107 protein-coding genes (1 of these 107 running past the window's edge) are annotated in these 108,702 nt (G+C 69.1%); 28 read left to right on the forward strand and 79 right to left on the reverse strand.

Annotated elements, in window-relative coordinates; genetic code table 11:
- The 3 genes from ACFWQC_RS05495 to ACFWQC_RS05505 all read right to left on the reverse strand — a co-directional run.
- Positions 1-488: the beginning of an MFS transporter gene (locus ACFWQC_RS05495; RefSeq protein ID WP_378674195.1), read on the reverse strand. 1,174 nt of this gene lie to the left of the window's left edge; the window shows 488 of its 1,662 coding nt (coding positions 1-488); the start codon lies at positions 486-488; its stop codon lies beyond the left edge, outside the window.
- Positions 489-672: 184 nt separating this feature from the next.
- Positions 673-1,869 (reverse strand): class I SAM-dependent RNA methyltransferase, encoded by a 1,197-nt coding sequence (locus ACFWQC_RS05500; protein ID WP_378674198.1) that lies wholly within the window; start codon positions 1,867-1,869, stop codon positions 673-675.
- Positions 1,866-3,881: an APC family permease gene (locus ACFWQC_RS05505; RefSeq protein ID WP_378674201.1), complete on the reverse strand. Its 2,016-nt coding sequence runs from the start codon at positions 3,879-3,881 to the stop codon at positions 1,866-1,868. The genes ACFWQC_RS05500 and ACFWQC_RS05505 overlap by 4 nt, the downstream gene beginning before the upstream one ends.
- Positions 3,882-4,002: 121 nt before the next feature.
- Here ACFWQC_RS05505 and ACFWQC_RS05510 point away from each other — a divergent pair, with 121 nt between their 5' ends.
- From ACFWQC_RS05510 to ACFWQC_RS05530, 5 genes are all read left to right on the forward strand, one after another.
- The gene (locus tag ACFWQC_RS05510) at positions 4,003-4,665 is read left to right on the forward strand and encodes a potassium channel family protein (protein ID WP_378674204.1); all 663 of its coding nucleotides are present in this window, start codon (positions 4,003-4,005) and stop codon (positions 4,663-4,665) included.
- Complete coding sequence (locus ACFWQC_RS05515) at positions 4,665-5,336, forward strand: TrkA family potassium uptake protein (RefSeq protein WP_350720306.1); 672 nt, start codon at positions 4,665-4,667, stop codon at positions 5,334-5,336. The genes ACFWQC_RS05510 and ACFWQC_RS05515 overlap by 1 nt, the downstream gene beginning before the upstream one ends.
- A 103-nt stretch (positions 5,337-5,439) precedes the next feature.
- Complete coding sequence (locus ACFWQC_RS05520) at positions 5,440-7,209, forward strand: ABC transporter ATP-binding protein (RefSeq protein ID WP_378674207.1); 1,770 nt, start codon at positions 5,440-5,442, stop codon at positions 7,207-7,209.
- Positions 7,206-8,957: an ABC transporter ATP-binding protein gene (locus ACFWQC_RS05525; RefSeq protein WP_378674210.1), complete on the forward strand. Its 1,752-nt coding sequence runs from the start codon at positions 7,206-7,208 to the stop codon at positions 8,955-8,957. The genes ACFWQC_RS05520 and ACFWQC_RS05525 overlap by 4 nt, the downstream gene beginning before the upstream one ends.
- A 99-nt stretch (positions 8,958-9,056) precedes the next feature.
- Entirely contained in the window at positions 9,057-9,350 is a 294-nt protein-coding gene (locus ACFWQC_RS05530; RefSeq protein WP_355019552.1) for an HU family DNA-binding protein, read from the forward strand.
- A 67-nt stretch (positions 9,351-9,417) separates the two neighbouring features.
- Here the strand turns inward: ACFWQC_RS05530 and ACFWQC_RS05535 are convergent, their stop codons facing one another.
- The 10 genes from ACFWQC_RS05535 to ACFWQC_RS05580 all read right to left on the reverse strand — a co-directional run bounded on the left by ACFWQC_RS05535 (position 9,418) and on the right by ACFWQC_RS05580 (position 17,051).
- Positions 9,418-10,809, reverse strand: coding sequence for an ABC transporter ATP-binding protein (locus tag ACFWQC_RS05535; RefSeq protein ID WP_378674213.1), 1,392 nt, complete (start codon positions 10,807-10,809; stop codon positions 9,418-9,420).
- On the reverse strand, positions 10,806-11,633 hold the full coding sequence (locus tag ACFWQC_RS05540) for an ABC transporter permease (protein ID WP_378674216.1): 828 nt from the start codon (positions 11,631-11,633) through the stop codon (positions 10,806-10,808). The genes ACFWQC_RS05535 and ACFWQC_RS05540 overlap by 4 nt, the downstream gene beginning before the upstream one ends.
- On the reverse strand, positions 11,630-12,589 hold the full coding sequence (locus ACFWQC_RS05545; protein WP_378674219.1) for an ABC transporter permease: 960 nt from the start codon (positions 12,587-12,589) through the stop codon (positions 11,630-11,632). The genes ACFWQC_RS05540 and ACFWQC_RS05545 overlap by 4 nt, the downstream gene beginning before the upstream one ends.
- Entirely contained in the window at positions 12,586-14,127 is a 1,542-nt protein-coding gene (locus ACFWQC_RS05550) for an ABC transporter substrate-binding protein (RefSeq protein WP_378674222.1), read from the reverse strand. Before ACFWQC_RS05550 ends, ACFWQC_RS05545 begins: the two co-directional genes overlap by 4 nt.
- Before the next feature lie 140 nt (positions 14,128-14,267).
- Complete coding sequence (gene ykgO, locus ACFWQC_RS05555) at positions 14,268-14,390, reverse strand: type B 50S ribosomal protein L36 (protein WP_141780388.1); 123 nt, start codon at positions 14,388-14,390, stop codon at positions 14,268-14,270.
- Positions 14,391-14,396: 6 nt separating this feature from the next.
- Complete coding sequence (rpsR, locus tag ACFWQC_RS05560; RefSeq protein WP_378674227.1) at positions 14,397-14,633, reverse strand: 30S ribosomal protein S18; 237 nt, start codon at positions 14,631-14,633, stop codon at positions 14,397-14,399.
- Between the two features lie 29 nt (positions 14,634-14,662).
- Positions 14,663-14,839, reverse strand: coding sequence for a 50S ribosomal protein L32 (gene rpmF, locus ACFWQC_RS05565; RefSeq protein ID WP_378674230.1), 177 nt, complete (start codon positions 14,837-14,839; stop codon positions 14,663-14,665).
- 30 nt (positions 14,840-14,869) lie between these two features.
- The gene (locus tag ACFWQC_RS05570) at positions 14,870-15,988 is read right to left on the reverse strand and encodes a CobW family GTP-binding protein (protein WP_378674233.1); all 1,119 of its coding nucleotides are present in this window, start codon (positions 15,986-15,988) and stop codon (positions 14,870-14,872) included.
- A gap of 165 nt (positions 15,989-16,153) precedes the next feature.
- Entirely contained in the window at positions 16,154-16,414 is a 261-nt protein-coding gene (locus ACFWQC_RS05575; RefSeq protein WP_378674236.1) for a type B 50S ribosomal protein L31, read from the reverse strand.
- 79 nt (positions 16,415-16,493) lie between these two features.
- Positions 16,494-17,051, reverse strand: coding sequence for an XRE family transcriptional regulator (locus tag ACFWQC_RS05580; RefSeq protein WP_355224860.1), 558 nt, complete (start codon positions 17,049-17,051; stop codon positions 16,494-16,496).
- A 72-nt stretch (positions 17,052-17,123) separates the two neighbouring features.
- Between ACFWQC_RS05580 and ACFWQC_RS05585 the strand changes: the two genes are divergently transcribed.
- A complete protein-coding gene (locus ACFWQC_RS05585; protein WP_378674239.1) occupies positions 17,124-18,686 on the forward strand; it encodes an FAD-dependent oxidoreductase in 1,563 nt (520 codons plus the stop codon).
- A 10-nt stretch (positions 18,687-18,696) separates the two neighbouring features.
- On the opposite strand, the gene ACFWQC_RS05590 is transcribed toward ACFWQC_RS05585, so the two are convergent.
- The 5 genes from ACFWQC_RS05590 to rpmB form a co-directional block, all read right to left on the reverse strand.
- A complete protein-coding gene (locus ACFWQC_RS05590) occupies positions 18,697-19,218 on the reverse strand; it encodes a hypothetical protein (RefSeq protein ID WP_378674242.1) in 522 nt (173 codons plus the stop codon).
- A 6-nt stretch (positions 19,219-19,224) separates the two neighbouring features.
- Positions 19,225-19,935 carry a TIGR03943 family putative permease subunit gene (locus ACFWQC_RS05595; RefSeq protein WP_378674245.1) on the reverse strand — a complete coding sequence of 237 codons (711 nt, stop codon included), beginning with the start codon at positions 19,933-19,935 and terminating at the stop codon, positions 19,225-19,227.
- A 79-nt stretch (positions 19,936-20,014) separates the two neighbouring features.
- The gene (locus tag ACFWQC_RS05600; protein ID WP_378674248.1) at positions 20,015-21,001 is read right to left on the reverse strand and encodes a permease; all 987 of its coding nucleotides are present in this window, start codon (positions 20,999-21,001) and stop codon (positions 20,015-20,017) included.
- Positions 21,002-21,075: 74 nt separating this feature from the next.
- The gene (gene rpsN / locus ACFWQC_RS05605; protein WP_378674251.1) at positions 21,076-21,381 is read right to left on the reverse strand and encodes a 30S ribosomal protein S14; all 306 of its coding nucleotides are present in this window, start codon (positions 21,379-21,381) and stop codon (positions 21,076-21,078) included.
- Complete coding sequence (gene rpmB, locus ACFWQC_RS05610; RefSeq protein WP_378674254.1) at positions 21,381-21,617, reverse strand: 50S ribosomal protein L28; 237 nt, start codon at positions 21,615-21,617, stop codon at positions 21,381-21,383. Before rpmB ends, rpsN begins: the two co-directional genes overlap by 1 nt.
- Before the next feature lie 116 nt (positions 21,618-21,733).
- Here rpmB and ACFWQC_RS05615 point away from each other — a divergent pair, with 116 nt between their 5' ends.
- Positions 21,734-22,147, forward strand: coding sequence for a Fur family transcriptional regulator (locus ACFWQC_RS05615; protein WP_378674257.1), 414 nt, complete (start codon positions 21,734-21,736; stop codon positions 22,145-22,147).
- A 1-nt stretch (position 22,148) separates the two neighbouring features.
- On the opposite strand, the gene ACFWQC_RS05620 is transcribed toward ACFWQC_RS05615, so the two are convergent.
- The 6 genes from ACFWQC_RS05620 to dut form a co-directional block, all read right to left on the reverse strand.
- Positions 22,149-23,585, reverse strand: coding sequence for a PepSY-associated TM helix domain-containing protein (locus tag ACFWQC_RS05620; protein ID WP_378674260.1), 1,437 nt, complete (start codon positions 23,583-23,585; stop codon positions 22,149-22,151).
- 77 nt (positions 23,586-23,662) lie between these two features.
- A complete protein-coding gene (locus tag ACFWQC_RS05625; RefSeq protein WP_378674262.1) occupies positions 23,663-24,190 on the reverse strand; it encodes a cell division protein FtsQ in 528 nt (175 codons plus the stop codon).
- A 17-nt stretch (positions 24,191-24,207) separates the two neighbouring features.
- Positions 24,208-24,957: a DUF3159 domain-containing protein gene (locus ACFWQC_RS05630; RefSeq protein ID WP_378674265.1), complete on the reverse strand. Its 750-nt coding sequence runs from the start codon at positions 24,955-24,957 to the stop codon at positions 24,208-24,210.
- 11 nt (positions 24,958-24,968) lie between these two features.
- Entirely contained in the window at positions 24,969-25,340 is a 372-nt protein-coding gene (locus ACFWQC_RS05635) for an OB-fold nucleic acid binding domain-containing protein (RefSeq protein ID WP_355224876.1), read from the reverse strand.
- A 7-nt stretch (positions 25,341-25,347) separates the two neighbouring features.
- Positions 25,348-26,010, reverse strand: coding sequence for a DUF3710 domain-containing protein (locus tag ACFWQC_RS05640; protein WP_378674268.1), 663 nt, complete (start codon positions 26,008-26,010; stop codon positions 25,348-25,350).
- Positions 26,011-26,063: 53 nt separating this feature from the next.
- On the reverse strand, positions 26,064-26,516 hold the full coding sequence (gene dut / locus ACFWQC_RS05645; protein WP_378674271.1) for a dUTP diphosphatase: 453 nt from the start codon (positions 26,514-26,516) through the stop codon (positions 26,064-26,066).
- A 73-nt stretch (positions 26,517-26,589) separates the two neighbouring features.
- Here dut and ACFWQC_RS05650 point away from each other — a divergent pair, with 73 nt between their 5' ends.
- Together ACFWQC_RS05650 and ACFWQC_RS05655 are read left to right on the forward strand one after the other, a co-directional pair.
- On the forward strand, positions 26,590-27,048 hold the full coding sequence (locus ACFWQC_RS05650; RefSeq protein ID WP_378674274.1) for a DUF3093 domain-containing protein: 459 nt from the start codon (positions 26,590-26,592) through the stop codon (positions 27,046-27,048).
- A 35-nt stretch (positions 27,049-27,083) separates the two neighbouring features.
- The gene (locus ACFWQC_RS05655; protein ID WP_378674277.1) at positions 27,084-27,398 is read left to right on the forward strand and encodes a DUF4235 domain-containing protein; all 315 of its coding nucleotides are present in this window, start codon (positions 27,084-27,086) and stop codon (positions 27,396-27,398) included.
- 160 nt (positions 27,399-27,558) lie between these two features.
- On the opposite strand, the gene ACFWQC_RS05660 is transcribed toward ACFWQC_RS05655, so the two are convergent.
- The 13 genes from ACFWQC_RS05660 to ACFWQC_RS05720 form a co-directional block, all read right to left on the reverse strand.
- Positions 27,559-27,849 (reverse strand): DUF4193 domain-containing protein, encoded by a 291-nt coding sequence (locus ACFWQC_RS05660; RefSeq protein ID WP_040755057.1) that lies wholly within the window; start codon positions 27,847-27,849, stop codon positions 27,559-27,561.
- Between the two features lie 265 nt (positions 27,850-28,114).
- The gene (locus ACFWQC_RS05665; RefSeq protein WP_378674281.1) at positions 28,115-28,972 is read right to left on the reverse strand and encodes an inositol monophosphatase family protein; all 858 of its coding nucleotides are present in this window, start codon (positions 28,970-28,972) and stop codon (positions 28,115-28,117) included.
- Positions 28,973-28,997: 25 nt separating this feature from the next.
- Positions 28,998-30,104 (reverse strand): ferrochelatase, encoded by a 1,107-nt coding sequence (locus ACFWQC_RS05670; RefSeq protein ID WP_378674284.1) that lies wholly within the window; start codon positions 30,102-30,104, stop codon positions 28,998-29,000.
- A gap of 55 nt (positions 30,105-30,159) precedes the next feature.
- Complete coding sequence (locus ACFWQC_RS05675) at positions 30,160-30,606, reverse strand: PH domain-containing protein (protein WP_378674287.1); 447 nt, start codon at positions 30,604-30,606, stop codon at positions 30,160-30,162.
- Positions 30,607-30,663: 57 nt separating this feature from the next.
- Positions 30,664-33,456: a DEAD/DEAH box helicase gene (locus tag ACFWQC_RS05680; RefSeq protein ID WP_378674290.1), complete on the reverse strand. Its 2,793-nt coding sequence runs from the start codon at positions 33,454-33,456 to the stop codon at positions 30,664-30,666.
- Between the two features lie 30 nt (positions 33,457-33,486).
- Entirely contained in the window at positions 33,487-34,371 is an 885-nt protein-coding gene (locus tag ACFWQC_RS05685; protein ID WP_378674293.1) for a diacylglycerol/lipid kinase family protein, read from the reverse strand.
- Between the two features lie 72 nt (positions 34,372-34,443).
- Positions 34,444-35,295, reverse strand: coding sequence for a twin-arginine translocase subunit TatC (gene tatC, locus ACFWQC_RS05690; RefSeq protein ID WP_378674296.1), 852 nt, complete (start codon positions 35,293-35,295; stop codon positions 34,444-34,446).
- 12 nt (positions 35,296-35,307) lie between these two features.
- Complete coding sequence (gene tatA, locus ACFWQC_RS05695; RefSeq protein WP_141804833.1) at positions 35,308-35,601, reverse strand: twin-arginine translocase TatA/TatE family subunit; 294 nt, start codon at positions 35,599-35,601, stop codon at positions 35,308-35,310.
- 38 nt (positions 35,602-35,639) lie between these two features.
- The gene (locus ACFWQC_RS05700; protein WP_378674301.1) at positions 35,640-36,725 is read right to left on the reverse strand and encodes a helix-turn-helix transcriptional regulator; all 1,086 of its coding nucleotides are present in this window, start codon (positions 36,723-36,725) and stop codon (positions 35,640-35,642) included.
- The gene (locus tag ACFWQC_RS05705; protein ID WP_378674304.1) at positions 36,722-37,705 is read right to left on the reverse strand and encodes a helix-turn-helix transcriptional regulator; all 984 of its coding nucleotides are present in this window, start codon (positions 37,703-37,705) and stop codon (positions 36,722-36,724) included. Before ACFWQC_RS05705 ends, ACFWQC_RS05700 begins: the two co-directional genes overlap by 4 nt.
- A gap of 24 nt (positions 37,706-37,729) precedes the next feature.
- Positions 37,730-38,710 carry an FKBP-type peptidyl-prolyl cis-trans isomerase gene (locus ACFWQC_RS05710; RefSeq protein WP_378674307.1) on the reverse strand — a complete coding sequence of 327 codons (981 nt, stop codon included), beginning with the start codon at positions 38,708-38,710 and terminating at the stop codon, positions 37,730-37,732.
- 100 nt (positions 38,711-38,810) lie between these two features.
- Positions 38,811-40,172 carry a Pup--protein ligase gene (pafA, locus tag ACFWQC_RS05715; protein WP_355021337.1) on the reverse strand — a complete coding sequence of 454 codons (1,362 nt, stop codon included), beginning with the start codon at positions 40,170-40,172 and terminating at the stop codon, positions 38,811-38,813.
- A gap of 81 nt (positions 40,173-40,253) precedes the next feature.
- Complete coding sequence (locus ACFWQC_RS05720) at positions 40,254-40,655, reverse strand: MerR family transcriptional regulator (RefSeq protein WP_378674310.1); 402 nt, start codon at positions 40,653-40,655, stop codon at positions 40,254-40,256.
- Between the two features lie 147 nt (positions 40,656-40,802).
- Between ACFWQC_RS05720 and ACFWQC_RS05725 the strand changes: the two genes are divergently transcribed.
- Together ACFWQC_RS05725 and ACFWQC_RS05730 are read left to right on the forward strand one after the other, a co-directional pair.
- Positions 40,803-42,269 (forward strand): SulP family inorganic anion transporter, encoded by a 1,467-nt coding sequence (locus tag ACFWQC_RS05725; protein WP_378674485.1) that lies wholly within the window; start codon positions 40,803-40,805, stop codon positions 42,267-42,269.
- Between the two features lie 111 nt (positions 42,270-42,380).
- Positions 42,381-42,821: a VOC family protein gene (locus ACFWQC_RS05730; RefSeq protein WP_378674313.1), complete on the forward strand. Its 441-nt coding sequence runs from the start codon at positions 42,381-42,383 to the stop codon at positions 42,819-42,821.
- Positions 42,822-42,887: 66 nt separating this feature from the next.
- Here ACFWQC_RS05730 and prcA read toward each other — a convergent pair whose 3' ends face one another.
- From prcA to dop, 4 genes are all read right to left on the reverse strand, one after another.
- Positions 42,888-43,754 (reverse strand): proteasome subunit alpha, encoded by an 867-nt coding sequence (prcA, locus tag ACFWQC_RS05735; RefSeq protein WP_378674316.1) that lies wholly within the window; start codon positions 43,752-43,754, stop codon positions 42,888-42,890.
- Between the two features lie 4 nt (positions 43,755-43,758).
- Positions 43,759-44,589, reverse strand: a complete 831-nt coding sequence (gene prcB / locus ACFWQC_RS05740) for a proteasome subunit beta (protein ID WP_378674319.1) — start codon at positions 44,587-44,589, stop codon at positions 43,759-43,761.
- Between the two features lie 3 nt (positions 44,590-44,592).
- The gene (locus ACFWQC_RS05745) at positions 44,593-44,790 is read right to left on the reverse strand and encodes a ubiquitin-like protein Pup (protein WP_008356645.1); all 198 of its coding nucleotides are present in this window, start codon (positions 44,788-44,790) and stop codon (positions 44,593-44,595) included.
- A gap of 116 nt (positions 44,791-44,906) precedes the next feature.
- Positions 44,907-46,418: a depupylase/deamidase Dop gene (gene dop, locus ACFWQC_RS05750; RefSeq protein ID WP_378674322.1), complete on the reverse strand. Its 1,512-nt coding sequence runs from the start codon at positions 46,416-46,418 to the stop codon at positions 44,907-44,909.
- Positions 46,419-46,585: 167 nt separating this feature from the next.
- Between dop and ACFWQC_RS05755 the strand changes: the two genes are divergently transcribed.
- Positions 46,586-47,212: a GNAT family N-acetyltransferase gene (locus ACFWQC_RS05755; RefSeq protein WP_378674325.1), complete on the forward strand. Its 627-nt coding sequence runs from the start codon at positions 46,586-46,588 to the stop codon at positions 47,210-47,212.
- A 6-nt stretch (positions 47,213-47,218) separates the two neighbouring features.
- Entirely contained in the window at positions 47,219-47,842 is a 624-nt protein-coding gene (locus tag ACFWQC_RS05760) for a methyltransferase domain-containing protein (RefSeq protein WP_378674327.1), read from the forward strand.
- Between the two features lie 50 nt (positions 47,843-47,892).
- Here ACFWQC_RS05760 and ACFWQC_RS05765 read toward each other — a convergent pair whose 3' ends face one another.
- Positions 47,893-48,234 (reverse strand): hypothetical protein, encoded by a 342-nt coding sequence (locus ACFWQC_RS05765; RefSeq protein ID WP_160023009.1) that lies wholly within the window; start codon positions 48,232-48,234, stop codon positions 47,893-47,895.
- A 254-nt stretch (positions 48,235-48,488) separates the two neighbouring features.
- Between ACFWQC_RS05765 and ACFWQC_RS05770 the strand changes: the two genes are divergently transcribed.
- Both ACFWQC_RS05770 and ACFWQC_RS05775 read left to right on the forward strand, forming a co-directional pair.
- On the forward strand, positions 48,489-49,658 hold the full coding sequence (locus tag ACFWQC_RS05770; protein ID WP_378674331.1) for a DUF2157 domain-containing protein: 1,170 nt from the start codon (positions 48,489-48,491) through the stop codon (positions 49,656-49,658).
- Entirely contained in the window at positions 49,655-50,116 is a 462-nt protein-coding gene (locus tag ACFWQC_RS05775; protein WP_378674334.1) for a GDYXXLXY domain-containing protein, read from the forward strand. The genes ACFWQC_RS05770 and ACFWQC_RS05775 overlap by 4 nt, the downstream gene beginning before the upstream one ends.
- A 6-nt stretch (positions 50,117-50,122) precedes the next feature.
- Here ACFWQC_RS05775 and ACFWQC_RS05780 read toward each other — a convergent pair whose 3' ends face one another.
- Genes ACFWQC_RS05780 through ACFWQC_RS05790 form a run of 3 tightly spaced genes read right to left on the reverse strand, consistent with a single transcriptional unit; the run spans position 50,123 to position 54,003 of the window.
- Positions 50,123-51,307 carry a thiolase family protein gene (locus ACFWQC_RS05780; RefSeq protein ID WP_378674336.1) on the reverse strand — a complete coding sequence of 395 codons (1,185 nt, stop codon included), beginning with the start codon at positions 51,305-51,307 and terminating at the stop codon, positions 50,123-50,125.
- A gap of 22 nt (positions 51,308-51,329) precedes the next feature.
- Positions 51,330-52,964: a class I adenylate-forming enzyme family protein gene (locus tag ACFWQC_RS05785; protein WP_378674339.1), complete on the reverse strand. Its 1,635-nt coding sequence runs from the start codon at positions 52,962-52,964 to the stop codon at positions 51,330-51,332.
- A gap of 7 nt (positions 52,965-52,971) precedes the next feature.
- On the reverse strand, positions 52,972-54,003 hold the full coding sequence (locus ACFWQC_RS05790) for an NADP-dependent oxidoreductase (RefSeq protein ID WP_378674341.1): 1,032 nt from the start codon (positions 54,001-54,003) through the stop codon (positions 52,972-52,974).
- A gap of 62 nt (positions 54,004-54,065) precedes the next feature.
- Here ACFWQC_RS05790 and ACFWQC_RS05795 point away from each other — a divergent pair, with 62 nt between their 5' ends.
- A complete protein-coding gene (locus ACFWQC_RS05795) occupies positions 54,066-55,022 on the forward strand; it encodes a zinc-binding dehydrogenase (protein WP_378674344.1) in 957 nt (318 codons plus the stop codon).
- 31 nt (positions 55,023-55,053) lie between these two features.
- Here ACFWQC_RS05795 and ACFWQC_RS05800 read toward each other — a convergent pair whose 3' ends face one another.
- From ACFWQC_RS05800 to ACFWQC_RS05810, 3 genes are all read right to left on the reverse strand, one after another.
- Positions 55,054-56,196: an ABC transporter ATP-binding protein gene (locus tag ACFWQC_RS05800; RefSeq protein ID WP_378674346.1), complete on the reverse strand. Its 1,143-nt coding sequence runs from the start codon at positions 56,194-56,196 to the stop codon at positions 55,054-55,056.
- 77 nt (positions 56,197-56,273) lie between these two features.
- Complete coding sequence (locus ACFWQC_RS05805; protein ID WP_378674349.1) at positions 56,274-57,974, reverse strand: ABC transporter permease; 1,701 nt, start codon at positions 57,972-57,974, stop codon at positions 56,274-56,276.
- Positions 57,975-58,014: 40 nt separating this feature from the next.
- Positions 58,015-59,067 (reverse strand): ABC transporter substrate-binding protein, encoded by a 1,053-nt coding sequence (locus ACFWQC_RS05810; RefSeq protein ID WP_378674352.1) that lies wholly within the window; start codon positions 59,065-59,067, stop codon positions 58,015-58,017.
- A gap of 146 nt (positions 59,068-59,213) precedes the next feature.
- Between ACFWQC_RS05810 and ACFWQC_RS05815 the strand changes: the two genes are divergently transcribed.
- Positions 59,214-59,963 carry an SDR family NAD(P)-dependent oxidoreductase gene (locus tag ACFWQC_RS05815; RefSeq protein WP_378674355.1) on the forward strand — a complete coding sequence of 250 codons (750 nt, stop codon included), beginning with the start codon at positions 59,214-59,216 and terminating at the stop codon, positions 59,961-59,963.
- Positions 59,964-59,977: 14 nt separating this feature from the next.
- Here the strand turns inward: ACFWQC_RS05815 and ACFWQC_RS05820 are convergent, their stop codons facing one another.
- Together ACFWQC_RS05820 and ACFWQC_RS05825 are read right to left on the reverse strand one after the other, a co-directional pair.
- Complete coding sequence (locus tag ACFWQC_RS05820; RefSeq protein ID WP_378674358.1) at positions 59,978-61,909, reverse strand: FAD-dependent oxidoreductase; 1,932 nt, start codon at positions 61,907-61,909, stop codon at positions 59,978-59,980.
- Positions 61,910-61,944: 35 nt separating this feature from the next.
- Positions 61,945-62,739, reverse strand: coding sequence for an SDR family NAD(P)-dependent oxidoreductase (locus ACFWQC_RS05825; protein WP_378674361.1), 795 nt, complete (start codon positions 62,737-62,739; stop codon positions 61,945-61,947).
- A gap of 96 nt (positions 62,740-62,835) precedes the next feature.
- Here ACFWQC_RS05825 and ACFWQC_RS05830 point away from each other — a divergent pair, with 96 nt between their 5' ends.
- Positions 62,836-63,204 (forward strand): nuclear transport factor 2 family protein, encoded by a 369-nt coding sequence (locus tag ACFWQC_RS05830; protein WP_378674364.1) that lies wholly within the window; start codon positions 62,836-62,838, stop codon positions 63,202-63,204.
- Between the two features lie 39 nt (positions 63,205-63,243).
- On the forward strand, positions 63,244-63,621 hold the full coding sequence (locus tag ACFWQC_RS05835) for a hypothetical protein (protein WP_378674367.1): 378 nt from the start codon (positions 63,244-63,246) through the stop codon (positions 63,619-63,621).
- On the opposite strand, the gene ACFWQC_RS05840 is transcribed toward ACFWQC_RS05835, so the two are convergent.
- From ACFWQC_RS05840 to ACFWQC_RS05900, 13 genes are all read right to left on the reverse strand, one after another.
- A complete protein-coding gene (locus tag ACFWQC_RS05840) occupies positions 63,611-64,636 on the reverse strand; it encodes an MBL fold metallo-hydrolase (RefSeq protein WP_378674369.1) in 1,026 nt (341 codons plus the stop codon). The two genes, ACFWQC_RS05835 and ACFWQC_RS05840, sit on opposite strands and share 11 nt — an antisense overlap.
- Positions 64,636-64,953 carry an EthD family reductase gene (locus tag ACFWQC_RS05845; protein ID WP_141804858.1) on the reverse strand — a complete coding sequence of 106 codons (318 nt, stop codon included), beginning with the start codon at positions 64,951-64,953 and terminating at the stop codon, positions 64,636-64,638. The genes ACFWQC_RS05840 and ACFWQC_RS05845 overlap by 1 nt, the downstream gene beginning before the upstream one ends.
- A 69-nt stretch (positions 64,954-65,022) precedes the next feature.
- Positions 65,023-65,643: a TetR/AcrR family transcriptional regulator gene (locus ACFWQC_RS05850; protein ID WP_378674373.1), complete on the reverse strand. Its 621-nt coding sequence runs from the start codon at positions 65,641-65,643 to the stop codon at positions 65,023-65,025.
- Positions 65,644-65,697: 54 nt separating this feature from the next.
- Positions 65,698-67,197 carry a class I adenylate-forming enzyme family protein gene (locus ACFWQC_RS05855; protein ID WP_378674376.1) on the reverse strand — a complete coding sequence of 500 codons (1,500 nt, stop codon included), beginning with the start codon at positions 67,195-67,197 and terminating at the stop codon, positions 65,698-65,700.
- A 55-nt stretch (positions 67,198-67,252) separates the two neighbouring features.
- Positions 67,253-68,308 (reverse strand): NAD(P)-dependent alcohol dehydrogenase, encoded by a 1,056-nt coding sequence (locus ACFWQC_RS05860; RefSeq protein WP_378674379.1) that lies wholly within the window; start codon positions 68,306-68,308, stop codon positions 67,253-67,255.
- Positions 68,305-69,063, reverse strand: coding sequence for an SDR family NAD(P)-dependent oxidoreductase (locus ACFWQC_RS05865; RefSeq protein WP_378674382.1), 759 nt, complete (start codon positions 69,061-69,063; stop codon positions 68,305-68,307). The genes ACFWQC_RS05860 and ACFWQC_RS05865 overlap by 4 nt, the downstream gene beginning before the upstream one ends.
- A 41-nt stretch (positions 69,064-69,104) precedes the next feature.
- Positions 69,105-69,860, reverse strand: a complete 756-nt coding sequence (locus ACFWQC_RS05870) for an SDR family NAD(P)-dependent oxidoreductase (RefSeq protein WP_378674385.1) — start codon at positions 69,858-69,860, stop codon at positions 69,105-69,107.
- Complete coding sequence (locus tag ACFWQC_RS05875; protein ID WP_378674388.1) at positions 69,857-71,068, reverse strand: acyl-CoA dehydrogenase family protein; 1,212 nt, start codon at positions 71,066-71,068, stop codon at positions 69,857-69,859. The genes ACFWQC_RS05870 and ACFWQC_RS05875 overlap by 4 nt, the downstream gene beginning before the upstream one ends.
- Positions 71,069-71,088: 20 nt before the next feature.
- Entirely contained in the window at positions 71,089-72,072 is a 984-nt protein-coding gene (locus ACFWQC_RS05880; protein ID WP_378674390.1) for a phosphotransferase family protein, read from the reverse strand.
- Entirely contained in the window at positions 72,069-73,262 is a 1,194-nt protein-coding gene (locus ACFWQC_RS05885) for an acyl-CoA dehydrogenase family protein (protein WP_378674488.1), read from the reverse strand. Before ACFWQC_RS05885 ends, ACFWQC_RS05880 begins: the two co-directional genes overlap by 4 nt.
- A gap of 2 nt (positions 73,263-73,264) precedes the next feature.
- Positions 73,265-74,413, reverse strand: a complete 1,149-nt coding sequence (locus ACFWQC_RS05890) for a thiolase family protein (protein WP_378674393.1) — start codon at positions 74,411-74,413, stop codon at positions 73,265-73,267.
- Entirely contained in the window at positions 74,413-74,793 is a 381-nt protein-coding gene (locus ACFWQC_RS05895; RefSeq protein ID WP_378674396.1) for a Zn-ribbon domain-containing OB-fold protein, read from the reverse strand. Before ACFWQC_RS05895 ends, ACFWQC_RS05890 begins: the two co-directional genes overlap by 1 nt.
- A 46-nt stretch (positions 74,794-74,839) precedes the next feature.
- Positions 74,840-75,631 (reverse strand): enoyl-CoA hydratase/isomerase family protein, encoded by a 792-nt coding sequence (locus ACFWQC_RS05900; RefSeq protein WP_350658766.1) that lies wholly within the window; start codon positions 75,629-75,631, stop codon positions 74,840-74,842.
- A 162-nt stretch (positions 75,632-75,793) separates the two neighbouring features.
- Here ACFWQC_RS05900 and ACFWQC_RS05905 point away from each other — a divergent pair, with 162 nt between their 5' ends.
- Entirely contained in the window at positions 75,794-77,125 is a 1,332-nt protein-coding gene (locus ACFWQC_RS05905; protein ID WP_378674399.1) for an FAD-binding protein, read from the forward strand.
- 51 nt (positions 77,126-77,176) lie between these two features.
- On the opposite strand, the gene ACFWQC_RS05910 is transcribed toward ACFWQC_RS05905, so the two are convergent.
- Positions 77,177-78,274: an acyl-CoA dehydrogenase family protein gene (locus ACFWQC_RS05910; protein WP_378674402.1), complete on the reverse strand. Its 1,098-nt coding sequence runs from the start codon at positions 78,272-78,274 to the stop codon at positions 77,177-77,179.
- A gap of 99 nt (positions 78,275-78,373) precedes the next feature.
- Between ACFWQC_RS05910 and ACFWQC_RS05915 the strand changes: the two genes are divergently transcribed.
- Positions 78,374-79,411, forward strand: a complete 1,038-nt coding sequence (locus ACFWQC_RS05915; RefSeq protein ID WP_378674405.1) for a phosphotransferase family protein — start codon at positions 78,374-78,376, stop codon at positions 79,409-79,411.
- 17 nt (positions 79,412-79,428) lie between these two features.
- The gene (locus tag ACFWQC_RS05920) at positions 79,429-80,634 is read left to right on the forward strand and encodes an acyl-CoA dehydrogenase family protein (RefSeq protein WP_378674407.1); all 1,206 of its coding nucleotides are present in this window, start codon (positions 79,429-79,431) and stop codon (positions 80,632-80,634) included.
- 63 nt (positions 80,635-80,697) lie between these two features.
- Here ACFWQC_RS05920 and ACFWQC_RS05925 read toward each other — a convergent pair whose 3' ends face one another.
- Positions 80,698-81,453 carry an SDR family NAD(P)-dependent oxidoreductase gene (locus tag ACFWQC_RS05925; RefSeq protein WP_378674409.1) on the reverse strand — a complete coding sequence of 252 codons (756 nt, stop codon included), beginning with the start codon at positions 81,451-81,453 and terminating at the stop codon, positions 80,698-80,700.
- Between the two features lie 91 nt (positions 81,454-81,544).
- Between ACFWQC_RS05925 and ACFWQC_RS05930 the strand changes: the two genes are divergently transcribed.
- Positions 81,545-82,009 (forward strand): MaoC family dehydratase, encoded by a 465-nt coding sequence (locus tag ACFWQC_RS05930; protein ID WP_378674412.1) that lies wholly within the window; start codon positions 81,545-81,547, stop codon positions 82,007-82,009.
- Positions 82,010-82,846: 837 nt separating this feature from the next.
- Here ACFWQC_RS05930 and ACFWQC_RS05935 read toward each other — a convergent pair.
- The 6 genes from ACFWQC_RS05935 to ACFWQC_RS05960 all read right to left on the reverse strand — a co-directional run bounded on the left by ACFWQC_RS05935 (position 82,847) and on the right by ACFWQC_RS05960 (position 90,931).
- Positions 82,847-83,434, reverse strand: coding sequence for a PIN domain-containing protein (locus ACFWQC_RS05935; RefSeq protein WP_378674415.1), 588 nt, complete (start codon positions 83,432-83,434; stop codon positions 82,847-82,849).
- Complete coding sequence (locus ACFWQC_RS05940) at positions 83,434-83,994, reverse strand: helix-turn-helix domain-containing protein (protein WP_378674418.1); 561 nt, start codon at positions 83,992-83,994, stop codon at positions 83,434-83,436. The genes ACFWQC_RS05935 and ACFWQC_RS05940 overlap by 1 nt, the downstream gene beginning before the upstream one ends.
- Before the next feature lie 100 nt (positions 83,995-84,094).
- Positions 84,095-85,285 carry a Wadjet anti-phage system protein JetD domain-containing protein gene (locus ACFWQC_RS05945; RefSeq protein WP_378674421.1) on the reverse strand — a complete coding sequence of 397 codons (1,191 nt, stop codon included), beginning with the start codon at positions 85,283-85,285 and terminating at the stop codon, positions 84,095-84,097.
- Positions 85,282-88,668: an ATP-binding protein gene (locus tag ACFWQC_RS05950; protein ID WP_378674424.1), complete on the reverse strand. Its 3,387-nt coding sequence runs from the start codon at positions 88,666-88,668 to the stop codon at positions 85,282-85,284. Before ACFWQC_RS05950 ends, ACFWQC_RS05945 begins: the two co-directional genes overlap by 4 nt.
- A complete protein-coding gene (locus ACFWQC_RS05955) occupies positions 88,665-89,444 on the reverse strand; it encodes a DUF4194 domain-containing protein (RefSeq protein WP_378674427.1) in 780 nt (259 codons plus the stop codon). Before ACFWQC_RS05955 ends, ACFWQC_RS05950 begins: the two co-directional genes overlap by 4 nt.
- Positions 89,441-90,931, reverse strand: a complete 1,491-nt coding sequence (locus ACFWQC_RS05960; protein ID WP_378674430.1) for a DUF3375 family protein — start codon at positions 90,929-90,931, stop codon at positions 89,441-89,443. The genes ACFWQC_RS05955 and ACFWQC_RS05960 overlap by 4 nt, the downstream gene beginning before the upstream one ends.
- A 405-nt stretch (positions 90,932-91,336) precedes the next feature.
- On the opposite strand from ACFWQC_RS05960, the gene ACFWQC_RS05965 reads away from it, so the two are divergent.
- Positions 91,337-93,115, forward strand: a complete 1,779-nt coding sequence (locus ACFWQC_RS05965; protein WP_378674433.1) for a hypothetical protein — start codon at positions 91,337-91,339, stop codon at positions 93,113-93,115.
- Positions 93,116-93,516: 401 nt separating this feature from the next.
- Here the strand turns inward: ACFWQC_RS05965 and arc are convergent, their stop codons facing one another.
- From arc to ACFWQC_RS05980, 3 genes are all read right to left on the reverse strand, one after another.
- Positions 93,517-95,280 carry a proteasome ATPase gene (arc, locus tag ACFWQC_RS05970; protein WP_378674436.1) on the reverse strand — a complete coding sequence of 588 codons (1,764 nt, stop codon included), beginning with the start codon at positions 95,278-95,280 and terminating at the stop codon, positions 93,517-93,519.
- 150 nt (positions 95,281-95,430) lie between these two features.
- A complete protein-coding gene (locus tag ACFWQC_RS05975; RefSeq protein ID WP_378674439.1) occupies positions 95,431-96,432 on the reverse strand; it encodes a tRNA (adenine-N1)-methyltransferase in 1,002 nt (333 codons plus the stop codon).
- A gap of 55 nt (positions 96,433-96,487) precedes the next feature.
- Positions 96,488-97,660 (reverse strand): site-2 protease family protein, encoded by a 1,173-nt coding sequence (locus ACFWQC_RS05980; protein WP_378674444.1) that lies wholly within the window; start codon positions 97,658-97,660, stop codon positions 96,488-96,490.
- A 133-nt stretch (positions 97,661-97,793) separates the two neighbouring features.
- Here ACFWQC_RS05980 and ACFWQC_RS05985 point away from each other — a divergent pair, with 133 nt between their 5' ends.
- Positions 97,794-98,675, forward strand: coding sequence for a RecB family exonuclease (locus ACFWQC_RS05985; RefSeq protein WP_378674447.1), 882 nt, complete (start codon positions 97,794-97,796; stop codon positions 98,673-98,675).
- A 91-nt stretch (positions 98,676-98,766) separates the two neighbouring features.
- The gene (locus ACFWQC_RS05990) at positions 98,767-101,043 is read left to right on the forward strand and encodes an acyltransferase family protein (protein WP_378674450.1); all 2,277 of its coding nucleotides are present in this window, start codon (positions 98,767-98,769) and stop codon (positions 101,041-101,043) included.
- Positions 101,044-101,046: 3 nt separating this feature from the next.
- Here the strand turns inward: ACFWQC_RS05990 and ligD are convergent, their stop codons facing one another.
- Complete coding sequence (gene ligD / locus ACFWQC_RS05995; RefSeq protein WP_378674453.1) at positions 101,047-102,003, reverse strand: non-homologous end-joining DNA ligase; 957 nt, start codon at positions 102,001-102,003, stop codon at positions 101,047-101,049.
- A gap of 103 nt (positions 102,004-102,106) precedes the next feature.
- Here ligD and ACFWQC_RS06000 point away from each other — a divergent pair, with 103 nt between their 5' ends.
- On the forward strand, positions 102,107-102,622 hold the full coding sequence (locus ACFWQC_RS06000) for a SigE family RNA polymerase sigma factor (RefSeq protein WP_378674456.1): 516 nt from the start codon (positions 102,107-102,109) through the stop codon (positions 102,620-102,622).
- Positions 102,619-103,419, forward strand: coding sequence for a hypothetical protein (locus ACFWQC_RS06005; RefSeq protein WP_378674459.1), 801 nt, complete (start codon positions 102,619-102,621; stop codon positions 103,417-103,419). Before ACFWQC_RS06000 ends, ACFWQC_RS06005 begins: the two co-directional genes overlap by 4 nt.
- 4 nt (positions 103,420-103,423) lie before the next feature.
- Here the strand turns inward: ACFWQC_RS06005 and ACFWQC_RS06010 are convergent, their stop codons facing one another.
- The 4 genes from ACFWQC_RS06010 to ACFWQC_RS06025 all read right to left on the reverse strand — a co-directional run bounded on the left by ACFWQC_RS06010 (position 103,424) and on the right by ACFWQC_RS06025 (position 108,448).
- Positions 103,424-104,743: an RsmB/NOP family class I SAM-dependent RNA methyltransferase gene (locus tag ACFWQC_RS06010; RefSeq protein ID WP_378674462.1), complete on the reverse strand. Its 1,320-nt coding sequence runs from the start codon at positions 104,741-104,743 to the stop codon at positions 103,424-103,426.
- A 124-nt stretch (positions 104,744-104,867) separates the two neighbouring features.
- Positions 104,868-105,788 carry a methionyl-tRNA formyltransferase gene (gene fmt, locus ACFWQC_RS06015; RefSeq protein ID WP_378674465.1) on the reverse strand — a complete coding sequence of 307 codons (921 nt, stop codon included), beginning with the start codon at positions 105,786-105,788 and terminating at the stop codon, positions 104,868-104,870.
- A complete protein-coding gene (gene def / locus ACFWQC_RS06020) occupies positions 105,788-106,333 on the reverse strand; it encodes a peptide deformylase (RefSeq protein WP_378674468.1) in 546 nt (181 codons plus the stop codon). Before def ends, fmt begins: the two co-directional genes overlap by 1 nt.
- 45 nt (positions 106,334-106,378) lie before the next feature.
- Positions 106,379-108,448 (reverse strand): primosomal protein N', encoded by a 2,070-nt coding sequence (locus ACFWQC_RS06025; protein ID WP_378674471.1) that lies wholly within the window; start codon positions 108,446-108,448, stop codon positions 106,379-106,381.
- Between the last annotated feature and the right edge of the window lie 254 nt (positions 108,449-108,702).

The following is a 108,702-nucleotide window of genomic DNA, read 5'->3' on the forward strand; positions in this document are numbered from 1 at the left end:
ATGGGCCCCACGGCGATCCCGGCACCGGCGACTCCGCCGATCACGGCGTACGCCGCCTTCCGCGAGGCGCCCTCGAAGTTGCCTGCGATCAGTGCCACCATCGCCGGGAGCACCAGGGCCGCACCGAGCCCTTCCAGCACCGACCACCCCAGCGTCAGGATGGCCACCGACGGCGCCAACGCCGTCATCGCCGAACCGCACGCGTAGATGACCAGACCGATGACGAACGTCTTGCGCCGACCGATGATGTCGCCGATCTTGCCGCCGGTCAGCATGAACATCGCCATCACCAGGCAGTAGAGGGTGATCACCGCCTGGATCGTGGTCACGGTCGTGTCGAAGTCCGCCACCAGCGCGCTGATCGAGACGTTCATCGCTGACTGGTCCAGCACCATGACGAACTGGGCGATGGCCAAGGCCACCAGCGGCAACCAGTTCGTCTTCGGTACTGAGTCCGTCTGTGTCTCCTGGGAATCACCCGCGGTCACGGTTGCTCACCTCCTCGATGCGTTCGGTCAGCTCGATCCTCGGCGGGTGCGAAGTGAAAGACTGGTCATGGGCACCACCTGGCAGAGCAAAACGGTCTCTCTATACCGTCGCAGGCCCAGGTCGCCGCCGCGTCACCCGCTGCGGGCGAGATGCCTACATCGCGCGCTGCGCCTCAGGTCAGAGTCAGGCTTCAGCGAGCAGCGCGACGCATTCGACGTGATGCGTCATCGGGAACAGGTCGAAGGCGCGCAGCGAGCGAAGCCGGTAGCCGTGCTCGGCGAAGATCGCGACGTCGCGAGCAAGTGCGGCGGGGTCGCAGGCGACGTACGCGACCTTCCGAGGCGAACGCGCGACGACGGCCTCGACGACCTTCCGTCGGGCACCCTCACGGGGCGGATCGAGGACGACGAGGTCGAAGGTGCCTTCCTCGAGGCGGCCCAGCACGGTGGCGACATCGCCGGCGCTGACCTCGGCGGTCGGGACGTTGCCGACCGAGAGCGCGGAGGCGGTCTGGTCGCCCTCGACGGCGACGACACGTCCGGTGGGACCGACCCGGTCGGCGAGGAAGGCCGAGAAGAGGCCGACACCGGCGTAGAGGTCCAGGACGGTGTCGCCCGGGGCCGGTGAGAGGGCGGAGAGCACCGCGGAGACCAGGGCCGCGGGCGCACCGGGGTGGACCTGCCAGAAGCCGTCTGCGGAGACCTCGAAGGAGTGCTCTGCTCCCTCGACCGCGACCTGCTCCACGACCGTCCCGGCACCCGGCTCGCGGGCGTCGGTGGTGGCGATCAGGCAGTCGTCGACGGGGATGACGTCGTGGGAGCGGTACTTCCGCATGCCTCGGCCGCCACCCGGGGCGGTCGTGTAGCGCTGACGGGTCCGCCAGCGCAGCCCGTCCTCATCCCCAGGGACTGCCTCGACGGCCAGTTCGGACACCAGCGGGTCCGAGGCCGACAGGCCACCCAGGCGGACCAGCTGCTCGCGCAGCACGGTCGCCTTCAGCTCGCGCTGGGCGGGCACGGAGACGTGCTGGAAGTCGCAGCCCCCGCAGAGGCCCGGACCGGCGTACGGGCATGGCGGAACGACCCGATCCGGTGCGGCCGAGACCACCGAGACCGCGTCCCCTCGCCAGAACCTGTCGCCGGCGGTTCCCTCGGTGATCTCGACGACCACCTGCTCACCGGGCAGGGCGTGGCGTACGAAGACGACGCGGGAGCCCTCCCTGGACGTGCCGGTCTCGATCTGCACGCGGGCGACGAAGTGTCCGCCGTGTGCGACCGGGCCGACCTCGACCTCGAAGCGCCGCCCGACGTACGACTCGCCCTTCGAGGCCTTGGGACGCGGCCGCCGCCCACGGGGCGCGGGACGCTGCGGGCGGCTCATCGGCGTCCGCTTCCGCGGCGCAGGCCGGGTGCGAGCCAGTAGTCCTCGCGCAGCTCCTCGGCGCGCTCCTTGCCGGAGGCGAGCTGGTAGGGCACCGAGATGACCATGACGCCCGGGGTGAACAGCAGCCGGCCCTTGAGCCGCAGCGCCGTCTGGTTGTGGAGGAACTGCTCCCACCAGCGGCCGACGACGTACTCGGGGATGTAGACGGCCACGACGCCACGCGGGTTGGCGTCCCGGATCGCCGAGGCGTACTCCACGACCGGGCGGATCAGCTCGCGATAGGGCGAGTGGAGCACCTTCAGCGGCATCGGCAGGTTGCGTTCGTCCCACTGCCTCAGCAGCTCGGCGGTGTCGGAGTCAGAGGTCGAGACGGTCACGGCCTCGAGGGCGTTGGGCCGGGTCGCCTGGGCGAAGGCCAGCGCTCGCAGCGTCGGCTTGTGGAGCTTGGAGACCAGCACGATCGCGTGGACCCGGGTCGGCATGACCTTGTCCTGCTCGTCCGCGGCCAGCTCGCGAGCGACGTTGTCGTAGTGGCGCCTGATCCCCAGCATGACGACGTAGAAGAAGCCCATCGCCAGGATCGTGATCCAGGCGCCGGCGAGGAACTTGGTGATCAGCACGATCACCAGCACGACCGAGGTCATCCCGAGACCGAAGGTGTTGATCGCCCGCGAACGCTGCATCCGGCGGCGCTCGCTCGGATCCCGCTCGGTGGCGAGGTGGCGGGTCCAGTGGCGGATCATGCCCAGCTGGCTCAGGTTGAAGGAGACGAAGACGCCGACGATGTAGAGCTGGATCAGCTTGGTGGTCTGGGCCTCGAAGATGACGATCAGCGCGATCGCCAGCACCGCCAGGAAGACGATGCCGTTGCTGTAGGCGAGCCGGTCGCCACGCGCCCCGAGGGACCTGGGCGCGTAGCCGTCCTTGGCGAGGATCGAGCCGAGCACCGGGAAGCCGTTGAACGCGGTGTTGGCTGCGAGTACCAGGATGATGCCGGTGACGGTGATGACGAAGTAGAAGCCCGGCGGGAAGTCGTTGAACACCCCGGCAGCGATCTGGGAGATCACCGGGTGCTGCTCGTAGCCGTCCGGGACCGCGTCGCCGGCGGCAGTGCGAAGGTTGTCGAGCGCGTGCGGATCGACGTAGCGGATGCTCATCTGGTTGGCCAGCACGATGATGCTCATCATCATCGTGATCGCGATCAGGCCGAGCAGCAGCAGCGTGGTGGCGGCGTTCTTGCTCTTCGGCCGCTGGAAGGCGGGTACCCCGTTCGAGATCGCCTCCACACCGGTCAGCGCCGCACAGCCGGACGAGAACGCGCGGGCGAGCAGGAAGACCAGCGCCACCTGGTTGAGCGTGCCCTCCCAGCCCTCCTCGGGCCTGATCTGAAGGGAGGCGCTCTCCGCCTCGGGCAGGTTGCCGTTCACCAGCAGCAACAGGCCGTAGAGGCCCATCCCGAGGATGGCGAACATGAACAGGTAGGTAGGGATCGCGAAGAACGTCCCGGACTCGCGTACGCCGCGCAGGTTCATCGCGGTGAGCAGCACGATCGCGATCGAGGCGACCAGGACCTCGTGACCGATCAGGCTGGGGATCGCGCTGGCGGCATACTGCGCGGCGTTGGAGATCGACACCGCCACCGTCAGCACGTAGTCGACCAGCAGGGCGCTGGCCACGGTCACGCCCGCCTTACGCCCCAGGTTGACCGTCGCGACCTCGTAGTCGCCGCCGCCGCTCGGGTAGGCGTGCACCGTCTGCCGGTAGGAGGTGACCACGGTCAGCATCACCAGGGCGACGACCAGGCCGATCTTCCAGGACCAGGCGTACGCCGAGGCTCCCGCCACCGCCAGCATGATGAAGATCTCGTCGGGCGCGTAGGCCACCGAGGAGAGGGCGTCGCTGGCGAAAACGGGTAGCGCGATGCGCTTCGGCAGCAGCGTCTCACCCAGCTGAGAGCTACGGAGCTTGCGACCGATCAGGATCCGCTTGGAGACATCACCAACACCCACAACGGCAGACGCTACGGCACATCTCGGCTTCGGCGCGCTTCCGGATCGCCGCGCCCATCCGAACACGCCAACTTCGAGGGCGTAGGCGACGCGCGGCCCGCACGAGTGTAATCATGACACGGTGCACGTAGTGATCATGGGCTGTGGCCGCGTCGGCTCGACCCTGGCCAGGAGCCTCGAGGACCGTAACCACACGGTCTCGGTCATCGACCAGAGCTCCGAGGCGTTCCGGCGCCTCGGGCCGGGCTTCAACGGCGACAAGGTCGCCGGCATGGGCTTCGACCGCGAGGTCCTGCTCAAGGCCGGCATCAAGCGGGCCGAGGCGTTCGCGGCGGTCTCCAGCGGTGACAACTCCAACATCATCTCCGCCCGGGTGGCGCGCGAGGAGTTCGGCATCCAGCAGGTCGTGGCCCGCATCTACGACCCCGGCCGCGCCGAGGTCTACCAGCGCCTCGGGATCAGCACCGTGGCGACCGTGAAGTGGACCGCCGACCAGGTGCTCCGCCGGCTCCTCCCGGCCGGCGCCGAACCCGACTTCCGCGACATGTCGGGCAACATCCGCATCGACCAGGTCATCATGCCCGAGTCCTGGGTCGGCCAGCGGACCATCAAGTTCCAACGCCAGTCCGGCAGCCGCATCGCCTGGATCGACCGGCTCGGCGAGGGTGTCCTCCCGGTCCTCGAGAGCGTGATCCAGGAGGGCGACGTGCTCCACATCGTCATGCGCGAGGAGAACACCGCGCAGGCGTACAAGACGATCAAGAACGGCCCCGAGGAAGACTGATGCGAGTAGCGATTGCGGGAGCCGGAGCCGTGGGAAGGTCCATCGCCAGTGAGCTGATCACCAACGGCCACGAGGTGCTCCTCATCGACAAGAACCCGGGCTCGATCAAGCCCGAGCGGGTCGCCGACGCGGAGTGGCTGCTCGCCGACGCGTGCGAGCTCTCCTCGCTCGAGGAGGCCAGGCTCGACAACTGCGACGTGGTCATCGCCGCGACCGGTGACGACAAGGCCAACCTGGTCTGCTCGCTGCTGGCCAAGACCGAGTTCGGCGTGCCGCGCACCGTCGGCCGGGTCAACCACCCCAACAACGAGTGGCTCTTCACCGAGGCCTGGGGCGTCGACGTCAACGTCTCCACCCCGCGGATCATGTCCGCGCTGGTCGAGGAGGCCGTCACCGTCGGCGACCTGGTGCGGCTGTTCACCTTCCGGCAGGGCCAGGCCAACCTGGTCGAGATCACGCTGCCCGCCGACTCCCCCTACGTCGGCAAGCCGACCGGTCTGGTGCCGTTCCCGGAGAACTGCGCGCTGGTCACGCTGCTGCGTGACGGCCAGGTCTACGTGCCCACCCCCGAGCAGCCTCTAGAGCAGGGCGACGAGCTCCTCTTCGTCGTGCCCACCGAGAAGGAGGACGAGCTCGAGCGTCTTCTCGCCCCCACCGGTCACGGCGGCTGACCAGGGTGTGTCCGGCAATTCGGCGCTCGGCCGGCGCATCCGGATTGCCAGACAGACCCTAGGTCTCGTACGCAGCAACCCCTCGATCTCGGCAGGACAACAGTTGGCGCGCTCCCCCCTCCTCCAGACGCTTCGTCCTGTCCGGGGAAGGCTGGTCGCCAGCCTGCTGCTGATGGTCGTCTCGACCGTCGCCGGCCTGGTGCCGCTGGTCGGGATCGTCGAGCTCGCCCGGATCCTGCTGCCCGCGGCGTCCGGCGCCGCCGTCGATACCGCCCGTGCCTGGGTCGTGGTCTGGATGAGCGTGGCGGCGCTGCTGGTGCGCCTGGCGACGGTGCTGGGCTCCTCCTGGCTCTCCCACGTCGCCGACCTCGACCTCTCCATCCACCTGCGCCGGCTGCTGGTCGCCCGGCTCGGCAGGGTGCCGCTGGCGTGGTTCACCGAGCGCAACTCCGGCACCGTGAAGAAGGCGGTGCAGGACGACGTCGCCGCGCTGCACCACCTGGTCGCGCACTCGGTCATGGAGCTGACCGCGGCGATCACGCTGCCGGCCGTCGTGGCCTGCTACCTCTTCATCGTCTCTCCGCCGCTCGCTCTGGTCACCCTGGTTCCGCTCGTGCTCGGGCTGGTCGGGTTCCGGATCTCGATGCGGGGTGCCGCAGCGCTCTACCGTGACTACGACGCCGGGCTGGCCGAGCTCGCCGCGGCCACGGTCGAGAACACCGGCGGGATCGCGGAGATCAAGACCTTCGGCGCGACCGGGCAGGCTCACCGGCGCCTGGCCGAGGTCGCCACCCGGTTCGGCGGCTTCAACCGGGCCTGGATGCGACACTCCGCCCTGGGGATGCTGCTGATGGAGCTCGCGCTGACGCCGGCGCTGACCCTGGTGCTCGTCCTCGGCGCCGGTGTCTGGATGCTTCGCGCAGACTGGATCACCGGGCCCGACCTGGTTCCCTTCCTCGTCCTCGGCCTGGCGATGACCGCGCCGGTCACCGTCGCCGGCTACGCCGCCCGCGAGCTGCGCGAGGCGACCGAGGCGGCCCGGCGCATCCAGCGCCTGCTGGCCGAGCCCGAGCTTCCGGAGCCGGCCGACCCGGGCCCGGCCCCAGACCTCTCCCGGGTCGAGCTGCACGGTGTCTCCTTCGCCTACTCCCCCGGCGCGCCACCGGTGCTCCACGACATCGACCTGGTCCTCGAACCGGGCACGGTGACCGCGCTCGTGGGCCACTCCGGCTCGGGCAAGTCGACGCTGGCCAAGCTGCTGCCCCGCTTCGCCGACCCCACCGCCGGCCGGATCACGATCGCCGGGGTGGACCTGCGCGAGATGACGAGCGCACAGCTCTACGAGCAGGTCTCCTTCGTCTTCCAGGACACCGGGCTGCTGCGTACCTCGATCCGGGACAACATCCGGCTCGCTCATCCCGGGGCACCGGACGAGGACGTACGCCGCGCGGCCGAGGCCGCGCAGATCGCGGGCCGCATCGACGAGCTCTCGCGAGGCTACGACTCGGTGGTCGGTGAGGACGGCCAGCTATCCGGCGGCGAGCGGCAGCGGGTCGCGATCGCCCGCGCCCTGCTGTCCGACACCCCGATCCTCGTCCTCGACGAGGCCACCGCGGCGGCCGATCCCGAGTCGGAGGCGCTCGTCCAGCGGGCGCTGTCCCGCCTCGTCGCCGGACGTACGCTGCTGGTGATCGCGCATCGCCTCTCGACCGTCACCGCGGCCGACCAGATCGTCGTCCTCGACGAGGGTCGGGTCGCCGAGCTCGGCACCCACGAGGAGCTCCTCGCCCTGGGCGGGCGCTACGCGCGGCTCTGGGCCGCCGACCAGCGCGCCCACCCGGTGGGCGGCTGGGCCGAGGAGGAGTCGGCATGATCACCATCGTCCGCCTGCTCGCCGATCTCCTCGATCACGCTCATCGCCGCCAGCTCGCCCGCGTCGTGGCGATGTTCGTCACCACCGGCGTACTCCAGGGGATGGCCTTCGCCTGTGTCGTGCCGGTCCTGGACGCCGCTCTGCGCCAGGACTGGGACGCCGCGACCACCTGGCTGGGCGTGCTCGCCGGCCTCTTCGTGGCCCATCACGTGGCCCTGACGGTCGGCAACATGGACGGCTACGACCTGGCCTGCGACCTGCTCGACATCACCCTGGCCCGGCTCGGCGACCACACCGTGCGGCTGCCGCTGGGCTGGTACGACCAGGACCGCACCGGGCAGCTCTCCCGGATGGCCTCCAAGGGCGCCACCGACATCGCCTCGGTGCCGGGCCACCTGCTCCGGCCGCTGATCGCCGCGGTGGTCAGCCCCGTCACCGTCGTCGTCGCGATGGCGTTCCTGGAGTGGCGCCTGGCGCTCGCGCTCCTCGTCGGAGTCCTCGCCGTGCTCGCCACCACCCGGCTCCTCGCGACGATCGTCGGCCGCGGCGAAGGAGCCTACGACGCCGCGATGGCGGAGGGCTCGGCGCGCGTGGTCGAGTTCGCGCTCAACCAGCCGGCGCTGCGTGTCTTCGGCCGCACCGTCCACGGCAACGAGCTGGTCGAGAACGCGCTGCGGGAGCAGAAGCGAGCCTCGCGACGGCTGCTGGTGACCGGGTTCGGTGGCCTGGGGATCCAGCTGCTCTCCATCCAGGCGCTGCTCACCCTGGTGATCGCGCTGGCCGTCCACCTCAGTCTCGGCGGCACTCTCGCCCCAGCCACGGCGATCGGGCTCCTCGTCCTCACGGTGCGGTTCGTGGAGTCGCTCATCGACTACGGCGAGCTCTCCAGCGCGCTGCGGATCGCCGAGGGCTCGTTGCGACGTGTCCTCGACGTGCTCGCCCTCGAGCCGCTCCCCGAGCCGGCCACGCCGGGCGAGCCGGCCGACAGCGGCATCGAGCTGCGCGACGTGGCCTTCTCCTACGACGGCACCGCCCGGGTCCTCGACGAGGTCTCCCTCGCCGCGCCACCGCGCTCGCTGACCGCCGTGGTCGGGCCCTCGGGCTCAGGCAAGAGCACCCTGCTGCGCCTGGTCGCCCGGTTCCACGACGTCACGTCGGGCTCGGTGATGCTCGGTGGGGTCGACGTACGCGATCTCGGCACCGAGGCGCTGATGCGGCGCGTCTCGATCGTCTTCCAGGACGTCTACCTCTTCGAGGGCACCCTTCGCGACAACGTGATGATGTCGCGGCCCGACGCCACCGAGGACGAGCTGCTGGAGGCCGCCCGGCTGGCCCGCGTCGACGACATCGTCGACCGTCTCCCCCACGGCTGGCAGACCCGGATCGGCGAGGCCGGCTCCACGCTCTCGGGCGGTGAGAAGCAGCGGGTCTCGATCGCCCGGGCGCTGCTGAAGGACGCCCCCGTCGTCCTCCTCGACGAGGCGACCGCCGCCCTCGACGCCGAGAACGAGGCCGCGGTCCAGGAGGCGCTCACCGCGCTCTCCGCCGACCGTACGGTCATCGTCATCGCCCATCGCCTCCAGACGGTCGTCGCCGCCGACCAGATCGTCGTTCTCGACGGCGGCCGGATCGTGGAGCGCGGGTCCCATGAGGAGCTCCTCGCCCACCGCGGCCGCTACCTCGACTTCTGGCGCGAACGTACGCAAGCAGAGGGCTGGCGGCTCCTCGAGGGCCCGCAGAGCCCGTAACCACGCGGAACACGCCGCGCGTGAACGTTGAAGATCCCCAGGTCTGGCCTACGCTGGCGACGAGCCGCATCTCGTCAACCTTTGCGGCTCGGATCAACGATTAAAGGAGATCGCATGAACCGCACCGACCTGGTGAGCGAAATCGCCAAGCAGGCCGAGATCACCCAGACGCAGGCTTCCGCCGCCCTGGGTGCCGCCATCGAGGCGATCAGCGCGGCCGTTGCCAACGGCGACAAGGTCACGCTGCCCGGCTTCGGTACGTTCGAGTCGCGCGAGCGCTCGGCTCGCACCGGCCGCAACCCGCAGACCGGCGCCGAGATCAACATCCCGGCCTCGAAGGGCCCGGCGTTCAAGGCCGGCTCCGCTTTCAAGGAGCGGGTCGCCAAGGGCTGAGTCCCTGGACACCTAAGAAGGGCCGGGTCGTCATGACCCGGCCCTTCCTTGATTTTCCTGACTGTTCTCAGAGTGCGATCTCCCGGTCGGCGACCGCAGCCGACAGGTCGGTGTCGTGGGTGACCAGGAGCAGCGCGGCCCCGCTCTCGGCGATCTCGCTCATCAGCGCGTCCACGGTCTGCTCCTGGGTGACCAGGTCGAGCCGCGAGGTGGCCTCGTCGGCGAAGACGAGCGCAGGACGCGGCAGCATCGCCCGCACGACCGCGATCCGCTGCAGCTCACCACCAGAGACCTGCCCCGGCCGGCGGCGCAGGATCTCGTAGGGCAGGCCGAGCCGCTCCAGCGACGCCCGCACCTCCGCCTCCCCCACACCATGGCGCCGCATCACGTCGCCGAGCGCCTTCTCCAGGCTCACCTGCTGCGGGAACGACAGCGCCGGGTCCTGGTACAGCTTCTGCAGCCGTCCCCGGCCCACCCCTTCTCCGTACGTCACCGACCCCGCGTCGAGCCGGGTCAGCCCGAGCAGCGCATTGCCGAGCGTCGTCTTGCCCGCGCCGCTGGGCCCGGTGATCGCGACCCGCTCGCCGGCCCTGATCTCGAGGTCGAGACCCTCGAAGACCGGCCCGTGGGCGTACGCCTTCGCGAGACCCGAGGCGCCGACCAGGAGCTCGCTCCCGCCAGGCGCCTGTGAACGCATCCAGGGGTGGTCCCAGCGTGAGGGCTCGGCGGCCAGCAGTCGTCGGGTGTAGTCGCCGGTGGGCGTGGTCAGCACCTCCTCGGCCGGCCCGGACTCGACCACGGCCGCCTCGCGCATCACCATCACCTCTCCGCCGAGCCGGCGGGCCAGGCGTAGGTCGTGGGTGATGGTGAGCAGCAGGCCACCCTCGTCGAGGTGGCTGAGCAGCAGATCGGCGAGCTGGTCGACCGACGCCCGGTCGAGGCCCTTGGACGGCTCGTCGAGGATCAGCAGCCTGGCACCGCCGATGGTCGCCGCGGCGTACGCGACCCGCTGGGCCATACCGCCCGAGAGGGTGTGCGGGTAGGCACCGCCCGCGTCAGCCAGCCCGACCTGGCCCAGCCGGTGATCGGCGGCCCGGGCCGCCGAGACGCTGCGTGGCGACCAGCCCGGTGCGCCCTCGGCGACCTGGGCGCGGACCCGCATCGTCGGGTCGAGCGCGAGCGCGGGCTCCTGCGGGAGCAGGGCGACCTCGCGACCCCACAGCTTCCGCCGGCCGTCCCGGTCGGCGAGATCGAAGGACTCATCCCCGATCGTCAGCGACCCGATGGCTGCCAGCTCGGGCGGCAGCGTACCCATGAGCGCGTGGGCGAGGACAGACTTGCCCGAACCGCTCTCGCCGACGATCGAGAGCGCACGCCCGGCCTCGATCCGCACCTCGGGTACGTCGGCGAGGACGAGGGATCCGGTGCGTACGACCACTCCGGTGGCTTTCAGGTTCATCGCCCCTCCTCCGGGGATCGCAGCCCGAGCAGGCAGACGGTGAGCAGGAACAGGACCCCGACCGGGGCCAGCGGCATCCACGGCGCCGCGTCGTAGAACGGAAACGACTCGGTGATCATCAGGCCCAGCTCCGCGCGTGGCGGCTGGAGGCCGACCTTGACGAAGCCGAGCGTCGACATCGCCAGGATCGAGGTGACCATGCCGAGCGAGGCCAGCGTCACGAGCAGCGGGCGCAGTGCCGGCCACAGATGGCGGCGGACGACGTGGGTCCAGCCGAGCTGCAGCAGCCCTGCCGCCTCCACGGCGGGCGAGCCGAGCACCAGGGCGCTGCGTGCCCGCACCACCCGGAAGAACTCCACCCACTGCACGAGCGCGAGCCCGACGTAGAGCGCCACCATGCTCCCTGGCGCGGCCAGCGCCGAGACCAGCAGCACCACGAGCAGCGCCGGCACCGCCACGAAGGCCTCAGAGACCGAGCGCAGCAGCGCGTCGACCCAGCCACCGAACCAGGCCGAGGCGACCCCGGCGACGCAGCCGAGGACCAGCGCGGTCGCCACGCACACCAGCGCGAGCAGCAGCGAGACCCGGGTGGCGTGCGCTACCCGGGAGGCGACGCTACGCCCGTAGTCGTCGGTCCCGAGCGGGTCCGACAGCGACGGCGGCTGCAGGTAGCGCGCCAGGTCCTGGCTAGCCGGGTCGGGCAGCACCAGCGGCCCGACCAGCGCGAACGCGGCGATCAGGACCAGCCCACCGACAGCGGCGACCCGGGCCCACGAACGCTGGGGCCTGGCCCCGATCGTCTGTTCCAGCATCAGCATGCTCATGCCTTCACCGCCCGTCCCCGCGGCCGCGGGTCGAGCCAGGCGACGGCCAGGTCGACGAGTGTGTTGACCAGCACGATCAGCAGCGCCAGCACCAGCGCGGACGCCTGCAGCACCGGGATGTCACGCCAGAAGACGGCGTGGACCAACGAGTGGCCCAGCCCGTCCCAGGCGAAGAGGCTCTCCACGACGACGACTCCTTCGATCAGCACGACGAACTGCACCCCGAGGTACGGCACCAGCACGACCGCGGCGTTCCGCACCACGTGTCTGACCAGCACCCACCTCTCGGCCAGCCCCTTGGTCTGGGCGAACTCCACGTACGCCGAGCCGCGGACCTCCACGACGGCGTCCCTGGTCACCCGCGCGATGAGCCCGGAGAGCCCGAGCCCCAGGGTCAGCGCGGGCAGCACGATGCTCCCGCCGCCGTGCCCGACCGCCGGGAAGAGCCCCAGCTGCGCCGAGAGCACGATCATCAGCAGCAGCCCGAGCAGGAACGGTGGCACGGCCCGTACGCCGGCGACCCACAGCGAAGCGAACCGGTCGGCGATCCCGCCCGGCCGGCGCGCGGCGACGACCCCGATCCCGGCACCCAGGACGACCGCGAAGATGATGGCGAGCGCGGCCAGCTGGAGGGTGCCGACCAGATAGAAGCCGACCTCCTCGAGCACCGGCTGGGAGGTGACCAGCGACCGGCCCAGGTCCAGCTGGAGGAGGTCGACCACCCACGCGCCGAGCTGCTGCCACAGCGGCTGGTCGAGCCCCAGCTCGTCGCGCACCTGGGCTGCCGCGGCCGCGTCGACCATGTCGTAGCCGTAGCGCCCCGCCGCGATCCGGTAGGCGATGTCCCCCGGCAATCGCTGGGTGATCACGAAGCAGAGTGCCGATACGCCGACCGCCACCGTGAGAGCCTGCGCCGCCCGCCGGACGAGGACGGCCCCGACGACCCGCGTCCTCACGACGCCAGCTCGACGTCGGTGATCCGCCAGGTGGTCTCGAGGGAGTCCAGGACGAACCCGTCGACCCGGTCGTTGACCGCGGCGTTCATCCGGTACCACGCGACCGGGACCAGCGGCAGCTGCTCCTGAGCCGCCCGCACGATCGTCTCGCGGTGCGCGGCGCCCTCGGCACCCTCGGCTCCCGTCGTCAGCGCAGCCACGGCCTCCGCGACGGCGGGGTCGCTCCAGCCCATGGCGCCCCAGTCGGACCCACCCTCGCCGAAGGTGTCGGCGACGGTCGGCAGCGGGTCGGTGACCAACGCGAAGAACTGGGCGACGAGCGCCATCTGAAGAGTGCCGTCGGCGTGCTTGGCCGGGATCTCGCTGGAATTGGAGACCTCGACGTCCACCTGCACGCCGACCTTGGCGAGCTCGGCCTGGATGGCGGTGGCCAGCGCCGGCAGCTCGGGCCGGTCGGGGTAGGTCAGCAGCTCGAGCCGCAGCGGATCGCCGTTCTTCTTGAGAGTGCCGTCGGCACCGGCCTTCCAGCCCGCATCGGCCAGCAGCGCCTTGGCACCCTCGGTGTCGTAGGTCAGCGGCTCGAGGTCGGCGTCCCAGTCCTTCAGAGTCGGCGGCATCAGCTGGGTCGCGGCGAGCTCCTTCTCTCTCAGCACCGCCTCGGCGATCGCGTCCCGGTCCAGCGCCAGGCTGATCGCCTGCCGGACGCGTACGTCCTTCAGCGCCGGGTCGCCGGCGTTCATCTTCATGTGAATGGTGCGGGGCTGCAGGGTCGAGGCCATGTCCACGCCGTCGGTCTTCTCGACCCGCTCGCGACCGGCCGGCTCGAGCCCGAAGACCACGTCGGCCTGGTCGCTGGTGGCCATCACCGCGCGGCTCTCGGCGCGGCCGACGGCCTGGAAGGAGACCTTCTCGACGTCGGGCTCCTCGCCACGCCAGTCAGCGACACGCACGGTCTCGATGCGGGAGGGCATCTGGATCGTCTCGATCCGGTAGGGCCCGGTGCCGATGACGTCCTCGACCTTCCCCTCCTCGTCGTAGGCCGACGGGGCCAGGATCGCGGTGCTGTAGTGGCTGAGCACCGCCGGCAGGGAGACGTACGAGTCGGCGAGCTCGATCACCACCGAGCCGCCCTCCGCGCGGATCGCCTCGACCCCGACATCGGCCAGCGGGCTGGCAGCCTCCGCTTCGACCTTCTCGAGAACGGCGACGACGTTCTCGGCGGTCATCGGCTCGCCGTCGTGGAACTCGGCGTCCTCGGCCAGCTCGAAGGTCCAGGTCCTGTTGTCGTCCTCGGCCGCCCACGACGTGGCCAGGCCGGGGGCGAGAGCGCCGTCGACATCGGCGGTCACCAGGGTCTCGGTGACCTGGAGCCGGGTGAAGAAGTAGCCGTCCGCGGACGACTCGAGGCTGTGCAGCTCGAACGGTCCGGCGATGCGCAGCGTGTCGGTCGGGCTCGCGGCTCGTGAGCCGCACGCGGTCGCCGCGAGGACGACGGCCGCGAGGACCGCGACGCCTCGCAGGTGGGGGCGGATGTGCATGTTGCTGCCTTCCAGTCAGGGGACCCCGAACCCTAATGAGAATGATTACCATTGGCAACTTGGTTGGTGGTGGCTCAGCCGACAGACGTCGGCCCCGCAGCTCGCAGAGCTGCGGGGCCTTCATTCGGGGCGGACCGGACTCAGCCCTGGCGTGCCTTGAGGCGCGGGTTGCGCTTGTTGATGACGAAGACCCGGCCGCGGCGGCGTACGACCTGGGAGCCGGGCTGGTTCTTCAGCGACCGGATGGAGTTGACGACCTTCATCGGGATCTATCCCTTCGTGCTCGTATAGGGCAGCAGCGCGACCTCGCGGGCGTTCTTGATCGCCTTGGTCACGGCGCGCTGCTGCTGCGGGGTGAGTCCGGTGACGCGGCGCGAGCGGATCTTGCCGCGGTCGGAGATGAACGTACGCAGCAGCTGCACGTCCTTGTAGTCGACGTAGGTCACGTCTGGCGCCAGCTGCGGCTTGCGCCGCTTGCGGACGGGAGACAGCGGTCGTTTGGGCATCGGGATCGGCTTCCTCTCAGCAGAGGCTCTCAGCGGAGCCTGGCGGGGTCGACGTAGCCGCGCTGGACCGCGCGGACCAGGCGACGAGGCACGTCATAGCTCTGGCCATCGACGGTCACCGGCACGAGCGCGACCGGAGTCGCCTTCCAGCTCGACCGGCGGTGGCGGGTGTTGCTGCGCGACATCTTGCGCTTGGGTACGGCCATGGCGGCCTCCTTCGGGGTGGTGGATGCGATTCAGGCTGCGCGGCCGATGGGGCCGAGCCAGTCCTCGAGCCCGTCCCAGGACTCCTCCCAGATCTGGCCGCGCTGGGCGATCTCCTGGTCGGTGAGCAGGGCGCGCTCGAAGGCCTGCGGGATCTCCTCGGCCTCGTCGTCGATGCCGATCACGACGATCCGGGTGAGCCGCTCGGTGCGACCCCACTTCTGCGTCGACCCCACGCTCGCCTGACCACCAGCCCCGTCCCAGACGCAGATGTCGTCGGGGCGCGTCGGCACCCAGAAGCAGCCGCGCGAGCGGCGCGGGCCACCGCCGAGACGCTCCAGCTCCTCCTGGAATCGGACCGGGTGGATCGGGCGCTCCGAACGCAGGTCGAGCCGCCAGGCGCCACCCTCGGGCAACGGCGGCAGCGCATTGCGGCGCACCTCCGCGACCCACGCCTCGACCGCGTGGTGACGGTGCACGCCGGCGACCAGGCCGGCGGCGTCCAGGAGCGAGGAGTCGGTCACCACCGGCGTACCCGGCCGGGCGAGCGTCGCGACCAGCGAGTCCTCCTCGGGATCGGGAGCCTCGGTGATGCTGACGACGTCGGCGTACTCGACGATCGCACTGGCGACCTCGGCGACACCGCGACGGTCGTCCTCGGATGTGGCCAACCCGCGCTCGTCGAGGAGATCGGGACCGAGCAGGTCCTCGGCGACGGTCGCACCCTCGAGCGCCGCGACGACGGCAGCGATCGAGATGTGCGGAGCCATCCGCGGAGCCCACGCGAGCACCCGACAGACCTGGATCGCCTCGGCAGCGACCGGTAGGCAGGCCACGATGCTCCCCCAACGGCCCTGGGCCGCCAGGCGCTCGAGCGTCGGCACGATGTCCTCGCGGATCGCGCAGGCCACGCAGGCGTGGGCGAGGTTGATCTCCTCGTGCTCGATCACGCCGGTCAGGTCACTGACGACGCGGGTGAGGAGCTGGCGCTCGGGGTCGATGATGTGGCGCACCATGACCGCGTCCGGAAGGCCGAGATGGAGCGAGATGGTCGCCGAGAGCATCGCGCCCTCCTCGACCCCGCTCACCAGGATCACCGGCGTCTTGGGGCGCGAGAGGTTGCGGGGCGTCCGCGGACGAGGCGCGCTCATCGCGCCACCTCCGTAGCGCAAGCGCCAGGATACGAACGCGGCGCGCTGAGAATCTCGACGGTCACTCGCTGACGCTCGCTCATCGCGCCACCTCCGTAGCGCGAGCACCAGGATACGAACGCGGCGCGCTGAGAATCTCGACGGTCACTCGCTGACGCTCGCTCATCAGCCGCGCCCGTACCTGCGCTTGAACCGCTCGACCCGTCCCTCGGTGTCGACGACGCGGCCGCGTCCGGTCCAGAAGGGGTGGCTGGCGCTGGAGACGTCGACGTCGACGACCGGGTAGGTCTCGCCGTTCTCCCAGGTGACCCGCTCGTGGTCCTCGGCCAGACGCTCGAGGATCGTCGACTGCATCAGGAAGAGCTTGTCCGCCGAGCGGTCGCGGAAGACGACCGGCCCGGAGACGGGGTGGATGCCTTGTTTCATGGGGACCTCCCGCTGTAGTTAATGATAACGGTTCTCATTCTACACACAGGATCACGCCCCGCTCATATCGAGGCGAGACTCACCCCTCGGCGGTGTGGGTGTGCATGCGTACGCCGTCGCTGTTGAAGATGCTCAGCACCTGCGCCGGGCGCGACCCGGTCGCGAAGATCGCGTGCGGCACCCGGGTGTCGAACTCGGCGGCCTCGCCGCGGGTCAGCACCAGGTCGCGGTCGCCCAGCAGCAGCCGCAGCTTGCCGGAGATGACGTAGAGCCACTCGTAGCCGTCGTGCACCCGCGGCTCCGGCACTTCGGTCACCGGCTCGTAGGTGATCTTGAAGGTGTTGACCGGCGACCCCTCCGGAGTCAGTGGTGCGATCTCCATGCCGTCACGGCGGATCACCGGCCGGCGCACCCGCGGGTCCGGGACCGATGGCGTCACCAGGCTGTCGAGACCCACGCCGAGGTGGCGGGTCAGCGGGATCAGCAGCTCCAGGCTCGCCTGCCGCTTGCCCGACTCGAGCCGCGACAGCGTGCTCGGCGACATCTCCGCCATCGCGGCCAGCTGATCCAGGGTCCATCCCTTGCTGTGCCGGATCGCCCGGATCCGCGGCCCGACCTGCTTGAGCTCGTCGATCATGTGCTCCATCTCCCATTTGCCATTTCTGCAAGAACCCTTGCCGTTCCTTCATTGTGCCACTGAACTGGTGGCATGACCGAACACACCAAACACACCGAACACTTCGACGCAATCGTCATCGGCGGCGGTGCCGCCGGCCTCTCCGCGGCTCTCATGCTCGGCCGCTCCCGCCGCCGGACCCTCGTGATCGACTCCGGCCTCCCCCGCAACCGCTTCGCGGCGCACATGCACGGCGTCCTCGGCCACGAGGGCATCGACCCCGCAGAGCTGCTGCGCAAGGGACGAGAGGAGCTGGCTGCATACGACGTCGGGATCCGCCCTGGGCGGGTCGCCCGCCTCGACGAGACCGACGAGGGCGTGAGCGTCCTCCTCGAGGACGGCGAGCGGCTCACCGGCCGGGTCGCGATCGTCGCCACCGGCGTCACCGACGAGCTTCCCGACATCCCCGGGCTCGCCGAGCGCTGGGGCGCCACCGTCCTGCACTGCCCCTACTGCCACGGCTGGGAGGTGCGCGACCGGCGGATCGGCGTCCTGACCACCTCACCGCTCGGGATGCACCAGGCGCAGCTGATCCGGCAGTGGAGCGACGACGTCGTCGTCTTCACCGCGGGTCTCGGTCCGCTCGAGGAGGCCGACGAGCAGCGGCTGCTGTCGCGCGGGATCACCCTCGTGACCTCTCCTGTCACCGAGGTCCTCGGCGAGGGCGACCAGGTCACCGCGGTTCGCACCGAGGACGGGCTGACCACCGAGGTCGGCGCCATCTTCACCGCCGGCACCCTGCGCCCGCACGACGACTTCCTGACCCACCTCGGCCTCGCGCGCGAAAACTCGGCGGTCGGCAGCTTCCTCGCCGTCGACGCGACCGGCAAGACCAGCAGCGACCGGATCTGGGCGGTCGGCAACGTCTCCAACCCGATGGCCAACGTCCCGATCAGCATGAGCGCCGGCACCATGGCCGGCAGCGTCGTGAACATGGCCCTGGTCACCGACGACTTCGACCGGGCCTCGGCCGGGCCCGCCGCGGTGGACTTCTGGCAGGAGAGGTACGCCGGCAGCGACCGGATCTGGTCCGGCAAGGTCAACACCGTGCTCGGCGACATCTCCGCCGGCCTGGAGCCCGGGACGGCCCTCGATCTGGGCTCCGGGGAGGGCGCCGACGTGATCTGGCTGGCGCAGCGGGGCTGGCGAGCGACCGGCATCGACATCTCCGAGAACGCCGCCATGCGCGGACGCGAGGCGGCGCGGGCCGCGGGGCTGAGCGAGGACCAGGCGAGGTTCGTCGTCTCCGACCTCTCCTCGCCGGCCGACCTCGACGGGAGCTACGACCTGGTCACCGCCAGCTTCTTCCACTCCCCCGTCGAGCTGCCGCGCACCGACATCCTGCGCCGCGCGGCCGATCTGGTGAGCCTGGGCGGACACCTTCTGGTCACCTCCCACGCGGCCGCACCGCCCTGGGCAGACGCCGCCGCGCACGAGCACCGCTTCCTCGACGCCAAGGAGGAGCTGGCCGAGCTCGGCCTGCCCGAAGAGCGCTGGGAGACGGTCGTCCTCGAACACCGGCACCGTCCCGTGACCACCCCGTCCGGCGAGGAATCCACCCTCGAGGACTCCGTGGTCCTGCTCCGTCGCCGGTGATCGCCAGGCGTCAGGCGGCGCCGCAGGTCTCGGTGAGGAACTCACCGAGGCGCTCGTAGGCGAGGTTCTGGGCCTCGCTGCGCTCCAGCGGGTCTTCACCGCGGCCGGTGCGCAGGGCGTCCTCGATCATCATCCGCACGCCCTCGACAGCGGCCGCCGGCGTACCTTCGGGGACACCCATCGACTGCAGACTTGTCGCCGCCAGACCGAGCGCGGTCTCGTTCTCGTCGTTCGGGGTGGACATCTGGGTCGCGTGGGCGTTCGCCATGGTCTGTACGGCGCCGCAGAACTCCTCGAGGGACGCGACCGGCCCGGCGGCGACCGGAGCGGCCGACGAGGTCGCACCTGAGGGGGCAGAGGCTGCCGGTGCGTCTCCACCGCCGAGGTCGCGGGTGAGCACCACGACGCCGATCGCGACCGCGATGATCACGCCGACGACGATCGTCCGTGGCGGGAAGCGGTCGCGCCAGGTCGGCTCACGCTGCGCCTCCGCCCGGCGAGCGGGGTTGCCGGAGCGCCTCGGGTCACCCATCGATGCTCACTGGTAGGTGTTGGCGGGCGCCTCGCGCGGCTCGACGGAGGCGGCCTCGATGGCCGTCTCCGACTTGCCGCCCGGCGCGGTGCCCTCGACCCAGCGACCGGTGACCGCGACCCACGAGTCGCGCTCCGGGGCGTCGTCGTAGTCCTCGACCCGCACCCGCGAGGCGCTCGCGTCGGCGGCGCAGCAGGCGATGGCGATGCGGGTGACGTACCAGTTGCCGTTCTCGTCGGTGCTGACGAAGCCGGTGAGGCGTACGTCGCGGTCCTTGATCGTCGCGCCGTCCTCGACACCGGCACGCCACATGAACTCGGCGACCTCGACGTCGACCGGCCCGTCGGAGGCGGGCAGCGGCAGGATCTCGGCATCGGGGGCCGCCGCGACCGGGTCGTCGGCACGTCGCTCGGCGAGGTAGGCGCCCAGGGACGGCGGGCTGGCCACGAAGACGATCACCCCGGGAATGATCGCCAGCCAGGTCATCGCCGGGACCTTGTGGTCATGGGCATCGTGGTCATGGTCGTCGCCGTCGTGCTCGCCCGACGCGGGACGAAGCAGCATCCACACGGTCAGCCCGAGCAGCACCACACCGGTGGCGACCAGCGGCCACTTCATCCAGCCCGTGACGTACCTCAGATAGCCGTCGCCGAGCGAGAGCCGCAGCAGGACCGCCCCGAGAAAGCCGACGACCAAAGCCTGGGTTGTACGTGTCACGCGGCCACCTCCGTTGCGCAGGCGCGATCATACGGACGCGGCCGCGTGTTGATTGAATGGATCGCCCGCTGGCGCTCGCTCACAGGAGCCACCATCCGATGCCGACGGCGGAGGCGACCGCCGTGATGATCACCAAGGGTACGAAGCGAAGCGCGAAGCCCATGCCGAACTGGCCGGCCTCCATCGAGGCGAGCTTGATGTCCATCGCCGGGCCGACGACGAGGAAGACCAGCTTCGCGGTGTCGGAGAAGGCGGTGAACGAGGCAGCGACGAAGGCGTCGGACTCCGAGCAGAGCGCCACGATGAACGCGAACAGCGCCAGCGTGAGGATCCCGAGCACCGCCTGACCGGCGACGGTGTTGACCACCGAGCGAGGTACGAACGTGTTGACCGCCGCGGCCAGCATTGCGCCGAGCACCAGGAAGCCGGAGGCGTGCAGGAAGTCGTGGCTGACGTTGCCGAGGAACGACCGCTCGTGAGCGTGCTCGTCGCGGCCCAGGTTGGTCAGCCGCTCGAGCAGCAGCTTGCCGCGGGCGAGCATGATCCAGCCGACCGCGACGGCAGTGATCATCGAGGCCAGGAACCTGGCCAGCACCATCACCGGCTGGCCGGGGAAGGCGACCGCGGTCGAGACGAGCACCGCCGGGTTGACCGCGGGCGCGGCCAGCATGAACGTCAACGCGACCGCGGGTGCCACCCCGCGGCGGATCAACGAGTTCGTCACCGGCACCGCGGCACACTCGCAGCCCGGCAGCCCGATCCCGGCCAGGCCGGCGACCGGGACACCGAGCGCCGGGCTCTTCGGCACGATCTTGCTCAGCGCCTTCTCCGAGAGGAAGGTCGAGATGACGGCGCTGAGCAGTACCCCACCGAGCAGGAACGGGGCCGACTGCACCACGATGGCGACGAAGATGGTGCCCCAGGTGTTGAACAGGTCGTGGTCCAACAGCGGCAGCAGCCAGCGCTGGGAGAGCAGGATGACGAGCAGGACGATCGCCACGACCTCTGTCTGCCCCAGCCGGAACCCAGACTTCTCGGCCGCCCGCACCGGGGTCTTCGTACTCATGGAGCGTGTGTCTAGCACAGCCCGACGACGGCCGGGTCGCGCCTCGCCGACTCGAAACGATTCTCGTTAGGAACTCACCAGCTGGACTTCGTGACCCCGGGCAGATGGCCCTTGTGCGCGAGCTCGCGGAACCGGATCCGGGAGACGCCCGCCTTGCGCAGATAGCCCCGCGGCCGGCCGTCGACCTGGTCGCGATTGCGCAGGCGTACGGGCGAGGAGTCGCGCGGCAGGCGGGACAGGGCGCGGACGGCCTCGGCCTGCTCGGCCGAGCCCGGCTCGGCGGTGCGGATGCGCTCCTTGATCTCGGCCCGGCGTGCTGCGTACCGCTCCACGATCTCGCGGCGCTTGGCCTCGGCCGCGATCTTGGACTTCTTGGCCATCAGATCTTCTCCCCTCGGGCGCGCATCTCGGCGACGACGGCGTCGATGCCGCGTACGTCGATCTGCTTGATCGCGTTGGTGCTGAGCCGCAGCGTGACCTTCCGGCCCAGGCTGGGGACGTAGTAGGTCTTCTTCTGCAGGTTCACCTCCCAGCGTCGCCGGGTCGCCTTCTTGGACCAGGGGCGGTTGTTTCCGAAGCCGGGGCGGGCTCCGGTGACCTGACACGTGCGTGACATGGCAGCCTTTCGTCTTATTGGGAATCGTTCCCATTATGGCATAGGTGTCTCACGCCGTGTCATCGACCGCCCTGCTCGACACGGGATCCATACCGATACCGACTAACATGGCGCCCATGGCACCAACCCAGCAGGTCAAGCGGCGCGCAACCAACCAGGGCGCCGCGGTGAAGGAGGCTCTCGCCGCCGAGGACACCTTCCGCAGCGCTCAGGACGTCTACGCCACGCTGCGAGCCAACGGCGAGAAGATCGGCCTCTCCACGGTCTACCGCCACCTGCAGATCTTCGTCGACGACGGACTCGCCGACGTGATCCACAAGCCCGACGGTGAGTCCACCTACCGGCTGTGCGGCGACGCCTCCACGACCCATCACCACCACCTGGTGTGCCGCAGCTGCGGCAAGGCCGTGGAGATCGATGGCCCGGCCGTGGAGACGTGGGCCGACAAGGTGGCGGCGCAGAACGGCTTCACCGACGTCAACCACACCGTGGAGATCTTCGGTCTCTGCGCCGCCTGCGCCGCCTCCTGACTCAGCTGCGCCGGCGCACCGCGCCCAGTGCGGCGTCGACCAGCAGGAACGCCACCAGGCTGATCCCCAGCATCGGGACGAACCAGCCGACCACGCCGGTGACCGCGACGAGGGCCACGAGTGCCGGCCAGGGCAGACGGCGCCACGCCCCGCGCGGCACCGGCCGGCCGAACCGCAGGCCGCCGGCTCCGCGGGGCCGCCGCAACCACCACATCCGGTAACCGAGCACGGTCATCACGATCAGCCCGATCGCCAGCGCCGCCAGCGCCAGCTGGTTGACGATGCCGAACAGGATGCCCATGTGGGCGCCGATGACCCAGTCGGTCAGCTTGGCCATGACCGGCCAGTCGGCGAAGTCGACCCGGTCGACCATCTTGCCGGTGGCTGGGTCGACACTGATCGCGTCGTAGCTGGTCGGCCAGTCGCGCTTGTTCTCCGCCGCCGTCCACGCGCTGGCGCCATCGGCCGGCGGAACCAGGTAGAGCGGATCGCCCAGCCCGGCCTCGCGCGCGGTGGCGAGGACCCCGTCGACACCGGCTCCGTCGGAGAAAGCCGCATCCGGGTCACCCGCGCGAGCCGCCGGTCCGGTGGAGCCGTGGTGCGCGTGCTCGTCCGCGGCGCCGCCGGTGTGCAGCGAGGTCGCGGGTGTGGGCTCGGTCCACGACAACGCCGTACGCACCTCGCCGATGTTCGCCCCGGCAAAGCGTGACCAGGTCAGCCCCGAGACCGACAGCGCCAGTACGCCCAGCAGGACCCACACCCCGATGACGGCATGCCAGGACATCACCCGGGAGCGTCCGGTGGCCGCCGGATCGGGCGTGACGAGCCGGCGCACCCGCCGGTCTCGGCGTCCCTTGCCGATCCACAGCATCAGCCCGCCGAGGGCCACCACCCACAGCCAGCTCGCGGCCAGCTCGCTGTAGTGACGCCCGAAAGCGCCCAGGTGGAGGTTGCGGTGCAGCTCGTCGACCCAGGCGCGGAAACCGAGCCACTGGCCGTAGCTGCGTACCTGGCCCTCCACGCCGGCGGTGTAGGGGTTGACGAAGACCGACATCGCGTAGTCGTCGGGCACGGTCTCGTCGGTGAAGACGACCCGGGTGCTTCGGTCTGCGGCGGGCGGCACGTCGATGCGGAGGATGTCGCCGTCGGGGTGGCTCGCCCGGGCCGCGTCGACCTGTTCGGCCAGCGGCACCGTCTCGCCGGCCGGGGTGACATGGGTCAGCTCGTGGTAGGCGATCTGCTCGACCTGCGGGGCGATCGTGTAGAGCAGCCCGGTCACCGAGGCGACCAGGATGAACGGGGCGACCAGCACCCCGGCGTAGAAGTGCAGCCGCAGCACGAGCGGGCGGATCGTCGGCCACCAGCCGGGCCTGGCGCCGGGTGCCTCCGTCGGTGGCTCTGCCGGTGGTGCGGTCTGGAACTGGGTCGGAACGGACATTAGAGGTTTCTCTCTCGCGAATTTCGGGTACGCAAGACAGCCACCGGGACTCGCCCGGTGGTGCTCGCAGAGGGATCTCAGAGGCCGGCAGGCCTCGGCGGTCCCCTTCGCGGAGAGACATGGGCCCACAGGGCCGGTCGCGGGACGAACTGTGTTGACTCGGCGAGCAGGCGGCCGGCGACCGCGACCCGCGGCGTCGGCAGGCTGCGTACGGCCACGGCGAGGGCCCTGCGATGCAGCACCCAGACGACGACGGAGAGGAAGGCGGCGCAGGCGTGGGCCAGGAGCATCGCGGCACCGTCGGCGGAGCCGAGCGAGGTGCCGACCGCGTGATGGTGCTCGGCACCGGGGGCTGCGGAGAAAGCCGCGAAGACCTCGTGGAGCCCGAGCTGGGACAGGCCGGCCAGGACGGCACCGGTGAGGAGTCCGACCCGGCGCTGCAGCACCACGACACCGGCGCCGAAGACGGCCAGAGCCGCAGCGGCCAGCCAGCCGGCGCTCGGCAGAGCGCCGCCCGCGGCCAGGTGGGCCAGGGCCGCACCGGTCATGATCTCGAGGGTGGCGAGCAGGGAGAGCCACACGCTTCCGTGTGTCGGCCTCACCACCCGGAGCTCCATCCGGCTCAGGCGTCCTGGGGACGGGCCTGGACCGGCGTGTGATTGCGGGCGAGAAGCCAGATCATGGTGCCGTAACAGGCGATCCGCAGCACCCAGCCGAGGCCGGTGCGGAGGATGCCGAGGGCGAGGATCGCCCAGTCGCGGTCGATCGACCCGCTCCAGGCCAGGAACCAGATCGGGCCCTGGATGGCCGCGCCGATCGCGCCGGGGGCCAGGAACAGCCAGGTCAGCCGCGAGCACAGCTTCACGATCTGCTTGTCCTGGTGCCACTCGAGCGGATCGCCGCTGGCGACGCCGATGAAGAAGCCGAAGATCGGCCAGCCGATCAGGCACAGGCCGCCGACCACGACGGTGTAGCCGAGGCTGATCAGGATGCCGGGCAGGAAGTAGGCCAGCGCCTGCTCCTCGGCCGAGCCGCCCATGGACTGGGCCAGCCGCACCACCGCGAAGCCGATGAGGATGCCGAAGATGGCGTTGCCGACGTATTGCAGGCTCGAGCGCTGCACGAGCCGGACCAGCAGGAAGACCGCCGCGGTCGCGGCCGAGGCGATCAGCGCGACCTTGAGGTCTTTGAACACCAGCCAGGCGATGGTGAAGACCAGTCCGGGCACACCGGCCTCGAGCATCCCGCGCACACCGCCCAGCCCGGCGGACATCTGGCGGCGTACGACCGCCTCGACGGTGTCGACCGTCGGATGGTTGTGGTCGTGCTCGTCGCCCTGGCCGTCGGCAGGTGTCTCAGAGGTGGGGCTCACGTGTGGTTGGCTCACTCGTTGGGGTCCGGTATCAGCTCGTAGCGGGGGTTGAACATGATGCGTTGGCCATCGGTACGGCCGATGCGGCCCTGCACCTGCAGGGACCGGCCCGGGCTGATCCCGGCGATGCGCCGGCGTCCCAACCAGATGAGCGTCAGGGTGCCGGAGCCGTCGAACAGCTCGGCCTCCAGGGCGGGGACACCACCGCGGGGCCGCAGTGTGATCGTACGCAACGTCCCCCGCAGCCGCACCGGCTCACGGTCGGGCGCGTCGGCGATCGAGGCGACATCCTTGGCGACGTAGGCCGCACGGATCTCGCTCGCGTCGATCGAGGCGGTGTTCGCCCACTCGCTGAGCTTCGCCCGCAGCCGGCCCTTGGACACTACCTGCTCACTTCTCCACGCGACGCGCGTTGGGCGGCAGCTTCACCTCGAGCGCCTCACCCTTGGGCTTGGCCCCCTCACCGCGGCGCACGACGACCCGCTCGAGGAGCTTCTCCCACTCCTTGCCGGCGGTCGGCTCCATCGCGGGGCGGCCCATCATGGTGGCGCGCAGCATCCAGCGCGGGCCGTTGACGCCGATGATGCGGGTCTGCTGGACGGCCGGCTGGCCGTCGGGCAGCTTGACCTTCATCTGGGTGATCAGCTCGGTGCCCCAGGGACCCTCCAGGTCGGCGGTGGCACCGCCACGCTGCTGGACGTCCTCGCGCAGCATCGGCAGCGACTCGGTCCACAGGTCGCCGTTGCGGGGCGCGGCGAAGGCGCGCAGCTCCATGGCGCCGTCCTCGGCGGTCAGCATCACGGCCGCGATCTGCCCGGACTTCTCGTCCACCTGCAGGCGGAGCTCCTTGCCCGGCGCGGGGGCGAGCATCATCGAGCCGAGGTCGACCCAGTCGCCGGTGATCAGACCGTCGGGGACGGAGTCGATGTCGAACGGTCCGACCTCGGGAGCCGCCGGCACCGGCCGCTCGGGGGCCATCGGCCCGTGCTCGACCGGTGCAGATGGCTCTCCTCGGTGGGAGGGCGTGGACTTGCGACGGAACTTCACGACCATCTGCTTTCAGGTTGCGGTGATTCTCAAGAGGAGACTTATCTAACACTGATCCCTCAGCGGTGGGAGAAGCCCCCTGTAGAACCGTATCCCCCATCTCCACGAACGGAGTCGGGCAATTCGGAGACCTCGACGAACCGGGCCTGCTCGACGCGCTGGATCACCAGCTGAGCGATCCGGTCGCCGCGGCGCAGCTCGATCGCCTCGACAGGGTCCAGGTTGATCAGTGCCACCTTCACCTCGCCGCGGTAGCCGGCGTCGACGGTGCCGGGGGCGTTGACGATGGACAGCCCGTGCTTGGCGGCCAACCCGGAGCGCGGGTGCACCAGGCCGACGTACCCCTCCGGCAGCGCCATCGCGATCCCGGTCGGCACCAGTGCGCGCTCGCCCGGCTTCAGGCTCACGTCCACAGTCGTCCGCAGGTCGGCTCCGGCATCGCCCGGGTGGGCGTAGGCGGGCGGCGGCAGCTCCGCGTCGAGACGGACCAGGGCTACTTCGAGATCAGACACAACCCGCACCTTAGATGCTCTATGGCTCACCCGATTCGTGACTCCCTTGACCGACGTGAAAAACTCACGATTCGTGAGCACCCCGGCGTACGACGAGCGACTGACCGTGCCGCTGCGGTGGTGGGTCCAGGGCGTCATGTTCCTGGCGACCCTGTGGATCGCGGTCATCCTGTGGGTTCCGGCCGCGCTCGCCTGGGGCATCACCGCGGCGATCGTCGGCCTGTTCGCGCTGGCCATGATCGTCTACGGCAACGCCCGGATCACGATCGCCGACGGCGTCCTGCGTGCCGGGCCCGCCCGGATCGAGGCGCGCTTCCTCGGTGAGGCGGTCGCTCTCGACGAGACCGAGGCACATCACCTGGCGGGGCGCGACGCCGACGCCAGGGCGTACCTGCTCCTTCGTCCCTATCTCAAGCGCGCGGTGCGGGTCACCATCGACGACCCCGCCGACCCGGCACCCTACTGGCTGCTCTTCACCCGCCACCCGGTGGCGCTCGCGAAGACCGTCAACGCGCTCCGAGCGAGTCTCTGAGCGGCAACCTCTCCGCCATGGCCTAGGCTCGAGGTATGTCCAAGTCCACCAAGGCTGACAAAGCCGACAAGGCTGACAAGGTCTGGGCGATCATGGCCCTCGTCAGCGGAATCGGGGCCGCGAAGGCCACGAACAAGGTCCTCTCCACCGGCTGGAAGGCGTCCACCGGACGCAAGCCGCCGGCGAACCCCGCCGACCCCGACGTACGCCTCGTGGAGGCCGTGCTCTGGTCGGCCGCGACCGGCGCCACCGTCGCGCTCGCGCGGATGTTCGCCCAGCGGCGTGCGGCCAACTACTACGTCAAGTCGGTCGGTCGGTTGCCGAAGCAGCTGGAGAAGGACGAGTCCTGAGTCAGCAGATTCTGAGATAGCAAGAAGGCCGCACGGGCTCCGTGCGGCCTTTGCTTATCGGCCCGGCTTGCGTCGGGCTTTCGCCGAGTCGGCGCGTTTGCACAGAGCGCTTGCTAGCGCAAACTATACAAACGCGCCGACTCGGCGCTTTCAACTGCGCTTACGCGCAGTCGAAGCAGATCATCTTCTTCTCGTCAGCCAGCTGGCTGCGGTGGTGGACCAGGAAGCAGCTCATACAGGTGAACTCGTCCTCCTGCTTCGGCTTGACCTCGACCGCGAGCTCCTCGTGGCTGAGGTCGGCTCCCGGGAGCTCGAACGACTCGGCCGCCTCGGCCTCGTCCTCGTCAACCTTGCCCGAGTTCTTGTCGTGACGACGAGCCTTGAGCTCTTCGATGCTCTCCTCGGACTGGTCCTCTTCATTTTTACGCGGTGCGTCGTAGTCCGTCGCCATATGCGCCACTCCCCTTCTCACTCATCTTCAGTCCCCCCGCGCGCCCCCGAGGGCAGCGGCACGGCCCGTGATTGTGCACCATCAATGCGGATTTCGCACACTCAACCGGATCCGCGTCGCCGAAACGTTCTGTCATCTGGCGGTATTCCCTATCACGGGGATAGATGAGCATCGAGTTTCGGGTGGGTGAACGCGGCTGTACCGACGGGGCTCCGGGACCTTCCCGGCCCCCGGCCGGTCATAGATCTACATCAACCAGCGGCTTTCAGTCGGGTACGACACCCGGGAGCGAGTCAACCGGCAGAAAACCGGCCTGAACAGCCGCTTTCCGTAGTTCATCGTAGCCGTGGGCTGGTGCCACGATCACCAACCTGCGGCCGCCGATGCCGGTCGTCGCCTCCCAACGACCACCGGCGGCTTCCGCGACCAGGCCGGCCGCGGCATGGTCCCACAGGTGCAGCCCCTCCTCGAGGTAGCCGTCGAGGGTTCCCTCGGCCACCCCGCAGATGTCCAGAGCGGCCGAGCCGATGCGACGAACGTCACGTACGACCGGCAGGAACCGGACCAGCGCTTCGGCCTGAACCCGGCGGAGCTCGGCGTCGTAGGAGAACCCGGTGGCGATCAGCCGCTGCCCGAGCTCGGCAGGCTGACGTACGCGGATGGGCTCGCCGTCCTTGACCGCGGCGACCGATCCGTCGGGCTGCCGGAAGGCGGCGTAGAGGGTGCCGCGCGGCACGTCCACGACCGCGCCGGCCACGACCTCGCCCGCGTACTCCGCCGCGATCGAGACCGCGTAGCTCGGCAGACCGTAGAGGAAGTTGACGGTGCCGTCGATCGGGTCGACGATCCAGCGGACGCCGCTGGTGCCCTTCGTGCTCTGCCCTTCGCTGGCGCCCTCCTCACCGAAGAAGCCGTCCTCGGGACGCTCCTGGGAGATCAGTCGCCGGATCAGCGCCTCGGTGTCCCGGTCGGCCTCAGTGACCACATCGGTCGCGGTGGACTTCGTGGCAGCCACCTCGACCACGCCGGCGGCCCGATCGCGAACGAGATCGGCGGCCGCGCGGGCGGTCGCCACGGCGAGCGCGAGCAGGTCTCCGGGCTTCGGGGCGGATTGATCTGTCATGGGGCCGACCCTATGCCGCGGCCGATCATCGGGAGTACTGGGGCGAGTCCTCTCCCGTCAGGGTCGGCAGCTGCGAGCGCTGGTTGAAGCAGCAGCCCGCGGGACACCGGTCGGGCCCGGGGCCCAGGTCGCCCACGGTAGGCCGCGCAGAGGCCTCCCCACGCTCCGCAGCGGCACGCTCGAGGAGCAGCTCGCGTACGGCAGCCACGAAGCGCGGGTCCTCCCCCGCGGTCGGGCTGCGGCGGGCGTGGATCCCGAGCTTCTCGGCGGTGGCCATGGCCTCGGTGTCGAGGTCGTAGACGACCTCCATGTGGTCGGAGACGAAGCCGACCGGACACATCACCACAGCTCGTACGTCTCTGCCGGCCAGGTCCTCGAGGTGGTCGTTCACGTCCGGCTCGAGCCACGGGATGTGCGGGGCGCCGGAGCGGCTGCAGTAGACGAGGTCCCACTCGTGGCTGACCCCGCGCCTCTGCGCGACCTGCTCGGCGATCACCTTGGCGACGTCGAGGTGCTGGGCGACGTACGCGCCGCCGTCGGGGCCGGCGTTGTCGTTCATCGAGGTCGGGATCGAGTGGGTCACGAAGAGGATCCGCGCGCCATCACGCTCGTCCTCGGGCAGGTCCTCGATCGAGGCGAGCACGCCGTCGACGACCGGCGCCACGAAGCCCGGGTGGTTGTAGTAGCGGCGCAGCTTGTCGAGCACCGGCGCGCTCTCGACGTCGCCGGTCTTGTCGCATGCCTCGAAGAGATTCTCGCGGTACTGCCGGCACGAGGAGTAGGAGGAGTAGGCGCTGGTCGCGAAGACCGCCGCCCGCTTGATCCCGTCGGCCCGCATCTGCGCGACCGTGTCGCTCAGGTAGGGGTCCCAGTTGCGGTTGCCCCAGTAGACCGGCAGGTCGATCCCGTTCTCCGCCAGGTCGCTGCGCAGCGCCGCCAGGAAGGCCCGGTTCTGGTCGTTGATCGGCGACTTCCCGCCCCGGTCGAAGTAGTGCTGCCCGACCTCGACCAGCCGCTCGCGCGGGATCCCCCGCCCCCGGGTCACGTTCTCCAGGAACGGCACCACGTCCTCGGCCTTCTCCGGCCCCCCGAAAGAGACGAACAACAGGGCATCGTAGGGAGAGACATCCACCCGCCCATGCTATTTCACAGAGCGCGCCGCACGCCAACCGCCCGGCCCACCGTCGTCATCGGCTGGCGTACCAGAGCCGCGTGGCCAGTTCCTCGTTGTGTCGGCTGACAAGGTGCTGCATACGCGGATAGGACCTCGATGTCGTCAGGTGGAGCGTGACGGAGCCGCTCGCGTCGCGGCAGCGCACCCATTGCCAGCTCAACATCGGCTCGATGCCGACGAGGTCGGACCAGGGAACCACCCGCGAACCGCGCTTGCCCGACAACACCAGCCCGTCTTCGCCGACCTCGAGACGGCGCCGAAATCCCAGGTGCCATAGCCCGAAGAGAGCGGTTCCCATGACGAGACCGATCGCGAAGATCGGCCCAGGAGCCGTGGGAAGCACCTCGATGATGGTGAGGAACGGCGCGGCCCAGATCACCAGAACCGAAAGGACGAAGCCGCCGATGTAGACGATCCAGGACCGACCTACAAAGGCCACGACCTTCTCCTGCTCATGCACGGGAGGACCCTAGCGACCACCGCCGACTCATGTCCTCGAAACGGGACAGCCCGTCGCCTACTCGACGACCGAGGAGTAGGCCACGACGCCGCGCTTGAGGAGGTCCATGGTCTGGCGGGCCGTACGTCGCAGGGGGGCGTCGCCGGCGGCGTCGGCGACCTGGCCGCAGAGGTCGATGAGCTGCTTGACCCAGCGGACGAAGTCGCCGGCGGCGAGCTCGACCTCGCTGAGGACGTCGTCGAGCTCGTCGCCCTCGGCCCAGCGGTAGGCGGCCCAGGCGAAGCCGAGGTCGGGCTGGCGGAGGAAGTCGAGCTTGTGGTCGCGCTCGAGGGCGTCGAGCTGGCCCCACAGCCGCACGGTCTCGGCGATGACGTCCTTGACCCGGCCGCCGGGGAGGCGGGGCGGGGTGGCGTCGTCGGAGCGACGGGCCTCGTAGACCAGCACCGAGAGCGCGGCGGCGAGCTCGGAGGGGGTCAGGTCGTCCCAGAGGCCCTCGCGGAGCGCCTCGGCGGCGACCAGGTCCATCTCGGAGTAGAGCCGCATCAGGTGGGTGCCGCGCTCGGTGACCGTCTCGCCCTCGAGGTAGTCGAGCGCGACCAGGACTTCGCAGACCCGGTCGAAGGTGCGCGCGACGGTGTTCGTACGCGCCTCCACCCGGCGGCGCAGCGTGTCGGTGTCGCGTGACAGCTTGAACCAGCGCTCGGCCCAGCGGGCGTGGTCCTCGCGGTCGGGGCAGTCGTGGCAGGGATGCATCTTCAGCTCGCGCCGCAGCTCGGAGATCTGGGTCTCCGCCGAGCTCTTGCGCTCCTTGCGGGCGGTCGGCGACCCCTCGTAGGGCACCGGACGGAGGTCGCGGGTCTTCTCCCGAAGCCGGGAGGCCATGTCGCGCCGCATCTGTGGGTTGCGGCCGTTGAACGACTTCGGCACCCGCAGCCGGGTCTGGGCGACGATCGGCACGTTGAAGTCCATCATCGCCAGGCGCCGCGCCTGCCGGTCCTGGGTGATCACGTAGGGACGCGGCCCTTCGGGGTCGAAGCCCGGGTCGAGGACGACGGCATAGCCGGCGAACTTGCCCGTCGGCACGTCGATCACGTCACCGATCTTCAGCTTCGAGAGCGACTCGATGATCTCGTCGCGTCGGTCCGAACGCCGCTCGCGGGAGGAGGACTTCTCGACGTCGGAGATCTTGCGGCGGATCGCGGCGTACGCCATGAAGTCGCCGCGGTCGCACGTCGCGGCCTCCTGGTAGCCCTCGAGCGCGTCCTCCGCCTTGCGCACCTGGCGGGCCAGCCCGACGACCGCCTTGTCGGCCTGGAACTGCGCGAACGACTGTTCCAGCAGCTCGCGCGAGCGCGCCCGTCCGAACTGGTGCACCAGGTTGACCGCCATGTTGTAGGACGGCCTGAAGCTCGACCGCAGCGGATAGGTGCGCGTCGAGGCCAGGCCGGCGAGCTCGCGCGGGTTGAGCCCCTGCTGCCAGAGCACGACGCCGTGGCCCTCGACGTCGAGGCCGCGACGGCCGGCGCGGCCGACGAGCTGGGTGTACTCCCCCGGCGAGAGGTTGACGTGGGCCTCGCCGTTCCACTTCGAGAGCTTCTCGATGACCACCGTGCGGGCGGGCATGTTGATGCCCAGCGCCAGCGTCTCGGTGGCGAAGACGGCCTTCACCAGGCCGCGTAGGAACAGCTCCTCGACGACCTGCTTGAACGCCGGCAGCAGCCCGGCGTGGTGGGCGGCGACGCCACGGGAGAGGCCGTCGATCCAGTCGTGGTAGCCGAGGACGTGCCGGTCCTCGTCGGGCAGGTCGGCGCAGGCCTCCTCGACGTAGGCGAAGATCTCGTCGCGCTCCTCGGGCGTGGTCAGCCGCAGGTTGGCCTGGATGCACTGGCCGACCGCGGCGTCGCAGCCGACGCGGGAGAAGACGAAGTTGATCGCGGGGAGCAGGTTGTCGCGCTGCAGGGCCGTGATGACCTCCACGCGCGAGGGGATCCAGACCCGTCGCCCGTTGCCCACGCGCCGGTTGCCCCCAGAAGAGTCACGGCCCTTGCGCTTGTCCTTGGGCGTACGCCGGTCCGTCATCCGTCCGGCGGCCCAGTCGTCGCGCGCCAGCCTCATCAGCTCGCCGTTGACCGGAGCGCCCTCCTTGACGAACCCGGCTGCCGCGTCGACGTCGGAGGAGGCGAACAGGTCCATGATCCGCCGGCCGGCCATCACGTGCTGGTAGAGCGGCACCGGCCGCTTCTCCTCGATGATCGTGGTGGTCTCACCCCGCACCGTGGTGAGCCACTCGCCGAACTCCTCGGCGTTGGAGACGGTGGCGCTCAGCGAGACGACCGAGACCGACTCGGGCAGGTGGATGATGACCTCCTCCCAGACCGCACCACGGGAGCGGTCGGCGAGGTAGTGGACCTCGTCCATGACCACGAACCCGAGGCCCATCAGGGTCTGCGAGCCCGCGTAGAGCATGTTGCGCAGCACCTCGGTGGTCATCACGACGACCGGCGCCTCGCCGTTGACGACGTTGTCGCCGGTCAGCAGGCCGACCTGGTCGGGGCCGTAGCGCTTGACCAGGTCGTTGTACTTCTGGTTGGAGAGCGCCTTGATCGGGGTCGTGTAGAACGCCTTACGGCCGGTCGCGAGCGCCAGGTGGATGGCGAACTCGCCGACGATCGTCTTGCCCGACCCGGTCGGCGCGGCGACCAGAACGCCCTTGCCTTGCTCGATCTCCTTGCACGCCTCGATCTGGAAGTCGTCGAGCCCGAAGTCGTAGAGCGAGGCGAAGTCCCGGAAGACGGGGAAGTCCTTGTCACGCTGATACGCGGCGTACTTCTCCGCTGGCGAGGCGTCCATGGCCCCGAGCCTATCGACCGACACCGACAATCAAGCGCGCGGTGGCACGAGTACGCCGAGAGCGGACGGCACGCACTCGACATCGAGCGGCAGCGGCCCGAGGCGCTCCCCGTCGCTGTAGGCGATCACACCGGGGGCGGAGGCCTTGATCCGGCGGGCGTGGATGCGCTCGAAGGCCGGATGGGTGAGGTGCTTGGCCTGGCGTACGCCCGGGAAGACGCGCAGGAACTCCAGCCGCGAGACCGGCTTGATGAGGATGACGTCCAGCAGGCCGTCGGCGGGGTCGCAGTCCGCCGCGATCCGCAGGCCTCCGCCGTACGACTCGGTGTTGGCGATCGCCAGCAGCATCGCCTCCTGCTCGCGCACGACGCCATCGATCTCGAGCCGGTAGGGCACCGGCTTCCAGCTACGGATCACCGACAGCGCGGCGAGGGTGTAGCGGAGGTCGCCGTGGGGCCAGCGCATCGCATTCGCGCGCTCGTTGACCGCCGCGTCGAACCCGGCGGCGAGAACGGTCGCGAACCAGGAGTCCCCACTACGCCCCAGATCGATGCGACGGGGGTGGTTGCGTACGACGACGTCCGCGGCGGCGAGGGGGTCACCGGCCGGGATCCCGAGCGCACGCGCGAAGTCGTTGCCGGTCCCGAGCGGGACGACGCCGAGGCTGACCTCGGTCTCGGCCAGTGCCTGGACCGCGACGTGGACCATGCCGTCGCCACCGAGGGTCACGACCGTGTCGACCCCGTCGGCGGCCGCCTTCCGGGCCAGCTCGAGAGCATGCTCGGCGTCGTCACCGATCAGGTGCTCGACCACGGCCCCCGAGGCCGCCAGCCTCGCGGTCACCGCATCGAAGATCTGGTCGGCGTGGCCACGGCCGGCGGTGGGGTTGGCGAGCAGGGCGATCTGACGCGTCACCCGGTGAAGACTAGTGGACCGTGGCCGTCGTCGAGGTGGCGCGCAGCCGTCGCCCCGACGACGGCCACGGTCCTAGATCACCGACGGGACGTCAGGATCCCCGATCATGTCCTTGCGCTTGCTGGCCTTCCGCCTGTCGTGCGCCCGGGCGATGACCTCGGAGATCCCGAAGAGGACGACCATCGGGCCGGCCATGATCGTCATCGTGAACGGGTCACCCGACGGGGTCGCGACGGCGGCGAAGACGAAGGAACCGACGATGATCCAAGCGCGGTACTTGCCCAGGGCGGCGCCGGGCAGGACCCCGATCCGGTTGAGCAGGATCACGAAGACCGGGATCTCGAAGGCGATGCCGAAGACCAGCAGCGTACGGCTCAGGAAGCTGAGGTATTCGCTGAACTCGACGATGTTCGTCAGGCCGTCAGGGACGAAGGCGAACAGGATCTCCAGGCCCTTGGGCAAGGTGACGTACCCGAGCAGCACACCGAGGAGGAAGAGCGGGCCGGCGACGGCCACGAAGATCCTCGACATCTTCTTCTCGTGGGCGTGCAGGCCGGGCATCAGGAACGCCCAGATCTGGTAGAGCCAGATCGGCGCGGTGCCGATGAACGCGGCCAGGCCGCACAGCTTCAGGTAGAGCATGAAGCCGCCTGCGGCGCCGTTGACGGAGCTCAGCGAGGCGGCACCGCCCTCCTGGTCCATCATCTTGACGGCCTGGAGGTACGGATCCATGACCAGGTCGAAGAGCTGCTCGAAGAAGAACAGTGCGACGACGAATCCGACGACCAGGGCCAGGGATGCCTTGATCACCCGCGCGCGGAGCTCACGCAGGTGGTCGGAGAGCGCCATCCGGCCGTCGTCGCCGATGGCGTGCTTGGGGGTGCCGCTGAGGATCGCGACAACACCGGCGATGGTACGAGCCATGAAGAGGTGGGCTCAGTTGCCGGAGAGGCGCTCGCGCTCGGCCTTGATCTCGGCCTCACGACGCTCGAGCTCGGCGATCCGCTCCTGCTCGGAGGCGGTCAGTTCAGCCGGCTTCTCGGCCTTGTCGCCCTTCTCCTTCTCGTCCTCGTCGCGAAGACCCTTGGTCTCCGTCTTGAAGATGCGCAGCGCCTGACCGGTGCCGCGGGCGAGCTCAGGAAGCTTGGCGGCGCCGAAGACGAGGATGACGATCGCCAAGATGATGAGCCACTCGGCTCCCTGCGGCATACCGATCAATGGAGTGAACATGAACTACCTCATCTACGTCTAGGGGGAACGCCAGAAGTCTACGCGCCCGTACGGTACAGGCCGAGTGCCTGCCGCGCAGACGCGGCAAACGATTCAGTGAACTCTGTGCTCATTTGCGCCCTTCGGTCGTCGGGTTGCGCTTCTCGGGCGTCGGCTCGCGCCCCTCGGGCGTCCTCGGCCACGAGCTCGGCGTGGGGCGCGAGCCGGAGCAGGAAGCGGGTGAGCCAGCGCTGGTCGTAGACCCGCAGTCCCACCTCGAGCCCGCCGCCGGGCAGCTCGACCGGGTCGATCACCGAGTAGTACTCACCGACCCAGCGAGCCTCGGGAGCCAGCCGCACCCGGACGACCGTGCCGTAGTCCGTACGCTCCAGCAGCCCGGCCGCGCCCACAGGGTCGGTGGCCACGGAGCCGATCGTCTCGGGCTTCGCTTCGACAGGTGTGTCGAGCACCTCAGCGCCCCTGATCCGGTCGAGGCGGAAGCTGCGCGGCGCCTCGGCGGTGTGACACCAGGCGTCGAGATACTCGATGTCGCGGATCGAGACCAGCGCGCGCGGATCGATGACCCGCGAGGACTCCTCGTCGCGCGCGGGGACCCAGTAGTCGATGCGTACCTGGCGACCCTGGTCGATCGCGGTCGCGATCGCGGCATGGATCTGGACGAGCGAGGTGTCGAGCGGCTCCTCGCCGGGGTCGACGCTCGCCGCGGCACCCTCGGCCGCCGCCTGCTCGAGCTTGGCCAGCGTACGGTCGACGACTTCCCTGGTCGCAGCAGCCACCGCTCCGCCCCGCAGCGCACGCAGCGCGACGATCACGGCGGTGGCCTCGATCGGGGTGAGCCGCAGCTGGCGGTCGAGGTAGTCGGCGTTGGAGATCCGGATGACCCGGTCGCCGTCGGGCTCGGTCAGCGCGTCGATGTCGACGTCGATCAGGTCGTCGGGGTAGCCGCCGGGCAGGCCGCACATGAAGAGCACCTGCAGGTCCTTGACCAGCTGCTTCTCCTCGACGCCGAGGTCGGCGGCCGCCTTGTCGAGGCGTACGTCGTCGGTTTGGGAGTAGAGGTAGGGCACCAGCGTCAGCAGGCGCCCGACCTGCCCCTTGGCACCCGACGCACCTGTCACGCTCATCGTGTGGCTCCGTCCAAGCGTGCCACCAGCTGCTCCAGCCGCGTCCCGACCTCGCGGCGCAGGTCCTCGGGCTCCTCGACATAGGCGTCGGGGCCGTGGCCCAGCACCGCCCCGACCAGGTCGGCGGGCACCCGGGTCAGCACCACGCGGTCCCAGTCGTCGCGGCCATCGGGCCCGCTCACCCCGGACTCGGTGGAGTCGGCCGCCCTGCGGAGGGTGTAGCCGCTCCCCTGCCGCAGCAGCAGGACCGCCTTCCCCGTCGGCGGGGCCGGCGCCAGGGTTCGTGCGATATCGCGTACATCCACCTCGGCCGGCACCTCGAAGGCATCGAACTCGCCGACCGCCCGGGCCTCCCCCAGGACACGGGAGAGCCGGAAGATGCGGGTGTCGTCGCGGTCGACGTCATGGCCGACGGCGTACCAGCGGCCCGAGTAGCGCACCACGCCCCACGGCTGCAGCCGTCGGTGGGAGGGCTCGGCCGCCCGTGACCCGCGGTAGTCGAACTCGACGACCTGCCGGTCCTGGGTCGCGGCCACGAAGACGTCGAAGGAGCCCTCCTCCGCGGCCAGCCGCGGCTGCACGATCTCCAGCGCCGAGACGTCGGTCTCGAGGCCGGCGGCGTTGAGCTTGCGTACGGCCTCGGTGGTCGCCTCCGCCATCGAGGCGTTCTCCCAGACCTTGGTGGCCAGGGCGACCACCGCGAGCTCGTCGGCCTCCAGCGTGATCGGCGGCAGCGCGAACTGCTCGGGACTGACCCGGTAGCCGATCTCGTCCTCGAAGAAGGAGTCGATCACCCCGGTCTCGATCGGCACACCGAGGCTGCGCAGCTCCTCCTTGTCGCGCTCGAACATCTTCTCGAACGCCTCACCGTGGGACGACGGGTAGAGGACCTCGCGGATCCGCTCCTTCGACACGTTGTCACGCTGCACGAGCAGCATGATGAGCAGGTTCATCAACCGCTCGGTCTTACCCGCCGCCACGGTGTTCTCCCCCTAGAGACTCTTCTACTGCGGCGCCGGGGTGGCTTCGGCCTTGACGACGTCGATGACGAAGTAGAGCGTGCTGTTGGCCGGGATCCCCGGCGTGCCGCCCTGGCCCGGCTTCTCCTCTGCACCGTAGCCCAGTTCCGGCGGGATCTGCAGCAGAACACGGCTGCCGACCTTGACGCCCTCCAGGCCGTTGGTCCAGCCGGCGACCACCTGGTTGAGGGCGAACGGCACGGCCTCCTTGCTGAAGCTCTCGTCGAAGGGCTTCTTGGCGCCGTAGGTCATGCCGAGGTAGTTGGCGGTGACCGTCTGGTCGGTGGTGATCTCCTCGCCGTCACCCTCGGTGACGATAGCTCGCTTGAGCCCGTCGTCTGCCTTCGGCTTGGCGATGCCGGTGAAGTCGAAGCCGGTCGGCTTGCCGTTCTTCTCGACGACCTTCGGGAACTCGGAGGCGTCGACGTCCTTCGGCGTCTTGTCGGCGGCGGGCTTCACCACGTCGACGACGACCAGCAGCGTGTCGTGGTTGCCGATGCCCATCTGCGGGTTGCCGCCCTCGCCGAGCAGGTCGGCCGAGCCGACGATGGCCTCGATCCGGTCGCCGACCTTGGCGTCCTTCAGGATCGTGCTCCACGGCTTCTCCGCCGGGAGCTCCTCGCCCTCGGGCGCCTGGCTCTCGTAGGCCCACTCCTTGTCCAGGGTGGTGGCGTTGCCGATGTAGATCTTGGCGAACACGCCGCGGTCCTCCGGGATCTCCTCACCCTTGCCCTCGGTCAGTGTCTTGACCTTGGGGTCCTTGGGGTAGGCGATCGCGGACTCCCACTTCAGCGTGGGCGCCTTGTCGACCTCGGCCGAGACCGTGACGCCGTCGAAGCCGGAGACGGTCTCGTCGCCGTACCCCGTCTTCTCCTCGCCGCCACAGGCGACCAGAGCCGGAATGAGCAGGGTGACGGCCAGCGCGCTCAGCGCGTGGCGCAGACGAGGCCGAGGAGCAGTGGGCACAGTGCAAACCTTCGTGACGTGAAATAGAGATAGACGACAGCGGAGCACACCATATCCGCCCGGTGGTTACCCCGCGGCGAAGCCACCCCGGCGGGGGGTGTCACATGCCGTCGATGAGCCGCTGGACGCGCTCGTCGTACGCCTTGAGCGGGTCCTTGCACAGCACGGTGCGCTGCGCCTGGTCGTTGAGCTTGAGGTGGACCCAGTCGACGGTGAAGTCGCGGCGGCGCTCCTGCGCCTTCTTGATGAACTCGCCACGGAGCCGGGCACGGGTGGTCTGCGGCGGCACCGACTTGGCCTCGAAGATCTTCAGATCGGTGGTCGCACGCTTGACCGCGCCCTTCTTCTCCAGCAGGTAGTAGAGGCCGCGATTGCGGTGGATGTCGTGGTAGGCGAGGTCGAGCTGCGCGACTCGCGCGTGGCCCAGCGGAATGCCGTGCTTGGCACGGTAGCGGTCGATCAGCTTCCACTTGATCACCCAGTCGATCTCGCGGTCGACCAGGGAGAGGTCGTCGGACTCGATCGCCTTCAGGCCGCGCTCCCACAGGTCGAGGGCGGCGAGCATGGTCGGATCGGTGATCTCGCGGCGGTCGACGAACTCGCGCGCCTTGGAGAGGTATTCGTTCTGGATGTCGAGGGCACTGGCCTCGCGGCCGTTGGCCAGCCGCACCTTGCGGCGGCCGGTCAGGTCATGGGCGATCTCGCGGATGGCGCGAATCGGGTTCTCCATCGTCATGTCGCGCAGGACGACGCCCTCCTCGATCATCCGCAGCACCAGGTGGCAGCTCGCGATCTTGAGCATCGTGGTGGTCTCGGACATGTTCGAGTCACCTACGATGACGTGGAGTCGCCGGTACTTCTCGGCGTCCGCGTGCGGCTCGTCGCGCGTGTTGATGATCGGACGGGACCTCGTCGTCGCGGACGACACGCCCTCCCAGATGTGCTCGGCACGCTGGGAGACCGCGAACCCGGCACCTCGCGGGGTGTGGGTGACCTTGCCGGCGCCGACGATCAGCTGGCGGGTGACCAGGAACGGGATGAGCACGTCGGCGAGCTTGGAGAACTCCCCGGCGCGGCTGACCATGTAGTTCTCGTGGCAGCCGTAGGAGTTGCCGGCCGAGTCGGTGTTGTTCTTGAACAGATAGATGTCGCCGGCGATGCCTTCGTCGTGCAGCCGCTGCTCGGCGTCGAGGAGCAGTCCCTCCAGGATCCGCTCCCCCGCCTTGTCGTGGGTGACGACCGAGATGACGTCGTCGCACTCGGGCGTGGCGTACTCGGGATGGGAGCCGACGTCGAGGTAGAGCCTCGCGCCGTTCCTGAGGAACACGTTCGAGCTGCGGCCCCAGCTCACGACCTTGCGGAAGAGGTAGCGGGCCACCTCGTCCGGGCTCAGCCGCCGCTGGCCGCGGAACGTGCAGGTCACGCCGTACTCGTTCTCGATGCCGAAGATGCGCCTGTCCATACCTGAAACCCTAGACCGTCGCCGGTCACTCCGGAGGCGTTCAGAGGTACGACACGGCGGGGCGGACCACCCTCCGGAACGTCAGTGCAGCTCGCGCCGGAGAATCGCGATGAACTCGTCCGCCATCCCCAGCTGTCGCTCCAGCTTCTCGCGGCGCACCCCGGCCTCTGCCTGGACCGCGGCGAGGCGTTCCCGCGCCGCGGCGGCGCCGTCGGGGTCGGGCGCGGACCCGCGCAGGATCTCGATGTCGACCATGACCGCCTTCATCTCCTCGAGGCTGAAGCCGAGGGGCTTCATCCGGCGGATCACCAGGATCTTGTCGACGTCATCCTCGGTGTAGAGCCGGAAGCCGCCCTCGCTGCGGCCCGACGGCTTCAGCAGGCCGACCTCCTCCCAGTGCCGGAGGCTGCGCAGCGACAGCTCGGTGCGCGCCGCCACCTCGCCGATCTGCATCGCCCCTTCGGGGGCGGCACTGCGCGTCATGGTGTCCCTTCTCACATCGTCGGCGATCCGAACTCTCACGTAACGTGAGATTAGGGTTCTGGTGTTGCGTACATCCTGCCAGCGACGACGGATCGGATCCCTTTCGTGCCTTCAACCCTGTCCGCCTCCGCCCAGGGCGAGCACACGGTGCGCGCCGCGCTGCGTTCGCCGCGGCTGCTGCGGACGGAGGTGCTGGCGGGTCTCGTCGTCGCGCTCGCGCTGATCCCCGAGGCGATCTCGTTCTCGATCATCGCCGGGGTCGATCCGCGGGTGGGGCTGTTCGCCTCGTTCACGATGGCGGTGGCCATCTCGTTCCTCGGCGGGAGGCCGGCGATGATCTCGGCGGCCACCGGTGCGGTCGCTCTGGTGATCGCCCCGGTGATGCGGGACCACGGCTACGACTACCTGATCGCGACGGTGCTCCTGGGCGGCCTGATCCAGATCGGGCTGGCACTGGCCGGGGTCGCCCGGCTGATGCGCTTCCTCCCACGCTCGGTGATGGTCGGCTTTGTCAACGCGCTCGCGATCCTCGTCCTCGAGGCGCAGATCGTCCACATGGTCGACGTGCCCTGGGCGGTCTACCCCATGATCGCCGTCGGCGTCGCCGTCATCGTCGGGTTCCCGCGGATCAACAAGGTGATCCCGGCCCCGCTGGTCGCGATCGTCGCGCTCACCGCCTTCACCGTCATCGGCGCGGTCGACGTGCCGAACGTCGGCGACCAGGGCGAGCTGCCCGACAGCCTGCCGAGCTGGTTCCTCCCCGACGTACCTCTCACCCTCGACACGCTGCAGATCATCGCCCCCTACGCGCTTGGCATGGCGCTGGTCGGCCTGCTCGAGTCGCTGCTGACCGCCAAGCTCGTCGACGACATCACCGACACCCACTCCGACAAGACGCGCGAGGCCGGCGCTCAGGGTCTCGCGAACCTCATCACCGGCTTCTTCGGCGGCATGGGCGGCTGCGCGGTGGTCGGTCAGACGATGATCAACGTGAAGGTCTCCGGGGCCCGTACGCGCCTGTCCACCTTCCTCGCCGGCGTCTTCCTGCTCATCCTGGTCGTCGGCTTCGGCGACACCGTGGCGCTGATCCCGATGGCCGCCCTGGTCGCGGTGATGATCATGGTCTCGGTCAGTGCCTTCGACTGGCACTCGGTCCGGCCCGCCACCCTGCGGCGGATGCCGCTCTCGGAGACGGCGGTGATGCTGACGACCGTCGCGGTCACCGTCGCGACCCGCAACCTCGCGATCGGTGTCATCGTCGGGGTCCTGGTCGCGATGACGCTCTTCGCGCGCCGCGTCGCCCACCTGACTCACACGCACCGGGAGCTCGTCGAGGACGCCGACGGCAACATGAGCGCCGTCTACCGGGTCACCGGCGAGCTCTTCTTCGCCTCCAGCAACGACCTCTACACGCAGTTCGAGTACGCCGAGGATCCCGACGAGATCGTCATCGACCTCTCCGACTCCCACATCTGGGACGCCTCCACGGTCGCGACGCTCGACGCGATCACCCACAAGTACGAGGCCAAGAACAAGTCCGTACGCATCGTCGGCCTGAACGCCTCCAGCGCCGACCGGCACGAGCGGCTGACCGGTCAGCTCAGCGGTCACTGACCTCGGCGCGCAGAATTCATGTCGCCGACCATGTAGAGATCCGCGCGCCGGCCTCGTTCCCTCGTCGAAGGCACCCGCCACGACGACGAGCACAGTACGAGGATGGCAGTCATGACACACCTGTTGAAGTTCGACCACATCGGCATCACCGTCGCCGACATCGACCTGGTCATGGAGTTCTTCGTCGGCCTGGGGCTGGAGATCGAGGGGCGTACCTTCGTCGAGGGTGAGTTCATCGACACCGTCTGCGGGATCCCCGGGGCACGCTGCGAGGTCGTGATGCTGCGTCCGCCGGGCGGCGGCACCACCCTCGAGCTCGCCCGGTTCGTACGTCCCAACCACGCGCCCGGCACGCCTGAGGCGATGGCCAACATGCTGGGCCTGCGCAACGTCTGCTTCCAGGTCGACGACCTCGACGCGGTCCTCGCGACCATGGCGGAGAAGGGCTATGGGCTGGTCGGCGGAGTCGGCGTCTACGAGGACATCGTGCGGATGGCGTACGTGCGCGGGCCCGAGGGCATCGTCGTCTCGCTCTCGGACCAGATCGTCTGACACCCGGACGTGCCACGTGGGAGTGCTGAGGTCACCAGTGACCCCAGCACTCCCACGTTCTCGAGCTCAGTCGAGCGGCGGGGCGATCGGCGGCTCACCGTCGTCGTCGGCCGGCGGGGCCAACGGCGCCTCGCTGACCGGCTTCTCGGCAGGCTTCTCGGCCAGCTTGTCGGCGGGCTTGTCGGCGGGCGGTTCGACGGCGGCCGGCGTGGCGGCCTCGACCTCCGCGGTCGCGACGGCCGAGCCGAGGATCTCGAGCAGCGTCGCCGGCCGGATCCTGCGGAACTTGCGCGGCTGGGTGCGGTTGCGGTCGAGGACCGCGACCTCGAGGTTCTTCGCCTCGATCTCCCGGTCCTCGGTCTCCGTGTGGCCGAGCGCGGCGACGGCCAGCTTGATGGCGTCCTCGAGCGAGGCGCCCTCGGTGTAGCGCTCCTTGAGGTAGCCGCCGACGGCCTCGGCGGCGCCGCCGATGGCGGCGAACCCGTGCTCGTCGACGACCTGGCCGTCGTAGGTGAGCCGGTAGAGCTGGTCGTCCTCGGCGGAGTCACCGATCTCACCGACGAAGAGCTCGACCTCGTAGGGCTTCTCCCCACCCGAGGAGAAGATCGTGCCGAGGGTCTGGGCGTAGGCGTTGGCCAGGCCACGACCGGTGACGTCGCGCCGGTCGTAGGCGTAGCCGCGCATGTCGGCCAGCCGCACACCGGCGATGCGGAGGTTCTCGAACTCGTTGTAGCGCCCGACCGCGGCGAAGGCGATCCGGTCGTAGATCTCGCTCACCTTGTGCAGCGCCGCCGAGGGGTTCTCGGAGGCGAACACGATGCCGTCGGCGTACTGCAGCGAGACCAGCGCCCGACCCCGGGAGATGCCCTTGCGCGCGAAGTCCGCGCGGTCGCGCATCAGCTGCTCGGGACTCACATAGAACGGAGTGCTCATGGGCTCAGGCCTCCAGCTCGGCGATGGGACCGTCGGGCCGCTGGAGCCTCCCGGTGATGACGGCCTCGGCAACGGCCGCTACGTCGGCGTCGGGCAGGGTGCGCCCACCGTCGGCGGTGATCACGTGGACCAGCGGGAACAGCCTGCGGGACAGGTCCGGGCCGCCGGTTGCCGAGTCGTCGTCGGCCGCGTCGTAGAGCGCCTGGACCAGGACCGCGACCAGCGTGGCCTCGTCGAGGTCGGGCCGGTAGAGCTTCTTGAGGGCGCCCTTGGCGAACAGCGAGCCCGAGCCGACACCGGAGTATCCGGTCTGCTCGTAGCGGCCGCCGGTCGGGTCGTACCCATAGATCTTTCCTTCACCGGCCTCGGGGTCGAACCCGACGAAGAGCGGCACGACGACCAGGCCCTGCATCGCCATCGGTAGGTTGCCCCGGACGAGGGCGGAGAGCCGGCTGGCCTTGCCCTCGATCGAGAGCGTGGTGCCCTCGATCTTCTCGTAGTGCTCCAGCTCGGTCTGGAAGAGCTTGACCAGCTCGACCGCGAGCCCCGCCGAACCGGCGATGCCGACCGCGGAGTATTCATCGGACGGGAAGACCTTGCGCATGTCGCGCTCGGCGATCAGGTTGCCCTGGGTCGCCCGACGGTCACCGGCGATGATCACGCCACCGGGGAAGGTGGCCGCGACGATCGTGGTGCCGTGCGGGGCGATGTCGCTCAGATTGCCCGGGACGGCGTCGCGTCGCGGGAGCAGCTCCGGGGACTGGGCCGTCAGGAAATCGGCAAAGGACGAGGTGCCCGGCGTCATGTAGGCAGCCGGGATGCGGGACTCCGACATTCTCTACTGCCCGCCCTTCTGGATGAAGGACTTCACGAAGTCCTCGGCGTTGGTCTCCAGGACGTCGTCGATCTCGTCCAGGATGTCGTCGACGTCGGAGTCAAGCGCTTCCTTGCGCTCGTTCACATCGGTCTCGGGCGCGGTCTCGACGGACTCCTCCGTCTCGGAGGACTTCTTCGGCTGCTTCTGCTCCTGTGCCATGTCTTCAACCTATCCACTAGCACCGACAAACCTGAGGAAACAATGCCCGATTTCGCTACGGGAGGAAGCAGAAGTCGAACGTTGGGCCGAGATGTGGCACGAGTCGCGATCGACGCTCAGGAACCGGTCAACCGGTTGAAGAGGTCGACGGCGGTCTCGGAGGAGTCGAGCAGGCCACCGACGTGCTTCTTCGTGCCGCGCAGCGGGTCGATGGTCGGCACCCGCTGCAGCGACTCGCGCCCCGGCAGGTCGAAGATGACCGAGTCCCAGCTGGCCGCGGCGACGTTCTCGGAGTACTTCTCCAGGCAGCGGCCGCGGAAGTAGGCCCGGGTGTCGGTCGGCGGCTCGTGCATCGCCTTCTCCACCAGCTCGTCGGTCAGCAGGCGCTGGATCCGCCCGCTGCGTACGAGCCTTTGATAGAGGCCCTTCTCCGGTCGGATGTCGGCGTACTGCAGGTCGATCAGGTGGAGCTTGGGGTCGTCCCACTCCAGACCGTCGCGGTCGCGGTAGCCGAGGAGCAGCTTGTACTTGGCCACCCAGTCGAGCTCGGTGGCGCACTCCATCGGGTCGCGCTCGAGGCGGTCGAGCACCGACTCCCAGCGCTCCAGGACGTCCTTGGTCTGGTAGTCGGCGTCGGAGCCGTAGCGCTCCTCGACGAACTTCTTGGCCAGGTCCAGATACTCCATCTGCAGCTGGACACCGGTCAGCTTGCGACCGTCCTTGAGCGTGATCAGCGTCTTCAGCGACGGGTCGTGAGAGACCGCGCGCAGCGATGAGACCGGGCCGTCGACACTGAGATCACGGGTGATGTAGCCGTCCTCGATCATGGCGAGCACCAGCGACGTACTGCCGAGCTTGAGGTACGTCGAGATCTCGGCGAGGTTGGCGTCACCGAGGATCACGTGGAGGCGGCGGTACTTCTCCGGGTCGGCGTGGGGCTCGTCGCGGGTGTTGATGATCGGCCGCTTGAGCGTGGTCTCCAGCCCGACCTCGACCTCGAAGAAGTCGGCGCGCTGGGAGATCTGGAAGCCGTGCTTGGGGCGCTCCTGCCCGATCCCGACCCGACCGGCGCCGGCGAAGACCTGCCTGGAGACGAAGAACGGGGTCAGATGCTTGACGATGTCGGCGAACGCGGTCGAGCGGCGCATGAGGAAGTTCTCGTGCGCACCGTAGGAGACACCCTTGTTGTCGGTGTTGTTCTTGTAGAGGTGGATCTGCGGGTTGCCCGGCAGCCGCGCGGCCGCGCGGGAGGCGTCGAGCATCACCTGCTCACCCGCCTTGTCCCACCGCACCGCGTCCAGCGGGTTGGTCACCTCTGGGCAGGAGAACTCCGGGTGGGCGTGGTCGACGTAGAGCCGCGCACCGTTGGTGAGGATGACGTTGGCCAGCCCCAGATCCTCGTCGGTGAGCTGGCTGGGATCGGCCACCTGCCGCGACATGTCGAACCCGCGCGCGTCGCGCAGCGGCGACTCCTCCTCGAAGTCCCAGCGCGCTCTCCTCGCCTTGAGAGTCGAGGATGCGTACGCATTGACGACCTGGCTCGAGGCCACCATCGGGTTGGCCTGGGGCTGTCCGGCCACGGAAATTCCGTATTCGACCTCCGTGCCCATCACCCGTCGTACGCTCATGCCTGCAAGGCTACCGGCCACGTGCACGAAGGCACGTGAGCATCCACACGCCACGCTGAGGTTTGCCCGAGGTTGTTCGGCTGGGCGGCACCGGGAGGAGACCGCTAGTGAAACGCCATGTCCGGGGGTATGTCGTCGGCGGAAGCGGGTCATGGTGAGGTTGGGCCATGGGAACTCCTGAGATCCGGCGGGCCACCGCCGACGACCTCGACGACATCTTCTCGATCTGCCTGCTCACCGGGGCGTCGGGCGAGAACGCCACCGAGTTCTACGACGACCCGCGGCTGCTGGGGAACATCTACGCCGCTCCCTACATCGTGCTGCGTCTCGGGCTCGGGTTCGTGGCGGTCGACTCCGAGGGCGTGGTGGGCTACGTCGTCGGCACCCCGTTCACCCGCGCCTTCGAGAAGGAGTGCGAGGAGGACTGGTGGCCCGCGCTCCGCGTCGTCAACCCCGACCCGGGGCCCGACCATGACCGCACCGACTGGAACGCCCGGCTCCGCTCCCAGATCCACCGCCCGCCACGGATGCTGGGCGAGATCCTCAGCGAGTTCCCGGCACACCTGCATATCAACCTGCTGCCCCGCGCCCAGGGCCAAGGCGTCGGCAAGGAGCTGATCGGGATGATGCTCGGCGCCTTCCACGTCGCGGGCGTACGCGGCGCGCACCTCGGCGTCGCCGCCGGCAACACCCGCGCCATCGGGTTCTACCGGCGCATCGGCTTCACGGCCCTGGTCGAGGGCGAGGATTCGATGCTGCTCGGTGTCCAATGGACCGGCGAGATGGAAGAGTGAGCTCCCGTGGGACTCTGGGAAGCGCGGGTGGTGCCACACATCGTGGACCGCACCTGCGGCATCGCGCAGCTCGAGCCGCTGCGCCAGCAGGCCTGTGACGGTCTCCGCGGCCAGGTCGTCGAGATCGGCTTCGGCAGCGGGAGCAACACCGGCCTCTATCCGGTCGAGGTCACCGAGATCATCGCCGTGGAACCCTCCGACGTCGCCTGGCAGCTCTCCGCCTCGCGCCGTTCGGGCTCACCGGTCCCGGTGAGCCGCGTCGGGCTCGACGGCGCCCGACTCCCGCTCGCCGACGCCTCGGTCGACACGGGGCTGGTCACGTTCTCGCTGTGCACCATCCCCGACGTCGCCGGCGCACTGTCCGAGCTGCGCCGCGTCCTGCGCCCCGGCGGCACCATCGGCTTCGCCGAGCACGGCCTCTCCCCCGATCCCGGCGTCGCCCGCTGGCAGCGCCGCCTCGACGGCCTCCAGCAGCGCCTCTTCGGCGGCTGCCACCTCGCCCGCGACATCCCGCGGCTCGTCGAGGCCGCCGGCTTCACCCTCGACCGTCTGGAGCAGTCCTACCTCCCCGGCCCGTCACTCTCGCGGCCGTGGGGGTATCTCTCGGTCGGGCGCACGGTTCCTTCGTAAAGCTATGCAGACGAAGGACCAGCCGGCCACGAACGACCGCCCAGCCCGCCTCAGCGCTTACGCGTACGCAGCGCGTGGGCGACGTTGACGCCGACGAGGCCGACCCAGGAGATCACCAGGGCGCCGAGGTTGTCGGTGACGCCGAGGGTGATGCTGATCGGGATGCCGGCCACGGCCGAGCCGGCGCCCAGGACGAACTGGAAGACCGAGGTGCGCGACTCGTTGCGCTCGGCGAGGGTGCGGGCGGCGGCGGTGGCCCCGACTCGCTCCTGAACGGTCTTCTCGATGCGGTCGGCGAAACCGGCTACCAGCTCTGCGTCGAACGCGTCGCCCAACTCATGGCGGGTCTCCAAACCCGCCTCGATGTCCTTGCGCGCCATCTCGTCTGCCACGTCGTTCAACCTTAGAGGATCAGATGCCGGGGCCGAGGGTCCCCGAAGCTGTGCTGAATGTTGGTTCGCTCGGCGTGGCCACGCCACACGTCTCTCCGTCCACATCGCGCGAGCGATCCCGCGAATACCCGAAGGCTAACGCCGCGGCCCCGGCCCGCGCAGCCGAAATGACCTCAGCGTCGAGGTCGGACGGCCCGATGAATTGAGTACGTGGACTCACGCGCCGCTCCCGCACGAGCCGCTGCAATGTTCACATGGACACAGACGTACGACCTGTCGCGCCGAGACGGCTCGACTGGCTGAGCAACGAGACCGCCCGCTGGGTGAGCGAGGGCATCCTCACCGAGGACACCGCGGAGAAGATCAAACGACAGTACGTCGCCTCCCACGCCGGCTCGCTGACGCGGGTCATCTCCTACCTCGGTGGCGCGTTCCTCGGGGTGGGGCTGGTGTGGCTCGTGGCGACCAACCTCGACGCGCTCTCTCCGCTGGTGCGCTTAGTGGGGATCGTCGTCGTCTGGCTCGCCTTCACCGCCGCCGCGGAGACGCTCCCTCTCCCCCGGCCCCTGCGGGGCGCGTTCCGCGGGATCGCGGCGATGAGCTTCGGCGGCGTCATCTTCCAGGCGGCGCAGAGCCTCCAGGTGCCGGCGTACGAGCCCTCCCTGGTGGGGCTCTGGGGACTCGGTGCGCTTCTCTACGCCTACGCGAGCACCGGCCTGGCCCCGCTGGTCGTCGGCATCGTGACCACGATGATCTGGTTCGACTGGCAGGTGGTGGCGAGCAGCGAGAGCACGTTCGCGGGCGTCTTCGCGGTGCTGGTCGGCGGCGTCGTGGCGACCGCGATGGCGGCGCTGCACGACCGTGGCCGCACGACCTTCGCCCAGGTGTGGCGGCTTGCGGGTGGCGTCCTCGTCCTGGGTGGCCTCTTCGTCGCGGCCGTCCCGCAGATCGGGGACCGTGAGCTCGCTTGGAGCCCGGTCCTCCTCGGCGCCGTGGTGATCGCAGGGCTCCTCGTCGCGGTGGCCGTGGGACGTACGGACGGGCTGTCTCGGTGGGAGGTGCTGGCCGCGGCGCTCATCGTGCCGGTCGGGCTCGCGCTGGTCGCCTGGGACCCGCAGGTCGACGACCTCGGCTCGGTCTCGGCCGAGGCGTGGATGTCAGCCTTCGTCAGCATCGCGGCGTACGTCGTCGTCGCCGGTGCGGTCGCCGTCGACGGCTCCGTGCGCGACCAGACGCTGCTGGTCGTGCTCGCCACCGGCGCGCTGGTCGTCTTCACGACCATGCAGAGCTTCGCGGTCTTCGCGCCGATCATGTCCGGCGCCACTCTGTTCCTGATGCTGGGCGTGCTCCTGCTCGCCGCCGGCTTCGTCTTCGACCGCGCCCGGCGAGGCGTGGCCGCCAACCTCAGTGAGGCCCTCTCATGAACGCTCGCACCCGGGTGGCGCTCGTCTGCGTCCTCAACCTCGGCCTTGTCGGCGTCGCCGTCGCCGGCCAGCTCTCCGCCCGCGTCACCGGCGAGGAGGTCCGCCTCCGCGTCGAGCCGGTCGATCCGATCGACCCGCTCCGGGGCGCCTACGTCGACCTCTCCTACACCGACATCAGCAGGCGTACGACCAAGGAGACCGGCGACGCCTACGTCTCGATGGCCCGACGTGGCCCGGTCTGGGAAGCCACCAGCGTCTCCACCGAACGGCCAGCCGAGGGGCCGTTCCTGAAGTGCCACGACGACGGCTGGCGGCTCAGCTGCGGCATCGAGAGCCTTTTCGTCCCGCAGGACCGGGCCCGGGAGATCGAGACCGAGGTCAGCGGCGGCGACGCCATCGCGGTGGTGAAGGTCGACTCGCGCGGCAACGCCGCGCTCGTCTCGGTCCAGACGCGCTGAGGGAGATCAGTCGAGGCGACGGAACAACGCGGCGAGGGCCTGGCCGCCGCCGATGCACATCGTGACGATGCCGAGCTCACCTCCCGTACGTCGCAGGTGCTTGACCACTCGCAACGACAGGATCGCGCCGGTCGCCCCGACCGGGTGGCCGAGCGCGATCGCCCCGCCGTACGGGTTGGTGCGGTCCGGGTCGAGCCCCACGTCACGCGAGACCGCGACGGCCTGGGAGGCGAAGGCCTCGTTGAGCTCGACGATGTCGATGTCGGCAGGGGTGAGACCGGTGCGCTCGAAGAGACTGCGCAGAGCGAGCGTGGGGGCGTACCCCATCAGACCCGGCTCCATCGCCGCGGTCGCGACCTGCTCGAGCGCGACCAGTCCGGTCGCACCCCGGTCACGAGCGGCCGGCTCGGTCGCGAGCACGACCGCGGCGGCGCCGTCGTTGATCCCGGAGGCGTTGCCGGCGGTGACCGTACCGCCCTTGGTGAAGGCAGGCCGCAGCGCAGCGAGCACCTCGAGCGTCGTCTGCGGCTTGGGGTGCTCGTCGGTGTCGACGACTGTGACGCCCCGACGTCCGGAGATCTCGACGGGGACGATCTCCTCCTCGAAGGCCGCCTTGGCAGCCTCCGTCGCACACCGCTGCTGGGACCGGAGCGCGAACTCGTCCTGCTCCTCACGTGAGACGCCGTACTTCTCGGCCACGGCTTCCGCGGTCACCCCCATGTGCACACCGCCGAACGGGTCGGTGAGGATCGCGACCGTGCCGTCGACCAGTTCGCGGTCGCCGAGCCTGTAGCCGTCGCGGGCCCCGAAGTCGTAGAACGGCATCCGGGTCATCGACTCGTCTCCGCCGGCGACGGTGACCTGGAGGTCGTTCCAGCGCATCTCCTGGGCGGCCGACCAGATGGCCTGCAGCCCGCTGCCGCACAGCCGGTTGACGGTGAACGCGGGGACCGAGGTGGGCAGGCCGGCCTCGATGGCGACCCGACGGGCGTTGTACGCATCGGGCCCGACCTGGCCGATGCAGCCCATCACGACCTCCTCCACGTCCGCCGCGGCCACACCGGAGCGCTCGAGCGCCTCGGTGGCCGCCGCCGCGCCGAGCTGGTGGGCCGGCACGTCCTTGAACTGGCCGCCGAAGCTGCCGATCGGGGTGCGGGCCCCGTCGAGCACGACGATGCGTTCCTTGGTCACTGTCTTCCTCCATCTGGTCCGGTCACGGCCGGTTCGTCAGCGCGGCCTCGACGCGGTCGCACAGGTCGGTCTTGCGGATCTTCCCGCTCGGCGTACGTGGCATCTCGTCGATGACCTCGAGCCGCTCGGGGAGCTTCTGGGTCGTCAGCCCGCGGCCTCGCAGGTGGGTCGTGAGGGCCGTCAGATCGAGGTCGGCGCCGGGCTCGAGCACGACCCAGGCGCAGACCCGCTCACCGAGCACGGGGTCGGGCATGGGCGTGACCGCGACGTCGGCTACGCCGGGGACCTCGGCGACCAAGTCCTCGATCTCCCGTGCGCTGAACTTCTCCCCGCCGCGGTTGATGATGTCCTTGATCCGGCCCTGCACGGTCAGCCAGCCACCGGCATCGAGGCGTACGAGGTCGCCCGTCCGGAACCAGCCGTCGGCGGTGAAGGCGCCGTTGTGCCCGGCGTCGACGTACCCCGAGCACAGCTGCGGACCGCGCCACCAGGCCTCGCCGATCGAGCCGGAGGGCAGGTCCCTGCCGGTGCCGGGATCGACCACCCTCCCCTCGGTCGGGAAGAGCCAGTGCCCCTCGGTGCCCCAGCGCTGGAGCTCCGGGTCCCACGGCGAGCCAGAGCTGGCGTTGGGGCACTCGGTGGCGCCGTACATCCGAACCACCGTGCCGAGCCGCCCGTGAGCGCGGCGGGCGAGTGCCTCGGGTACGTCCGCACCGCCGCACACGATCGTCCGGATGTGGTCCAGACGTACGCCACGGTCCTCCGCGATCTCGGTGAGGGCGGCCAGGAACGGGGTGGCGAAGATGAAGAAGGTCGTCCGGTCGCGTTCGACCAGGTCGAACGCCTGCTGAGGATCCCATGCCTCCTGGAGGGTGACCGAGCAGCCGAAGGCGACCGGGAAGAGGACGCTCAGCGAGATGCCGGTGATGTGGCTGACCGGCGACGGGTTGAAGAGGACGTCGTTCTCGTTGAGCCCGAACGCGCGCTGACAGATGTCGCCCGAGGCCGCGATCCCCTCCTGCGTGTGGATCGCGCCCTTGGGGTCGGCGGTGGTCCCCGAGGTGTAGATGACGAGCGCGACGTCGCCGTCCCGCCCGGCGCTCGCGAGCGCGGTCTCGACGTCCACCGGTTCGGTACGCAGCGCCTCCTCGAACCGCTCGCCACCTGCCCCGCCGCGTACCCACAGGACATGGTCGAGCCCGACGCCTTCGCCGACCAGGTCGGCGTAGAGGTCGCGGTAGGAGTATCCGCGGAACTCCTCCGCGACGATCGCGAAGCGTGCACCGGTCTGGCGCACGATGAAGCCGACCTCGCGCTGCCGCAGGATGCTCGTCATCGGAACCACGACACCGCCTGCCATCAGCACCCCGTGGAACGCCACGACCGCCTCGGTCCAGCTGGGCAGCTGGATGGCGACGGCCTCCCCGCGGCGCAGACCGCGCTCGCGCAGCCAGCCTGCGAGAGCGGCGGCGCGGTCCCAGAGCCGGCCGAACGTCAGCTGGGTCGTCGAGTCACGGACCGCGACCTTGTCGCCGAAGCGGTCGACGCAGCGCCGCAGGTCATCAGTGACGCAGGCCGGATGCCACACCCCGGCGGCGCGGTAGAAGCGGTCGATCTCGGGGGCGGGTCGCCAGGTCGGCGCGATCGTGCGAGTCATCCGGCCCTCAGATCCGGACCAGCGTCTTGCCGGTCGTACGCCCAGCCATCATGTCGGCGATCGCCTGCGGCGCCGCCGCGAGACCGGCGTAGACACTCTCGTGGTAGCTCAGCCGGCCCTCGGCGAGCCAGCCGCCGACCCGCTCCTGCATCTCGTCGAGCAACGGCACGTGCGCGCTGCCCCGGAAGCCGCGGAGGGTGAGGTTCTTGGAGGTGGCGAGGAACAGATTGTCCGGGCCGGCGGGTGCCCCTTCGTACTCCGAGATCGAGCCGCACAGGGCGATCCGGCCACGGATGTTCATCGCCGCGAGGGCGGCTTCGAGGTGGCTGCCGCCGACGTTGTCGAAGTAGAGGTCGAGCCCCTCGGGCGCGGCATCGCGCAGCGACTCCACCAGCGGGCGATCGCGCCAACTGAAGGCGGCATCCACGCCGAGCTCGTCCCGCAGCCAGGCGACCTTCTCCTCGGTGCCCGCGCTCGCGACGACCCGCAGGCCGGAGAGCTTCGCGATCTGGCAGACCAGGCTCCCGACCGCTCCCGCAGCCGCCGAGACCCAGATCGTCGGGGTCTCTTCGCGGGCTTCGAGCGCATCGATGACATGCAGCCCGGCGTACGCGGTCAGGCCCATCGGACCGAGAGGGCCGAGGTAGGTCTGCGGTGAGACCTGCTCGACGTCAAGGACACGCAGGTCGGCGACACCGTTCATCGCGACCTCGCCGGGATCGACGATCGCGTGGCTGCGCCAGCCGTAGGAGTGCCACACCGTCGCACCGACCGGAAAGCCCTCGGCACGGGACTCCTCGATGACGCCGACCGTGAAGATCCCGTCCATCGGCTCGCGCGGCGGGAAGGCCGGAAAGTAGCCCTCGGGCGCGTCGGCTCGCAGCCGGAGCCGCATCCCCGGGTCGACCGAGGTCCAGGTGTTGCGGACCAGCACCTGACCGGCCCGTGGATCGGGCAGGTCGACGCTCACGAGCTCGAAGTGCTCCGGACGGACATCACCGTCCGGGAGCGTGACCACATGCACCTGGGTGCTCTTCACAGGACCTCCTCGATGGTTCGGGCGTCTGGACACAGCGCCTGAACCAAACTAACTTCAGTTCTATGTACACCGCAATGGGCGCATGGCAATGGACCGGGACCGGACGTCCCCTCACGCTCAACCAGGTGCCCGTCCCCACCCCTGCGGCGGACGAGGTCCTGATCCGCGTGCGCGCGGCCGGCATGTGCCACTCCGACGTGGGCGAACTGGACGAGCCGTCGTGGGCAGCCAACATCAAGCGCAACCCGATCACCCTCGGCCACGAGATCGCTGGCGAGATCGCGCAGGTCGGCACGGCGGTCACGCAGTGGCAGGTCGGGGACCGGGTCGGCGTACATCCTCTCGGCGACACCGTCCCCGGCTACAGCCGCGACGGCGGGTACGCCGCGTACACCGTCGCCCCTGCCACCGACCTGATCGCGATGCCCGACGGCCTTCCGTTCGACCTGGCCGCCGCCGGCACGGACGCAGGCATGACCTCCCACCACGCGGTCGCCGCGGTCGCCCGCGTCGGCAGCGGTGACCGTGTCGGCATCATCGGGCTGGGCGGGCTCGGCCAGTTCGGCGCCCGCATCGCTGCCCTGCTCGGCGCCGAGGTGTACGCCGCCGACACCAGCCCCGCGGCAGTGGCTCTCGGCGAGCAGCTCGGCCTCGCTGCCGTGCATCCGCGAGCCGAGGACCTGATCGGCCTCGGCCTCGACGTGGTCATCGACTTCGCCGGCTTCGGCTCCACCACCTCGGCCGCGGTCGGCGCGATCCGCAAGGGCGGCACCATCGTCATGGTCGGCATGGGCGCGGTCGAGACGACCCTCGTCATCGCCGACGTCATCCACCAGGGCGCCCACATCCACGGCTCGTCCGGCGGCACCCGCGAGGACATCGCCAGGGTGTACGACTACCTCGCCCAGGGCGAGATCACCCCGACCATCGAGCACCTCGACCACGTCCAGGTCCCGGACGGCATCGAGCGCCTCCGGGCCGGCCGGGTCACGGGTCGGCTCGTGGTCACCACCGACTGACCCCTAGGCCGAGCTGCTCGAGGTCGGCACCTCAGGATGCCGCGACCAGTGGCCTGGCCACAGCCTCCGCCCCGGCCGCTGCCGCGTCCAACGGATAGACCTTCATGGTCTCAGGGCGCAGGCCGACGACCACCTTCGTACCCTCCTCCGCGCCACGCAGCCACGACCCGTGGAGCGCGCTGCTCGCCCGGAGGCGGAGCTCCTCCTGCCCCGCGGCGACGGTGACGTCGTACGTGCGCCCGCCGAACTCGGAGGAGAGCAGCTCGGCCTCGAGCGGGACGACGCCGGACGGCACGGAGGCCAGGTCCCGGTAGAGCTCGAGGTCGTCGGGCCACAGCCGCGCGACCACCGCGTCCGAATCGGGCAGATCCCGCTCGAGCGCGATGTCGACGCCCGCGTTCGTACGCCATCCCTCGGCGCCTCGGTGCAGCTCGAGCCGGTTGGACATGCCGATGAACTCGGCGACGTAGTCGGTCGCCGGGTCGGCGTAGACCCGCTGCGGCGTGTCGACCTGTTCCATCCTGCCGGCGCGCATGATGGCCAGCCGGTCACCGAGCGCGAACGCCTCGGACTGGTCGTGGGTCACGAAGACCGCACCGAAACCGAGGCTCTCGTGCAACCGGTGGATCTCCGTACGCACCGTGTCCCGCAGTCGCGCGTCGAGGTTGCTCAGCGGCTCGTCGAAGAGCACCAGGTCCGGGCGCGAGACCAGGCCACGGGCGACGGCGATGCGCTGCTGCTGCCCACCACTGAGCTGGCTCGGGTAGCGGTCGAGCAGGTGCTCGCAGTGCACCATCGCGGCTGCTTCCTCGACCCGCCCGCCGGCGAGCGCCTCGCGCATCTTGCGCACCTTCAGCGGGTAGGCGATGTTCTTGCGCACGGTCATGTTCGGCCACAGCGCGTACGACTGGAACACCATGCCGACGTCCCGCTTGTGCGCCGGCACGTTCAGCCGCCGACCGGAGTCGAAGACGTGACGCCCCTTGAAGTCGATGACGCCCGACTCCGGGGTCTCGAGGCCGGCGAGACAGCGCAGGGTGGTCGTCTTGCCACAGCCGCTCGGCCCCAGCAGGACCAGGAACTCGCCTTCCTCCATCTCGAGGTCGAGGTGGTCGACGACGACGTTCGATCCGTACGACTTGGTGAGTCCTTCGACTCGGAACTTGGCGGACATCGGCCATTCCTCCATGGGCTTGCTTGGTTGGGTCACGACGGGCGTACGACACGGGCGACGGATGCCCGGGTCGCTCCTCAGAGGTTGTCGAGCACGTTTCGGCCACCGACCAGCATCGCGATGGCGACACCGGCTCCGGTGACGGCGGACATCAGGATCGCCATCGCCCCGACCAGGGGGTACGAACCGTTGGTCCACTGGTCGTAAAGGAGCGTGCCCATCACCTGGGTCGTCGCCGAGCGCACCATGATCGAGGCGGCGAACTCATGGGTGAGCAGGATGAACATCAGGGCGATGGAGCTCAGCACGGCCGGCTTGAGCATGGGAAGCGTGACGTTGAGTGCGGTACGCACCGGGCCGGCGCCGCTCACCGCCGACGCCTCTTGGTAGGTGTTGCCCAGCGAGACCAGCGCCGTCAGCTGCATCCGGGTCGCGAACGGGATCATCAGGACGACGTAGACGAGCACGATGATCGCCTTGGTTCCGTAGAGGATGAACGGCGGCTGGGTGTAGGTCAGCAGGAAACCGACGCCGAAGATAACCGCCGGGATACCGAGCGGCAGCGCGGTGATCAGGTCACCGAGGAGGCGTACGAGCGGCAGGTCCCGCCGCCGCACCATGAGCTGAGCGATACCGAGCCCGATGGGTACGCAGATCGCGACCGCGATCAACGACGTGACGACGCTCGTCACCACCGACTCGACGATGCCGGGGGTCTCGAGCAGCGCACGGTAGTTGTCCAGCGTGAGCAGGCCCCACGACAGGTCGGCAGACCAGAACGGCGAGAGCGACACCAGGATCACCCCGATCAACGGCAGCACCAGCGCGACCAGTCCGTACGCCGCCACCACGACGGCCGCCCAGGCGGACCGGCCGTGCGTCGGCGCGAAGGACTTGCCGCCGTGGGTGACGAACCGCGTCTGGTTGCCGAGCAGGTAGCGCTGGGCGAAGATCACCAGCAGCCCGAAAATCACCAGTGGCGATCCCGCGGCCGCGGCCGCGGCGAAGTTCGTCGGCGATTCGCTCGTACGCCGATACATCTCTGTGGTGAGTACGTTGACGCCCTCGTTCTGCCCGAGCAGCAGCGGGCCGGTGAACTGTCCGAGTCCGAGCAGCAGCGCGACACCCGCGCCGTACACCAGCGACGGGCGCAGCAGCGGCAGTACGATCTTGAAGAAGACCCCGATCGTGGACGACCCGCTGATCGCCGCGGCCTCGAGGTGCTCCGAGCCGATGTTCTGCATCCCGGCACTCACGAAGAGGTAGACGAACGAGGTCAGCCCGAAGCCGGTGATGATGATGATCCAGGTCGTGCTGTAGATGTTGACCGGACCGCTCTCGAGGTCCTGCCACCACGGCAGGTGCCGCAGCGTGGCGTTGAGGTAGCCGGGTCCCGGCGAGAGCAGGAACGCCCAGCCGGCGACATTGGCCACCGACGGCATCACGATCGGCAGCAGCGGGACGACCCGCAGGAAGCCGAGTCGCCGCGGGAGCCGGCTCGTCGCGAAGGCGAGGACGGTGCCGAGCACCATCGCGATGGCCAACGAGACCACCGCGAGCAGGAGTGTCGTACGGAGCGTCTCCCCGATGTCGTCGCGCCCGAACTGGGCCCGATAGCCGCTCGCGCCGTCGGCGAACGCGAGCGACTGGAGCCGATAGAGCGGCACCACGACGAGATACCCCAGGATGAGGATCAAGGGCGCGTACGTCAGGCGCGCGCGCCAGGTGGCGGCGTCGCCGCGCAGACGAGGCAGTGTGCTGCTGACGATCGTGGTCATGAGGTCTTCCTCGAGGTCGGGGTCGGCGAAGGGGCGGCGATCAGCTCTGGAAGAGCGATTCCCACTGCTTCTGGTACTCGTTGACCGAGTCCTGGTCGAGCGTCTTCGGGTCGGGAAGCTCGATGTCCTGCGCCAGCAGGTCCGAACCAGGGACGCCGGTCCCCTCGACGTCAGGCAGGACACCGACGTAGTTGTGCGAGATGGCGGCCTGACCTTCGGGCGTCACCATGAAGTCCGCGAGCACCTGGGCGGCATTGGCGTGCGGCGCCGAGGCGAGCACCTGGCTGTACCACGGGACACCGAACGGGTCCTCGGGAACCACGAAGTCGACCGGCGCACCGCTCGCCTTCGTGTCGAGCATGGTCGTACCGACCGTCGGGGAGCCCCAGATCTCACCGGAGGCGATCGCCTGGTCGATGGCCACCGCGCTCGGGTAGATGCGCGGCTTCTGGGAGGCGAGCTTCTTCACGAACCCACCGCCCCAGTCGGCGTCGATCCGGCGGTACATGTCCACATATGTCGGGATGCCCGCCGGGTTGGTGATGCCCAGCTTCCCGCCGCTCGCGTTCGCGGCCAGGACGTCCTCGTAGGTGTGCAGGCCCTTCGGCAGCTTTCGGGTGTTCCACCCGTAGCCGAAGACGGTCGCGCTGGAGAGGAACCACTTCTCGTCCATGATGCTCTCGGAGCGCTGGTAGTCCTCGTTGTCGAAGCTCGGGCCGACGACCTTGACGTTCCAGTTCTGCTTCGTCGCGTTGTCCATGAAGGCCGCGTCGGTCGCCATCTGGATGTCCGCGGTGCCCTGGCCGGTCTGGATCTCGGTCTCGACCTTGGGGACGATGTCGGCGTCGGTGCCGCGTACATAGTTCAGCTTGATCCCGGGGTACTTCGCCTCGAACGCCTTCTTCAGCAGCTCGAGGTTGTCCGGGGAGTGGGTGGAGTAGAGGGTGACCGAGCCCTCGTCCTTGGCTGCCGCGACGATCTCTTTCCAGCTACCGGCGAGCTCGGTCTTGGTGGCGCCGCCACCACAGGCCGTCAGGGTCGTCGCGACCGCCACCGTTGCGGCGGCCAGCGCGAACAGGCGTCGTCTGATCATCTCTATCTCCCTTGAGGCACAGCATCTTCTTGGTTACTAAAGTGAAGTTGGTTCAGGTAGACTGTATGGCGCGCGTCACACGATGGCAAGGAAAGTCTCATTGAATTCACTTGAGGATTCGAGGGACCGAGAGGACGAGGTGAAGGATGAAGCGGTACGCAGATCGGCGAGTGCTCGTGACCGGAGCGGGCGGCGGGCTGGGCAGTGAGGTCTGCGCCCGGCTCAGCGCCGAGGGCGCGCACGTCGCCGCGGCCGACCTGGCCGGGACCGACCTCGGCCCGCTCGTCGACTCCCTGACCGGCACCGGCCACCTCGCCCTCGAGCTGGATGTCAGTGACGAGGAGCAGTGGCGCGAGGCCACCTCGCAGATCGAGGCCGCCTGGGGCGGTCTCGATGTGCTGATCAACAACGCCGCGATCGGCAGCATCGCGACCGTCGAGGACGAGGAACGCGCCACGTGGGACAAGGTGGTCGCGGTCGATCAGACCGGGGTCTGGCTGGGCATGAAGCACCTCGGACCGCTTCTGGAACGCACCGGCGGCGGATCGATCGTCAACGTCGCCTCGGTCCTGGGCAGCACGGGCGGTCTCGGCAACAGCATCGCGTACCACGCCGCGAAGGGGGCGGTGCGCACGATGACGAAGAACGCCGCCCTGCACTGGGCCACCCGGGGCGTACGCGTCAATTCGCTGCACCCGGGATTCATCGAGACCCCGCAGCTGATCGAGCGGTTCGGTGGCTCGCCCCGCCACCAGGCGATGCTCGCCAACACCCCGATGGGCCGCCTCGGCACCCCGGCCGAGATCGCGGGCGCAGTCGCCTTCCTCGGCAGTGACGACGCCGGCTACATGACCGGAAGCGAGGTGTACGCCGACGGCGGCTGGACCGCTCGCTGACGACGCCGGCCCACTCAGAGCTCGGCGCCGAGCCGATAGCCCTCCGCGATCGCATGCGAGACCCGCCGAGGCGTGAGGCAGTCGCCGATCACGCTCACCGAGTCGCCGGCGACGACACCCGGCGGCAGCACCGGCACCCGGGGCCGGTGCCAGACGGTGAGCACCGGCCCCAGGTCCACCGGCTCACCTCCGAAGACCGGCGCCAGCTGGAGCGACGCCGCCGGGTCCTCCGGTACGACGGTGCTCGCGACACGGAGGTCGACCCCGGCAGCGCCGAGCCGGGTGAGCAGCGGGCCCGCGCTCTCGGCGGGCACGCGGGAGGCGAGAGCGCCGAGGGCGGTCGCGAAGGTGACCTGCCAGCCCGCTCGCACCAGCGCCTCTGCCGCACTGTACGCCGGCCAGAACCCGTCTCCTTCGTCGTAGACGAGCGCACGCCGGTCGCCGGCGTGGTCGAGCGCACCGGTGATCGCGTCGTCGACGGTCGCGAACGGCCGCCCAGCCAGCACGTCGGGCGGATCCGCCGGGCGCGATCCGGTCGCGACGACGACGTGATCGGCCATCGCGACGATCTCCTGGAGGTCGTCGGCCTCGATGCCGGCGGCGAGGTTCACATCGACGCCGAGCCTCTTGAGCTCCCGCTCCTGGTAGTCGACGACGTCGATGAAGGCGGCGCGATGCGGAGATGCGGCGGCGACCAGCGCTGTACCGCCGAGCTGCGTCGACTGCTCGAAGAGAGTGACCCGGTGGCCGCGGCCGGCCGCGATCCGCGCCGTCTCCAGACCCGCCGGCCCTCCCCCGACGACGTAGATCTCCTTCGGGCGATCGACCCGGACACCGACGTTGCGATGCCGTCCGCGGCCGACCTCGGCATTGACGGCGCAGTGCAGGTGCGGATCGAAGGCGCGACAGTCCTGGTTGATGCCGAGACAGCCGCGCACCTCGCTCACCCGACCGGACTCGGACTTGGCAGGAAGGTCGGGATCGGCGATCAGTGCGCGCGCCATCCCGACCAGATCGGCACGCCCGGTCCTGATGATGTGGTCGGCGGTCGCCGCGTCCCGGATGCGCTGCCCGACGAGGGTCGGCAGACCCGTGGCGGCCTTGACCCGCGCCGCCGACGGCACCGCGACGGCGTCCGGGTTCGTCGAGTCCTTGACGTACTTGCCGCGGGTGCCGTGCGTGATGCTGAAGTAGTCGACTCCTGCGCCGGCCAGATCCTCGGCGACGCGTACGCAGTCCTCGATGTCCATCCCGCCGGGGATCTCCTCCTCCCCCGAAAGACGCACGCCGAGGACGAAGCCCTCGGGGATGACCGACTCCATCGCCTCGATGACGAGGTGCAGGAACCGCATCCGGTTCTCGAAGGAGCCACCGAAGGCGTCCTCACGCCGGTTGGTCAGCGGCGACATGAACTGCGCGGGGAGATACCCGTGGGCGGCGTGGATCTCGACCCCGTCGGCACCGGCCCTGACCAGGTTCTCCGTCGATACCCGCCACCCTTCGACGATGTCGTGGATCTCGGCAACGGTCAGCTCGTGCGGCGGGTACGCATCGCGTACCGTCTTGATCGGCGACGGCGCCACCGGCGGCGAGTCGGACTCGCCTCCGATGAACTCGCGCCCCAGATGACACAGCTGCCCGATGAACCTGGCGCCGTGGCGGTGGATGACGTCGGCCTTGGCGGCCGCTGCCGGGACGAACTCGTCGAGATAGGCCTCTACCAGCTTGCGTGAACGCAGCGTGGTCGTCGGGTGGACGACCGTGGCGCCACCGATGATCATGCCGACGCCGCCGGCAGCGAGACGCTCGAAGTGCTCGGTGTCGCCATGGGTCGGTACGCCGCCCTCGGCCATGCTGGTGCCGGCCGGGAGCGCGACGAGCCTGTTCTTCACCGACATCGGGCCGATGGTGAGGGGCGAGAAGAGATGCGGGAACTCGGTGCCCATGGGGTGTCCTTTCGCGGCGGTCTCTGCGGTGGTTCTCAGACGGTGAAGCGGCCGCCGTTGCTGAGCAGCACCGCCCCGACGACGTTCTTCGCGCCCGGCGAGGCGAGGTAGCAGATGTTGTCCGCGAGGTCGTCGGCGGAGGCGTACCCGATGGCTCCGGTCTCCTCCATCGCCTTGCGTACGGCTTCCGGGGTGCGGCCCGCCATCGGGGTGTCGACCGGGCCAGGGGCGACCGTGTTGACCCGGATCCCGTACGAGATGACCTCCTTGGCAACCGACTGCGACAAGGCGTGCACGCCCGCCTTCGAGGCGGCGTAGTGCGGGTAGCCGATCAACGTGTCGTACGCCGCCGACGAGCCGACGGTCACGATCGCTCCCCCGCCACGCGGGCGCATAGCCCGTACGGCCGCGCGGAGCACGTGGAAGGTGCCGTCGAGGTTGATCGACATGACACGGCGCCAGCCGTCGTCGTCGAGGTCGCACAGCACGTCGACGGGCTCACCCGTCTCCCGTGCCGCGAGGATCCGCGCCTTGGCCGCGGGGTCGTCCACGCCGGCGGTGTGGACGACGACATCGAGCCGGTCGCCTGCCCCGGTGACCACGGCGACGAGGTCCTCGACCGCCCGCGGGTCGGCGACATCGACCACATGAGCGGTGCCGCCCACGGATTCCGCGACCGCGGTCGCGTTGCCCGCGTCGATGTCCGCGACATGCACCCGCGCACAGCCTTCCGCGGCGAGCCGCCTCGCCACGGCTGCGCCGATGCCGGACCCACCTCCGGTCACGAGGGCGACCTGCCCGTCGAATCGCGCGGCCTGTTGCTGGCTCATGCTCCACTCCCTCATTAAACTGAAGTCGGTTAGATATGTAAGCCCTATCACACCAATACCTGGACAACCCACCAATTACTGAACTAAGTTCAAGTCATGTCGATCGAGACCTCCCCCACCCTGGTCCGCTACTACGCCGCAGTCGACGCGAGCGACTTCGACACCGGGATGGCACTCGTGACCGCCGACGTGGAGTTCGCGATCCTGCTGCCCAACCGCGCCGTCCGCGGGATCGGCCGCGAGGATCTCGCCGCCTATCTGTCGGGCCGTGGCGATGTCGTACGCCGTCACGTACCCCAGCGCTCGTCGGTCGCCGGGGACGTCGAGTTCGTCTACGGCGCCGTCCTCGAGGACGAGAAGACCGTGACCGGTCATTTCCTCGCCGCCGCCCGGCTTGGCGACGAAGGCCTCATCTCCGCGTACCAGGTGGTCTTCGACCCCGAGCTCGGCCTGCTGCCCGACTGATACCGATCCCCGAAGGAGACATCCCGTATGTCACAGACGATGAGTTCCAGCTCGACCCCGCTGCTGCACGACTGGTTCGAGATCATGGATTCGACCACCCCTGAGCGGGTCCTCGACATGATCACCGACGACTTCCAGCTCTCGATCCTCTTCTCCAAGGGCGCCGATCAGGCCGCGGAGTTCCAGGGCGACCGGGCCGGGCTGATCGCCTACCTGGAGCAGCGCGAGGTCAGCGTGCTCACCCACCATCTGCTGGCGGGCTCACGAGTGGACGACTCCGAGCTGGCCCTGGGCGAGACCCGCCGCGACGGCGCCTTCGAGGCGTCCTTCAACGCCAGCGCACAGCTCGACCCGGCCAGCGGCCGCGTACGGCGGTTGCTGATCTGTCGCACACCTGCGGTGCAGTTCACCGACTGAAGCGGTCGACCCCGTCCTCCTGGTCGACCTCGACGTCGACGCGGTCGACCAGGACGTCGAGGTGGGCGGCCGTCTCGCAGATCGCGATCATCCGGTTGAAGTGGTTGAGATCGGCGTACGGCACGTCGCGACGGGTCCACGGGAGCTGCTCGGCGACCTCGGCGGCCGTCATGGCCCACGCATGGGCGTCGAGGATGGCGACCACCTGACCGAACCGGTGCTCGTGGTGCGCGAGCAGGGCGCGCACCCGGTCGTGGACACTGTCGGTCGGATGCCCGTGGGCCGGGATCAGCCGGGCGTCGGCTCGGTCCAGGAGCAGCGCGAGCGACTCCAGGTAGTGCTTGAGCGGAAGGTCCCACTCGCCGAGCTCGAAGCCGATCGACGGCGTGATCGTCGGGAGCACGTGGTCGCCCGAGAAGAGCAGCCCGCGCTCTTGGTCGTGGAAGACCAGGTGACCCTTCGTGTGGCCCGGCGTGTGCACGGCCTCCGCCTGCCAACCGGCGATCTCGAGCGGGCCGGCGTCGAGCCAGCCGTCGGGGTCTGCCCAGTCGGCGACGTCGTACGGCTCGAGCTCGGTCTCCTTCTCGATCACCCGGCCGAGGTCGTCCGCCCCCGATCGGCGCAGCTCGCGCAGCGAGCTGACCGGGACGTTGTTGCCCAGCTCCTGGATCGCGGCGAGACCAGGGCGTTCGAGCCGGCCCAGGTGGACCCGGGCGCCGTACCTCTCCCTCAGCCGTACGGCGAAGGTGTAGTGATCGCGATGGATATGGGTGACCAGTACGTCGCTGATCTCCTGCGGCGAGCGACCGATCATCGCCAGCGCCGACTCCAGCTCGTCCACCGCGGACGGCACCGCCCAGCCGCCGTCGACGAGGAGCAGGTCCTCGTCGGCCTCGACCGCGTAGACGTTGACGGCACGCAAGCCGTCGTTGGGCATGCTCAGCGGGATCCGATGGACGCCGTCGACGACCTGGTAGCAGCCGGGCGTACCCCACCAGGTCTCTGCGGCAGGCATCAGCCGACCATCGTCCGCTCCTCGCCCATGACGGCGATCCGGTGGCCACGCATGCGGCCCACATGCTTGATCGCGGCGGCCCACTCCTCGCTCGCGAGCGCCTGGTCGAGGGCCTCCTTGCTGTCGAAGCTCAGGATCGAGACGCCGTCCCAGCCCTCCGACCGCTCCTCGAGAGCGACCTGGACATCGGTGTGCAGCCACCGGCGCAGGCCGGGAAGCGGGTACGTCACCTCGGCGTGCTCGCCACGCCACCACTCGATGAACTGCTCGTGAGACCAGTCCTCGGGACGAGAGGCCATCAAGATGAGGTTGTACATGTCACTCCTGATCTGAATTCTGTTTGGGTTCTGCGGACAGAGGTCCGCGCGGACCTGGAACGAGATGGGTCAGGGGCCGACGAGCCGCAGGACAGCGTCGGAGATGAAGTCGCGGGTCTCCTCGAGCGTCGTCGGTCCGCCGGTGCGGTACCAACGCCAGACGCTCACCACGAGGGCGAGCACCGCACGACTGGTCTGCTCGGGGTCGCGGTCGGCGAAGTCACCCGACTCGATGCCACGCCGGACCAGGCCGGTCCAGTTGTCCTCGACCTTGCGGACGAGCTCGCGAGCATGCTGCCGCTCGGCCTCCTCCCGCTCGGACTGCCGCGGGGTCGCCAACAGGTCCATGTGGCTCTGCAGGATGCGCATCTGCAACACCTCCTGCGGCGTCACGTCGAACGCCGCACGGACCGCCGCGCGCAGCTGATCGACGGGCGCGTCCTCGACGGAGACGACCCGCTCGAAGCGGCTGGCGCTGCGCTCGAGCTCAGTGCTCATGATCGTCAGCAGGCAGTGCACCTTCGACTCGAAGTAGTGGTAGAGCGCTGTCTGCCCGATGCCGACCTTGTCGGCGACGGAGGCCCACTTGGTGAGCTCGAACCCGTCGTCACCGAAGCTCTCGACTGCAGCGCTGAGGATCAGCCCACGCTTCGAACGGGGGCTCTCCGTCACGGTCGCCTGACGTGGCATGGCGAACCCTTTCTCTCTGGGATCCTCTTCGAGAATACCCGACTTGAGGTCAATTCAGTGGGCCATCGACCGTACCAGGTCGACCGCCAATCGGGCCGCATCTCTGCGGGCGAGCTTCCCCACGCGGTTCTGCGGAAGGTCCTCGACCACGAAGACGAACTCCGGCCACTGATGCTTCGGTGTTCCCTGTGCCTCCAGGTGCGTGCGTACGACTCCGAGGTCGAGCGACGGGTTAGGCGTGACGACCAGCGCGGCCGCACGCTCCCCCAGCACCGGGTCCGGGACCGGGACGACGCAGACCTGGATCACGTCGGGCACGGAGGCCACGGCTGCCTCCACCTCGTTGATGTCGATGTTGCGGCCGCCACGGATGATGATCTGCTTCTCGCGACCCACGATGTTGATCGTGCCGTCCTCGTTGATGCGAGCGAGGTCCCCGGTGAAGAAGAACCCGTCCTCGGTGAGCTCCGGCGGTACCGGAGCACCTTCACGGGCGTACCCGGTGAAGAGCGAGGGTCCCTTGACCTGGGCACGGCCGACCTCGCCGCCGGGAAGCGGCGCACCCCGGTCGTCGACGACGCGCACCTCGATGCCGGGGAACGGGCGACCGTCGCGGCCGAGACGTACCTCTGCAGGATCGGAGGGAAGCGGGGTGGTGTGGCCGAGGCACTCCGACATCCCGAACACACGCAGGAACTTGGTGCCGAGGAGCTCCTCGGCACGACCGAGTGCGCCGGCATCCATCGGACCACCACCGACGGTCATCGCTGCCAGCGAGGAGAGCCCGCCGGCAGCACCGTCGACCATGGCGAACTGGAGCGCCATCGTGGGCACCAGCATCGTCCAGCGCACCTGCTCCTCGCGGATCAGGTCGAGCGCGTCGGCAGGGTTCCACTTCGGCAGGCAGACCAGGGTGCCGCCGAGCATGGCGGGCAGGTAGAGACCGAAGCAGAGGGCCGCCACCGACGAGAGCGGCACGAAGGCACCGACCCGGTCTCCGGGCTTCAGACCGACGGCGTCGATCGTCGCCTGGCCGGCGAAACGCAGTGCTTCCTCGGACTGGATGACGCACTTCGGCCGACCGGTCGATCCGGAGGTCATCGCGACCGCGGCGCCACCGTTCCACCGCTCGGTCCCCCGTGTTCTCCCAGGGACCGCGTGCACGGCCCAGCCGTCGAGGTCGGAGGCCGGGTCGTCGAAGCCCTTCCGGGCCACCTCCCAGGTCGCGACGCAGCCGTCGGAGGCGACGACCACGTCGGGCCGTACGTCCTCGAGCGCGAGGTCGAACTCGGTGGCGGTCGCGTGGCTGCTGAAGACGACGACGAAACCGCCGAGATGACCGGTCGCCAGCACCGTGGTCAGGGTGCGCCACGAGTTGTCGGCCTGGACGAGGACCGTTGGGGCGCCCTCGACCAGCCCCGCAACGGTGGCGGCAAGTGCCTCGGCTGCATGCCACACCTCACCGGCGGTGTGAGCGCCGTCGGCGTCGATCACGGCCACCCGGTCCGGGTCCGTCGCCACCCGAGCAGCGAACTCCTGGGCCAACATCCGCATCAGATCATCTCCTGAGGTGCACTTGATTCATGGGGTTGCCACCTGTGGTCCCGAGTCACGCGCGCGAGGTCATTGTGGCCGGGATCACGACCGCGCGGCCACGGATCTCTCCGGATCGGAGCCGGTCGTAAGCCTCGATCGTGTCGGCCAGCGGGAACGTCTCGGTATGGGCGTGCAGCCGCCCGGCACCGGCGAGCTCGACGACAGCCGCCAGATCGGGCTTGGGCCCCCAGAACGGCGCCGAGACCGACCAGCCCTGCGGGAACCCGAGGTCCTTGCCGACAGGCAGGACACCGCCCGCGCCGCCGACGACTCGTGCCGAGCCGCCGGGGGCGAGGAGCGAGACTGCGGCAGCCATGGACGACTCGGCGGCGACGAAGTCGAAGACCGCGTCGAAACGGCTGGTCGGCGTCGTGACCATACGGGCCGCCGCCTCCAGGTCGGGCAGCGTCTCATGGGCGCCGAGCTCGGAGGCCAGCTCGCGGGCTGCCTGCTTCGGGTCGACCACGACGATCCTGGCAGAGGTCTGAGCAAGCAGCTGGACCGCGAAGTGGCCGAGGCCGCCGGCCCCGATGACGAGCGCGCGTGACTCCGAGTCGAGCTCGGGCAGGAACGGCTTGAGAGCGTGGTACGCCGTGAGTGCCGCATCCGTGAGCGGCGCCGCCTGCACGGGATCGAGGCCGTCCGCCGGCACCAGATACCGGGTCGACGGGACGGCCATGAACTCCGCCAGGCCGCCGTCATACCCGAGACCGTTGCCGATCGCAGGTGGTCGCTCGAGGCAGTAGTTCTCCCGGCCGGCGCGGCACCGGCGGCAGGTGCCGCACCCCCAGACGCCGTGGACGACCACGGCACGTCCGATCCACTCCGGGTCGGCGTCGTCACCGACGGCAACGACGGTGCCGGCGACCTCGTGCCCGAGCGTGAACGGGAGCGAGAACGGCAGCCTGCCGGGCTGCGACTCCTCGACGTGCAGGTCGGAGTGGCAGATACCGGCGGCCGTCACCTCGAGGAGCACGCCGTCGGGACCGGGCTCGGGGACCGGGATCTCGCGCAGGCGGGGGCGTTCGCCCCAGGCCTCGAAGCGTACGGCGAGCATCGTGTCGGTCATTTCGCGGTCCATCCGCCGTCGACGACCAGGACCTGCCCGGTGATGTACGAGGCGGCATCCGAGGCCAGGAAGAGGACGGCTCCGTCGACCTCGCCTTCGCGGCCACCACGGTTGAGCATGGTGCCGCGGCGTACCCAGGTCGCAGACTTGTCGTTGGTGAACAGCCCGTCGGTCATCTCCGTATCGAACCATCCCGGCACCACCGCGTTGACCCGGATCCCGCGGCGGCCCCACTGACCGGCGAGCTCGCGGGTCATCCCGATCACCGCGGCCTTCGACGCGGCGTACCCGGCTCCGCCGATGGGCGCGGTCGAGCCGAGGCCGACGACGGACGAGATGTTGATGATCGACGAGGGATGGTTGGCAGGCAGCGACCTGACGACCTCGGCGGAGAGGGCGAAGCCGGCGACGACGTTGAGCTGCAGCAGGCTCTCGAACTCCGGGACCGTCTCCGCCAACGCGTCGGGGCCCCCGGCTCGGCCGGCGTTGTTGACCAGGAGGTCGATCGGTCCGTGGGCGGACGCGGCGGCGACGAGGGCACGGCGGTCCTCGTCATCGGTGACGTCGCAACGGACCGGAACGACGTTCGCCACCTCGACCGCGAGCTGCTCGAGGCGCTCGACCCGGCGCGCGGCCGCGAACACCGTGGCGCCGGCGGCCGCGAGTGCCCGGGCGAAGCCCTCCCCCAGCCCGGACGACGCGCCGCTCACGATGGCGACGCGACCGCTCAGGTCCAAGGCGTGTGGCAGGTCCATGGGGTCCTTCCAGGGGGATCGGGTGAGAAGTCGAGCAGGAGTCAGTAGACGGCGGTCCGGCCGCCGTCGACGGCGATGAGGGCGCCGGTGGTGTAGCCCGAGCGGTCGCCGGCGAGATGGACGACCATGCTCGCGACCTCGTCGGGCTTGCCCAGCCGACCGGCCGGCAGGTTGCGGGTGACGAGGTCGATGAACTCCTCGTCCCAGCCGGCGGCCATGTCGGTCTCGAACGCACCGGGCAGCACGCAGTTGACCCGCACCTGCGGGGCGTACTCCTGGGCGAAGGCCTGGGTGAGCGCGTTGAGCCCGTTCTTGGCGGCGGCGTACATCGCCTCGGCCGGGCTCGGACGTACGGCCCCGATGCTGGAGATGTTGATGATCGAGCCCGCTCCGCGCTCGCGCATGTGGGCGCCGGCGACGGCCATCAGCCGGAACGGACCCTTGAGATTGATCTCCATCGTCTTCTCCAGGAGCGCCTCGGTGACCTCGAGCAACGACGGCGCGAGCGGGGCGATCCCGGCGTTGTTGACCAGGATGTCGAGGTGACCGAATCGTTCGACGACTGTCGCGACAGCCGGCTCGATCTCGTCCCAGTGGCCGACGTGCAGCGGCAGGGCGAGCGTCTCGACGCCGTACGTCGCGGCGATCTTCTCGGCGACCTCGCGGCAGGCGTCCTTCTTGCGGCTCGAGACGACGACCGCGGCCCCCTCGGCCGCGAGCGCCTGCGCGATCGCGAGGCCGAGGCCACGGGTGGCACCGGTGACCAGCGCGACCTTGCCGGCGAGTTCCCCGCTCATGCACCGACCTCGTGCTTCTTCAGCTCCAGGCGGGCCATGGTGCGCAGGTGCACCTCGTTGGGACCGTCGGCGATCTGGAGGGCACGGGTGATCGCGTAGAGGCGACCGAGGATGGTGTCGTCGCTGACCCCGGCAGCGCCATGGACCTGTACGGCACGGTCGACGACACGGTGCGCGGTCTCCATCGCGGCCACCTTGATCGCAGCCACGTCGGAGCGGGCCGACTTGTTGCCCTGGGTGTCCATCAGCCAGGCGGCGCGGAAGGTGAGCAGCCGGATCTGGTCGATCTCCATCCGGCTTCGCGCGATCCACTCGCGGACGACCCCACGCTCGGCCAGCGGCTCCTTGAAGGCGACCCGGGAGACTGCCCGCCCGCACATCAGGTCGAGCGCCCGCTCGGCGAACCCGATGGCCCGCATCGCGTAGTGCATCCGGCCCGGACCGAGCCGACCCTGGGCGATCTTGAAGCCGTCGCCCTCCTCGCCGAGCATGTTGGCCGCCGGCACACGTACGTCGGTGAACTGCACCTCGCCGTGGCCGAGCCGGTCGCGGTAGCCGAACATCGGCAGGTCGCGCAGCACCTCGATGCCGGGGGCATCGGCCGGCACCAGGATCATGCTCTGCTGGCGGTACGTCGGGCCGTCCGGATCCGACTTGCCCATGAAGATCACGAGCTTGCAGTCCGGATCGAGGATGCCGGAGGTGTACCACTTGCGGCCGTTGAGGACGTACTCGTCCCCGTCACGCGTGATGGTCGAGGTGATGTTGGTGGCGTCCGAGCTGGCCACCTCGGGCTCGGTCATCGCGAAGGCGGACCGGATCTCACAGGCGAGCAGCGGGTCGAGCCACCGCCGCTGCTGCTCCGGAGTGGCGTACATCGCCAGGATCTCCATGTTGCCGGTGTCCGGGGCGGAGCAGTTGATCGCCTCGTTCCCGATGATGGAGCGGCCCACGATCTCGGCGAGCGGGGCGTACTCCAGGTTGGTGAGCCCGGCGCCACGGTCCCCGTGGGTCATGAAGAGGTTCCAGAGCCCGCGGTCGCGAGCGATCTTCTGCAGCTCGCGCATGATCTGCGGCTGCTCGTGGGGGTTGTCGTTCTCGGCGATCTGCGCGTCGTAGACCGGCTCGGCCGGGTAGACGTGCTCGCTCATGAACCGTTCGAGCTCGACCTTGAGCTCCTCGGTCCGCGGCGAGAGTGCGAAGTCCATGGTGATCCTCCTGGCGCGGCTCAGCCGAGCCGCTCGAGTCCGCTGCTGATGAGCCGGACGATGGTTTCTGGAAGGCGCTCCTGGTCCGGGTCGTGGTGCCTGCCCTCGCGGTGCCGCCGCAGGTTGTGGCCCATGATCGCGGCCATCTTGAAGCGGCCCAGGGCGTTGAACCAGTCCATCGCCTCGGGGGCGCGGCCGCCTGCTGCGTACGCCTCGAGCAGTGCCTCCTCGCTGGGCAGGCCCGGGACCTCGCGACCGACCCCGGGAAAGTTCGAGCCGTCGGCGAAGACGAGGAACCAGCCGAGCTCGACGCGGGGGTCGCCGAGGCTCCAGATCTCCCAGTCGATGATCGCGGCGGGCTCGTTGCCGACGCAGATGATGTTGCCGAGCCGGTAGTCACCGTGCACGAGCGTGACGTCAAGGGCATCCGGTACGCGCCGGGCGAGCCGCTCCTCGAGGTCGACCGCACCCGGGACGAGCTCGGCGGGGACCGCGCCCATCGTCTTGGACCATCGGGCGAGCTCTTCCTGCGGGGTCAGCGGATCCCCTCCGGCCGGCAGGCTCGCCACCGGGACCCGGTGGAGCCGCGGCAGGATCTCCGCGGCCCGCAGCATCCGGGTGGCGGCGACCTCGGGGTCGATCGCCGGATCGTCGAGGGTCGGCTCGATCGACTCGCCGTGGATGAAGTCGACGGCGAACCAGACCGGTTCGGTCTCGTCGACGGCACGCACCGGCGGCACCGGTACGTCGGTCGCGGCCAGGGCAGCCATGATCCGCGCCTGCTTGAGCATGTCGTGACGGCCGATGGACCGCTGCCCGCGAGGGACGGCCTTGACCACGAGGTCACGACCCTCCCCCACCGGAAGGCGGTAGGTGAGGCCGGAGTGGCCACCGGGGAGGACGGCGAGCTCGCCGATCCCGGTCGGCCCGGTCAGGTCGGTCCGGTCCCGCAGGACGTCGGCGATGCGTGGGCCGAGCTCGAGCTCGTACGGCTGCTCGGTCATGGGCGCGGCTCCCGGGGTAGGCCGAGCACACGCTCGGCGATGATGTTGTGCTGGATCTCGTCGGTGCCTCCCGCGATCCGGTAGCCGGGAGCGCCCAGGACGTGCTCGGTCCACGCCCACGTGCCCCATCGCCCGGAGTTGGCGGTGAGCTCGGCACCGAGCAGGGCGCGTACGACCTCCGAGGTGCGCGCCATCGTGTCGGTGGCGAGGAGCTTGCCGACCGACGCCTCGGGGCCAGGGTCCTGACCGGAGACCACTGCCGCGGCGACGCGCATCCCGGTGAGCCGTTGCACGTAGCTGCGGGTGATCAGGTCGGCGACCTGGTCCCGCTCGAGCGCGTCGAGCCGACGGCCGAGGTTGCGGGCGAGCTCGACGGCCTGGTCGGCGTTCTCGAGACCGAGGGACCCGGAGTCGAGCCGCTCGGAGGCGAGCACGGTGAGGGCGACCTTCCACCCCTGGCCCTCGGGACCGAGCCGCAGGGCGTCGTCGAGGACGACCCCGTCGAGATAGACCTCGTTGAACGAGGTCCCGCCCGTCATCTGCCGGATCGGACGGACGGTCACACCTTCGGCGTCCATCGGCACGATGAAGACGGTGAGACCGGCGTGCTTGGCAGCCGTGGCATCGGTGCGGGTGACCGCGACCCCGTAGTCGGCGACCCGGGCACCCGAGGTCCAGACCTTGTGCCCGTCGAGCCGCCAACGGCCGTCGTCCAGGCGGGTCGCCTTGGTGCGTACCGCCGCGAGATCGGAGCCCGCCTCGGTCTCGGAGAAGAGCTGACAGGCGATCAGATCCGTACGCAGCATGGCGCGTACGTAGGTCGACCGCTGCTCCTCGGTCCCCCACTGCGCGATGGTCGGCGCGATGAGCTGCTGGGTGACCGGGAACATCTCGGTGCGCCGAGGTACGTCGAACTCAGCCTCGAGACGCCGGAAGGCGAGCAGGTAGGCGACCGGGAGGTCACGTCCTCCGTACTCCGGAGACCAGGTGATCGCACCGAACCCGGCGTCGAACTTGGCCTGCTCGTAGGCCCGGATGCGATCGGTCTCGGCACGCTCCTGCTCGGCGGTCCAGTTCTCGAAGACCGCGACGGAGTCCGAGCCATCGCCCCAGGCGTGGGTGATGCGTACGTCGGCGACGGACGCCAGCCAGGAGCGGCCCTCGGCCAGGAACTCCTCCAGCCCGATCATGCTCACACCCCCAAGACGGTGCACGCGCTGATGCCGGGTGCGCCGTAGACGTGGGTGAAGCCGAGCTTCGGGCTGCCGGGGACCTGCCGGTCGCCGGCCTCACCGCGCAGCTGGGTGACGATCTCGTGCACCTGCCGCAGACCGGAGGCACCGATCGGCTCGCCGTTGGCGATGCAGCCACCGTCGGTGTTGACCGGCAGCTGACCGCCGATCTCGGTGGCGCCCGAGGCGATCAGGTCCTCCTGCTCGCCGTCCTTGCAGAAGCCGCACTCGGCCAGATGCATCACCTCGGCCCCGCTCTCGGTGTCCTGAAGCTGTGCGACATCGATCTGGTCGGGGGTGACCCCTGCCATGGCGAACGCTGCCGCCGCCGCATCCGCGCTGACGCTCGAGGGCCGACCATGCCCCTGGACGGCTGGGCTGAAGACCTCGAAGGAGCCGAACTGCCGGGTGCGCGCGGCCACCGACAGCAGCTGAACGGGACGTACGCCCGCCTTCCTGGCGGCGGACTCACTGGCGACGATGATCGCGGCACCGCCCTCGCCCGGCGAGCAGAACATGAGCCGGGTGAGCGGGTCGTTGACCATGTCGGCGGAGAGGATCTCCTCCTCGCTGATCGGTTCCCGACGCCAGGCGTTCGGATTGAGCGAGCCGTTGCGATAGGCCTTGGCTGCGACACGGCCGAGGGTGGCGTCGGTGATCCCGTACTCGCGCATGTAACGGGCGACCTTGATGCCGAAGAACTGCGTGGTGACCATCAGCCCGGCCTCGCCATGGCCGGGGTCGAGACCCCACTCCTCCGGACGCGGGTCGAAGGCACCCCGCGGGTGCTTGTCGAAGCCGACCGCGAGAGCCACCTCGGCCTGTCCCGAGCGGATCGCGTTGACGGCGGTGACCAGGGCGCTGCCACCGGTGGCGCAGCCGTTCTTGACGTTGGTGAAGGGGATCCCGGTGAGGCCGAGGTCGGCAACGAGGGTGTCGGCTAGGCCGGCACCGTCGCTGCCGCCGAAGGCGACCTGGATGTCCAACCACTCGAGCCGGGCGTCGGCGAGCGCGGCACGAATCGCCGTCACCGCCATCTCCCGGCCCGTCACCCCGTTCTGGCGACCGAACCTCGAGAGTCCGGCGCCGATGATGGAGACGTTCGACATCAGCTCTCCTCTCTCGCGGCGCCGCCACCGGTCGCGGCGAACCGCGGAACCGGGGTGACGGCGACCAGCTCGACCTGCGCCTGCTCCTCGAGGTCCGCGAAGTCGGAGCAGTCCAGGACCGCCTCGACCTTCACTCCTTCGGGCAGCTCGACGTAGCCCACCGCGAAGGGCCGAAAGCCGTCGGCCGGCGGAACGTACGGCGGCGACTTCGGCGCAAACCGCTGGATGGTGAAACCCCACACCGTGCCACGCCGTCCGAGGTCCAGCGGCTCCATCGCCACCGCACCACAGCGCTGGCAGCCCCGCGCCACGGGAAAGGCCACGTTGCCGCAATCGGCACATCGGCTCCCCTTGAGCGCAGGGGTCTGCACGTCCGTCACTTCGCTCTCCTCACCAGGGTGACTCGTCGGTCTGGTCAGCCGCGGATCAGCGGCCGACCCACTTGGGCTCACGCTTGCCGAGGAAGGCCTCGACGCCCTCCTTGGCGTCCTCCGACTGGAGGGCGTTGCCGACGGCGAGGTGCTCCATGACCATGAGCGAGCGGACGTCCGCGTCGAGGCCCTGGTTGATGGCCATCTTGGTCAGCCGCATCGCGAACGGGCTCTTGTCGATGATCGGCGCGACGAAGTCCTCGACGAGCTGGTCGAGCTGCTCGGCCGGAGCCGAGTCGTTGATCAGGTCGAAGTCCTTGGCCTCCTGGCCGGAGAGGAGCTTGCCGGTGAGCATGAGCTCCTTGGTCTTGCGCAGACCGATCATGCGGGGCAGGCGATAGATCGGGCCGGCGCCGCCGAAGAGAGCGCGACGGATGTGGAAGTCGCCGATCTTTGCGTCGTCCGAGGAGACCGCGAAGTCACAGGAGATCATCAGCTCGAAACCGCCGGCGGTGACGTAACCCTCGAGGACGGCGACGGACGGCGTGTTCATCTGGTAGAGCCGGTCGCAGACCTGGGCAGAGAGCACGGCGACCTCCATGGCCATCGTGTTGCCCACGTAGTTCTCCAGGAGCTCGTCGAGGTCGAAGCCGGAGCAGAAGGTGTTGCCGCGGCCACGGAGCACCAGCACCTTCAGGTCGGGGTCCTCATCGACCTCCTTGATGATCTCGTCGAGTCGGTGGAGCAGCTCGACGGTGACCGCGTTCTTCTTGTGCGGACGGTTGAGCCAGACGCGGGCGACGCCGCCGTCCTTCTCGAGAACGACGTGGTCGGTGTTGACAACCATGGCCGGTGCCTTTCGGTCGGTGGCAATATGAAGTGGATTCACTTCAGTATGGGACGTCCGTCACTCTCCGTCAATCGTTGAACTGAAGTTAGTTCGATTGATACGGTCACGATGTAAGCACCATGCACCCGGTCGCACTGCCGGGCAGGACGAAAGGCACTCATGGACCTCTCCCCCGATCTCCTGGTCATCGGCGGCGGCATGGCCGGACTCACCGCCGCCGCCCGCGCATCACGCGACGGGCAGCGCGCCACGGTCGTCGAGGTCTCCTCCGACGTCGGCGGCTCCGGCCGGTTCGCCGGCTACATCTGGACCGTCCCGTCCGATGCGGTCATGGACGAGCAGAATCCCGACGGCGACGAAGCGCTCAAGCGTGCTCTGGTCGAGCGGTTCGACGCCGCGGTGGACTGGATCCGCAGCACCGGGGTCGAAGCCGGCCCGTCCCAGCGGATCCTCTCCTTCGGTCAGGGGCACGGCTTCGACACCAATCAGTACGTCGACACCTGCCGTCGCATCGTGACCGAATCAGGCGGTCAGGTGCTGCTCTCGACCACGACCGAGGAGCTCCTCGTCGGCCACGGTGCCGTCGCCGGTGCCCGTCTGCGGCTGCCCACAGGCGAGGTCGTGGAGATCCGGGCACGCAACACGGTCCTCGCCACCGGAGGTTTTCAGGCCGACCCCGCGATGCGCGAGAGGCTGCTCGGCGCAGGCGCCGGCGCAATGCCCCTGCGGTCCAACCCGAACAGCAAGGGGGACGGACTGCGCCTGGCGACGGCGGTGGGGGCCGCGACGGGTCTCGAGGGCGCCGGGTTCTACGGCCATCTCGTGCCCAGCGGCGTACCGTTCAAGGACTCCGGCGACTTCGTCGACCTCTCGCTCTACTACAGCGAGCACGCGCTGCTCTTCAACCTCGACAACGAGCGGTTCGTCGACGAGACGCTCGGTGACCACCTCACAACGGTCGCGCTGAGCGAGCAACCGGAGGCCCGCGGACTGCTCATCGCCGATGGACGGGTCCGTCGCGACTGGATGGTGCCGGCGTACGTCGAGGGGGCCGTGAGCGTCGACAAGTTCGCCCTCGCCTCGAGGCGCGGCGGACGTACGGGCCTGGCGGAGTCGCTCGAGGAGCTCGAGTACCTGCCGGAGGAGTGGGGGTACGACGGGGCCGCCATCCGCTCGGCGATCGAGCGTTTCAACACCGAGGTCACCGCGGGGACCACGGGGACCACGCCGGGCAGGAAGCTAGATGCCACGCCGCTCGACGAGCCGCCGTATTACGTCATCGAGACCACTCCCGCGATCACGTTCCCGTTCGCCGGGCTGCTGATCGACGACCGCTCGCGGGTCATGACTGTCGACGGCGCGCCGATCCCTGGTCTCCTGGCGGCCGGAGCCGACACGGGCGGTCTGTGGAACCGGGCGTACGCCGGCGGTCTCGCCGCGGCGATCGTGTTCGGGCTGACGGCGGCACGTACGCATCTCGAGACCAGCTGACCTCCGGAGCCGAGCGGTGCGTGGGGCACCCGCCCCACGTCACCTCCCGACTCAGATCCCGGCGAGATCGGCGACGCGGTTGCGATACTTCCTGGCACTGCCGAAGATGCCCTCGTCACCCAGCGCCCGCCGTACGTAGAAGTGGGCCGGATGCTCCCACGTGAACCCGATGCCGCCGTGCAGCTGCACGGCCTCGTGCACCGTACGGATCACGGCATCGGTGGCCACCGCCCCGGCGACCTCGGCAGCGAGAGCCGCATCCGGGTCCTCGTCGTAGAGCGCCGCTGCATAGACGACTGCGGAGCGCGCACGCTGCAGATCGGTGAGTACGTCGGCGAGGCGATGCTTGATCGCCTGAAAGGAACCGATCGGCCGGCCGAACTGCTCGCGCTGACCGACGTACTCGACCATGGCATCGAGCTGATGGCGGACGATGCCGACATGCTCGGCCGCGACGGCAACGGTGGCGGCCCGGCGTACGTGCGCCAAGACCTGCTCGGCCCGCTCAGGACCGACGACGCCAATGACCTCTGCGCCGCTCAGCACGACGTCGGCCTGACGCCGGGTCGTGTCGAGGACCTCGAGCCGGCGGGTCTCGACGCCGGGGTCGGTCCGGCGTACGACGAACACCCCGCCCCCATCACCGAACACGATGAGGTCGCTGTCGGCACCGGCGACCACTCGGGCGAGCGTGCCGGTGGCCCTGTCGTCGGTCACCTGGACCGATCCGGCGAGCGCGACCGTGCCGACGAGGTCACCCGCCATGACGGCGGCCAGCAGCTCACGGACGGCCTCTGTGTCGTCCGCGATCGAGAAAGTCAGCGCGGTCAGCGCCGACGACTCGAGGACGGGCTCGGGAAGCAGGGCCGCGCCCGTCTCCTCCAGCACGACAGCGAGGTCGCGCAGGCCGAAGCCGGCTCCTCCGCGCTCCTCGGGGACGATCATCGAACCGATCTCCACCTCTTTGTTCAGCCTCAGCCATCGGTCCTCGGACCAACCTCGAGCGGAGTCGGCGGCGTGACGTACGGCCTGATGGTCGGCGTGGCGATCGAGCAGATGACGGACCACGCCGCGCAGCTCCTCGTGCTCTGCGACCGGCGCGACGATGGACGGGGCGGCTTCTGGCCAGACGGCCAGGCTCTGGGTCATGGGCTTCTCCTCGAACCGGGTATCCGCTATCGTCATCACACTACTTGAATTCACTTCAATTTCAAGGGCGTACGGCCCATCCGAGCGACAGGAGGCGTGATGACCGAGATCGCAACGGCGACGGCGGCCGAGCTGGCGGGACTGGAACGACTCGCGCCGGCTCTGGTCGAGGAGACCGGCAAGACCGGGTGGAGCGAGGTCGGAGCCGAGCTGATCAGCGGCGGCAAGTCGAACCTGACCTTCCTGCTCTCCTCCCCCGCCGGCGAGCTGGTGCTGCGCCGCCCACCGACCGGCGAGCTGCTGCCGAGCGCTCACGACATGCTCCGCGAGGCCCGCGTGCAGTCAGCACTGGCGGGCTCGCCCGTACCCGTGCCGCGGATCGTGAAGGCCGACGGCGGCGAGCTGATCGGGATCCGCTGCTACGTGATGGAGCGCGTCCCCGGTCACGTCATCCGTGAGGCCCTCCCCGCCGGGTACGCAGCGACCGCCGACGAGCGCCAGCGGCTCGGCTTCGCCTTCATCGACGCCCTCGCCGCCCTCCACTCCGTCGACCCGGACCAGGTGGGCCTGGCCGACTACGGTCGGCCGGCCGGCTACGCCGAGCGACAGGTACGCCGCTGGACCAGGCAGTGGGAGAGCTCGCGCACCCACGAGGTTCCCGAGGTCGACGAGCTTGCGCGCCGCCTCTCCGACCACGTGCCCACGCAACAGGCCACCTCGATAGTCCACGGCGACTACCGCATGGACAACTGCGTCTTCGACCTCGATGACCCGGGGAAGATCAACGCGGTCCTCGACTGGGAGCTGTCCACGCTCGGCGACCCGCTCACAGACCTGGGCTATGCGTTGATGTTCTGGCGCCACCCGGGTGAACGGGCGATCTCCTCGCTGACGCCGGCCGTCACCGACCAACCCGGTTTCCCGACCCGTTCGGAGCTGCTGGAGCGCTACGCCCGTGCGACCGGGCTGACACTGGGCGATCTGGACTTCCACATCGCGCTGGCCCACTTCAAGTTCGCCGTCATCGCCCAGGGCGTCGCCAACAGATCGCGCGAGGGAGCGATGGGCGGGCAGGACTTCGGCAACCTCGACGACGAGATCCTCACGCTCGCCCGCGCCGGCCTCGACCTGATCTGATCCCAAGGAGCACGTAGATGGACTTCGCACCGTCAGCCAAGGCCCAGGAGGCCTGCGAGAACATGTGGGACTTCATGCGTACCCATGTCTTCCCCGCTGAACCGGTATGGCACGCACACCTGCGTGAGCACGGCGAGCACACGCATCCGCCGGTCATGGAGGACCTCAAGCACGAGGCGCGCAGGCGCGGGCTGTGGAACCTGTTCCTGCCCCGGTACTCCGGCCTGACCAACACCGACTACGCATCGGTCGCCGAGATCTCCGGCTGGTCGCCCGTGATCGCGCCCGAGGCGATCAACTGCCAGGCGCCGGACACCGGCAACATGGAGACCCTCGAGCTGTTCGCCACCGACGAGCAGCGCAAGCAGTGGCTCGAACCGCTCCTCGCCGGCGAGATCCGGTCGGCCTTCGCGATGACCGAGCCGGAGGTCGCCTCCTCCGACGCCACCAACATCACCACCCTCATCACCCGTGACGGCGACGACTACGTCATCAACGGCCGCAAGTGGTTCATCACCGGCGTCGCCGACGAGCGCTGCCAGATCTTCATCGTCATGGGGAAGACGGATCCCGACGCGGAGACCCACCGGCAGCAGTCGATGGTGCTGGTGCCTCGAGATGCCCAGGGCCTCGAGATCGAACGGCACCTGCCGATCTTCGGCTACCAGGACCAGCACGGACACTCGGAGATCGTCTTCCGTGACGTACGCGTCCCGGCCGCCAACCTTCTCGCCAACGAGGGCGATGGATTCCTCATCTCCCAGGCCAGGCTCGGGCCGGGGCGGATCCATCACGCGATGCGGGCCATCGGCATGGCCGAGCGCGCGCTCGCTCTCATGGTCGAACGCGCACGGAGCCGGGTCGCGTTCGGACAGCCGCTGTCCGACTACGCCAACGTGCAGGACCACATCGCGCAGTCACGGATCGAGATCGATCAGGCCCGACTCCATGTCCTCGACGCGGCCTGGAAGATCGACACCTACGGCGCCAAGTCCGCCCGTAGCGAGGTCAGCGCGATCAAGGTGTCGGCGCCGGCGATGGCGACTGCGGTCATCGACCGCGCGATCGAGGTCTTCGGCGGTGCCGGCGTCTCCGACGACACCCCGCTGGCGTACTTCTATGCCTGGGCGCGTGTCCTGCGCATCGTCGACGGCCCCGACGCCGTGCATCGCCGGACGGTGGCGCGGATGGAGATGCGGAAGACCCCGCCGTACGTCGGCTGAAGCTGCTCCCCGGCGGTCGGACCTCGCGGCCCGGCCACGGGGAGCAGCGCGTTCGGCTCGGGGTCAGAGCTTACCGCCGCCGTCGACGTACAGCGTCTGACCGGTGATGTAGGACCCCTCGTCACTCGCCAGGAAGGCCGCGGTGGCAGCGATGTCCTCCGGCACACCGACCCGCTTGACCGGGTTCGCCTCCGCGTTGAGCCGGCGGAACTCTTCTGCCTCGAGCCCCAGACGCGCCGTGGTCTGGTCGGTCATCTCGGTGGCGATGAACCCGGGAGCGATGGCGTTGACGTTGACGCCGTACGGACCGAGCTCGATCGCCAGCGTGCGCGTGAAGCCCTGGATGCCCATCTTGGCGGCCGAGTAGTTGGCCTGGCCGCGGTTGCCGAGCGCGGAGGTCGAGGAGACGTTGACGATCTTGCCGTAGCGCTGCTTCACGAAGTGCTTCTGCGGTGCCTGCGACATCAGGAACGCGCCCTTGAGGTGCACGTCGACGACCTGGTCCCAGTCAGCCTCCGACATCTTGAAGAGCAGGTTGTCGCGGGTGATGCCGGCGTTGTTCATCAGCACGTGCAGCCCGCCGAGCTCGTCGACCACGCGTGCGATCGCTTCATCGACGCTCGCCGAGGCAGCCACGTCTGCTCCGAGGCCCAGGTGGCCGCTGCCCGGAAGCTGTGCGGCCGCCTCCTTGGCAGCCGTGTCATCGAGGTCGAGCACCGCGACCCGACCGCCCTCCTCCGCGAAACGCTGGGCGCAGGCGTACCCGATGCCGCGCGCGGCCCCGGTAACCACGACGACGCGACCTTTGAATCGACCCATCTCTTCACTCCGTTCACTCGGTGGATGTGCATCACGACTGGACTTGCCACGTCGTACGATACCTGAACCGAATTCAATCCAGGAGGAATCGATGACCCTGACCCTCGACGGGATCGAAGGCGTACGTGCCGCCACCGGCACCGACCTCGGCCCCGGACCGTGGTTCGAGATCGACCAGCCCCGCATCACGTCCTTCGCCGACGTGACCGAGGACTGGCAGTGGATCCACGTCGACACCGAACGGGCCGCCGGCAGCGACCTCGGCAGCACGATCGCCCACGGCTATTTGACCCTGTCGCTGGTCCCCCGCCTGAGCAACGACCTGTTCACGTTCGCCAACGTCGGCCGCGCCCTCAACTACGGGCTCGACAAGGTCCGGTTCCTCTCCCCCGTACGCCCCGGAGATCGCGTACGGGCCCGCGCGAGGATCGTCTCGGCCGACGACTCCGGTCCCGGCGTCCTCGCGCGGGTGCGCTACACGATCGAGATCGAGGACCAGGAGCGTCCGGCATGCGTCATCGAGGCGCTGATGCTGGTTCTCCCGACGGCAGACTGAGGCCAACGACCGGCGCACCGTACAACCCGCAGACGAGACTGGCCTGCCACCGCGTATCCGCAGGTGACAGGCCGATCTCGGTTGAATCTGAGGACTACAGGTACTGACCCGTGTTGGAGACCTGCTCGATCGAACGACCGGGCTCGGTGCCCTGCTTGCCGGTGATGAGCGTGCGGATGAAGACGGTCGACACCAGGGCGATTCTCGGGGCCCACCAAGCGTGGGGACACCCTGGGACGTGGCCGGATATCCGGCCTGATGTGGACACTGTCCACAACCATCCCACCGCTTATCGATAGACCACCCCGGCTATCCGGCACTCCTGTGCGAGCAGATCGGTCGGCGGGCGTAGGCACCTATGACCCTGTCGCCGATTGCAGCCCAGAATCCTCGCGATTCGGGCATATGCACGCCGAGCGTGTGCCACGCCAGTCCTGGATTCTCGTCACGCAGCGCAGAAAGCCCTGCCGCAGCCAAACCACTTCGCCGATACTCCTCGTGGGTCCACGGCTGCTCCACCCAGCCCAGCCGGCAGCGAGGGCAGATCTGGTAGTCCACCGCGAAGACTTCATCGCCAGCGATCCACGCCGTTCGCTCGCGCCATGTTGATCGCTCCCTCGACCACGTATCTGTCCACGGCGCGACATCTCCCGTCTGGTCGCTCTGCCGAGGCGACCAGAACAGTCGCGTGAGTCGTCGAAAGCGCCTAAGGCGTTTGCCGGTCAACGGCAGGACCGCACGAACGACCCACCTGTTTGGCGTCCAGTCAACGTGCTCACTGGGTATGCCGGCGAGCGCGCGCCCTGCGTGACATGTGTCCTCGGGCGCCACGTTGCGTCAGATCTTGTCGAGCACGGCAGCGCCAAACCGCGGAACGAACTGTCCAGAGGCGAACGCTTGCGCAAGCGCTGCTGGCGACCGCGGCGCCCGGACGTGGCGGCCTGCCATCGCGACCAACGCGGAGATCACCGCGTATTCGTCCCTGGCGAGCTGGTCCAACAGAAAGCGATCTGGATGCTGGACCTCGATCCCAGATGGCAGCGACCGGTCAGGGAAGTCTCGCAGGTTCAGCGTCACCAGGCGAGATGCACCCGACCCGACGGCGGCGGCCAGGACGTGGCGATCCTTGGTGGCGTTCGTCATCTGCCCGACCAGCGGGACCCACACCTCCGTCCTCAACCGAGCGTCCGGAAACGCCCGGTTCATCTGGTCGCGGGCATGCTCGGCGGCAACAAGGCACCCGTCCTTGTCACGCCCCTTCTCGACATCGAGCCTGACCTGGTTACGGATCATCTCGTCCTCGATCTCGTGCTCCCACACCGGCCGGAACACACCCGTGTCCGCGCACGAGAGCAGCAGATCCCGCAGCGCTCGGGGAACGAGGACGCAGGCGTCGAGCACCGCCACCGGGCGGGCCGATGCCATCAGAAGTCGTCCTCGTCATACCCCTCGGCTGGCATCATCCCAGCCAGTGCATCCGCACGGGTCTGGCGCGCCACGTCCTCGTATGCCAAGACATCAGCGAGCCGGAAACGATGCCGGTTGCCCACCATGCGATGCGGCAGGCGCCCGCTCTTGGCCAACTGCACAACGTGCGGTCTGGAGACGTTGAGCAGATCAGCGGCCTGCTGGCTCGTGAGCTCGCGGTCCTCGGCCACCCGCACCGGGTCCACCACGGCAGCGGTATGGCCGGCGTCGACCGCCATCACGATCGCACGAACCGCGTCCAGGAACTCACCCTCGATAACGATCGACGACTCCCCCGCCGTAAGTTGCACCGGCCCCTCGCCGTGAACCAACGCGTTGCGAAGCGCAGCGAACTGTGGCGCGGAGATCTGGTTGACCAGCACCACCGCACCCTGAAACGCCGACGACGGCCCCTCGCCTCGGCCCGCGCCAGCGCCAGCGATGAGCCTGAGCATCGCCTCCGACGCATGGACATCCCGCCCACCGTCATTCGCCTCTACCGCGGCAGTGTTCGACATACCGCCTCCCTTCCAACCACACCAGTCTAACCGAAACAACCGAAAGTCGTCTGCGACTCGAAAAGGGCCGTTCGATCCGTGGGCGGTCCGCCGCTCTGGGTCAGGGCTGTTCGGTCTGCATACGAGCGCGGTCAACAGTTTCCAAAACGACATCAAGTGCCTGAGCTAGCGGGATCCGCTCTTGCTCGACCCGTCGGTGGCCGGCGCATTGGGCGCCCACAAGTCGTAGGTACATGGCTCGCTCGTCGACCCGGAGCCTGTCTACGGGTTTCGGCTCGCCTGCCGCGAGCGGCTTGCCGTGCTGGTCAAGGTTGGTGCCGAACTCCTCATATTTCTCGTAGCTCGCCGGATCCATCAGGATCGAGTCGATGTCGCGGTTGAAGTCGATCCGGTAGCCGTTGAGGATCTCGTAACCGTCGCGGTCGATGTCGCCCCAGTACACGACCACTGGCGCATTCCGGATCCACGGGAACGACGCGGGCGTCTTCCCGCCCTTGCCGACGCCTTCGACCGATATGCCCCCGGCGAGCGGCGGGAAGTGGATGGCAGTGTCCTTGTTCTCCGAGATGACGACGACCTCGGGCAGATACCCCGGAGTGAACGCATCACCAACGGTGGCCGAGTCGTGAAGACGCGCACTTGATGCCCGATAGCCGGGATCCAGATAAGTGAAATGGATCCGCGGCGCATGACGGGCCAGCAGCCCGAGATCGGCGATGCCCGTGAGGGAGTAGACACCGGCTAGGTGGTTTTGCAGCCATTTCGCATGGACGCCGGGGATTGGCACTTGGCGCGGAGTGATGCCGAGAGCAGCCCGGCTGGGGTCTTCGAGATACCAGTCGGCGACGGTCAGTAGAAGCTCGAAGTCGACCGTCGAGTACGGGTCGATGAGCCGGATCGTTCGGCCGGCGTCAACAACTTGTGGGTATCGCTCGCGCAGCACGTCGAGACGCATGCGTCCGCGTTCGAGACGACCGGGCCAGGTCTCGCCAACGATGGTGGCGGCGCGATCCATCGAATCGACCCGCAGGTGGGTGGGAACGGGTTGCTTGGTTCCACCCTTGGCAATGCGGGTCTCGTAGGCGAGCTCAACGCCGCGACTCCTGGCCCAGTCCTGCCACACAATCGTCTGCGCGTGGACCTTGGTGTAGTCGGCACGCAGATCGGAAGCGGACGGACGTCCCAACGGAAAGGGGTGCGGGAACGCGGTCTCGTCTCCGACCAGATCGGTGTGCCACTTGTTGATGAGCCGGCGTCGGATGTCAGCAACGACAGCCTCAGGCCCCTTCATGCGACTTCTCCCGCGTCAGAGCCGTCCTGTAGGTCGACAACGAAGGAGTAGCCGCGATCGTTTTTGGTGACAGTCAGCAGCAGGTCCATGTACGGCTCAAGGGCAGTGACCTTGTCCAGCGGCGCACCGATGACGAGCTGGAACCCGAGGTCCTGCCATGCCCTAACCGACCGGCCGGCGAACTCGCTGTCGGACTTCACGAAGCCCTCGTCCAGGAACACGGGCGCGAACCTGGGCCGCGACCGGGTCTCGTCGCCGAGCTGGTAGCGCAGTGCAGAGCCGACGATGAACGCGACGAGTTCCTGGGTCTCCCCGCCGGACTTCCCGCCCAGGGAGTCGTGGGTCGCGACCTCGTGGTGGTTCTCGTCGAGGACGACCGCGGTAATGACCACGTGCTGGCGCACGTCGAGGTAACGGTCGCGCTGGGAGGTCGAGGACTTGGAGTGGCCGTCAGGGACACGGATGCGGGTCATGAACTCGCGCAGTCTCGTGAACCGCGTCGCGACCTGCTGGTCGGACAGCTCGAGCGCCAGTCCGGACGAGAGCTCGCGCAGGCCACGTCGGAACTTGCTCAGATCGTCGCTCCTTAGGCGGCGCGACTTGATTTGCAGAACACCCTTGCCACCGAACGGAAGCTTCTCGAGGATCCGGTTGATCGGCACAAGCCGGTCCTCGATATCTTCGAGCGCAAGGTCGAACGCGTCGTTGAGGCCCAACAGGTCATCGCTGGACCAGGCCGCAAGCTCGCGACGCCAGCGGTCGCGGCGCTCGTGTAAACCTTCGGCTCGTATGCGGTCGAGGATCTCTCGATAGCCGTCGGCCGATGCGGCGGCAGTGCCAAGATTGTGCTCGTCCCAGCGCTCCTTGTACGCCTCGAACATGTTCTCCATCGCACTGGTGGTCCGGGAAGCGCTCTGTCGAGCGGATGAGGACTCGTCCCGCAGGCGTTTCCGCATTGCCGTCATGCTCGAGTTGAACGAGCCTAGGTTGGTGACATCCCAGTTGTCAGCGAACAGCGCGTCCAGGTATGCCTGCTGCTCGTCGGTGATGGTCGCGGTCTGAGCGTTTACAATGGCATCGACTGCGTCCTGGACGATGTCCTGGTCACCGACGAGGTCGCCGTGCTCCTTGGCCAGCTCCTTAAGGCGCTCCTCGGCGAGAACCTTCACTCGGGTCGCTTCCTTGTGCAGCGCCGTGATCCGCTCCTCCTCGGCCTCGAGTCCGTCGAGAACAGAGTTCGCGGCGCGTAGCCTTCCGATCTCGTCCTCAAGCTCACCGATCCGTCGGTCGATGCCGAGCCAGTCGATGGCAAGCCAGTCGGCATCTTGGACGTAGCGGTGAGCATCGCGCTGCCGGCGGAGGTCGCTGGCGCGGGCGCGCACGGTCTTGATCTGCTCCTGGACCGCGTCGATCTGCGGCTGCAGCGCGGCCAACTGCGCCTCGATGTCAGCGAGCCGGCGTTTGTTGGAGAAGCCAATGATGTCACCCTCTCCTGACTCTCCGTGAGCACCCCGGTCGCCGTCTCGAGTCTGCCCTGCCGGCGTGACGCGCGGCTCGTGGCCGTTGAGAGCTGCGGCGTTGGGCACGCACAGGTGGTCCGCCCCGGAGTCGCTGACGCGGTCCTGGACCCAGGCAGAGAAGGACGAATCCTTGAACGCGAGCTTGCCAGAGACGAAGTCGGGATGTCCCTGCCAGTCCTCGTGCTCGGTCAGGGTGACTGCCTGGAAGCGCATCCGTGGCCTGATCGAAATGCCATCGATCGCCGTGGACAGTCTACTGCGTACGTTGCGGTCGATCAGGATGGTCCGAGCGATGCCGCTCAGGGTCGTCTCGACGGCCTTGCGCCAATGCTCCTCGTTCGGCAAGACGTCGATGAGCTCAGCCACGAACGGCAGATCGTCCATCGGATCCAGTCCGGCGGCCTCGGCCATCTGCACCCTGGCGAGGTGCAGCCGTCGAGGGACCATGCCGGCGCGACCGGTGAGAGACTCCTTCTCTCCGAGCAACTCGGACTGCTGGGTCATCAACGGCGTCAGTTCGGCTCTGATGGATTCCTCATCGGCGGCCAGCTCAGTCTCGCGAGCATCGAAGTCGTGCAAGAAGTCCGATGCCGTCTGCTGCGCCTCGGCGAACTGTTCCGCGGTCTCGGGCACGACGAGCCCGATGGCCTCGGTCCGGTCTTGGAACTTGATGTTGGCGCCGTAGACCTCATCGCGGCTGTCAGTCAGGCGGGTGATCTCTCGCTTCCGCTCGTCGATCGCCTCGCCGCCGTTGGTGCGCTTGTCCTCCGCGATCTGGGCGAGCCGCAACTCGTGCTGGGACTCGTCGGACTTCGCCTGGTCGAATGCGGTGGAGGTCGTGCCGTGCTCGAGGCGATTCTCGGCTACGGCAGTGTCTAGCAGTTCACGCTCGGTCGACAGCCGCCAGAGCCGGAACGGGGAGGGCCCGTCGTCATCGGCCCCGAACTCGCTGATCAGCAGCGCCGTAGCGTCGGCGTCAGCCAGGTCCTTCTGCAGACCGGGCAGGCGCGCAAGTGCCTTCTCCTTGCTCGCGGCATCGACCATCTTGGCGTACGAGGCCTCCAGATCGGCGAAGTGCGCGAGGGCGGCATCGGCGGCGTCATAGGTGATCGGCGGCTCGAGCACCATCGTTTTGTAGAGACCGTCGACTCGCTTGACCTCCATGCCCGCCTGGACCCGGGCGAGCAGGCGCATCGCCTTTCGGCCGCCGTCCCCGCCACCGATGTCCAAGCGGGTGTGGATGTTGGCCTCGAACTCCCGGAACGTATTGAAGGTCGCCAATCCCGGGATGCCCGCCTTGAGTGTGCGCTTCTCGAAGCGGGACGCAGCGAGCGGCTCCAGGCGGGAGATGTCGAGATAACCTTCAAAGGCCGCATACGTCGTGGTGACGTCGCCGGTCACGGTTGCGCCGGCCTTCACGAAGTAGATGCGCAGAATGGTGTAGCGCCGACCGCCGTCGTTGATGAACGTGCCGGCCAGCGCGCCCCAGATCGGCTCGCCGTTGCCGCCGCGCTGGACCTGGTCACGCATCTCGTCCGAGCCGTCCACGCTGCTCGTGTCCATTTTGCCGCGCAGATAGGTCAGCAGGTTTCGCTGGTCGGCAGACCGGGCGCGCCCGCCGGCGTCGTTGGACGCCCCGTTGAACGGGATATCTGAAGGCATCATCAACGCGAGGTACGCATCGAGAACGGTCGACTTGCCGGTCCCGCTTGCGCCCGACATCAGCGTGGATCCCGGGGAGAACCGGACCTCGTGCCGGCCGTGGAAGCCGCCCCAGTTCGCCATCTGGAGAGACTCCACGCGCCACTGCGCACGGGCGGCGTCGGTGGAAGGCTGAGCGGGCAAAGCCATCTCGAGCGTCATGCGTCTTCCTCCATTTCGAACAACGAGGCAAAGTCATTGGCGACGCCGCCGCCGGTGTCATTCGGCCGGCTGTCGTCGGTGCCGTTCTGGGTCATGAACCACGTCAGCAGAGCGCGGAGCTTCTCGATCGGCATCAGGACCTCGATTATCGGCGAGATCCGGAACCGGTCCGGGTCGCCGGTCTTGAGCAGCACGCCCGCCGTGTTCAGGTTGTCGATCGCCTTGTCGGCGCGCTTCTGATCCATGGAGCGGTTCGTCGCGTGCTCGGGCCGCTGGTCGGCCACCTCGTCGATCAGGCTCTGGCGGTCGATGAACACGGCGTCGTCGCCCTCCTGGCGCTGCGCGAAGAATTTCTGGCGGAGGTGGACCAAGACGATGGTCTCCTCCTTCTGGTGCGAGATATCGCTCAGCAACGATGGCAGCCGGTCGCCGGTCTCGGTGCGGGCGTGGCGCTTGAACGCGACCTGATACTCGCGGTCGACGTGCAGCTCGAGGTACAGGTCATTTAGGCGGCTCTTGATCAGGTCCTGGTCGGCAAGGAGGACCGCCCACTGCTCGGGGTGCCGGTCGGCGGAGATGTACCGGTGCTTGAGCAGGGCGTGTAGGCAGCGCCGCTGCTCCGGATAGAGGGTGCCGGTGTCGCCCTCGAAACCCGCCAGGCTCCGCACCTCGCCCTCGTCCTCGACGTTAGGCGCGAGATCGTCGAACGCATCGAGGAAGGCTGCCGGGCCCTCGTCGGCCGCGATGTGCTCGTCGTCGGGCAGGAAGTCGGTCATCGTGGATCTCCCTTGTTGGCGGCGTCGCCCGCCGCCTGGATCGCTATGGCCGGCATGAGGAACCGACGGGTGCTCCCGTCCGGACGTACGGCCAGGACCCGCTCTCGTAATACTGGGTCGATCTCGGCTCCCATGCGCGTGAGCAGATGCATCAGGCCGAGAATCTCCACCGGGCGGCGTAGGTCGACGGGAAGTTCATTGAACAAAGTCGCGGCGGACTCGAGATCGCCCGCGGTCAACTGCTCGTCGATGCGCCGGCGCAACTGATCGAGGGTTGGCCCGCCCTGTTTGCGGATCTCATCAAGGGACAGCGCGGTCGGAGCCTGGCTGGACACGTCCTCGAGCGGCTCAGGAGTTCGTTCGTTGTCCGGGTCGAACGTGCGGAACCGAAGCGCGGCGATGTCCATGGCTGGCGGGATGATCTCGACATCCACCCTGTCACGAGCACGGGCCGACTGCATCCATACCCGCGTCTCGCGGTCGATTCCCTTCAAGGCCGCGTCGAGCTCGCGGTTGCGGATGTGGTCGTAGTTCTCGATGTGCTCGCGCAGCGTGGCAGAGAGGCGCTGGCGCTGACCCAGGACATCGTTGATCCCGCGGCGGATCACATCCACGGCGGTGCGCAGCTGGCGCGTCTCGTCGGGCAGGAGCATGCCCGCCAGCGGGTGAGCCAGGATGCGTTCGAGGTCGTCCCTCAGGCTCGTCAGCCAGTCCCGCTTGCGCAACAGCTCAAGCGCGCCGTTGAAAGCGCGACCCTCGGCGGTTGCGGTCAGCAGGTTGGCCGACCGCTCGAGGTAGTCGTCGACCACCTCCCCAACGGGTCGCTCCTCCTCGCGGAACTTCTTGGTGACGCTCCGATGCATGTCGCGGACCGCCTCTTCGACGCGACGGAAGTCTGACGGCAGACCGTCGAGCTCGCGCAGCACGTTCGAGAATTGCTCGGTCAGCTCCGACTCGGTCGTCTCCGGCATCTCGCCGCCGGAGTTCAGGTGCTCGTACTCGGACTGCAGCCGGGCGATCTCCTCGGCGAGCCGGCGCTTGCGCTCTTCACGGTCCGGGTTCGCTGCCAAAGCCGCCTCTGAGACGACCCGACGCATCGTCTCGATGCGCGACAGAGAGACGTTGAGTTGGGTCCTGGTCGCCCGGGTGACGTACTCAAGCGCCTGCTTAGCATTGCCGGTCAGCTGGTATGTCTCTTCGCCACGGCCCGGGTCACGGAATAGCCAGCGCTCGCGCACCCACTGCATGGCCAGCGACTTCCCGCTGCCGCTATTCGCCATGGGGTATCCCCCTGCGCGCAACTCATCGAGCAAGGCGTCGATGACGGTGTGGAACTGCTCGACCGGAACCGGCTGAGCGTCCTCGGGGAAGGCGTTGGCGAACAGCGGCAAGGCGACGCTGGCCGACTTGCGGTCCAACAGTTTCAGGGTCGGCGTGTTAAGGGCAGCCTCGATGCGGGCGACGTCACCCTCGATGTCAGTAGCCACGCTCACTCCCCCTGCGTTCCTGATCCACGCGTCCAGTGTGACCGGAACCACCGACAGTTTTGGTCGAACGCCTCACCTGTGGACCGCAGTCCAGAAGATCTGGCACCCGTCAGAGCACGTGACATAGATCAGGCAGAACTCGAGGTGCAGACGCTGCCCTCGCCGCGGGCCACCTGGCCTCGGTCATAGTCACTCGCTCACGCCTTGGACCCGAACCACACCTACTCTTCACGCCTGGAACGGCCCACAGAATTCTGCGGTGAGTTCTGCAGACTGGTGACGTGCGGATAAATTCGTGGAATCTCATCCGAGGAGAACAGAGGCGTTCTATGGTCTCTTACCATGGTGGCGTTACCTACGGGGGCTCCTCTCGTTCCCGCGCAACAACTGCGCCCATACAAATCAGTGCTCGTACTTACCTCCGACCTCAACGACTTTGACCGTGCGATGTCGTTGCTCCGGCGAGAGTTGACTCAGCTGATTACGAGGACTCGCGGGTCTCAGCAGGTCGAAATCATCGCCGACGGTATCTCGAATGATGCCATTGATCAGATGAGATTAGACCTCGATGACGGCGAGTCGCTCGGCATCGACGCCATCGTGTCGGTGCACACCCAACAGCCATCGTGGGCAGCGAAAGATTTTGAGTTCCGAGACACTGTGCATCGCCTTTGCATTTGGACTGGACGAATAAGTCTGGTTGCAATCAGTTGCGATGGAGCGTTGGAAGAGAAGATCCAACGATGGCTCGACAGTTCTCCTGCGCCGATGTTTCGTCGTGTTTCACCGGGGGTCCTGAATGCGGCCCTACTCTCTGGCGAGGCACGGGGGCTGTGGCTTAGGGCCACTCATGGGCACAGGCGTACGAAGGCAGACTCCAAGACATTGAGCGGTCAAAGCCTGCGCGATGCGCTGACACCGATTGAGGACAGCACCTATGCGATGGGATCCGCGCGTGCCGAGGTCGCGCCCGATCCTCTTTACAGCGCACTCACTGGTGTCATCGGCGTGACTCCGCGACGAGCGAAGGTGTGGCTCCAAGCGTCCGAGTCGCTGCTCGACTACGTCTCAAGCGTCCGAGACCTACTTCGGGCCCTGGCAGCATGCATAGATGCAGGACTGTCTGATGATGCACCGTTCCCGTGGCTGGCGGCCGAAGTTCACGATCTATCGCTAGTGTCTGATGCGTACGAGTTGACTTGGTGTGCTTTGGAAGACCTTCCAGCCACTGAAGTCACGCCTGACGTTGAGGCCGCAGCAGAGGTGCTAGCAAGGGCTTCTGTCATCGTCCGCGGTACTTCTGGGTCAGCCAACTTCGAGCTTGATGTGGCCATGGATGGTCGCTTCGGCGGCACCTTGGGTTGCGTCGTATCGTCCGCGAGTGCCGTAAACCTTAACTTTGGATTCCGCGGCCCCCAGACCGATCCGACTGTTGCACGCCAGGTCCAAGATGCACTCAATGGGAGTCAGATGCTGACTGTGCATTACGAATCGGGGCACGCGATCACGCACAATGCCATTTGGAGTGCAACCCTTCAGGACGCCGAGTTTCCGGGCTGGCAATGGCTCGACTACGCCGGGTATGACGTGTGTCGCGAAAAGCCCACGTCGAAAAGCCCGCAAGACATCCACGACAGGATCGCGCAACCTGGCGAGATGTCACTCTTCTCCTGGGTCGTGTCTCAGTTTGGTGGTCGCGGCTATCTGACCTGCGACGACGGCGCAAACGAAGTGGCTGACTTCGTACTGCTCGACAACAACGACGAACTGACATTGATCCACGTCAAAGCAGCTGGATCTTCCAATCCTGCTCGAGGGATCAGTGCCAGCAAGTTCGAGGTGGTGTCAAGCCAAGCAGTTAAGAATCTGCGCTACCTTGACCAACAGACAATCTTAAGTGCGCTGGCGAACTCACCAGTACCTCGGCCCGCCGTTTGGCTGTACCGCGAGCGAGAGGCTAATCGAACAAGTCTCATCGATCATCTGCGTCTGCGGTCCCCACGCGCACCGGGCCGGGTCATAGTCGTACAGCCGCACATAACCCAGACCGCTCGGACTGCCGCGCTCGCCGCGCCGGCCTCTGTAGATGGCCGTCGTCTTCGACTCGCGGAAACACTTCTTAACGGCGCCAGGGGCGCAGCGGTTGCGAGTGGGTACGACTTGATGGTCGGCGGGTCTGTATAGCGGTCGGCCGGTGCCACGATTGGGATGCGTAGTAGCCCCAAGGGACCGCCGAAGACGGGACGCCCGAGAACGCAGTAGATGTCGCGGTGAGACGATTGACGTTACGTCCTTCCACCGCAAGTTCGCCCCGAGGCGAACGTAAGGCGCCGGACGCGAAGGCATCGACCCGACAGCTCAACCCGTCATGTGACTTGGGGTCACCCGCCGTCACCGCTCTGCGAAGAAGGCAACCCGGATGGGTCATCTGCACACTCATGCGTGGACACGGTCCACGCGCGAGCATCGCATTCTGAGTTCGATTTTCAGCCGGAGTCACGGCCGATGCTCGCGCCAACCGCCGACCAACAGACATCCGCCCGTGACCAAAACCGCTGGTCACGGGCGGATTATGAGTTTGCCGTTTATAGGTACTGACCTGTGTTCGACACCTGCTCGATCGAACGACCCGGTTCCGTGCCCTGCTTGCCAGTGATCAATGTCCTGATGAAGACGATCCGCTCGCCCTTCTTACCGGAGATGCGGGCCCAGTCGTCGGGGTTGGTGGTGTTGGGGAGGTCCTCGTTCTCCTTGAACTCGTCCACGCAGGCCTGGAGCAGGTGCTGCACCCGCAGGCCCTTCTGGCCGGAGTCCTCGCCAGAGTCCAGGAACGACTTGATGGCCATCTTCTTGGCCCGGTCGACGATGTTCTGGATCATCGCACCGGAGTTGAAGTCCTTGAAGTAGAGGATCTCCTTGTCACCGTTGGCGTAGGTGACCTCCAGGAAGCGGTTCTCCTCGGACTCCGTGTACATCCGCTCGACGACAGTACGGATCAGCTCGTCGACGGTGGCCCGCTTGTCGCCGTTGAACTCGCCCACGTCGGTCGGGTGCAACGGCAGGTCGGTGACCAGGTACTTCGAGAAGATGTCACGAGCACCCTCGGCGTCGGGACGCTCGATCTTGATCTTCACGTCCAGACGGCCCGGGCGCAGGATCGCCGGGTCGATCATGTCCTCACGGTTGGAGGCGCCGATGACCAGCACGTTCTCCAGAGCCTCGACACCGTCGATCTCGGAGAGGAGCTGCGGGACGATGGTGTTCTCCACGTCGGAGGAGACACCGGTGCCACGTGTGCGGAACAGCGAGTCCATCTCGTCGAAGAAGACGATCACCGGGGTGCCGGCCGCGGCCTTCTCACGAGCCCGCTGGAAGACCAGGCGGATGTGGCGCTCGGTCTCACCGACGTACTTGTTGAGGAGCTCGGGGCCCTTGATGTTGAGGAAGTAGGACTTGCCGTCCGCTCCCGTCTTCGCGGCGACCTTCTTCGCGAGGCTGTTGGCGACAGCCTTCGCGATCAGGGTCTTGCCACAGCCCGGAGGGCCGTAGAGCAGCACGCCCTTGGGTGGCTTGAGCTGGTGCTCGATGAAGAGGTCGGGGTAGAGGTACGGCAGCTCGACCGCGTCCTGGATCTGCTCGATCTGGCCGGCGAGGCCACCGATCGACTCGTAGGAGATGTCGGGCACCTCCTCCAGGACGAGCTCCTCGACCTCGGACTTCGGAACCTTCTCGTAGACATAGCCCGATCGCGGTTCGAGCAGCAACGAGTCACCCGCGCGGATCGCGTCCTGCAGGAGCGGCTCGGCAAGGCGTACGACCCGTTCCTCGTCGGCATTGGCGATCACCAGGGCGCGCTCACCGTCGGCAAGCAGCTCCTTGAACATCACCACCTCGCCGACCTTCTCGTACTCCATCGCGGCCACGACGTTCAGCGCCTCGTTGAGCATGACCTCCTGGCCATAGCGCAGCTCGTCGAGGTCGACGTTGGGCGATGCGGTCACCCGGAGCTTGCGCCCGCCGGTGAAGACATCGATCGAGTCGTCCTCGTTGCGCTCGATGAAGGTGCCGAAGCCTGCTGGCGGCTGTGCCAGCCGGTCGACCTCCTCCTTGAGCTTGATGATCTGGTCTCGGGCATCCCGAAGCGTCACGGTGAGTCGCTCGTTCTGCGACGTCACGGCGGCCAGGGAGCGCTGCGCGTCAGCGAGCCGCGCCTCCAGGCCACGCGAAGAACCGGGCATCTCGGTCAGTCTGTGCCGCAGGTCGGTCACCTCAGCTTCGAGGAAACGGACATGACTCTCGAGCTCCTCGGGGCTGCGCCCCTCGGAATGGAATCCATCGGATGTCGACATCAGCACACCTCCTCTACTTCCTCGACCCTACAAGGGTGAGGGGCAGGAGAGGAGAAGGATTTACCGGTGTTGGACACTATTCGTCGACAACGGCCAAGTTCGTGTCAACCCGTGGCACACCGGAAAGATGTGCCCCGTTGCAGAGCGGACTCAGTCCACTTCGGTGCCAGCATCAGGCAGAGTCTCGGGCAAGACCTCCACGACGGGCTCGGGCGCCGGCATGTCGGCCGGGCGAGGGCCGGTGTAGTCGGATCCGTACGCCCCGGGTGCAGGTCGGCGTGTCTTGCGCGGCGCGCGCTCGCCCGGCGCCAGCTTTCGCGCCGTCACCAGGAAGGCCGTGTGGCCGATCATCTTGTGACCCGGCCGGACCGCGAGACCCTCGACGTGCCAGTCACGAACGAGCGACTCCCAAGCCTGCGGCTCGGTGAACCCGCCGTGGGCGCGGACCGTCTCGACGAAGCGGGACAGCTGGGTGGTGGTGGCGACGTACGCGCAGACCATGCCGCCGGGGTAGAGCGCCTCGGCCGCAGCGTCGACGCACTCCCACGGAGCGAGCATGTCGAGGATCAGCCGGTCGCAGCGGATCTGCTGGCGAGGCAGCTCCTCCTGGAGGTCGCCCAGGTTGAGCGACCAGCTCGGGTGGGACTCCCCCGCCGGGGTGCCGAAGAACTGGTCGACGTTCTTGCGGGCGACCTCGGCGAACTCCTCGCGGCGCTCGAAGGAGGTGACCCTGCCGAACGGGCCCACCGCGCGCAGGAGCGAGCACGTCAGGGCACCGGAGCCGACCCCGGCCTCCACCACGGAGGCGCCCGGGAAGATGTCGGCCATCGCCACGATCTGGGCAGCGTCCTTGGGGTAGACCACGGCGGCACCGCGCGGCATCGAGACCACGAACTCCGACAGGAGCGGACGGAAGACCAGGTACTCACCGCCCGTCGAGGCGGTGACGGTGAAGCCCTCCTCGCGGCCGATCAGCTCGTCGTGGTCGATGTGGCCCTTGTTGGAGAAGAAGCGCTTGCCGGCGACGAGCTCGAAGTTGTGGCGGCGACCCTTGGTGTCGGTCAGCCGCACCCACTCGCCCTCACGAAGCGGCCCGCGGTGCACGCCCGCTCGGGCCTCTGCCGGAATGTCTGGAATATCAGCGCTTGACACCCGCCGAGGCTACCCGTTCTTTCGGCCAACCCGGCAAACCGCGGCGCGGTCCGGCTCAGGCTCCCGCACGGAAGGCCGCGTCGACGTCGGAGGTGACCAGTACGCCGTAGATCGAGCCGTCGGGCTCGACCAGGAGGTATTCGGGTGCCGGGGTCTTCGAGATCGCCTGGATCAGGGACTCCCCGTCGATGTCGGCCGGGAGAGTGAGGCCGTCCTCGAGCTGGCGGGTGACCGTCGAGGTGGCCATCCAGGGACGACGGTCCTCCGGGGTCGCCAGGAGCGCGCCCTCGTGGACGAGACCGATCGGCTCGCCGCCGCTGCTCACGGTGACGATGCTGCCTGCCTCGACCTCATGGGCGCGGCGTACGGCTTCGGCGAGCGGGAGATCGGCGGGCACGGCCAGGGTGCGGCGGGCGAGGTCGCGTGCGACGAGGAGCGGGAGCCGCATGCGCGCCCTCCCCGACATGATCGCCGCGGAGGCACCGCTCCAGAGGAAGACGCCGATGATGACAGCGAGGACGTAGTCGGTGAGGTCGGGCTGGACTCCGAGGATCTGACCCTGGATGAAGGGCCACAGCAGCACGACGACCGCAAGGACCCGGCCGGCCCAGCCGGCGACGATGTTGCCGCGGTTGATGTTGCCGGTCGCGGCCCACACGCCCGCCTTGAGCAACCGGCCGCCGTCGAGGGGCAGGCCCGGGACGAGGTTGAGCACGCCGACGAAGAGGTTGGTGAACCACAGGCCGGTGACGAACAGCCCGATCAGGCCGCCGGGGGTGAGGAAGGAGACACCGAAAGCAGCGGCGGCGACGGCCAGCGAGGCCAGCGGTCCCACCACAGCGATCCAGAACTCGTCCCGAGGCCGTTTCGCCTCCTTCTCCACCGCGGTCGCGCCGCCGAGGAAGTGGAGCATGATCACGCCCACGGGGTAGCCCAGTCGCTTGGCGACGATCGCGTGGGCCGCCTCGTGCAGCAGCACCGCGCCGTAGAGGACGACCGCGAACGCGAAGCCCGCGACGTACGTCAACCAGCCCAGGCCCGGCTCCACGGCATCGATCCGGGGCGCCATCAACCAGGCGATCAGCGCGGCGATGAGGAACCAGGACGGCGTCACCAGGACGTCGCTGCCGGCGACGGAGCCGACCTTGATCGTGCCCGGGACTCGGGAGGTGGGCGCCGCCTCTTCGACCGGCTTGTCGCCGCCGGGGCGTGGGTCAGGGTCTGCCACATTCCGAGCGTACTTTAAGGACGGTTGAACGGAGTGCTGACCCTGGTCTCGACCCGCTCGACCTCCTCCCGTTTGCCCGGCGGAAGCGCCGGGCAAGGCTCGGATGTCGGTGCTTGCGAATAGTGTCGCTCACATGAGCACCTCACCTGCCGAATCGCTGTCGACCCCGGTCGACGGCGTCAACGTGCTGGGGTCGCTCTCACCGAGCCGCGCGAGCGACTTCACCTCGTGCCCGCTGCTCTACCGGTTCCGCACGATCGACCAGCTGCCCGAGCCGCCCTCGGAGGCGGCCGCGCGCGGGACCGTGGTGCACAAGGTGCTCGAGGATCTCTTCGACCTGCCCGCTCCCGAGCGCACCCCCCGGCAGGCGAGGTCGATGGTGGAGCAGGCGTGGGAGGACGTGCGCAGCCTCGACCCGGCCCTGGCGACGCTGTTCACCTCGGAGACCGAGGGTGCGGAGGAGGGCTGGCTGGAGTCGTGCCGTCAGGTGCTGCGGCGCTACTTCGACCTGGAGGACCCGCGGCGTCTGGAGCCGGCCGAGCGCGAGCACTACGTCGAGGCGCTGCTCGACTCCAAGCTGTTGCTGCGCGGGTTCATCGACCGTGTCGACGTCGCCGCCGACGGTCGGATCCGCGTGGTGGACTATAAAAGCGGGCGCGTGCCGAGCGAGGCGTACGAGGCGAAAGCGCTGTTCCAGCTCAAGTTCTACGCTCTGGTGATCTGGCGGACCCGGGGAGTGGTGCCGGCGATGCTGCAGCTCATCTACCTCGGCTCGGGCGACATCCTGCGCTACGTGCCCGACGAGGCCGATCTGCTGGCCACCGAGCGCAAGGCCGAGGCGATCTGGCGGGCCATCCGCACCGCCCAGGAGGCCGGTGAGTGGCAGCCGAACCCGGGGCGGCTGTGCGGGTGGTGCGCCCATAAGTCGCTGTGTCCCGCGTTCGGCGGCACTCCTCCCCCGCTCCCGGCGACCACAGGCCCCGTCGCCGCCGGCGACGACGTCGATCTCGACTAGGGCCCTAGGCCGTGTCTCCCAAAGACACGGCCTAGGCGCGTCTACCAGGATCGGCCGGTTACGAGAGTTATCGTCGCGACGAATGTGACGTATGCGCTTGGCTGAGGAGGTGCGGCTGCTCGTGGGCTCGACGGACTCGTCCACCGGCTCGACCAGCGAGAGCACGACCTCGTCTCGGCACCGCCCCGACATCCAGGGGCTCCGCGCGATCGCGGTGCTCGCGGTGGTCGCGCTGCACGTCGGGTTCGGATCGCTGACCGGCGGGTTCGTCGGCGTCGACGTCTTCTTCGCGATCTCGGGCTTCCTGATCACCCAGCAGCTCATGCGGCAGGTACGCACCGAGGGCCGGGTCAGCCTGCTCGGCTTCTACGCGCGTCGGGCCCGCCGGATCCTGCCGGCAGCGACCGTGGTGCTGCTCGCGACGGTCGTCTACGCAGCTCTCTTCCTCGGCTTCGTACGCACCCGCGAGATCGCCGTAGACGCGCTGTGGTCGGCGGCGTTCGCCGCCAACTTCCGGTTCGCGTCGCTGGAGACCGACTACTTCTCGGCGGCGCTGCCGCCCTCGCCGCTGCAGCACTTCTGGTCGCTCGCGGTCGAGGAGCAGTTCTACCTGGTCTGGCCCCTGATGATCCTGGGGTGCCTGTGGGCGATCAAACGGCGCAGCGAGAGGGCCACGCCGGACGGTCCCGCCACGCCCGACCCCCGCGGACGCAGGCGCGTGCTGGTCATCGCTCTCGGCGTCGTCATCGTGGCATCGCTGCTGGCCTCGGCGGTGCTGACCCGGACCAGCCCGGAGGCGGCATACTTCTCGCCGTTCACCCGAGCCTGGGAGCTCGGCCTGGGCGCGATCGCGGCGATCGCGTTCCGTGACGACGGACCGCAGGACGCCACCGCGCGGTGGCGGGCGCAGGTGCTCTCGGCGTTCGGGATGTTCTTCATCGTCTGCGCCTGCCTGCAGTTCAACGACGCGACCCCGTTCCCGGGCACGCCGGCGCTGGTGCCGGTCCTCGGCAGCGTCTTCATCATCGTGGCCGGCACGCTGTGGCACGGCCCGACGGTGGTCGGCCGGCTGCTGTCGGTGCCGCCGCTGCAGGTCGTCGGCAACTGGTCCTACTCGCTCTACCTGTGGCACTTCCCGGTGCCGGTCCTCGCCGAGCTGCAGCTGGGCCGCGAGCTGCGCTGGTGGGAGCAGGTGCTCCTCGTCGCGCTCGCGTTCGGCCTGGCAGGGCTCTCCTACCACTACGTCGAGGAGCCGTTCCGGCGCGGAATCCTCTGGCGCCGTCCGGCGTTCGGCCGAGCCGCCACGCTGGGCCCGGTGGCGCTCTACCCGCTGAGCATCACCCTGGTCGCGGTGACCTGCTTCGGCGCCAACACCTACGCCACCGGGACCGCCCGCGACGGCTACCAGCCGGCGATCACGCTGGCCGAGGCAGATTCCTCCGCCTCTTCGGGGCCGTCCAAGCAGCCCGACCGGCCCGCGTCGAGCGCCGCACCGCCAGCCGCCAAGGCGCAGGAGCCCGACCCGCTCCCGGCGCTGTTGAAGGCCTCGGTGCTCGCGGCGCGCAAGAACCAGGCGATCCCCACCAACCTGAAGCCGGGCCTCACCAACCTCTCCGACGACGTGGAGTCGGTCGGCGAGTGCAACTACTACTCGACGAACGTACGCAAGCTGTGCCCGCGCGGTGACGCCGACGCCGAGAAGACGATCGTGGTCATCGGCGACTCCCACGCCCGCCACTGGACGCCCGCGGTCGAGGAGATCGCCGAGCGCTCCGGCTACCGCGCCTACATGCTGGCGATGCCGCAGTGCACCGTCTCGCTGGTCACCCCCGACAAGATCGACAGCACCGACCCGATGACGTCGTGCGACGACTTCCACGACTTCATGCTCTCCTCGGTCAAGAAGCTCCGCCCCGACCTGCTGCTGATCTCCTCCCGCCCGATCAGCGCCGCCTACCACGACTCCTCGGGCCGCCACACCGACCGCGCAGACGTACGCCGCGCCGTCTACCGCGGCTACCAGCGCCTCCTGGACCAGGTGAAGCCCGTCGCCAAGCGCACCGTGTGGCTGCGCGACGTACCGGCGCTCCAGTTCGACCCGGCCACGTGCCTGAGCAGCAACAAGACGCTCTCGCCCTGCACCTACAAGCCGCTCGAGAGCCAGCAGGACGGCGCCGACCTGCAGATGCAGGCGGCAAAGTCAGCACGCGTCGAGACCGTCGACCTCGACGACATGTTCTGCGACAGCGTCGGCATCTGCACGACCGTCGTCGGCGACACCATCACCCATCGCGACGGCCACCATCTCACCGCGACTTACTCCAAGGAGCTAGGTCGCACCCTGGGCGAGCGCCTCGAGGTCTGGTGAGACTCACTCCTCGTCGGGCTCGGGTGGCGTCTCCGCTCCGTCCCGGTCGGCCCACTCCAGCAGCGGCTCGATCGAGAACGGATGGTCGTCGATGTCGGCGTGCAGGTCGCCGATCTCCGCGAACCGTGCCGGCACCGTCCGCATCGTGAACTCGCGCGGGTCGACGTCCTTGGTCTCCTCCCAGGTGATCGGGGTGGAGACCCGGCCGTCGGCGACGCCGCGAATCGAGTAGGCGCACGCGATCGTGTGATCTCGGGTGTTCTGGTTGTAGTCGACGAACAGCTGCGCCGGGTCGCGATCCTTGCGCCACCACGCCGTGGTGACCAGCTTCGGTGCCCGGCGCTCGACCTCGCGGGCGAAGGCGTGCGCGGCACGGCGTACGTCGGCGAACCCGTGCTCCGGCGGGATCCGGACGTAGACGTGCATCCCGGAGCCACCGCTCGTCTTCGGGTAGCCGACCGCGCCGAGCTCGTCGAGGAGCTCGCGTACGACGCCCGCCACCGTCTGCACGGTCGAGAACGGGCAATCGGGACCGGGATCGAGGTCGATACGCCACTCGTCGGGCTTCTCGGTGTCCTCGCGGCGGCTGTTCCAGGGGTGGAACTCGACCGTCGACATCTGGACCGCCCAGATCACCGCGCCGAGCTCGGTCACGCAGAGCTCGTCGGCGGTCCGACCCCAGCGCGGGAAGTAGAGGCGTACGGTCTCGATCCAGTCGGGAGCCCCCTGCGGCAGCCGCTTCTGGTGCACCTTCGGCCCCGCCAGGCCCTTGGGGAACCGGTGCAGCATGCACGGCCGCTCCCACAGCGCGTTGACGATCCCCGGCCCCACGGCGAGGTAGTACTGCGCCACGTCGAGCTTGGTCGCACCGGTCTCCGGGAAGTAGACCCGGTCCGGGTTGGAGATCCTGACGACGCGGTTGTCCACCTCGATCTCCACCGACGGCGATGCCTTGGCCATGCTCGCCAGCGTAGGCGCTGAGATGATGCGGTTAAACGAAACTCGCTCATCTCGATCCTCACGGGGGTGTCACGTGGACCTCGGCCCGAGGCGTCGAAGGGATGTGAGCACATCGACCGCGACGACCCCCGCCGAGGAGTTCGCCGACTTCGTCCATGCGACGGGCGGCGCGCTCTACCGCACCGCGCTGCTGTTGACGGGTGACCATCACCTGGCCGAGGACCTGACCCAGACGACGTACGCCCGGGTCTTCGCGTCCTGGCGGCGGGTCAGCAGGGCGGACAACCCGGCGGCCTACGCACGACGTGTGCTCCTCAACGGATTCATCTCCCACCGACGGCTCCGGCGCAACGCCGAGATGCCGACCTCGACGCTGCCGGACGATCCGGGCAGCGATGCCGACCCCAGCGCCCGGATCGACCTGCTTGCCGCCCTCCAGCGGCTGTCGCCGACCGACCGGGCCGTGCTCGTCGCACGCTATTGGGAGGACCGATCCGTGTCCCAGACAGCTGCCGACCTCGGACTGACCGAGACGGCGGTCCGCACCCGCTCGAAGCGTGCCCTGGAACGGCTGCGCCCGCTGGTTGCGGACATCTTCCCGGAGAGGACCACCCGATGAACGACCCAGAGACCAGCTTGCGTACGGCACTGCACGAGCGGGTCGCCGACCAGCACCCCGACTACGCCAGACTCTCAGCGGGCGCGATCAGCGCAGGCTCGCGCATCCGCCGCCGCCAGCGCATCACCGTGACCGTCGGCGCCGCTGCGACCGTCGGCGCCTTCGCCGCGGGTGGGCTGGGGCTCTCTCAGCTCCTGAACACGACCGCGGTCGACCAGGCCCCCCTCGGCGCTGCCGGTGCACCGTCGGCGTCGGCTTCGACGGCACCCCTTGCCTCTGGGCAGAGCCTCGACGTCGGCGACGGGGTCACGGGGCAGGTCGTCACCAACGACGAGGCGAGGACGATGGACATCACGGTGCAGGCGGTCAGTGGTCTTCAGGGCGCCGGGACCGGCTTCACGATCGTCCTGTCCGGACCGGCCGGCGCGGTGGAGCAGAAATGGAGCAACGACACGCTCCTCGAGGACTATCCCGGCGTCAGGATCGCCACCGAAGGCGACCGCAAAGGGCTCGTCGACAAGGTTCCCGTCAAGCAGCCGCCCGGTTGGACGTGTGAGTGGTCGTTGATCGACGACAAGGCCTCCTGCTCGTCCGAGGACGGTGGCGTGGCCGGCCTGGTGATCCGCCCGGCGAAGGACTACCCGGACTGGAGCAAGAACCCCGACAAGGCCGGCCCCGGCTCGGGTTCCCATATCACCCCGGTCCATGGCGACATCTTCATCAGCGTCCAGAGCGGGGAGGGCACCACCGACGCCGAGCTCGAGGCGCTCGCCGACTCGCTCAGGTGGACCGACTGATCCGCTACGGGGTGCGCCGCAGCAGCGCCAGGAACATCGCGTCGGTGCCATGGCGGTGTGGCCACAGCTGCACGGTGCCTGCCATCGGCCCGGCGCTGTCGGGCACCGTGCCGACCGTGGCGCCGATGGGCTCGAGGACGATATCGGATCGGTCCTCGAGCACGCTCTGCACCACGCCCTTGGTCTCGGCCAGGACCGGCGAGCAGGTGGCGTAGAGCACGACACCGCCCGGCCGGGTCAGATCGATCGCCCGGTCGAGGAGGGCGCGCTGGAGGCCGACGAGTACGTCGAGGTCGGCCGTCGCGCGTCGCCACCGGGCCTCGGGACGACGGCGGAGCGCTCCCAGGCCGGTGCACGGGGCGTCGACGAGGACCCGGTCGAACGTCGAGTCCTTGAACGGCGGCCGGGTCCCGTCGCCGGCCACGACTCCGACGGTCCCGTCGACCGGGGCTCCGGCCGACCGGTCGGTCAGGTTGGCGAGGACTAGCCCGGCGCGATGCGGCTGGCGCTCGTTGGCGACCAGCGCAGCGCCCTGTTGCGCTGCCAGGGCGGCCAGCAGCGCCGACTTGCCACCGGGTCCGGCGCACACGTCCAGCCACGACTCCGTCCCGGCGTCCTGCCGGTCGAGGTCGGCCTCGGCCAGAGCGATGGCGACGAGCTGCGACCCCTCGTCCTGCACCCCGGCGCGTCCCTCCGCGACCGCGGCGATCCCAGCCGGTGAGCCGGAGCCGAGCGTGACTCCGAAGGGCGAGTAGGGCGTCTGCGCACCACCGAGCTCCTCGACCGTCGCCCTCCCGGGACGGGCGACTAGCGTGACCGACGGCGGCGCGTTGTCGGCCTCGAGCAGCGCGTCGATCTGGTCACGACCCACTGCCTCGGCGAGCCGCTGGACGACCCAGCGCGGGTGGCTGAAGGCGACCGCGGCCCAGCCGTCGTGGTCATTCTCGCGCGCGGGCGCGACCTCGGCGACCCACTCGTCGAGTGACTTGCGGGTGACCTTGCGCAGCACGGCGTTGACGAACCCCGCCGGGCCCTGTCCGACCTTCGACCGGGTCAGGTCGACGCTGGTCGAGATCGCGGCATGGTCGGGCACCCGCATGGACAGCACCTGGTGCGCACCCAGCCGCAGCACGTCGAGCACCTTCGCCTCGACCTTGGCCAGCGGCCGGTCGATGCAGGCGGCCAGCACGGCGTCGTACGTCCCCTGCTGCCGCAGCGTCCCCGAGGCGAGCTCGGTGGCGAAGGCCGCATCCCTGCCCTCCAGCCCGAGGCGGCCGAGGACGTGGGGCAGCACCAGGTTGGCGTACGCCCCATCGACCCGCACCGCCTTGAGCACCTCGAACGCGGCGAGCCGGGCCGGATCGGCGGGCTTGGTGCTGCCGCGCGGCCCCGATCGAGCCGGTCCCTGTGGCCGCCGGCCGGGGCCTGAGCGCTTACCCGGCTGTGCTCTATTCGAAGGTGACACCGGACTCCAGACGTACGCCGCGAGCCCAGTCAGCCGCGGGCATCTCCTTCTTGCCGAAGGCCTTCACCCGGCCGAGCCGGACCGCCGTGGTGCCGGTGCCGACGAGGACCTCGTTCTTGCGGACGACCAGCTCCCCGGGAGTCACCGCCTCCTCGGCCATCGTGACCGGCCCGACCTTGAACCGCTCTCCGTCGAGCAGGGTCCAGGCTCCCGGCGCGGGGGTGCAGGCGCGGATCTGCCGGTCGATGGCGACGGCGTTCTGCGTCCAGTCGATCTGGGCGTCCTCGACGGTGATCTTGTCGGCGTAGGTGACGCCTTCGGTGGGCTGCTCGCGCGCCTCCAGCGAGCCGTCCTCGATGCCGTCGAGCGTGGACACCAGCAGCCGGGCGCCACCTTCGGTGAGCTTCTCGAAGAGCGATCCGGAGGTCTCCTCGGGCGCCAGCGCCTGGGTCATGGTGCCGAAGACGGGACCGGCGTCCATCGCCTTCACGATCCGGAAGGTGGTGGCCCCGGAGATCTCCTCGCCGGCCCAGACCGCGCGCTGCACCGGAGCGGCGCCGCGGTAGGCGGGCAGGAGCGAGAAGTGCAGGTTGACCCAGCCGTGCCGCGGGATGTCCAGCGCCGACTGCGGCAGCATCGCACCGTAGGCGACCACCGGGCAGCAGTCGGGCTCCAGCGCCTTCAGCTCCGCCTGGAACTCGGGCTCGCGGGGATGCTCCGGCTTGAGCACCGGCACCCCCAGCTCCTCGGCCCGCTGGGCCACCGGCGAGGGCACCAGCCGCTTGCTGCGCCCCTGCGCGGCATCGGGCCGGGTGACGACACCGACGAGCTCGTGGCGCGAGGCGGCGATCGCGTCCAGCGAGGGGACGGCCACCTCGGGCGTACCTGCGAAGACGACCCTCATCAGAACCCGAACCCGTTCGTCGCGTGCGGCGAGACCTTCACCGTGGGCTTCTCCAGGCCGAACCACTCCGACTCCCGGATCTCCTTCATCGCCGCCTTGCGCGCGGCCTCGTCGAGCCGGTCGATGAACAGGATGCCGTCGAGGTGGTCGGTCTCGTGCTGGATGGCCCGGGCGAGCAGCTCGGAGCCTTCGATGGTGACCGGCTCACCGTGCATGTCGAAGCCTCTCGCCACGACGGAGAGTGCCCGGCGGCAGTCGAAGGTGATGTCGGGGAGCGACAGGCAGCCCTCTCCCCCGTCCTGCGTCTCCTCCGACAGGGTCAGGTCCGGATTGATCAGGTGACCCACCTGGCCGTCGACGTACCAGGTGAAGACCCGCAGGCTCACTCCGATCTGGGGAGCGGCCAGTCCGGCACCGGGAGCCTCGAGCATGGTGTCGGTCAGGTCGGCAACGAGCTTGCGCAGCTCCTTGTCGAAGTCGAGGACCGCAGATGCTGGCTTGCGCAGCACGGGGTCGCCGAAGAGTCGGATGGGCTGGACTGCCACTGTTCTCCTAGGTGGTCGAGCGTGTCGGGACCACAATACGTGGGCTCAGAGCGTCGGCGGATCCACCTGGACCCGCACCGGGTCGAGCTTGCGCGCCGACCGCACTCGCTGCAGCTCCCCGAGCGCCTCGGTGAGTTTGACGCCGAGGGATCGCGGCACGCGTACGACCGCTCGCAGGCGTGGCTCTCCGGTCGATGTGGGCTCGGCCGGGACCGGGCCCAGCACCTCCGCGCCGGGCGGCAGCGCCAGCAGGGTGAGCGCGTCGTCGAGCGCTCCGGGAGTGCCGGTGATGGTGGCCAGCCGCGACGCCGGCGGGAGGTGGGCCTCCTGTCGGGCGGCCGCCTCGCGCTGGGCGAACCCGGGCTGGTCCCAGCGCACCAGCGCCTGCAGCACCGACAGCGCCGGGTCGCCGACGACCAGCACCCGCCCACCGGGCCGCACCAGTCCCGCGGCGTTGCTCCAGCGGCGCAGCGCCTCCTCGTCCGTACGCAGATCCGGCCGCCCCAGCAGCAGCCAGGTGTCGAGCAGCAGCACCCCCGCATAGCCGCCCTCGGCGACGGGCTCGGCGCCGATGGTGGCGACCACGATCGCCGGTGTGCCCGGCACCGTCTGCTTGACCGCTCCCGCCGAGGAGGTCACCACCCGCACACCGGCGAAGGAGCGACCCATCTCCTCGGCCGTACGCGCCTCGCCGATGATCGGCGCCCGCAGCCCGAACCCGCCGCAGGCTCCGCACGCCCAGGCCGTCTCGACATGACCGCACCAGCCGCACGTCGGCGGCGCGGCCGGTCCGCCGAGCTGCAGCGGCCCCTGGCAGGCCGAGCACCTGGCCGGCGTACGACAGCGGTCGCACGCCAGCGAGGCCGCGTATCCGCGACGTGGCGTCTGCAGCAGGACGGGGCCGGTGACGAGCGCGGCCCGGATGATCTCGTGGGCCTCACGGGGCACCCGCGAGGCGCGGGTGAGCGGGTCCTTCTCGAGGTCGAAGTCGGTGTCGCCGGTGATCTCGATGCTCACCCGCTGCCTGGCGAGGGCGCGCGTCGGCCGGATCTCCTGCGCCCAGCCGGTCTCGGTCAGGAACCCGGCCTCCACGGTCCGCGCGAAGCCACCCACGAGAGCAGCCGCCTGCTCCTGCTCGGCGCGCAGCAGCAGCACGTCGCGCGCGTGCGCGTAGGGCGAACGCTGCTCGGCGAGGAGATCGTCTCCGTCGTCCCAGACGACGACCAGCCCAAGGTCGTGCACCGGCGCGAAGGCCGCCGCGCGGGTGCCGATCGCCACCTTCACCGCGCCCCGGGCGACCCGCAGGAACTCCCGGTAGCGCGAGGCGGGCCCGGCGTCGGCGGCCAGCACAGCATGCTGCCCCTCCCCCAGAACCTTGGTCATCGCCGTGTCGAGACGGGCGAGGTCCTTCCAGTCCGGCACCACGACCAGCGCGCCGCGCCCGGAGGCCAGGGTCGTCGCGGTGGCATGGGCGATCAGGTCGGCGTGGTCGGTGCCGGCCGCGGCGTGCCAGACCGCACGCGGCGCTCCACCGGAGGCCAGATGTCGTAGGAACGCGGACGCCGGCTCGTGACCCGCCCACGCCGCTGCCGCGGCGGCGGCGTCGAAGGGCCGCCCGGCAGGGGCGACCGCTGAGGGCTCCTTCTCGGTCGAGGCGTGCCGAGGCGGGATCGCCAGCCGGAGCACGTCGGCCCGGGCACCCGCGTAGCGCCGCGCGACCGACTCGCTCAGCGCGGCCACCTGCGGCGTGAGCACCGCCTCGGAGCTGACGACCCGCTTGAGCGGCTGCAGGTTCGCGTGCTCGGAGGCTTCCGTCCGTGCCACGACGAACCCGTCGACGTCCTTGGGACCGAACCGCACCTTCACCCGGACCCCCGGCTGGGCCTCCTCGGCCATCGAGGCCGGAACCGCATAGTCGAAGGGCCGGTCCAGGTGGGCCATCGGCAGGTCGACCAGGACCTTGGCGACCGGATCGACCTCGGCGATCGACGCCTCGGCGGCCTTCCGCGCCCGAGTTGCCGCGGCCTTCGCCCGCCCCTCCTTGACCCGGTCGCGAACCAGCCCGGGCAGCTCCAGCTCGGCTGCCCCGGCTGCCTCCTGCGGTCCCCGGCTCACAACCGACATTCCTACCAGCCCGCGCCGACATCCGAGCCTTGCCCGGCGCTTGCGCCGGGCGAACGCGAGGAGATCGAGCGAGCGCAGCGGGTGAGCTTGCGAACCCGCGAAGCGGGTCGAGATCGACATGGACGCCGCGCTCGTCCTGACCAGAAACCGCGCCGAGCCGGAGGGCACCTTCGGTGACTGTGGAAGTTGAAGATCGTGGCTCGGTTCCGGTAGCGCTGTGACCGGGGCCGGGCCACGATGGTGTT

Source organism: Nocardioides sp. NPDC058538, from assembly GCF_042719275.1.
Lineage (GTDB): Bacteria > Actinomycetota > Actinomycetes > Propionibacteriales > Nocardioidaceae > Nocardioides.

Excerpts from the sequence above, each read along its gene's own strand:
- ACFWQC_RS05500 (WP_378674198.1), bottom strand. The coding sequence starts at position 1,869 with ATGAGCCGCCCGCAGCGTCCCGCGCCCCGTGGGCGGCGGCCGCGTCCC.
- ACFWQC_RS05515 (WP_350720306.1), top strand. The coding sequence starts at position 4,665 with ATGCGAGTAGCGATTGCGGGAGCCGGAGCCGTGGGAAGGTCCATCGCC.
- ACFWQC_RS05525 (WP_378674210.1), top strand. The coding sequence starts at position 7,206 with ATGATCACCATCGTCCGCCTGCTCGCCGATCTCCTCGATCACGCTCAT.
- ACFWQC_RS05535 (WP_378674213.1), bottom strand. The coding sequence starts at position 10,809 with ATGAACCTGAAAGCCACCGGAGTGGTCGTACGCACCGGATCCCTCGTC.
- ACFWQC_RS05540 (WP_378674216.1), bottom strand. The coding sequence starts at position 11,633 with ATGAGCATGCTGATGCTGGAACAGACGATCGGGGCCAGGCCCCAGCGT.
- ACFWQC_RS05550 (WP_378674222.1), bottom strand. The coding sequence starts at position 14,127 with ATGCACATCCGCCCCCACCTGCGAGGCGTCGCGGTCCTCGCGGCCGTC.
- ykgO (WP_141780388.1), bottom strand. The coding sequence starts at position 14,390 with ATGAAGGTCGTCAACTCCATCCGGTCGCTGAAGAACCAGCCCGGCTCC.
- rpsR (WP_378674227.1), bottom strand. The coding sequence starts at position 14,633 with ATGCCCAAACGACCGCTGTCTCCCGTCCGCAAGCGGCGCAAGCCGCAG.
- rpmF (WP_378674230.1), bottom strand. The coding sequence starts at position 14,839 with ATGGCCGTACCCAAGCGCAAGATGTCGCGCAGCAACACCCGCCACCGC.
- ACFWQC_RS05570 (WP_378674233.1), bottom strand. The coding sequence starts at position 15,988 with ATGAGCGCGCCTCGTCCGCGGACGCCCCGCAACCTCTCGCGCCCCAAG.
- ACFWQC_RS05575 (WP_378674236.1), bottom strand. The coding sequence starts at position 16,414 with ATGAAACAAGGCATCCACCCCGTCTCCGGGCCGGTCGTCTTCCGCGAC.
- ACFWQC_RS05580 (WP_355224860.1), bottom strand. The coding sequence starts at position 17,051 with ATGATCGACGAGCTCAAGCAGGTCGGGCCGCGGATCCGGGCGATCCGG.
- ACFWQC_RS05585 (WP_378674239.1), top strand. The coding sequence starts at position 17,124 with ATGACCGAACACACCAAACACACCGAACACTTCGACGCAATCGTCATC.
- ACFWQC_RS05590 (WP_378674242.1), bottom strand. The coding sequence starts at position 19,218 with ATGGGTGACCCGAGGCGCTCCGGCAACCCCGCTCGCCGGGCGGAGGCG.
- ACFWQC_RS05600 (WP_378674248.1), bottom strand. The coding sequence starts at position 21,001 with ATGAGTACGAAGACCCCGGTGCGGGCGGCCGAGAAGTCTGGGTTCCGG.
- rpsN (WP_378674251.1), bottom strand. The coding sequence starts at position 21,381 with ATGGCCAAGAAGTCCAAGATCGCGGCCGAGGCCAAGCGCCGCGAGATC.
- rpmB (WP_378674254.1), bottom strand. The coding sequence starts at position 21,617 with ATGTCACGCACGTGTCAGGTCACCGGAGCCCGCCCCGGCTTCGGAAAC.
- ACFWQC_RS05615 (WP_378674257.1), top strand. The coding sequence starts at position 21,734 with ATGGCACCAACCCAGCAGGTCAAGCGGCGCGCAACCAACCAGGGCGCC.
- ACFWQC_RS05620 (WP_378674260.1), bottom strand. The coding sequence starts at position 23,585 with ATGTCCGTTCCGACCCAGTTCCAGACCGCACCACCGGCAGAGCCACCG.
- ACFWQC_RS05640 (WP_378674268.1), bottom strand. The coding sequence starts at position 26,010 with ATGGTCGTGAAGTTCCGTCGCAAGTCCACGCCCTCCCACCGAGGAGAG.
- ACFWQC_RS05655 (WP_378674277.1), top strand. The coding sequence starts at position 27,084 with ATGTCCAAGTCCACCAAGGCTGACAAAGCCGACAAGGCTGACAAGGTC.
- ACFWQC_RS05660 (WP_040755057.1), bottom strand. The coding sequence starts at position 27,849 with ATGGCGACGGACTACGACGCACCGCGTAAAAATGAAGAGGACCAGTCC.
- ACFWQC_RS05665 (WP_378674281.1), bottom strand. The coding sequence starts at position 28,972 with ATGACAGATCAATCCGCCCCGAAGCCCGGAGACCTGCTCGCGCTCGCC.
- ACFWQC_RS05680 (WP_378674290.1), bottom strand. The coding sequence starts at position 33,456 with ATGGACGCCTCGCCAGCGGAGAAGTACGCCGCGTATCAGCGTGACAAG.
- tatC (WP_378674296.1), bottom strand. The coding sequence starts at position 35,295 with ATGGCTCGTACCATCGCCGGTGTTGTCGCGATCCTCAGCGGCACCCCC.
- tatA (WP_141804833.1), bottom strand. The coding sequence starts at position 35,601 with ATGTTCACTCCATTGATCGGTATGCCGCAGGGAGCCGAGTGGCTCATC.
- ACFWQC_RS05700 (WP_378674301.1), bottom strand. The coding sequence starts at position 36,725 with ATGAGCGTGACAGGTGCGTCGGGTGCCAAGGGGCAGGTCGGGCGCCTG.
- pafA (WP_355021337.1), bottom strand. The coding sequence starts at position 40,172 with ATGGACAGGCGCATCTTCGGCATCGAGAACGAGTACGGCGTGACCTGC.
- ACFWQC_RS05720 (WP_378674310.1), bottom strand. The coding sequence starts at position 40,655 with ATGACGCGCAGTGCCGCCCCCGAAGGGGCGATGCAGATCGGCGAGGTG.
- ACFWQC_RS05730 (WP_378674313.1), top strand. The coding sequence starts at position 42,381 with ATGACACACCTGTTGAAGTTCGACCACATCGGCATCACCGTCGCCGAC.
- prcA (WP_378674316.1), bottom strand. The coding sequence starts at position 43,754 with ATGAGCACTCCGTTCTATGTGAGTCCCGAGCAGCTGATGCGCGACCGC.
- prcB (WP_378674319.1), bottom strand. The coding sequence starts at position 44,589 with ATGTCGGAGTCCCGCATCCCGGCTGCCTACATGACGCCGGGCACCTCG.
- ACFWQC_RS05745 (WP_008356645.1), bottom strand. The coding sequence starts at position 44,790 with ATGGCACAGGAGCAGAAGCAGCCGAAGAAGTCCTCCGAGACGGAGGAG.
- dop (WP_378674322.1), bottom strand. The coding sequence starts at position 46,418 with ATGAGCGTACGACGGGTGATGGGCACGGAGGTCGAATACGGAATTTCC.
- ACFWQC_RS05755 (WP_378674325.1), top strand. The coding sequence starts at position 46,586 with ATGGGAACTCCTGAGATCCGGCGGGCCACCGCCGACGACCTCGACGAC.
- ACFWQC_RS05770 (WP_378674331.1), top strand. The coding sequence starts at position 48,489 with ATGGACACAGACGTACGACCTGTCGCGCCGAGACGGCTCGACTGGCTG.
- ACFWQC_RS05775 (WP_378674334.1), top strand. The coding sequence starts at position 49,655 with ATGAACGCTCGCACCCGGGTGGCGCTCGTCTGCGTCCTCAACCTCGGC.
- ACFWQC_RS05785 (WP_378674339.1), bottom strand. The coding sequence starts at position 52,964 with ATGACTCGCACGATCGCGCCGACCTGGCGACCCGCCCCCGAGATCGAC.
- ACFWQC_RS05795 (WP_378674344.1), top strand. The coding sequence starts at position 54,066 with ATGTACACCGCAATGGGCGCATGGCAATGGACCGGGACCGGACGTCCC.
- ACFWQC_RS05800 (WP_378674346.1), bottom strand. The coding sequence starts at position 56,196 with ATGTCCGCCAAGTTCCGAGTCGAAGGACTCACCAAGTCGTACGGATCG.
- ACFWQC_RS05805 (WP_378674349.1), bottom strand. The coding sequence starts at position 57,974 with ATGACCACGATCGTCAGCAGCACACTGCCTCGTCTGCGCGGCGACGCC.
- ACFWQC_RS05810 (WP_378674352.1), bottom strand. The coding sequence starts at position 59,067 with ATGATCAGACGACGCCTGTTCGCGCTGGCCGCCGCAACGGTGGCGGTC.
- ACFWQC_RS05815 (WP_378674355.1), top strand. The coding sequence starts at position 59,214 with ATGAAGCGGTACGCAGATCGGCGAGTGCTCGTGACCGGAGCGGGCGGC.
- ACFWQC_RS05820 (WP_378674358.1), bottom strand. The coding sequence starts at position 61,909 with ATGGGCACCGAGTTCCCGCATCTCTTCTCGCCCCTCACCATCGGCCCG.
- ACFWQC_RS05825 (WP_378674361.1), bottom strand. The coding sequence starts at position 62,739 with ATGAGCCAGCAACAGGCCGCGCGATTCGACGGGCAGGTCGCCCTCGTG.
- ACFWQC_RS05830 (WP_378674364.1), top strand. The coding sequence starts at position 62,836 with ATGTCGATCGAGACCTCCCCCACCCTGGTCCGCTACTACGCCGCAGTC.
- ACFWQC_RS05835 (WP_378674367.1), top strand. The coding sequence starts at position 63,244 with ATGAGTTCCAGCTCGACCCCGCTGCTGCACGACTGGTTCGAGATCATG.
- ACFWQC_RS05840 (WP_378674369.1), bottom strand. The coding sequence starts at position 64,636 with ATGCCTGCCGCAGAGACCTGGTGGGGTACGCCCGGCTGCTACCAGGTC.
- ACFWQC_RS05845 (WP_141804858.1), bottom strand. The coding sequence starts at position 64,953 with ATGTACAACCTCATCTTGATGGCCTCTCGTCCCGAGGACTGGTCTCAC.
- ACFWQC_RS05850 (WP_378674373.1), bottom strand. The coding sequence starts at position 65,643 with ATGCCACGTCAGGCGACCGTGACGGAGAGCCCCCGTTCGAAGCGTGGG.
- ACFWQC_RS05855 (WP_378674376.1), bottom strand. The coding sequence starts at position 67,197 with ATGCGGATGTTGGCCCAGGAGTTCGCTGCTCGGGTGGCGACGGACCCG.
- ACFWQC_RS05860 (WP_378674379.1), bottom strand. The coding sequence starts at position 68,308 with ATGACCGACACGATGCTCGCCGTACGCTTCGAGGCCTGGGGCGAACGC.
- ACFWQC_RS05865 (WP_378674382.1), bottom strand. The coding sequence starts at position 69,063 with ATGGACCTGCCACACGCCTTGGACCTGAGCGGTCGCGTCGCCATCGTG.
- ACFWQC_RS05870 (WP_378674385.1), bottom strand. The coding sequence starts at position 69,860 with ATGAGCGGGGAACTCGCCGGCAAGGTCGCGCTGGTCACCGGTGCCACC.
- ACFWQC_RS05875 (WP_378674388.1), bottom strand. The coding sequence starts at position 71,068 with ATGGACTTCGCACTCTCGCCGCGGACCGAGGAGCTCAAGGTCGAGCTC.
- ACFWQC_RS05880 (WP_378674390.1), bottom strand. The coding sequence starts at position 72,072 with ATGACCGAGCAGCCGTACGAGCTCGAGCTCGGCCCACGCATCGCCGAC.
- ACFWQC_RS05885 (WP_378674488.1), bottom strand. The coding sequence starts at position 73,262 with ATGATCGGGCTGGAGGAGTTCCTGGCCGAGGGCCGCTCCTGGCTGGCG.
- ACFWQC_RS05890 (WP_378674393.1), bottom strand. The coding sequence starts at position 74,413 with ATGTCGAACGTCTCCATCATCGGCGCCGGACTCTCGAGGTTCGGTCGC.
- ACFWQC_RS05900 (WP_350658766.1), bottom strand. The coding sequence starts at position 75,631 with ATGGTTGTCAACACCGACCACGTCGTTCTCGAGAAGGACGGCGGCGTC.
- ACFWQC_RS05905 (WP_378674399.1), top strand. The coding sequence starts at position 75,794 with ATGGACCTCTCCCCCGATCTCCTGGTCATCGGCGGCGGCATGGCCGGA.
- ACFWQC_RS05910 (WP_378674402.1), bottom strand. The coding sequence starts at position 78,274 with ATGACCCAGAGCCTGGCCGTCTGGCCAGAAGCCGCCCCGTCCATCGTC.
- ACFWQC_RS05915 (WP_378674405.1), top strand. The coding sequence starts at position 78,374 with ATGACCGAGATCGCAACGGCGACGGCGGCCGAGCTGGCGGGACTGGAA.
- ACFWQC_RS05920 (WP_378674407.1), top strand. The coding sequence starts at position 79,429 with ATGGACTTCGCACCGTCAGCCAAGGCCCAGGAGGCCTGCGAGAACATG.
- ACFWQC_RS05925 (WP_378674409.1), bottom strand. The coding sequence starts at position 81,453 with ATGGGTCGATTCAAAGGTCGCGTCGTCGTGGTTACCGGGGCCGCGCGC.
- ACFWQC_RS05930 (WP_378674412.1), top strand. The coding sequence starts at position 81,545 with ATGACCCTGACCCTCGACGGGATCGAAGGCGTACGTGCCGCCACCGGC.
- ACFWQC_RS05935 (WP_378674415.1), bottom strand. The coding sequence starts at position 83,434 with ATGGCATCGGCCCGCCCGGTGGCGGTGCTCGACGCCTGCGTCCTCGTT.
- ACFWQC_RS05940 (WP_378674418.1), bottom strand. The coding sequence starts at position 83,994 with ATGTCGAACACTGCCGCGGTAGAGGCGAATGACGGTGGGCGGGATGTC.
- ACFWQC_RS05945 (WP_378674421.1), bottom strand. The coding sequence starts at position 85,285 with ATGAAGGGGCCTGAGGCTGTCGTTGCTGACATCCGACGCCGGCTCATC.
- ACFWQC_RS05950 (WP_378674424.1), bottom strand. The coding sequence starts at position 88,668 with ATGACGCTCGAGATGGCTTTGCCCGCTCAGCCTTCCACCGACGCCGCC.
- ACFWQC_RS05955 (WP_378674427.1), bottom strand. The coding sequence starts at position 89,444 with ATGACCGACTTCCTGCCCGACGACGAGCACATCGCGGCCGACGAGGGC.
- arc (WP_378674436.1), bottom strand. The coding sequence starts at position 95,280 with ATGTCGACATCCGATGGATTCCATTCCGAGGGGCGCAGCCCCGAGGAG.
- ACFWQC_RS05985 (WP_378674447.1), top strand. The coding sequence starts at position 97,794 with ATGAGCACCTCACCTGCCGAATCGCTGTCGACCCCGGTCGACGGCGTC.
- ACFWQC_RS05990 (WP_378674450.1), top strand. The coding sequence starts at position 98,767 with ATGCGCTTGGCTGAGGAGGTGCGGCTGCTCGTGGGCTCGACGGACTCG.
- ligD (WP_378674453.1), bottom strand. The coding sequence starts at position 102,003 with ATGGCCAAGGCATCGCCGTCGGTGGAGATCGAGGTGGACAACCGCGTC.
- ACFWQC_RS06005 (WP_378674459.1), top strand. The coding sequence starts at position 102,619 with ATGAACGACCCAGAGACCAGCTTGCGTACGGCACTGCACGAGCGGGTC.
- fmt (WP_378674465.1), bottom strand. The coding sequence starts at position 105,788 with ATGAGGGTCGTCTTCGCAGGTACGCCCGAGGTGGCCGTCCCCTCGCTG.